Annotated in this window: 97 protein-coding genes (2 of these 97 cut by a window edge); 41 read left to right on the top strand and 56 right to left on the bottom strand. The window is 57.6% G+C overall.

Translation table 11 applies throughout. From position 1 onward, the window contains the following. The 3 genes in view from GS605_RS15530 to GS605_RS15540 are tightly spaced (each overlapping or abutting the next) and all read left to right on the top strand, a layout consistent with a single transcriptional unit that may run on beyond the window. A protein-coding gene (locus tag GS605_RS15530) for a TolC family protein (protein ID WP_171724552.1) crosses the window boundary here: on the top strand, positions 1-196 show its end. Its footprint begins 1,148 nt before the window's first position; the window shows 196 of its 1,344 coding nt (coding positions 1,149-1,344); its start codon lies beyond the left edge, outside the window; the stop codon is at positions 194-196. After that, entirely contained in the window at positions 193-2,340 is a 2,148-nt protein-coding gene (locus GS605_RS15535) for a type I secretion system permease/ATPase (RefSeq protein WP_253283323.1), read from the top strand. Before GS605_RS15530 ends, GS605_RS15535 begins: the two co-directional genes overlap by 4 nt. Then, on the top strand, positions 2,324-3,634 hold the full coding sequence (locus GS605_RS15540; protein WP_171724553.1) for an HlyD family type I secretion periplasmic adaptor subunit: 1,311 nt from the start codon (positions 2,324-2,326) through the stop codon (positions 3,632-3,634). Before GS605_RS15535 ends, GS605_RS15540 begins: the two co-directional genes overlap by 17 nt. A 142-nt stretch (positions 3,635-3,776) precedes the next feature. Here GS605_RS15540 and GS605_RS15545 read toward each other — a convergent pair whose 3' ends face one another. The 3 genes from GS605_RS15545 to GS605_RS15555 form a co-directional block, all read right to left on the bottom strand. Beyond that, a complete protein-coding gene (locus GS605_RS15545; RefSeq protein ID WP_152460491.1) occupies positions 3,777-4,478 on the bottom strand; it encodes a response regulator transcription factor in 702 nt (233 codons plus the stop codon). After that, positions 4,478-6,343, bottom strand: a complete 1,866-nt coding sequence (locus GS605_RS15550) for a PAS-domain containing protein (protein WP_371807773.1) — start codon at positions 6,341-6,343, stop codon at positions 4,478-4,480. Before GS605_RS15550 ends, GS605_RS15545 begins: the two co-directional genes overlap by 1 nt. Positions 6,344-6,501: 158 nt before the next feature. Then, positions 6,502-8,034, bottom strand: a complete 1,533-nt coding sequence (locus tag GS605_RS15555; RefSeq protein WP_171724554.1) for an alkaline phosphatase family protein — start codon at positions 8,032-8,034, stop codon at positions 6,502-6,504. Positions 8,035-8,295: 261 nt separating this feature from the next. On the opposite strand from GS605_RS15555, the gene GS605_RS15560 reads away from it, so the two are divergent. Genes GS605_RS15560 through GS605_RS15575 form a run of 4 tightly spaced genes read left to right on the top strand, consistent with a single transcriptional unit; the run spans position 8,296 to position 12,212 of the window. Then, positions 8,296-9,420: an MlaE family lipid ABC transporter permease subunit gene (locus tag GS605_RS15560; protein ID WP_171724555.1), complete on the top strand. Its 1,125-nt coding sequence runs from the start codon at positions 8,296-8,298 to the stop codon at positions 9,418-9,420. Between the two features lies 1 nt (position 9,421). Next, positions 9,422-10,237 (top strand): ABC transporter ATP-binding protein, encoded by an 816-nt coding sequence (locus GS605_RS15565; protein WP_171636362.1) that lies wholly within the window; start codon positions 9,422-9,424, stop codon positions 10,235-10,237. A 5-nt stretch (positions 10,238-10,242) separates the two neighbouring features. Beyond that, positions 10,243-11,559 carry an MlaD family protein gene (locus GS605_RS15570; RefSeq protein WP_171724556.1) on the top strand — a complete coding sequence of 439 codons (1,317 nt, stop codon included), beginning with the start codon at positions 10,243-10,245 and terminating at the stop codon, positions 11,557-11,559. Beyond that, positions 11,556-12,212, top strand: a complete 657-nt coding sequence (locus tag GS605_RS15575) for an ABC-type transport auxiliary lipoprotein family protein (RefSeq protein WP_171636366.1) — start codon at positions 11,556-11,558, stop codon at positions 12,210-12,212. The genes GS605_RS15570 and GS605_RS15575 overlap by 4 nt, the downstream gene beginning before the upstream one ends. A gap of 83 nt (positions 12,213-12,295) precedes the next feature. Here the strand turns inward: GS605_RS15575 and GS605_RS15580 are convergent, their stop codons facing one another. Then, positions 12,296-13,876, bottom strand: a complete 1,581-nt coding sequence (locus GS605_RS15580) for an FMN-binding glutamate synthase family protein (protein ID WP_171724557.1) — start codon at positions 13,874-13,876, stop codon at positions 12,296-12,298. Positions 13,877-14,125: 249 nt separating this feature from the next. Between GS605_RS15580 and GS605_RS15585 the strand changes: the two genes are divergently transcribed. Beyond that, entirely contained in the window at positions 14,126-14,494 is a 369-nt protein-coding gene (locus GS605_RS15585; protein WP_171724558.1) for a CrcB family protein, read from the top strand. Then, entirely contained in the window at positions 14,491-14,853 is a 363-nt protein-coding gene (gene crcB, locus GS605_RS15590) for a fluoride efflux transporter CrcB (protein WP_171724559.1), read from the top strand. The genes GS605_RS15585 and crcB overlap by 4 nt, the downstream gene beginning before the upstream one ends. Here crcB and GS605_RS15595 read toward each other — a convergent pair. From GS605_RS15595 to GS605_RS15620, 6 genes are read right to left on the bottom strand one after another with little or no spacing between them, the layout of a single operon-like run. Next, positions 14,850-16,373 carry a DHA2 family efflux MFS transporter permease subunit gene (locus GS605_RS15595; protein WP_171724560.1) on the bottom strand — a complete coding sequence of 508 codons (1,524 nt, stop codon included), beginning with the start codon at positions 16,371-16,373 and terminating at the stop codon, positions 14,850-14,852. The genes crcB and GS605_RS15595 overlap by 4 nt on opposite strands. Next, complete coding sequence (locus GS605_RS15600; RefSeq protein WP_171724561.1) at positions 16,370-17,353, bottom strand: HlyD family secretion protein; 984 nt, start codon at positions 17,351-17,353, stop codon at positions 16,370-16,372. Before GS605_RS15600 ends, GS605_RS15595 begins: the two co-directional genes overlap by 4 nt. A 34-nt stretch (positions 17,354-17,387) precedes the next feature. Further along, on the bottom strand, positions 17,388-17,714 hold the full coding sequence (locus GS605_RS15605) for a cytochrome o ubiquinol/quinol oxidase subunit IV (RefSeq protein WP_224856200.1): 327 nt from the start codon (positions 17,712-17,714) through the stop codon (positions 17,388-17,390). Next, on the bottom strand, positions 17,707-18,339 hold the full coding sequence (locus tag GS605_RS15610) for a cytochrome c oxidase subunit 3 (RefSeq protein ID WP_171724562.1): 633 nt from the start codon (positions 18,337-18,339) through the stop codon (positions 17,707-17,709). The genes GS605_RS15605 and GS605_RS15610 overlap by 8 nt, the downstream gene beginning before the upstream one ends. Continuing rightward, on the bottom strand, positions 18,336-20,426 hold the full coding sequence (locus tag GS605_RS15615) for a cbb3-type cytochrome c oxidase subunit I (protein WP_171724563.1): 2,091 nt from the start codon (positions 20,424-20,426) through the stop codon (positions 18,336-18,338). Before GS605_RS15615 ends, GS605_RS15610 begins: the two co-directional genes overlap by 4 nt. Further along, positions 20,423-21,382 (bottom strand): cytochrome ubiquinol oxidase subunit II, encoded by a 960-nt coding sequence (locus tag GS605_RS15620; protein WP_253283324.1) that lies wholly within the window; start codon positions 21,380-21,382, stop codon positions 20,423-20,425. Before GS605_RS15620 ends, GS605_RS15615 begins: the two co-directional genes overlap by 4 nt. 179 nt (positions 21,383-21,561) lie before the next feature. Here GS605_RS15620 and GS605_RS15625 point away from each other — a divergent pair, with 179 nt between their 5' ends. The 4 genes from GS605_RS15625 to GS605_RS15640 all read left to right on the top strand — a co-directional run bounded on the left by GS605_RS15625 (position 21,562) and on the right by GS605_RS15640 (position 27,106). Beyond that, a complete protein-coding gene (locus GS605_RS15625; RefSeq protein ID WP_171724564.1) occupies positions 21,562-22,803 on the top strand; it encodes a lytic murein transglycosylase in 1,242 nt (413 codons plus the stop codon). Positions 22,804-23,462: 659 nt separating this feature from the next. Continuing rightward, positions 23,463-24,356, top strand: coding sequence for a UTP--glucose-1-phosphate uridylyltransferase GalU (gene galU, locus GS605_RS15630; protein ID WP_171229432.1), 894 nt, complete (start codon positions 23,463-23,465; stop codon positions 24,354-24,356). A 69-nt stretch (positions 24,357-24,425) separates the two neighbouring features. Continuing rightward, positions 24,426-25,865, top strand: coding sequence for a mannose-1-phosphate guanylyltransferase/mannose-6-phosphate isomerase (locus GS605_RS15635; RefSeq protein ID WP_171724565.1), 1,440 nt, complete (start codon positions 24,426-24,428; stop codon positions 25,863-25,865). 170 nt (positions 25,866-26,035) lie between these two features. Continuing rightward, positions 26,036-27,106 carry a DUF2793 domain-containing protein gene (locus GS605_RS15640; protein WP_171724566.1) on the top strand — a complete coding sequence of 357 codons (1,071 nt, stop codon included), beginning with the start codon at positions 26,036-26,038 and terminating at the stop codon, positions 27,104-27,106. Here GS605_RS15640 and GS605_RS21195 read toward each other — a convergent pair. The 5 genes from GS605_RS21195 to GS605_RS15660 form a co-directional block, all read right to left on the bottom strand. Continuing rightward, positions 27,081-27,206 (bottom strand): hypothetical protein, encoded by a 126-nt coding sequence (locus GS605_RS21195; RefSeq protein WP_256369023.1) that lies wholly within the window; start codon positions 27,204-27,206, stop codon positions 27,081-27,083. The genes GS605_RS15640 and GS605_RS21195 overlap by 26 nt on opposite strands. Before the next feature lie 159 nt (positions 27,207-27,365). Beyond that, the gene (locus GS605_RS15645; protein WP_253283325.1) at positions 27,366-28,112 is read right to left on the bottom strand and encodes an outer membrane protein; all 747 of its coding nucleotides are present in this window, start codon (positions 28,110-28,112) and stop codon (positions 27,366-27,368) included. Positions 28,113-28,129: 17 nt separating this feature from the next. Continuing rightward, a complete protein-coding gene (locus tag GS605_RS15650; protein WP_171724567.1) occupies positions 28,130-29,239 on the bottom strand; it encodes an HlyD family secretion protein in 1,110 nt (369 codons plus the stop codon). Between the two features lie 143 nt (positions 29,240-29,382). Next, entirely contained in the window at positions 29,383-31,047 is a 1,665-nt protein-coding gene (locus tag GS605_RS15655) for a sulfatase-like hydrolase/transferase (protein WP_171724568.1), read from the bottom strand. Between the two features lie 4 nt (positions 31,048-31,051). After that, positions 31,052-31,273 (bottom strand): hypothetical protein, encoded by a 222-nt coding sequence (locus tag GS605_RS15660; protein ID WP_152460509.1) that lies wholly within the window; start codon positions 31,271-31,273, stop codon positions 31,052-31,054. A gap of 57 nt (positions 31,274-31,330) precedes the next feature. Here GS605_RS15660 and GS605_RS15665 point away from each other — a divergent pair, with 57 nt between their 5' ends. After that, positions 31,331-32,278 carry a helix-turn-helix domain-containing protein gene (locus GS605_RS15665; RefSeq protein WP_171724569.1) on the top strand — a complete coding sequence of 316 codons (948 nt, stop codon included), beginning with the start codon at positions 31,331-31,333 and terminating at the stop codon, positions 32,276-32,278. 162 nt (positions 32,279-32,440) lie between these two features. Here GS605_RS15665 and GS605_RS15670 read toward each other — a convergent pair whose 3' ends face one another. From GS605_RS15670 to GS605_RS15705, 8 genes are all read right to left on the bottom strand, one after another. Next, positions 32,441-33,430, bottom strand: a complete 990-nt coding sequence (locus tag GS605_RS15670; RefSeq protein ID WP_171636394.1) for a HupE/UreJ family protein — start codon at positions 33,428-33,430, stop codon at positions 32,441-32,443. Then, positions 33,427-34,257: a peptidyl-prolyl cis-trans isomerase gene (locus tag GS605_RS15675; protein WP_171724570.1), complete on the bottom strand. Its 831-nt coding sequence runs from the start codon at positions 34,255-34,257 to the stop codon at positions 33,427-33,429. Before GS605_RS15675 ends, GS605_RS15670 begins: the two co-directional genes overlap by 4 nt. Positions 34,258-34,414: 157 nt before the next feature. Continuing rightward, positions 34,415-36,337 carry a DUF3604 domain-containing protein gene (locus GS605_RS15680; RefSeq protein ID WP_171636398.1) on the bottom strand — a complete coding sequence of 641 codons (1,923 nt, stop codon included), beginning with the start codon at positions 36,335-36,337 and terminating at the stop codon, positions 34,415-34,417. 198 nt (positions 36,338-36,535) lie between these two features. After that, on the bottom strand, positions 36,536-37,684 hold the full coding sequence (locus tag GS605_RS15685) for an energy transducer TonB (protein WP_171724571.1): 1,149 nt from the start codon (positions 37,682-37,684) through the stop codon (positions 36,536-36,538). Then, positions 37,681-38,058, bottom strand: coding sequence for a biopolymer transporter ExbD (locus tag GS605_RS15690; RefSeq protein ID WP_152460515.1), 378 nt, complete (start codon positions 38,056-38,058; stop codon positions 37,681-37,683). The genes GS605_RS15685 and GS605_RS15690 overlap by 4 nt, the downstream gene beginning before the upstream one ends. Positions 38,059-38,062: 4 nt before the next feature. Next, complete coding sequence (locus GS605_RS15695; RefSeq protein WP_171724572.1) at positions 38,063-38,389, bottom strand: biopolymer transporter ExbD; 327 nt, start codon at positions 38,387-38,389, stop codon at positions 38,063-38,065. A gap of 31 nt (positions 38,390-38,420) precedes the next feature. Next, positions 38,421-39,086 carry a MotA/TolQ/ExbB proton channel family protein gene (locus GS605_RS15700; protein WP_171636404.1) on the bottom strand — a complete coding sequence of 222 codons (666 nt, stop codon included), beginning with the start codon at positions 39,084-39,086 and terminating at the stop codon, positions 38,421-38,423. Next, positions 39,083-39,511 carry a hypothetical protein gene (locus GS605_RS15705; protein ID WP_171724573.1) on the bottom strand — a complete coding sequence of 143 codons (429 nt, stop codon included), beginning with the start codon at positions 39,509-39,511 and terminating at the stop codon, positions 39,083-39,085. Before GS605_RS15705 ends, GS605_RS15700 begins: the two co-directional genes overlap by 4 nt. Positions 39,512-40,017: 506 nt before the next feature. Here GS605_RS15705 and GS605_RS15710 point away from each other — a divergent pair. After that, the gene (locus tag GS605_RS15710) at positions 40,018-40,974 is read left to right on the top strand and encodes a FecR domain-containing protein (RefSeq protein WP_253283326.1); all 957 of its coding nucleotides are present in this window, start codon (positions 40,018-40,020) and stop codon (positions 40,972-40,974) included. Between the two features lie 57 nt (positions 40,975-41,031). Then, positions 41,032-43,263 (top strand): CHASE2 domain-containing protein, encoded by a 2,232-nt coding sequence (locus tag GS605_RS15715; RefSeq protein WP_371807771.1) that lies wholly within the window; start codon positions 41,032-41,034, stop codon positions 43,261-43,263. A gap of 59 nt (positions 43,264-43,322) precedes the next feature. Here the strand turns inward: GS605_RS15715 and GS605_RS15720 are convergent, their stop codons facing one another. The 6 genes from GS605_RS15720 to GS605_RS15745 form a co-directional block, all read right to left on the bottom strand. Further along, positions 43,323-44,318 carry an ABC transporter ATP-binding protein gene (locus GS605_RS15720; protein ID WP_171636408.1) on the bottom strand — a complete coding sequence of 332 codons (996 nt, stop codon included), beginning with the start codon at positions 44,316-44,318 and terminating at the stop codon, positions 43,323-43,325. Next, entirely contained in the window at positions 44,315-45,349 is a 1,035-nt protein-coding gene (locus tag GS605_RS15725; RefSeq protein ID WP_171724574.1) for a Gfo/Idh/MocA family protein, read from the bottom strand. Before GS605_RS15725 ends, GS605_RS15720 begins: the two co-directional genes overlap by 4 nt. After that, positions 45,346-46,185 carry a carbohydrate ABC transporter permease gene (locus GS605_RS15730; RefSeq protein WP_171229417.1) on the bottom strand — a complete coding sequence of 280 codons (840 nt, stop codon included), beginning with the start codon at positions 46,183-46,185 and terminating at the stop codon, positions 45,346-45,348. Before GS605_RS15730 ends, GS605_RS15725 begins: the two co-directional genes overlap by 4 nt. Before the next feature lie 10 nt (positions 46,186-46,195). Next, on the bottom strand, positions 46,196-47,110 hold the full coding sequence (locus GS605_RS15735; RefSeq protein WP_171118044.1) for a carbohydrate ABC transporter permease: 915 nt from the start codon (positions 47,108-47,110) through the stop codon (positions 46,196-46,198). A 63-nt stretch (positions 47,111-47,173) separates the two neighbouring features. Beyond that, positions 47,174-48,424 (bottom strand): ABC transporter substrate-binding protein, encoded by a 1,251-nt coding sequence (locus GS605_RS15740; RefSeq protein WP_171636412.1) that lies wholly within the window; start codon positions 48,422-48,424, stop codon positions 47,174-47,176. Further along, complete coding sequence (locus tag GS605_RS15745) at positions 48,421-49,344, bottom strand: N-acetylmuramic acid 6-phosphate etherase (protein WP_171724575.1); 924 nt, start codon at positions 49,342-49,344, stop codon at positions 48,421-48,423. Before GS605_RS15745 ends, GS605_RS15740 begins: the two co-directional genes overlap by 4 nt. Positions 49,345-49,502: 158 nt before the next feature. Here GS605_RS15745 and GS605_RS15750 point away from each other — a divergent pair, with 158 nt between their 5' ends. The 5 genes from GS605_RS15750 (at position 49,503) to GS605_RS15770 (ending at position 54,359) form a co-directional block, all read left to right on the top strand. Continuing rightward, positions 49,503-50,390 carry a BadF/BadG/BcrA/BcrD ATPase family protein gene (locus tag GS605_RS15750; RefSeq protein WP_171724576.1) on the top strand — a complete coding sequence of 296 codons (888 nt, stop codon included), beginning with the start codon at positions 49,503-49,505 and terminating at the stop codon, positions 50,388-50,390. Then, positions 50,377-51,132 (top strand): GntR family transcriptional regulator, encoded by a 756-nt coding sequence (locus tag GS605_RS15755; protein WP_171636418.1) that lies wholly within the window; start codon positions 50,377-50,379, stop codon positions 51,130-51,132. Before GS605_RS15750 ends, GS605_RS15755 begins: the two co-directional genes overlap by 14 nt. A 12-nt stretch (positions 51,133-51,144) precedes the next feature. Further along, entirely contained in the window at positions 51,145-52,173 is a 1,029-nt protein-coding gene (locus GS605_RS15760; protein ID WP_171724577.1) for an SIS domain-containing protein, read from the top strand. Beyond that, positions 52,170-53,303, top strand: coding sequence for an N-acetylglucosamine-6-phosphate deacetylase (gene nagA / locus GS605_RS15765; RefSeq protein WP_171724578.1), 1,134 nt, complete (start codon positions 52,170-52,172; stop codon positions 53,301-53,303). The genes GS605_RS15760 and nagA overlap by 4 nt, the downstream gene beginning before the upstream one ends. Positions 53,304-53,486: 183 nt before the next feature. Continuing rightward, complete coding sequence (locus GS605_RS15770; protein ID WP_171724579.1) at positions 53,487-54,359, top strand: bifunctional allantoicase/(S)-ureidoglycine aminohydrolase; 873 nt, start codon at positions 53,487-53,489, stop codon at positions 54,357-54,359. On the opposite strand, the gene bhcR is transcribed toward GS605_RS15770, so the two are convergent. After that, the gene (gene bhcR / locus GS605_RS15775; RefSeq protein WP_171724580.1) at positions 54,337-55,185 is read right to left on the bottom strand and encodes an HTH-type transcriptional regulator BhcR; all 849 of its coding nucleotides are present in this window, start codon (positions 55,183-55,185) and stop codon (positions 54,337-54,339) included. The two genes, GS605_RS15770 and bhcR, sit on opposite strands and share 23 nt — an antisense overlap. Before the next feature lie 169 nt (positions 55,186-55,354). Here bhcR and bhcA point away from each other — a divergent pair, with 169 nt between their 5' ends. The 4 genes from bhcA to bhcD all read left to right on the top strand — a co-directional run bounded on the left by bhcA (position 55,355) and on the right by bhcD (position 59,786). Continuing rightward, positions 55,355-56,545, top strand: coding sequence for an L-aspartate--glyoxylate aminotransferase BhcA (gene bhcA, locus GS605_RS15780; RefSeq protein ID WP_171724581.1), 1,191 nt, complete (start codon positions 55,355-55,357; stop codon positions 56,543-56,545). Then, entirely contained in the window at positions 56,545-57,513 is a 969-nt protein-coding gene (gene bhcB, locus GS605_RS15785) for a beta-hydroxyaspartate dehydratase BhcB (protein WP_171724582.1), read from the top strand. The genes bhcA and bhcB overlap by 1 nt, the downstream gene beginning before the upstream one ends. 27 nt (positions 57,514-57,540) lie before the next feature. Further along, positions 57,541-58,704: a 3-hydroxy-D-aspartate aldolase BhcC gene (bhcC, locus tag GS605_RS15790; protein ID WP_171724583.1), complete on the top strand. Its 1,164-nt coding sequence runs from the start codon at positions 57,541-57,543 to the stop codon at positions 58,702-58,704. Between the two features lie 116 nt (positions 58,705-58,820). After that, entirely contained in the window at positions 58,821-59,786 is a 966-nt protein-coding gene (gene bhcD, locus GS605_RS15795; protein WP_171724584.1) for an iminosuccinate reductase BhcD, read from the top strand. A 166-nt stretch (positions 59,787-59,952) separates the two neighbouring features. Here bhcD and GS605_RS15800 read toward each other — a convergent pair whose 3' ends face one another. From GS605_RS15800 to puuE, 3 genes are read right to left on the bottom strand one after another with little or no spacing between them, the layout of a single operon-like run. After that, positions 59,953-61,377, bottom strand: coding sequence for a uracil-xanthine permease family protein (locus GS605_RS15800; RefSeq protein WP_171636436.1), 1,425 nt, complete (start codon positions 61,375-61,377; stop codon positions 59,953-59,955). Between the two features lie 53 nt (positions 61,378-61,430). Next, on the bottom strand, positions 61,431-61,916 hold the full coding sequence (locus GS605_RS15805; protein ID WP_171724585.1) for an ureidoglycolate lyase: 486 nt from the start codon (positions 61,914-61,916) through the stop codon (positions 61,431-61,433). Next, positions 61,913-63,325: an allantoinase PuuE gene (gene puuE / locus GS605_RS15810; protein ID WP_371732265.1), complete on the bottom strand. Its 1,413-nt coding sequence runs from the start codon at positions 63,323-63,325 to the stop codon at positions 61,913-61,915. The genes GS605_RS15805 and puuE overlap by 4 nt, the downstream gene beginning before the upstream one ends. 146 nt (positions 63,326-63,471) lie before the next feature. On the opposite strand from puuE, the gene uraH reads away from it, so the two are divergent. Then, positions 63,472-63,825, top strand: coding sequence for a hydroxyisourate hydrolase (gene uraH / locus GS605_RS15815; RefSeq protein WP_171724586.1), 354 nt, complete (start codon positions 63,472-63,474; stop codon positions 63,823-63,825). A gap of 5 nt (positions 63,826-63,830) precedes the next feature. Here the strand turns inward: uraH and GS605_RS15820 are convergent, their stop codons facing one another. Next, the gene (locus tag GS605_RS15820) at positions 63,831-64,751 is read right to left on the bottom strand and encodes a LysR family transcriptional regulator (protein WP_171724587.1); all 921 of its coding nucleotides are present in this window, start codon (positions 64,749-64,751) and stop codon (positions 63,831-63,833) included. Between the two features lie 101 nt (positions 64,752-64,852). Here GS605_RS15820 and GS605_RS15825 point away from each other — a divergent pair, with 101 nt between their 5' ends. Beyond that, on the top strand, positions 64,853-66,085 hold the full coding sequence (locus tag GS605_RS15825; RefSeq protein ID WP_171724588.1) for a urate hydroxylase PuuD: 1,233 nt from the start codon (positions 64,853-64,855) through the stop codon (positions 66,083-66,085). Positions 66,086-66,139: 54 nt separating this feature from the next. Here GS605_RS15825 and GS605_RS15830 read toward each other — a convergent pair whose 3' ends face one another. Beyond that, positions 66,140-67,042, bottom strand: coding sequence for a LysR family transcriptional regulator (locus GS605_RS15830; RefSeq protein ID WP_171724589.1), 903 nt, complete (start codon positions 67,040-67,042; stop codon positions 66,140-66,142). A gap of 155 nt (positions 67,043-67,197) precedes the next feature. On the opposite strand from GS605_RS15830, the gene xdhA reads away from it, so the two are divergent. The 8 genes from xdhA to GS605_RS15870 all read left to right on the top strand — a co-directional run bounded on the left by xdhA (position 67,198) and on the right by GS605_RS15870 (position 79,559). Next, positions 67,198-68,661, top strand: a complete 1,464-nt coding sequence (xdhA, locus tag GS605_RS15835; RefSeq protein WP_171724590.1) for a xanthine dehydrogenase small subunit — start codon at positions 67,198-67,200, stop codon at positions 68,659-68,661. Positions 68,662-68,676: 15 nt separating this feature from the next. Next, positions 68,677-70,995 (top strand): xanthine dehydrogenase molybdopterin binding subunit, encoded by a 2,319-nt coding sequence (xdhB, locus tag GS605_RS15840; protein WP_171724591.1) that lies wholly within the window; start codon positions 68,677-68,679, stop codon positions 70,993-70,995. Positions 70,996-70,998: 3 nt separating this feature from the next. Then, positions 70,999-71,877 (top strand): xanthine dehydrogenase accessory protein XdhC, encoded by an 879-nt coding sequence (xdhC, locus tag GS605_RS15845; RefSeq protein WP_171724592.1) that lies wholly within the window; start codon positions 70,999-71,001, stop codon positions 71,875-71,877. A 43-nt stretch (positions 71,878-71,920) separates the two neighbouring features. After that, positions 71,921-73,522: a xanthine/uracil/vitamin C permease gene (locus tag GS605_RS15850; protein ID WP_171724593.1), complete on the top strand. Its 1,602-nt coding sequence runs from the start codon at positions 71,921-71,923 to the stop codon at positions 73,520-73,522. 478 nt (positions 73,523-74,000) lie between these two features. Continuing rightward, entirely contained in the window at positions 74,001-76,097 is a 2,097-nt protein-coding gene (locus GS605_RS15855) for a hydantoinase/oxoprolinase family protein (protein ID WP_171724594.1), read from the top strand. Then, entirely contained in the window at positions 76,097-77,761 is a 1,665-nt protein-coding gene (locus GS605_RS15860) for a hydantoinase B/oxoprolinase family protein (protein WP_171724595.1), read from the top strand. Before GS605_RS15855 ends, GS605_RS15860 begins: the two co-directional genes overlap by 1 nt. Beyond that, entirely contained in the window at positions 77,758-78,825 is a 1,068-nt protein-coding gene (locus GS605_RS15865; protein ID WP_171724596.1) for a histidinol-phosphate transaminase, read from the top strand. The genes GS605_RS15860 and GS605_RS15865 overlap by 4 nt, the downstream gene beginning before the upstream one ends. Beyond that, positions 78,822-79,559, top strand: a complete 738-nt coding sequence (locus tag GS605_RS15870) for an Asp/Glu racemase (protein WP_171724597.1) — start codon at positions 78,822-78,824, stop codon at positions 79,557-79,559. The genes GS605_RS15865 and GS605_RS15870 overlap by 4 nt, the downstream gene beginning before the upstream one ends. A gap of 190 nt (positions 79,560-79,749) precedes the next feature. Here the strand turns inward: GS605_RS15870 and GS605_RS15875 are convergent, their stop codons facing one another. Continuing rightward, on the bottom strand, positions 79,750-81,105 hold the full coding sequence (locus tag GS605_RS15875; RefSeq protein WP_171724598.1) for an MmgE/PrpD family protein: 1,356 nt from the start codon (positions 81,103-81,105) through the stop codon (positions 79,750-79,752). A gap of 229 nt (positions 81,106-81,334) precedes the next feature. Here GS605_RS15875 and GS605_RS15880 point away from each other — a divergent pair, with 229 nt between their 5' ends. Then, complete coding sequence (locus GS605_RS15880; RefSeq protein ID WP_171636465.1) at positions 81,335-82,222, top strand: LysR substrate-binding domain-containing protein; 888 nt, start codon at positions 81,335-81,337, stop codon at positions 82,220-82,222. Between the two features lie 370 nt (positions 82,223-82,592). After that, positions 82,593-83,897 (top strand): UDP-glucose/GDP-mannose dehydrogenase family protein, encoded by a 1,305-nt coding sequence (locus GS605_RS15885; protein ID WP_171724599.1) that lies wholly within the window; start codon positions 82,593-82,595, stop codon positions 83,895-83,897. Between the two features lie 72 nt (positions 83,898-83,969). On the opposite strand, the gene GS605_RS15890 is transcribed toward GS605_RS15885, so the two are convergent. Then, complete coding sequence (locus tag GS605_RS15890) at positions 83,970-84,971, bottom strand: sterol desaturase family protein (protein ID WP_171724600.1); 1,002 nt, start codon at positions 84,969-84,971, stop codon at positions 83,970-83,972. Between the two features lie 107 nt (positions 84,972-85,078). Between GS605_RS15890 and GS605_RS15895 the strand changes: the two genes are divergently transcribed. After that, entirely contained in the window at positions 85,079-85,969 is an 891-nt protein-coding gene (locus tag GS605_RS15895) for a LysR substrate-binding domain-containing protein (protein ID WP_171724601.1), read from the top strand. Here the strand turns inward: GS605_RS15895 and GS605_RS15900 are convergent. From GS605_RS15900 to GS605_RS15910, 3 genes are read right to left on the bottom strand one after another with little or no spacing between them, the layout of a single operon-like run. Beyond that, positions 85,942-87,030 carry a helix-turn-helix domain-containing protein gene (locus tag GS605_RS15900; RefSeq protein ID WP_371807772.1) on the bottom strand — a complete coding sequence of 363 codons (1,089 nt, stop codon included), beginning with the start codon at positions 87,028-87,030 and terminating at the stop codon, positions 85,942-85,944. The two genes, GS605_RS15895 and GS605_RS15900, sit on opposite strands and share 28 nt — an antisense overlap. Before the next feature lie 38 nt (positions 87,031-87,068). Further along, positions 87,069-87,806, bottom strand: a complete 738-nt coding sequence (locus GS605_RS15905) for a hypothetical protein (protein ID WP_171724603.1) — start codon at positions 87,804-87,806, stop codon at positions 87,069-87,071. Next, positions 87,803-88,327, bottom strand: coding sequence for an RNA polymerase sigma factor (locus tag GS605_RS15910; RefSeq protein ID WP_216600204.1), 525 nt, complete (start codon positions 88,325-88,327; stop codon positions 87,803-87,805). The genes GS605_RS15905 and GS605_RS15910 overlap by 4 nt, the downstream gene beginning before the upstream one ends. A 96-nt stretch (positions 88,328-88,423) precedes the next feature. Here GS605_RS15910 and GS605_RS15915 point away from each other — a divergent pair, with 96 nt between their 5' ends. Both GS605_RS15915 and GS605_RS15920 read left to right on the top strand, forming a co-directional pair. Next, complete coding sequence (locus tag GS605_RS15915; RefSeq protein ID WP_171724605.1) at positions 88,424-89,362, top strand: cytochrome c family protein; 939 nt, start codon at positions 88,424-88,426, stop codon at positions 89,360-89,362. Between the two features lie 443 nt (positions 89,363-89,805). Then, on the top strand, positions 89,806-91,590 hold the full coding sequence (locus tag GS605_RS15920) for an ABC transporter ATP-binding protein (protein ID WP_171636480.1): 1,785 nt from the start codon (positions 89,806-89,808) through the stop codon (positions 91,588-91,590). Between the two features lie 353 nt (positions 91,591-91,943). Here the strand turns inward: GS605_RS15920 and GS605_RS15925 are convergent, their stop codons facing one another. The 10 genes from GS605_RS15925 to GS605_RS15970 form a co-directional block, all read right to left on the bottom strand. Continuing rightward, positions 91,944-92,897 carry an ABC transporter ATP-binding protein gene (locus GS605_RS15925; protein WP_171636482.1) on the bottom strand — a complete coding sequence of 318 codons (954 nt, stop codon included), beginning with the start codon at positions 92,895-92,897 and terminating at the stop codon, positions 91,944-91,946. Continuing rightward, the gene (locus GS605_RS15930) at positions 92,894-93,871 is read right to left on the bottom strand and encodes an ABC transporter ATP-binding protein (protein WP_171724606.1); all 978 of its coding nucleotides are present in this window, start codon (positions 93,869-93,871) and stop codon (positions 92,894-92,896) included. Before GS605_RS15930 ends, GS605_RS15925 begins: the two co-directional genes overlap by 4 nt. A 4-nt stretch (positions 93,872-93,875) precedes the next feature. Next, positions 93,876-94,778 (bottom strand): ABC transporter permease subunit, encoded by a 903-nt coding sequence (locus GS605_RS15935; protein WP_152460560.1) that lies wholly within the window; start codon positions 94,776-94,778, stop codon positions 93,876-93,878. Then, positions 94,778-95,785: an ABC transporter permease subunit gene (locus GS605_RS15940; RefSeq protein WP_171724607.1), complete on the bottom strand. Its 1,008-nt coding sequence runs from the start codon at positions 95,783-95,785 to the stop codon at positions 94,778-94,780. Before GS605_RS15940 ends, GS605_RS15935 begins: the two co-directional genes overlap by 1 nt. Further along, positions 95,785-96,879 carry a Xaa-Pro peptidase family protein gene (locus tag GS605_RS15945; RefSeq protein WP_171724608.1) on the bottom strand — a complete coding sequence of 365 codons (1,095 nt, stop codon included), beginning with the start codon at positions 96,877-96,879 and terminating at the stop codon, positions 95,785-95,787. The genes GS605_RS15940 and GS605_RS15945 overlap by 1 nt, the downstream gene beginning before the upstream one ends. A gap of 68 nt (positions 96,880-96,947) precedes the next feature. After that, complete coding sequence (locus GS605_RS15950) at positions 96,948-98,531, bottom strand: ABC transporter substrate-binding protein (RefSeq protein ID WP_171724609.1); 1,584 nt, start codon at positions 98,529-98,531, stop codon at positions 96,948-96,950. Positions 98,532-98,829: 298 nt separating this feature from the next. Next, the gene (locus GS605_RS15955) at positions 98,830-100,887 is read right to left on the bottom strand and encodes an adenylate/guanylate cyclase domain-containing protein (protein WP_253283327.1); all 2,058 of its coding nucleotides are present in this window, start codon (positions 100,885-100,887) and stop codon (positions 98,830-98,832) included. A gap of 185 nt (positions 100,888-101,072) precedes the next feature. Further along, positions 101,073-103,049, bottom strand: a complete 1,977-nt coding sequence (locus tag GS605_RS15960; RefSeq protein ID WP_171724610.1) for a DEAD/DEAH box helicase — start codon at positions 103,047-103,049, stop codon at positions 101,073-101,075. A gap of 387 nt (positions 103,050-103,436) precedes the next feature. Continuing rightward, entirely contained in the window at positions 103,437-105,818 is a 2,382-nt protein-coding gene (locus GS605_RS15965) for a 1-deoxy-D-xylulose-5-phosphate synthase N-terminal domain-containing protein (RefSeq protein WP_171724611.1), read from the bottom strand. Between the two features lie 14 nt (positions 105,819-105,832). Then, positions 105,833-107,032: a methionine gamma-lyase gene (locus GS605_RS15970; protein WP_171724612.1), complete on the bottom strand. Its 1,200-nt coding sequence runs from the start codon at positions 107,030-107,032 to the stop codon at positions 105,833-105,835. Between the two features lie 115 nt (positions 107,033-107,147). On the opposite strand from GS605_RS15970, the gene GS605_RS15975 reads away from it, so the two are divergent. Next, positions 107,148-107,600, top strand: coding sequence for an Lrp/AsnC family transcriptional regulator (locus GS605_RS15975; protein WP_171636498.1), 453 nt, complete (start codon positions 107,148-107,150; stop codon positions 107,598-107,600). 319 nt (positions 107,601-107,919) lie between these two features. On the opposite strand, the gene paaZ is transcribed toward GS605_RS15975, so the two are convergent. The 6 genes from paaZ to GS605_RS16005 all read right to left on the bottom strand — a co-directional run. Then, positions 107,920-109,950: a phenylacetic acid degradation bifunctional protein PaaZ gene (gene paaZ / locus GS605_RS15980; protein WP_171724613.1), complete on the bottom strand. Its 2,031-nt coding sequence runs from the start codon at positions 109,948-109,950 to the stop codon at positions 107,920-107,922. A 118-nt stretch (positions 109,951-110,068) separates the two neighbouring features. Then, entirely contained in the window at positions 110,069-111,256 is a 1,188-nt protein-coding gene (locus GS605_RS15985; RefSeq protein WP_171724614.1) for a cytochrome P450, read from the bottom strand. After that, on the bottom strand, positions 111,256-112,608 hold the full coding sequence (locus GS605_RS15990) for a TRAP transporter large permease (RefSeq protein WP_171636504.1): 1,353 nt from the start codon (positions 112,606-112,608) through the stop codon (positions 111,256-111,258). Before GS605_RS15990 ends, GS605_RS15985 begins: the two co-directional genes overlap by 1 nt. Then, positions 112,608-113,111, bottom strand: a complete 504-nt coding sequence (locus tag GS605_RS15995; RefSeq protein WP_152460571.1) for a TRAP transporter small permease — start codon at positions 113,109-113,111, stop codon at positions 112,608-112,610. The genes GS605_RS15990 and GS605_RS15995 overlap by 1 nt, the downstream gene beginning before the upstream one ends. 57 nt (positions 113,112-113,168) lie before the next feature. Further along, on the bottom strand, positions 113,169-114,188 hold the full coding sequence (locus tag GS605_RS16000; RefSeq protein WP_171636506.1) for a TRAP transporter substrate-binding protein: 1,020 nt from the start codon (positions 114,186-114,188) through the stop codon (positions 113,169-113,171). A gap of 70 nt (positions 114,189-114,258) precedes the next feature. Next, on the bottom strand, positions 114,259-115,343 hold the 3' portion of the coding sequence (locus GS605_RS16005; protein ID WP_171724615.1) for an FAD-dependent oxidoreductase. The gene runs 949 nt beyond the window's last position; 1,085 of the gene's 2,034 nt are visible here — the last part of the coding sequence; its start codon lies beyond the right edge, outside the window — the gene reads right to left on this strand; it ends in the stop codon at positions 114,259-114,261.

The raw sequence follows: 115,343 nt of genomic DNA on the forward strand, positions 1-115,343 counted from the left end.
CCGCGCACAGTTCTCGATCGGGCGTCGCAGCCTGATCGAAATCCTGGACGCTCAACGCGATTACGTAAATGCGCAAGAACGCCTGATTCTGGCCGAACAGAGTTATTTTCTGACCAACTACGCGGCTCTGAGCCTTACCGGAGACATTCTGGACCTGCTCGGAATTTCGCTTGGCAATTGGATCGAGGTGAAATGAGCACGTTTAAATCAATGCAGGACCGCGCCCGTTTGACATGCTACGAAGCCTGCATTCTGAATATCGCAGCGACGCTTGAACGCCCTCTGACCCTTGCAACGATCCAGGCGTCGCAGACCGGTTCGGACGGGGATCTGACTGTTCGTGACATCCTCTCGGTGGCGGAAAACACTGGTCTACAGGCGGGCTATGGCGAGCGGTGCATCGCGAGTTTTGACGAAGCATTGGCCCCGGCCTTGTTGCTGATGACCGAAAACAAGGCTGTTGTGTACCATGGCCGCGCAAAAAACGGTGCCTTGCTGATCTATGACCCGGAACTTGGTGAAGGAATCGGCGAAGTTTCAGAAGAACAGCTGGCCAATTCATACACCGGTTTCGCGGTCTTGTTTCGGCGAAATCATACAGATGAACTGGACGCCGGTCACACGGGTAACCGAGGTCATTGGTTTCGCGCGGCGTTGTCCGCCAATCGATGGACTTACATACAGGTTGCTCTCGCTGCGGCTCTGGCAAACCTTCTTGGCTTGTCGACCTCAGTTTTCATCATGGTTGTCTATGATCGCGTGTTGCCCAATGAGGCAACCGAATCGCTTATTGCCTTGACGGCGGGCGTAGCTCTGGCGCTGCTATTTGACTTCGTGCTGAAATTGCTGCGAGCGGCGTTTATCGACAAGGCCGGGCAAAAAGCCGACTTGTTCATGGGGCGGCGAATTTTCGACCACGTTCTGAACATCCAGATGAAGTCACGCGCGGGTTCCACCGGCGCCATGACCAGTACCATCCGTGAGTTCGAGACCCTGCGTGAGTTCTTCACATCCGCAACGCTTGTTGCCGTCGTGGATCTGCCGTTCATCGGGTTGTTCGTATTTGTGATTTACCTGGTCGGCGGACAACTGGCATTGGTCCCGGCTCTGGCCGTGCCTGTGGTTCTGCTGACAGGTTTGGCCGTACAGCCGCTTCTGTCGCGCATGGCAGAAAAGAGCCTGTCCGACGGGCAATCCAAACAGTCGGTCCTCGTAGAAGCCGTCTCGGGCCTTGAAACGATAAAGACAACAGCAGCGGGCCGGCAAATGCGTTCCCGATGGGAGCAGGCGATAGAACGACAATCCTCGCACGGTGCTCAGAGCCGGGCCGTTACACAATTTGCTCTCAACCTGACCGGTTTTACGCAACAAGCGGCACAGGTGTTGATCGTATTTTATGGTGTTTTTCTGATCACAGACGGCCAGACCAGCATGGGCGCTTTGGTTGCCTCGGTAATGCTGACAGGGCGGGCCCTGGCACCCTTGGGGCAGTTAGCGCAGACGTTGACAAGGCTTAACCAAGCCCGAAGTGCATACCGAAGTCTCAACGCGCTGATGATGGCGGAAAGCGAACGCCCACTAGGCCGAACATGGGTGAACCGGCCCCATTTCAAAGGAGCGATCGCCTTCAACAACGTGTATTTTTCCTACCCTGACCAAGGGGAAGATACCCTGCAAGGCGTTTCATTCACGATCAAACCGGGTGAAAAAGTGGCGATCCTTGGTCAGATTGGCTGCGGTAAAAGCACCATCGCACGTCTGATGCTGGGATTGTACGCGCCGCGTGTTGGATCTGTTACGTTCGACGGTCTTGATATCCGCCAGATCGATCCTGGCGATCTGCGCCGCAATATCGGATCCGTCTTACAGGACATATGGCTCTTTTCCGGATCAGTCCGGGACAATATCGCAAGCGGTGCAATCCGGCCAAAAGATCACGAACTGATCGAAGCAGGCCGCGCCGCCGGGGTTGAGGATTTCGTGGCCAACCATCCCGGGGGTTACGATCTTCAACTCGCGGAACGCGGCGAAGGCCTCTCTGGCGGACAGCGTCAAGCCATTGCCCTGGCAAGGGCACTCATAGGCCGTCCGCCGGTTCTCTTGCTGGATGAACCAACAAGCGCGATGGATGTCAAAACCGAAGCCCAGGTTATCCAACGTCTGAAAGAATGCACGGTAGAGTCCACCATGGTTGTCATTACACACAGAACCAGCCTGTTGGAGCTTGTTGACAGAGTCATCATCCTTGAACACGGGAAAATCGCGGCGGATGGCCCCAAAAGCATGCTGACGCAACATGTTCGCCGGACAGGGAGGCACCTGAATGTCGCAGCATCCTGATCTGGCCACCCTGGCGCGCGAGATGCAGGGACGCTCTCCTGTTCGGAGTTCCTTGCTGCTTTTGGTGATTTTGCTATGCCTGATCGCCGCCCTATTGTGGGCGCACCTGACTGAACTGGACGATGTCACGCGCGTGGACGGCCGGATCGTGCCTTCCGGAGACATCCAGCTGATCGAAGCCACCGAGCCCGGCGTATTGCAGTCGTTGCATGTGCGCGAAGGCCAACTGGTCGAAAAAGGTTCTCTGCTTATGGAACTGGAAACAACCCAAATTGACAGTCAGCTCAGTCAGGAACAGCAACGCGCGTTCGGGCTGATGGCGCGCATCCAACGCCTTCGGTCCGAAATTGATGGGACACAACTGGATTTCGATGTTCAACTGATCAACGGCGCGCCTACCGTCGTGCAATCTGAAACTGCACTGTACCAAGGCCGGCGGGCCGAGTTGGAGGCAGAAATAGCCATCTTGGAGCGTCAGCGTCAGCAAAAACAGCGAGAATTTGAGGAAGGCCTGGTCGATCAAGTGACGGCAGAGGAAACCTTGCTGGTCCTGGCTGAAGAAAGGGCGATCATGGCGCCGCTGGTCGAGCGTCAAATGGAGCCTGCAACAACATTGCTTGCGTTGCGGCGGAGTGAAGCCGAATGGCGCGGTCGCAAGGTGCGGGCAGAAGCCGTAACCAACAGATTGCAAACGGGCTTGGACGAAATCGACGATCGAATTCAAGCGGTGCGAAGCCGGTTTCGCAGCGCCGCGCTGACGGACCTGGCGCTTGCCACTGCCGAGCTGGCTGCCTTGCAACCCGCCCTGCCCGCTTTGCGCGACCGGGCCTCAAGGGCGCAGGTTCGGTCTCCGGTACGCGGCATTGTAAACCGGATTCATCGCTCTACCATTGGCGGTCTTGCCCGCAGTGGAGAGGACCTTGTTGAAATCGTGCCGCTGGACGACACATTGCTGGTTGAAGCCTATGTAAAGCCCGAGGACATTGCGTTTCTGCATTCTGGTCAGCCTGTGAAGGTCAAAATCACGGCTTATGATTTTGCACGATACGGATCGTTGAATGGGGAAATCATCCGCATCGGAGCAGACACGGTCACTCGATCTGAGCGGAATGACGAAGAGGTCTTTGTGGTCGAGATTCGAACCAAAAGCACCATGCTTGATGGGAATGGCATAGCAGTCGAAATCATACCTGGAATGATCGCCGAAGTCGACATTCTGTCGGGTCGCAAAACAGTGCTGGACTATATTCTGCAACCGGTTGTGAAGATAAAGGATCAGGCATTGCGCGAATGAGCGATGGGGCAATTGGGGACAGACGTGTCACTTCCGATACGGAAATCTCGGTGTCAGCAGCTTCAGCACGGAAGGCTCGAAAGGGTCAAACAAACATGGAAAACAACTCATCTGACCAAGTCTCGGCCGGTTGGATCTGCGACTACTTCCAACCGACATCACCCAAGAATATATACCCCGCCCCATAGATCGTCTTGATCAACCGCGGGTTCTTAGGATCTTCTCCCAGCTTGGTGCGCAACCTGGAAATCCGAACGTCCATCGCCCTGTCAAAACTGTCTCCGGCTGCGCCACCCAGGGACTCCTGCATTTGCCCTCTGCTGATCAGCCGCTTGGGGCTTTCCAGAAACAGCCGCAGGACTTCCCCCTCTGCATGGCTGAAAGGCGTTTCGTCACCTGATTCACTTTCAAGGACGTATCGGTCAAAATGTGCGGTCCAGCCGTTGAATTCCGCCGTATCCGAATGAGAGGTCTGAGTGCGAGGTGTTCTTAATCTTGCCCTGATCCGCGCCACGACTTCCGCAGGGTCAAACGGTTTTGTAATATAATCGTCTGCCCCAAGTTCCAGCCCCGTAACACGGTCCTGCACCTGCGCGCGCCCCGAAATGATGATCACTGCCGCGCCTTGTTCCAACGCCAGACGATGAACCAACGCCAGCCCATCCGTATCCGGCAATGACAGGTCGACCAGACAGACATCGGGTGTCACACGATTGAGCGCAGCCTCGAACTCTCGTGCGCGGGAAAAACTCTGCGTACGGAAACCGGCATCCTCCAGAGCGTCCGTCAGGATGCGCCGGATTTCGGGTTCGTCGTCGAGGATGGTAACCAGCGGTTGCGTCATCAGGCGGCCTCGGTTTGGATCAGGGCTGACAATTGAGCCTGCGAAAACGGTTTACGCAACACCGGGGCCAACGCAAGGGCGCGCTGGTACAACCGGTCCGAACTGGGCAGCGATGTCATAAGGATACATGGCAATCCTGGCTTCACCTGCCGCAAAATGTCCAGACCGGTACCATTTCCTTCGAGACGGATATCGGACAGGACAAGAGAAATGTCTTCAACGCTGTTAATCAACGCCAGCGCCTCATCTACCGAATTGGCCTCGATGACGGCGAAGCCCAGCTCTACCAGCATATCCCGAAACTGCCCCCGCAAATCTTCGCTGTCTTCGACCAGAAGTACCAGACCGTCTTGCACGGGCGGAGCTGGCCGATAGGGCAACCGCAAAACGACGGACGCGCCTGATACCGTGTTCTTGAGATTCAGATCGCCCCCGGCCAGCTTGACAGTGTCATACACCATGGGCAGACCAAGCCCCGACCCGTCGCTTCCCTTGGTGGTAAAGAACGGGTTCAGCGCCTTTTCCAGCGCCTCTGGAGTAAAGCCCGGGCCAGTGTCCGATACGGTGATTTCAACCCAGATTTCTCCGATGGTATGCGCGCTGATTGTAATCTGACCCGAACTGCCGCAGGCATCCCGCGCATTCAGCACCAGGTTCAGCAACGCATCCTGCACCATTCCCGGGTCCAGCATCAAAGCCCGGTCGGGCAAAGTGTTGACCACCGACAAACCGACGCCGCGCGGCAAGGAAGGCGAGGCCAATATTCTCAGGTCTTCCAACAGCGCCTTCATGTCCGTGGCCTGAGGATGTGGCGTTCGGTTCCCGGTCATATCCGCAATCCGGTTCAGCAATTGCCCACCCCGACGCGCCGTTTGCTGTGTCGCGGCAACCAGCTCATGTGCTTCATCCGACAGGTCCATTTTGTTCAGTTTGGACTGCATCCCAAGGATGATCGTCAGCAAGTTGGAGAAGTCATGGGCCAATCCACTGGTCATCTGGGCGGCCATAGCCCGCCGACGCGTTTGCTGCAAAACGACGCGCGCCTGCGTTTCTTCGGTGATATCAACCGACATTACATAGACGCCACCGGCGTCATCGGGCGTGAATGAAACGCGGATACGGCGGGAATCCTGATCCTCGGTGAACTCGAATACGGAGGTTTCTCCGTCATATGCTTTTGCCAGATGCGCTTTGACCCGCCGATACGCGGCGGCACCAAGAGCTTCGGATATGTGAAGCCCAAGAACCTCCGACGGACGTCCGGGAAGGACCGCGCTCAAACGGCGGTTGGAGTAGTCATATCGACCAGTGCTATCCAAATGCGCGATATGAGCCGGCATCATTTCGGTCATCATGCGTGTGCGGGCTTCGATTTCGGTCAGCTCGCGTTTGGCCTCTTCCAATGCCTTGATCGTGGCCGCAAGCTTTCGGTTGGTTGCAGACAGTTCTTCGGCGTGGCCGAGTAACTGTTCCGACAATTCTTCCGATCGCGCCCGCAGCAGGTTTTCTGCACGCCGGGTGCCGGTAATGTCAGTGTAAACCGCAACCCATCCGCCCTGTGGCAACGGCGCGCCTTCTATCGAGATAACCTGCCCGTTGGGCCTTACGCGTTCCATGTAATGAGGCTCGAAAGCCAAAGCCTGCTCGACGCGCAGGTTCACCATTTTTTCCACACTTTCTTCGTCACCGTATTCGCCACGGCTGGCGAGAAAATGGATGGTATCCCGAAACAAGGCTCCGCGTTCGACCAGCTCGTCCGGCAGGTCGAACATTTCCTTGAACCGACGATTGCTCAGCACCAGTTTCAGGTTGCTGTCATAGATCGAAAGCGCCTGACCGATGAGATTCAGTCCGGCAGTCGTCATCGCCTTTATGCGCTGTTCGGTGATGTCCAGGTTCGTCTTCTCCACGCCCCATGGGTACCATCAGAATTGATGCGCCGGTAGTGGAATTGATGAACGACAAAACGTCTCATGCAACTTCCATGATCCAACTGAAAAGAGCGCGAAAGCGTGCAGTAATCCTAATATCTGGAACGGGACTTCGCGCCTTCGGAAGTGATGGAGTGCAACGACAAGGTATGATCCATGTTTCGCATCCGATGGCGCAGCATCTGTCTGCAAAACCGGGCAAGATCAGCCGCAAACGCGGGGTTATCCGCAAGGTTTTCGAATTCTCCTTGTCCCTGGTGATCAAACAGGATCGGCGGCAGGTCGGCTGCAAATTCGATCAACGTGAATCGTTCGTCCCGCAATATTCCCAGACAGGAATCACTGTTGCCCGTTCCCAACCGCCGCTGCCAGAGGGTCGGTTCTTCGGGTTCCGAAAAATCCAGCTCGCTGAAGGAATAGCTGCGCCAATCACCGGGAACGTCGCCTTGCAACAAGGGCAACAAAGACCTGCCATCCATGGCGTTTGGAACAGTCTGCCCAATCCAATCAAGGATAGTCGGCGTGACATCAATCGACTCGGTAGGAACGGTCACTTTCGCGCCGGCCATGGCCTCGTTCCCCGGCAGACGTATCATCAACGGTGTGTGATAGGCTGCGTCGTACACAGTCATTTTGCCCCAGCTGTACCTGTCGCCCAGCATTTCGCCATGATCAGCCGTTATGACCAGCATGGTATCGTCGTATTGCCCACTGTCCTTGAGATACTGAACGACGCGCCCGATATGGTGATCGACCTCGGTCGCCAATCCCAGATAAACGGCGCGCAAAGTGCGGATGTTTTCATCCGTTGGCTCAACGTCAGCAAAGCCATGAACGAACTTTTCTGCCGTATAAGCGTCCAGCTTTGGTCCGAAAAACGGATGCAGTGCCTTTTCAGCGGCTTCGCTTGGCAGGCGTTTCGGCAGAGGGATTTCCGCCGGATCGTACATGTCGTTATACGGGGCAGGCGCAACCAAAGGCGGATGAGGACGGATGTAAGTCAGATGAGCAAACCATCCCTCGCCTTGATGAGGTGCAATCCCGTCCAGAAACGCATCGGTCAGGAAGGCTGTGTCGCTGTGTTCTGCCCGATACATGGCCGGGTCGTTCAGCTTGAGCGTTTGACCATCCGGTGAGACAGGCTTGAAAACATCCCAATATGTATCGAACGTATAGCCATTTTTCATTAAATATGATCGCCAAGGGTATGACTCTTCCAGGCGCATTTCGACAACTTCAAGGAACCCGTTCATCGATTGCTCGTAAGATTTGAGCACGGGATCGTTGGGATCATGGACTCGGGGATCGGCAGAGGTATCGGTGTACCCGAACAGCATCGGCATATAACCCGCCTTTCGCATTTCCGTGGCGATGTTCGGCGTATCATGACGCAGCGGTGTACCATTTCGCACGGAACGGTGGTTCATCGCGTATTGGCCGGTCAAAATCGATGCGCGGGATGGCCCACAGGGATTGGCGACAGAGAAGTGGCGCGTAAAACTGACCGCCTCGTCCATGAAAGCCCGAAGGTTCGGTAGCTGCACGTGCTCGGCAAGAGCGCCGTTCAGGCAATCTGCCCTCAATTGATCGATGATTATGAACAGAACGTTCTTGGCGTGATGCATACCGACTTCTCCGAATTCCGCACCCGGGGTTCCGCAGCGGAATGTGTCCCGCTTCCGTTTTTTGCGCAACCGATTAGTCGAACAGCCCTGCGTTTTCTTTTCCGGCCTGACTTGAGCCGAGAAAAGTAACACCCCTGTTTACAGTTACGCTTGCTTCAACTCATAGTCCGGCGTGACGCCAAGGCCATCCTATGCGGCAAAAACCACGTCAAAGGGCACAAAGTCATTGCAGGCATTGAATGTTTTACTTCACATGGCACCATGACGCAGCCAACGATCACATCAGAGCGCGACGCCAGCGGCAATCAAGTGCGCATTTCTGGTGAGTTGCTCACACAATCCCTGCAAACCGTGGAGCGTGATTTTGCTGCGGTCCAACCTTGCGGGGGCAAAGTCGTTATTGACCTGTCCGGTATAGAAGCATTGGATACGGGCGGAGCCTGGCTGGTTGCGGACCTGGGCCGGAGGTTCACGTCAATCGGTGCCACGCTGGAGTTTCAAGGTGTGAAACCCGCACATGCGACACTGATAGACACGGTGACACGCAGCATCCCGGACAAACCTGGCAAGCTTGAGGACCCTCGTGGATTTCTGGACTGGGTCGCACATGTGGGTCAGGGCACATTCGGAGCCTGGAAGGATACCCTGTCGATTCTCGAATTTCTGGGCCTCACCCTGCACCGCTTGTTTCGGACCCTGGTCATGCCGTGGCGTCTGCGCAAAGCGGCCCTTGTCACTCATATGGAGGAAACCGGGGTCAAAGCCCTTCCCATCGTGGCCCTGATGGGTTTTCTGATCGGTGTCGTGCTGGCCTTTCAGGGTGCGACACAACTGAAACAGTTCGGGGCCGAGATCTTCGTGGTCGAACTGATTTCAATCTCGATTCTGCGAGAGCTGGGAATTTTGCTGACCGCGATTATTGTTGCCGGCCGCTCGGGTTCGGCATTCACGGCCTCGATCGGTTCGATGAAAGTACAGGAAGAGATCGACGCCATGCGGACGCTGGGCCTTGACCCGATCGAGGTTCTTGTCATTCCACGTGTTTTGGCGTTGCTGATCATGCTGCCCATTCTTGGCTTTGTCGCAGATGTTGCCGGCCTCTTCGGCGGCGCGCTGATGAGCTGGATCGATCTGGGCGTAAGCCCTGGCATGTTTGTCACCCGTTTGAAAGAAAACACCGATGTCTGGCAACTTGCGGTTGGGTTGATCAAGGCACCATTCTTTGCGCTGGTCATCGGGGTCACAGCATGCTGGCAGGCCTTGCAGGTCAAAGGGTCGGCCCAGAGTGTGGGGCAGCGTACAACCGCCTCGGTTGTGCAATCCATTTTCATGGTGATTGCAATCGACGCATTGTTTTCGATTTTCTTTTCCGAAATCGGAATCTGACATGAACGATAGCACGCAACACGAAACGGAACAGAACGCAGCGCAGCGTGACGCCGTGATCCGCGTTCGCGGTCTCAGAAACCAATTCGGAACGCAGGTGGTTCATGACGATCTGAACCTTGATGTCTGGCGCGGCGAGGTTCTGGGCATTGTTGGCGGGTCCGGAACCGGAAAATCCGTCTTGCTACGTACAATTGTGGGTCTGAACAAACCTGCTGCTGGCAGTATAGAAGTGTTGGGAGTGGATGTCCTGAACGGTCCCGAAGAGGAACGCCGCAGGATCGAACGCCACTGGGGCGTGGCCTTTCAAGACGGTGCGCTGTTTTCATCGCTGACCGTATTGCAAAACGTGATGGCCCCACTGCGAGAACATACGGGCATCAGTGAAAAACTGATGGAATCTCTGGGTGCGTTGAAGATCAGCCTTGTGGGTCTGCCCCAGCTGAGTTGCGGCAAATTTCCATCGGAGCTGTCAGGCGGCATGCGAAAGCGCGCGGCGCTTGCACGGGCACTGGCGCTTGATCCCGAAATCGTTTTTCTGGATGAACCGACTGCCGGATTAGACCCGATTGGCGCGGCTGCGTATGATGAGTTGATCGGCGAATTGCAGCAGGCACTTGGGTTGACTGTTTTCATGGTCACCCATGATCTGGACAGCCTTTACGCCATCTGTGACCGAATTGCAGTGCTTGCAGAAAAACGCGTGCTGGTTGAAGGTCCGATTGAGGATATGACCAAAGTGGATCATCCTTGGGTGCAGGAATATTTCACAGGCCCCCGCGCCCGCGCGGCGCAACAGAAGGGTCAGGACAGGTAAAGGCGATGGAAACCAGAGCAAATTACATCCTGATCGGCGCGTTCACCCTTGCGGGACTGTTGGGCGTATTCGGCTTTTTCCTGTGGTTGGCGAAATTCGAAGTGACCCGGCAATACGCTTACTACGATGTATTGTTCGATAACGTCTCGGGGCTTTCGGCGGCGGGCGGGGTGAATTTCAACGGCCTTCCTGTTGGGCAGGTGATCTCTCTGAACCTGGACGAGGACGATCCGTCCAAGGTTCGCGTGCGAATAGAAGTGGATGCAGATATTCCGATCACCGAAGAAACGATCGCCCAGCTTCAATCGCTGGGTGTTACCGGCGTCGGTTACGTTGAACTTACTGGCGGGTCGCCTAATGCCGAAAGATTGCCGCAGGACAGCGTGATCAAAAGCAAGCGCAGCACCATCCAGTCATTATTTGAAGGCGCACCAAAAGTGCTGGACGAGGCCGTTACACTTCTGGAAAGCCTGAACAAGGTCGTCGACGACAAGAACCGGCAAGCCGTGAGCAGCATTCTGGACAACCTTGCCTCTGCGACTGGCCGGCTGGACAAAACATTGACAAGCTTTGAATCCGTGGCCAGCGACATAGGCAGTGCAGCCAAGGATATTGGTGAATTTTCAAAACGTCTGGACCCTTTGATCGAAACGGCGGATACGACCCTCAAGACCGGCACGGACACGCTCAATTCGGTCAAGTCCGCGTCCGAGTCAGCCAGGGCTGCGCTGGACGAAGCGAAAACGACGATCGAAACGGCAGACCGCATCTTGCAGCAGGACGTTCGACCTTTCATCGAACGCGGGTCGCAACTGGCCGAACGGTTGACCCTCTTGTCGGACGAAGGCAGCGTCACGCTGGGGATCGTGAACGAGACCGTGTTGAACGCCAACACGACACTTGGTTCGATCACATCTGCAATGGACACGGCCAAAGGTGCGCTGTCTTCGGCGGAAACGGCCTTTGAAACGGCCAACCGCGTCATGGAAGAAGACGTGGCGCCCGTAGCGGAAGATATCCGGAAGGCGGCCAACCAGGTCACCGAAACAGTCTCGAACATCACCGGTAAGATCGATCAGATTTCAGACGATGTCCTGAGCGCTTCGAACTCTGCGTCAGAGCTGCTGGGGACAATTGACGGCATCGTTCAGACCAACCGCCGGCAGGTGTCAGACTTCTTGCGGGTGGGTCTGCCGCAATTTATTCGCTTCGTCGAAGAATCCCAACGCCTGGTAATCAGCCTCGACCGTCTGGTGGACAAGGTCGAACGTGATCCTGCGCGGTTTCTGCTGGGCACCCAAGCATCGGAGTTCCGTCAATGATCAAGCCTGCAATTGCAATTCTGACGTTTGCATTGGTCGGTGGATGTGCCGGTTTGGGCACTTTGAAACAAGCCGCGAAACCCAACGATCTGTATCTGTTGACACCCAAAAGCACATTTTCGTCGGCGTTGCCGCGAATACAAAAACAGATCGTAGTTGAAGAACCAACAGCAACCGCCGCTGTGAATACGGATCAGATCGCCATTCAGCCCACCCCGTTACAGGTTCAGTATTTGCCGCGGGCACGTTGGGTGGATCGCGCACCCCTGATCGTTCAGACGCTGTTGATCGAAAGCTTTGAGAATTCTGGCAAAGTCGCTGCCGTTGGCCGGTCAACGGTCGGTCTGCGTGCTGATTACGTGATCGCACCGGACCTGCGCGAGTTTCAGGGGATTGTTGTTGCGGACCCCGAGAACGGAGATAAAATCCGTATCGAAGTGCGCATGAACATCAAGGTCATCGATGAATACGACGACAAGATCATCGCTTCGAATTCGTTTCAGGAAAATGTCGTTGCCGCAAGCGACCAGACATCAGATCTGATCAAAGCGTTTGATTTGGCCTTGGGGCGCGCGATGCGAGATTCTGTTGAATGGAGCATTCGCAGGATCAGCACGCATGTGGCCAACAATCCCAGATCGAACCCCAGTTGAGTTAAGCCACATGTCAAAACAGTAAGTGCGGGCGCAGTTCGCCCACACCTGTTCTGGGTAAACGGTTGTTAACGGATCGGGTCTCAGAAACGAGATGCCGAAGCGCGTTCCCAATCCGCCGCGAATTCCTCGGGCACAACACCTGCCAGCAGCGCACCATCCTCCAGATAGGTGTAGAGGTCACCATAGGTTCGCTCATGCTCGTCCGCCGTGCGCCGCAAAATGTCGCGTGGATGCAGCTCGGACACTTTTTCCTTTCCCATCGCACCCAAGAGTTCGCGGAAACTTTCGAGTGTTGCGTCGTGATACCGGTGAACGCGCCGCCGCTTTTGCGGGATGTTCACAGCGCGCCCGCGCACGGGATCCTGAGTGGCGACCCCGGACGGGCAACGGTTGGTGTTGCAATGCAAGGCCTGAATGCAGCCCACCGCAAACATCATCGCCCGTGCCGCGTTGCACATATCCGCACCAAGCGCGAATTTCTCGACCATGTCGTATCCGGTCGCCACTTTGCCCGCGCAAATGATCCGGATCTTGTCGCGCAGCCCAACGCCACGCAGGCAATTGTTTGCGAAAATCAGCGCCTCGTTCAGGGGCATACCGAGACGGTTGGTGAACTCGACCGGGGCCGCGCCTGTACCCCCTTCTGATCCGTCAATGGTGATGAAGTCCGGCAAAATCCCTGTCTCAAGCATGGCCTTGCAGATCGACATGAACTCGGAAGGTTTGCCAATACACAATTTGAAGCCGACAGGTTTGCCGCCGGACATTTCGCGAAGATCTTGAACGAAGTGCATCAACCCCGAGGGCCCGTCAAAAGCGCTGTGAGTTGGGGGGGAAATCACATCCTTATGCTCGGGCACCCCGCGGATTTCGGCAATTTCGGCATCGACCTTGGCAGCGGGCAGAACGCCCCCATGCGCAGGCTTGGCACCTTGGGACAACTTGATCTCGATTGCCTTGACCACATCCTTTGTGGCCTTTTCGGCGAACTTGTCCTTGTCAAACCCGCCTTCCGGCGTTCGACATCCAAAATAGCCCGTCCCAATCTGCCAGATGATATCGCCGCCTTCGGCCAGATGGTGAGGAGACAACCCGCCTTCACCGGTATTGTGGGCGAAACCTCCATCCTTTGCCCCGCCGTTCAGCGCGCGGATGGCGTTGGCGCTCAGGGCGCCGAAGCTCATCGCCGAAACATTGAGACGCGAGGCGCTGTAAGGCTTTGTGCATTGTGGCCCGCCCAACATGACGCGATCTTCGCTTTTGTCCACGTGCTTGGGCGCAAGCGAATGATTTGCGCGGTGATATCCGACCTCGTTTATGTCGTATTGTGTTCCGAAGGCCTGCGTATCCATCTGGCCCTTGGCGCGGGAATAAACCAGGCCGCGTACGATCCGGTTATAAGGTCGGCCGCTTTCGTTGGTTTCAACGAAATACTGTCGAATTTCCGGGCTGACGAATTCAAGCATGTACCGGAAATGCCCCAGAACCGGATAGTTGTTCAGCACATTGTGCTTGGTAGTCAAAACATCATAAAGGCCGATGACCGCGTAGGGCACCAAGATGACCAAAAGCCAATGTACGGGTGGCCAGAAGAACCCCAACAGCAACACGAACGGCAGGCAGACATAGCTCAGAAAATAGTAGATCCTGCGTACAATCATGTTCCTGTCTCCTCATGTTTCCGACCGGTGGTTGCGCGTTCCAACAGCACTCAACGTGAAACAGATTGATTTTTAATTGCAAGCTTTCGCGGGAATTTATCCGCCCAAAGACGAAAACGTGAAAGTGCGTTACGGTGGCTCAACAGTTGAACAGGGTGTCGCCAGTGGATATGCCACGCATACCAGAAGGCGACAGGCATACACTTGACAAAGACGCATTCCCAACCCCGACGCGACCGCAAGAGCCTTATGTTTCTCGCCGTCTTTGCCGGAGGGGCGCTGGGATCGTTGTTGCGCGAAGTTTTCGCGCTGGAAATCCCCGGCCTCAGTTTCCTCACGTCGACCTTCGGCATTAACGTGGCGGCCTGTTTCGTCTTGGGGTGGCTGTATTCAATACGTCACAAGGTGCACGCGCATGTTCTGCATCTGGGCGCGGTCGGATTTTGTGGTGGGTTGTCCACCTTTTCATCTTTTGTAGCTGATCTGGAACGTATTGCCGAAAGTGATCTTTGGGCCGTGCCGCTTGCTGTCGGGTTGGAAGTCGCGTTAGGCATTGGCGCTGCCCTGGTCGGAGAGAAGCTGGGCAACCATTTTCATTCCGAGAGGTCACCGTCATGAATGACCTCTATCTTCATGCGATGTTCGGACTGGGCGGAGGCCTGGGGGCGGTCCTGCGTCATTGGCTGGCTTTGAAAGTGCGGCACGATTTGCCCTTTTCGACGTTGATCGTCAATGTATTGGGCAGCCTGCTGCTGGGGATCTGGATCGGCTATCTGGGCGGCCCTGTCGACATCCCCGAGGATCAAAGACGGCTGGTCTTTGGATTCTGCGGCGGGTTCACCACCTTTTCCAGCTTTGCCTATCAATCTCTTGAACTTCGGCGCGAGCGGACTCTGGTTCTGGCAGCTGGCAATATCCTGATCAGCCTGGTGCTGTGCTGGTTCGCCCTGTGGCTTGGGCTCACCTTGACGCGCTAATGCACATGATCGGCAACATGTGACCCGGGCTTCGGAGCGCGACAAAAGAAAAGCAATGGAATTGTCGCCAAGGCAAGCAGACCCAGATTGTTGAAAACGGTCAAATAGGAAATCATCTCGGCCTGCTTCATGATTTCCTGGCCCAGAATGGCAGCACCTTCAGCGCTGTCCGGCGCAAGGCCAAGCGGGCTCAGATACGCCTGGGCCGCGGGGTTGTAGGGCGTCACATTCTGGCTGAGCACCGCCGTATTGGTCTGCAACCCGCGTACAACCCAGGTGCCGACCAGCGAGATGCCAACCGACGACCCCAGTTGCCTTGTCACGTTGAACAGACCAGAAGCTTCGTCCTGCCGGCCTTTACTGATGCTCTCGAAAGCCAGTATCGACATGGGCACGAACACAAGACCCATCCCGAGGCCGCTGATGGCCCCCGGCCATGCGAGCTCCCAAAAACCGGCATTGAGGTTGATGGCCCCCATCATGAAATTCCCTATTGCTGTCAGCAACAGGCCGATGCCCGCCAGCAGGCGCGGATCGAAGCGGTTTACCAGAACTGCGCCGGTCAGAACCATGGACAGCCCTGCGGTCAGGCCACGCGGAATGAACAGATGGCCCGACGCGATGACTGGGAAATCCAGCAGACTTTGAACAAGCGTCGGCAAAATCGCGATGCCCCCGAACAGAGACACGGCAAAACCCGCGATGATCAGATTGCACAGGGCAAAGTTTCGGTCTGCGAACAGACGCAGGTCCACAACCGAATTGCGAGAGGTCAACGCGTGAAAAATGAAACCAAACGCCCCGAGAATTGCTGCGATCACAGCCACCTGGATGACGCGGGACGACATCCAGTCCAGTGTCTCGCCTTGATCCAGAACGAATTGAAGGCACCCGATCCCAAGAGCCAGCAGAGCAAGGCCTTTCCAATCGATCTGAACCTCCTCGGTTTTGTCTTCCGGCAATTCTCCGGCCAGCAGAAGCAGCGCAAGGGCCGCCACAGGAACATTGACAAAGAAGACCATCCGCCAGGAAAAATATTCGGTCAGGATTGCACCGACCGTTGGCCCCAGTACCGGCGCCACCACGACGCCCAGACCGAAGATGGCCATTGCCTGTCCGCGCTTTTCCCGCGGGAAGGCATCAAATAGAATGGACTGGGACAAAGGGATCAGGAAAGCGCCGAACATGCCCTGAGCCAACCGAAAGGCAACGATGACCTCAAGGCTCCAGGACATGCCGCACATCATCGACATGACGGCAAAACCAGTCACCGCCGTCAGGATCAACCGTCGTCGGCCCACGCGTCGGGCGACGAACCCTGTCAACGGCATGATGACCACCGCGGAAACGATATAGCTGGTCAGAATCCATGTCGCCTGATCGGTCGTCGCCCCGAATGCGGCCTGGATATGCGGCAACGCCACATTGACAATCGTACTGTCCAGGACTTCCAGAATGGCGCTGAGAACAACGGCGATCACGATCACCATGTTCACATGGCCGGACGCCACAGGGGTCATTTGCCGTCCACCGGACCTGTTGTATCTACGACAACTTTGCTGCTGCCTCCGACACGCAAGGGCGCATCGGTCGGGTCAAGCGCGATCCGAACCGGAAATCGCCGGGTGACCTTGACCCAATTCCCGCTCGCGTTTTCCGAGGGCAACAACGAAAACGTGTCCCCAGACCCTCGCCCGATTGACGCCACCTTACCTGTGAGCGTCGTTCCGCGGAGCATATCGACACGTATTGTGACCGGCTGCCCCGGACGAATGCGCGCCAATGCGGTCTCTTTGAAGTTCGCGTCCACCCACCAATCGGACGATTCGACAATCGAGAATTGCGGGGCATTGGCGGACACCGAGGATCCTGGTCGAAGAGTCAGATTGGCGATCCATCCGTCGGCCGCAGCATGGATCTTGGTCCAGGCAAGGTTGGTTTGCGCAATTTCAAGTTGTGCCCGCGCAGACAGGATATCATCCTGTTTTGCCTGCAACCCGCTTTTCAGTGCCAAAAGGCTGGACTGGCTGGTCGTCAACCTTGCAGAGGCTTGGGCGAAATCCGATGCCGTCTGATCCAGCGATGCCTGCGCGATATCGCCTGATGCGAACAGGGCTTTTGCACGTTCAAAACTCTTCAATGCAGTATCGTAGGCCGATTGGGCGCTGTCCACCGAAGCCTCTGCCGCCGCAATCTGTGTGGAATAGGATTTGGCCTGTTGTATCGCACTATCCAGATTGGCTTTGGCTGCATCCACAGAAGCCTTGAAATGAGTGTCGTCGATCGTGAAAAGCAGATCGCCGTTTTTCACGGGCTGGTTTTCGATCACATGTACATCGGCCACCTGCCCTGTCACCTGTGCAGCGACATAGATGATGTTCGCGCCCAGATATGCATCCTGAGTGGACGGGTAGCGCTCTTCGTGCCTCCAGAACAGAACAAGACCGACTGCAATTGCTGCAAGTATCAAAGCCACGGCTGCGATTTTGAGTGGCTTCATTCTCATATCCCTTTCTGCACGCGCCCCATGCGCATCACATCACATGCATGTGCATTCGTATTGCCAGATTGCCCAGCACCCAGACCGTTCCAAAAATCATGATCAACAGAACCATCGTGGAAAACAGAACCAGATGCAGGTCTTCGCGGCTGCTGCGCCGGCGATCGATGTGCAGGAAATAAACAAGTTGCAGAACAAGTTGGGCCAGACCCAGCAATCCAATTGTCAGGTAAACACCGGGGGTTTCGATCCCAAACAGATGGGCCACGCCGAAGGTCGCAAAAGTCAACAGCAGCGAACCACCGTATCCGATCACATAGCGCCGACGCTCGCGACGGTGCATTTCAGAGCGCTTATCCATAGGTCAGACCTCCGAAATAAACGATGGTGATGATCCCGATCCAGATCAGGTCCAGAAAACGCCAGAACAGGGCCAACCGAACCACGCGCGAGATAATGACGTCCGTCATCCCTTTCACACGCAACTGGATACCCAGAACGATCAGCCACAAGCACCCAGCGGCGACGTGCAAGCCATGCAGCGGAACAAGTCCGAAGAAAGCCGACAAGAAACCGCTGCGCTGCGGAATGCCACCTTGTTCCGCCATGGCCATGAAATCACGCACCTCTAGCACCAGGAAGCTGATGCCCAGAAAAAGCGTGACGCCAAACCACAAGACAATACGAGCGCGCGGCAGATTGTATTTCAGCGCCAGCATGGCAAGGCCAACCGTCAGACTGCTTGTCAACAGGATGAGCGTCTGCGCAAAGACGCTTTTGAGATCAAACAGCTCGTGCGGGCCGGGACCACCGGCCTGTGCATCGACCATCGTGATGTAAATCGCAAACATCAGGCCGAAATAGACCAGGTCGCTCATCAAAAAGACCCAGAACCCGAAGGTGACGACCTCGGTCGCCTTGTCAGCACTCGCGTGACGTTCCCCCAGGTTGATACCCGGATAGCTGTGGGTGGGCGCGCGCTTCATGTCACCGCCTCCAGATCGGGGCGGGCGAGGCCGCGATTTTCCGAAGACGTCTCGAAATCGCGATCCACCGCCTTTTCACCGTGAACCAATGCAAGCCAGGCTTCGTGATCCTTGCGCACTTCTTCCGCCGGTATGGTCAGCTCGGTACTGTCGTCGAACGTCCAGACGATCACCGCCAGGATCATCAGAACCGTCATCAATGCAGCCAACCACCAAATCCACCAGACCAGCGCGAACATCCAGATACCACTCATGACACACAGAACGAACCCAATGCCTGTATTGCGCGGCAAATCGATATCTTCATAGGCGTCGGGCGTTGGGTAGGCTGCCCCCTTTTCCTTTGCTGCCGCAAAATCATCCCGGTCCGTAACGGTTGGGATGATCGCAAAGTTGTACGGCGGCGGCGGCGACGGAACAGACCATTCCAACGTCCGTCCATCCCATGGATCTCCAACGGGAACACGGGTCTTTTCGCGGTCACGGATGCTGACCCAAAGTTGGATCAGAACCGAGAACAACGCGCAGGTAATCACCAGCGCCCCGACGATCGCCACCACCATGAAGGGATGGAAAGATGGGTCATCATAGCTGAAAGAACGGCGCGGCATCCCCATCAGCCCGACGAAGTAAAGCGGCATGAAGGTCAACAAAAATCCTATGGTCCAGAGGGCAACCGTGACGCGGCCCCAGAACTCGTTCAGGCGAAAGCCGAAAGCCTTGGGGAACCAGTAGTTATAGGCGGCCAAAAGTCCAAACAGCACACCCGGCAACAGTACGTTGTGGAAGTGGGCCACCAGGAACAGCGTATTGTGTACCTGATAATCCACGGTCGGATTGGCCAGGATCACCCCGCTCAGGCCACCAATCACGAACAACATCAAAAATGCCAAACCATACAGCATCGGCACCGAGAACCGGATGCGCCCCCGCCACAAAGTCGCCATCCAGTCATAGACTTTTACACCGGTGGGAATGGCGATCAGCATGGTTGCGATACCAAAAACGGCGTTGATCAGGGCGCTCTGCCCCATGGTGAAGAAGTGGTGCAGCCAGACGGTAAACGACAGAACCGCGATCGACATCGTGGCGATGACGAGCGAGTTGTAGCCGTAGAGCCTCTTGGCCGAAAAAGTCGCAAAAACTTCGGAGTAGATGCCGTAGGCAGGCAGAACCAGCAGGTAAACCTCGGGGTGGCCGAACAGCCAGAACAGATTGGCATAGTTCATCATGTTGCCGCCGAGGTCATTGGTGAAAAAGTGGAAGTCCAAATAGCGGTCCGCGGCCAGCAAAAGCGCCGCGACGCCCAGCGGCGGCATGGCAAAGACGATCAGGATCGAACTGCATATGATGGTCCAGCAATACATCGGCAACCGCATGAAGGTCATGCCCGGCGCGCGCATCTTGTAGATCGTAACGGCAAAATTGATACCGGTAAGCGTCGTGCCGATACCCGATACAACGATCGCCCAGATCCAGTAGTCCGGCCCAACGCCCGGATTGAAGGCGGCCCCGGTATACGGTGGGTAGGCCGTCCAGCCACCGGTCGAGAACCGCCCCACGACCAGCGAAACCATAAGCATCATACCGGAAGACACCGTCAGGCCCAGACTGATCTGGTTCAAGCGAGGGAACGCCACATCCCGCGCCCCGATCATCAGCGGAACGACATAGTTCGCGATACCAAAGACAAAAGGCACCGCGACAAAGAAAATCATGATCGTGCCATGGGTGCTGAACAGCTCGGCGAAATGTTCGGCTTCCAGGAACCCGTCGCCCGGGCCCGCGGCTTGCTGCGCGCGCATGACAACGCCTTCCAACACGCCGCGCGCCAGCATGACGATGGCAAAGACGACATACATGATCCCTATCTTCTTGTGATCAACACTGGTCAGCCAATCGCGCCAGAGGGGCGTCCACAACCGAAACCAGCTGAGCAGGCTGACCACGACGACAACGCCAACCAAGACGATTGCGGCCGCGGCGTTGGCAACGATCTCATTCGCGTTCGGGTTCTGGATCAACCCTGTGATCGGAAGCGCATCCCAGTCGAGGCGGCCAAGGAATCCTGAATAGGACGGCGTCATTGCTGCACCACCTGCCCGAAGGATGCCGTTCCCGGCTGTTGATCAACCGGCAGCGCTTTGCCGCTGTGATAGCGGTGCAGGATCGTTTGAAACAAATCTTGTTCCATCGTGAAGTACAGCGCGTCCTTTGGCATCTTGTCGGTGCCCAGCGCCGCCTGCACCTCATCCCTGTCTGTCCGCATCGCGAGCATCTGATACGTTTCCGGGTCCAGTCGGATACCATTTTCGCGCACTTTCTGGGCCCAGCTTTCAAATTCATCACTGTTCATGGCAACGGTACGAAATTTCTGTTTGGTAAAACCCCGCCCGTTGTACTGCGTGTTCTCGCCTTGCATGACCTCGGGGACGTCCGCGACCAGATGCAGTTGGGTGGTCATTCCCGGCATCGCGTAAATCTGGCCCGCCAGCGCAGGGATCATGAAGGATTGCATGACGGTATCGGTGGTCAGCGTCATAGCCACTTGCTTTTTGGTGGGAATGCCGAACTCGCCCACACTGGCAATACCAAGATCGGGATAGATGAACAGCCACTTCCAATCCAGCCCGACAACCTGCACGCGCAAGGCCGGATCTTCACCAAACGCCGACGCGTATGGATCAAGCCGATGGGTGGCCTTCCAAAGGTAGAACGACAGGAGCGCCACAATCACAACGGGCACACCCCACATGAGGAATTCCAGTTTCGCGGAAAAATCCCAATCCGGTCGGTAAGCTGCGTGACTGTTCCTTCTGCGGCGATAACGAAACGCGATCAACGGTACCAGTATCAGCACAGGGATAACAGCCACCATGATCAAAGCGGTCGCCCGCAGCAGATGCGTTTTCTGGATGGCGGCAATGGGTCCTTGCGGATCCATGAAACTGTCGCTGGCGGAAACCATGTGCGGCATCGACACAAACAGGATCACCGCCATCGCAAGCAAAGGGATTGGATTGGGCGTTTTTACATGTGCCATGACTGACTGCCCCTTCCTCAAACAAAATATCATTCGACTATCGACAAGTGCGTGAATTTTCTCAAGAGTTTTTCAAACCACCAATTGCCCAAGTCTATCCCGATTCAACTTCGGGTAAATGGGCCCAAGCCATTGCGGCATCTTCCCGTTGACTTGCAATCCCAACCGGGACAGACAAAATGACGATGCGTATTCTGGTATTCTCTTTCGGGTTCATCCTGCTCTTTCAGCCCTTGTTGGCACAGGATCGTGCGGCGATCGAACGCCAGTTTCAGTCGTGGTTGCAAGAAACCATTTGGCCTCGGGCAAAGGCCAAAGGTGTGACACGCGAGACGATGCAAGCAGCCCTTTCCGGCGTGACCCTTGACTGGAAATTGCCTGATCTGGTGCCTCCGGGAAGCGCGCGCAAAACGCCCAAGGTCCAGAAGCAGGCCGAGTTTGGCTCACCCGGTCGCTATTTCAATCCGGGGTCGGTACAAGGCGCAACATCGGCAGGACGGAAAATGGCACGGCGCCATGCCGCAACTCTGGCGGCGGTCGAAGCCGAAACCGGCGTTCCTGCCCGCATTATTCTGGCGATCTGGGGAAGAGAGAGCGGATACGGACAGGTTCCGATCCGGCATGATGCTTTCCGGGTACTGTCGACCAAGGCTTTCATGAGCACCCGGGCAGACTATTTCACAGCCGAGCTTGTTGCCGCGCTGCAAATCGCAGAAGCAGGGCACCAGCCCGCCCGGCAAATGAAAAGCAGTTGGGCTGGCGCTTTGGGTCAGCCTCAGTTCATGCCGTCCAACTATTTGTCCTATGCTGCCGACGGCAACGGCGACGGAGCGGCTGATATTTGGGGGTCACCCGAAGATACGATTGCGTCAATCGGAAACTACCTCATGAAACACGGCTGGGTTCCTGCACGGGATTGGGGATTCGAGGTTGTCGTACCCCAAAATGTCTCTTGCGCTTTGGAAGGCCCCGATCAGGGGCGACCTATTCAGGACTGGGTTGAGATGGGTGTACGTCGCGTCTCGGGCAAACCCTTTCCAGCCCATGAGCTGCGTGGTGACGGGTACTTGATGATGCCCGCAGGACGACATGGTCCGGCATTTCTGGTCACGCCAAACTTCTACGTTCTGAAGGAATACAACAAAAGCGACCTGTATGCCTTGTTTGTCGGCCATGTTGGCGACCGTATTCAATACGGTATCGGAGATTTCAATGGCGCTTGGGGAAAGGTCGGCGGGCTGTACAGATCTGATATCGCCAAGATGCAGCAGGCGTTGGAACAGAAAGGGCATGATGTCGGAGGGGTCGATGGACTGCCGGGGTTCAAAACGCGTCGTTCGATAGGTCGATGGCAAGAGACCCTGGGCATCGAACAGACCTGCTTTCCGGATGCGCTGATGAAAACAAGCCTGGCCCCGTGAGGCAAACCAAGTTGTTCAGCCGACTCTGACACCCGGCCGGCTCATCGATCCAATGTGCAACAATCAGGCGCTTCCAGAACCTATCAACGGAACCTCGTAACAATTGTTGCCCATACGAAAACAAACTCTAAAAGGGAAAATCAAAAACTCGGATGCGTTGAACAAGGCGGTCAGCCGCCCTTGTGGAAGTAAGAAACTCTGTCCGTCTGCACCCTTTGACGCGGTATGTCCTTCAGACCCCGTGCTTCCGTAAATGAGGGTTGTGGGCTGCTTTGGGCGGGTTGCGGTCTTCCGGGTGGGAAAACCACGCAAAAATAACATGATACGCGGCGCGGCGGCACAGTCGGGTCGGTTCGGGGAGCCTCGTGATCTGCAAGATACGCCGCGAAGAACAAGCCTATGAATTTTTCGTGATCGACCGATGCGATATATCCCGCTCTTCACCGTGCAGTCAGCCAATGATCCAAGCTCATGGTACGCAAATTCAGTATGGATACCGCATCAGAGCGGACTTTTGACTCCTCCCTGGCAAGGTGGCACGATTTGACTGATAGCAGCCTGATCCATCAGGCATCATTGATTGACAGGGCATTGCGGCCTATGAGGACATTCCGGACATTTCCTGCTCTGCTGGCAAAACTTGATAATTGAGAGGCACCATGACACGCAAAGTTACCAAAGCGGTTTTTCCTGTAGCGGGCATGGGAACGCGTTTTTTGCCAGCGACAAAATCCGTTCCAAAAGAAATCATGACGCTGGTGGATCGTCCATTGGTGCAATACGCAATTGACGAAGCCCGTGCAGCCGGGATCAAGGAGTTCATTTTTGTAACGTCACGCGGGAAATCCGCGCTGGAAGACTATTTCGACCACAACCTGGTGCTGGAGCAGGAGCTGAAAGCCAAAGGCAAAAACAAACTTCTGGACGTGCTGAACAAAACGAATATGGAAAGCGGCGCGATCGCTTATATCCGCCAGCACAAAGCTCTGGGGCTTGGACACGCGGTCTGGTGCGCCCGGCGGCTGATCGGCGATGAACCATTTGCCGTCATGCTGCCTGACGACGTCATCGCCGCCGACAAACCCTGTCTGCAACAGATGATCGAGGCCTACGAAGACACCGGTGGCAACATGGTCGCGGCGATGGAAGTTCCGAAGGAAAAGACCAGCTCTTACGGCGTGCTCGATGTTGGCGACAATATCGGGTCCGTCGTCCCCACCCGAGGCATGGTTGAAAAGCCTGACCCATCAGAAGCGCCTTCCAATTTGGCAGTCATCGGCCGGTACGTGCTTCGGCCGTCCGTTTTGAACAACCTCAACGCAAAAAAAACCGGAAGCGGCGGCGAAATCCAGCTGACCGACGCCATCGCCCAGGACATTGCCGCCGGAGTGCCGGCCTACGGCTATAAATTCGATGGTCAGCGTTTTGATTGCGGTTCAAAATCAGGCTTTTTGCAAGCCACCGTTGCTTTTGCTCTTGCCCGCGAAGACCTGCGCGATGATCTGAGCCAATATCTGAATGACATTGTCGCCACGGGGAAAGCTGCTCAGTAGTCACAGATTGTTTTACTTGACCAAAAACATGGCAATACTGTCAGTCACCCGCAATTCGAAGGCACGTGCATGACCAATACAGTCTACCCCGTCATTCTTTGCGGTGGTTCGGGAACACGTTTGTGGCCCCTGTCGCGCAAAAGCTATCCCAAGCAATTCGTTCCTCTGGTCGGTGAAACAAGCCTGTTGCAGAATTGCGCGGAACGGATGCTCGGCCCTTCTCAGGCCCCGTATGCAAAGCCACTTGTTCTGACCAACGAGGCTTTTCGCTTTATTGTCCCGGAACAATTGATGGCCGTCGGAATTGACCCCGGCCCAATTCTGATCGAGCCCGAAGGTCGAAACACCGCCCCCGCTGTTCTTGTTGCAGCCTTGTATCTGACGGCGCGAGATCCGGATGGCATCATGCTGGTGGCGCCGTCTGATCACGTGGTTCCGGACATGGACGCCTTTCATCAAGCCGTCGCCGAAGGCGTACGGGCAATAAGTGAACGGCGCGATCTGGTAACTTTCGGCATCACTCCAACGCACCCGGAAACCGGATACGGCTATCTCAAACTCCGCCATCCGCCGGATACGTCCCAAGAAGCTGTCCCATTGGATCGTTTTGTGGAAAAACCTGACCGGAAAACGGCCGAGGCTATGCTGTCGGATGGCAGCTATCTTTGGAACTCGGGGATCTTCCTGTTTGCAGTTCGCGATATCCTTGCAGCTTTTGAACAGCACGCGAGCGAACTGATCCCGCCGGTTCAAAAGGCCGTAGCCGAGGCAAAAACGGATTTGGGATTTCTTCGACTGGACCCGGCGGCATGGGCAGGTGTGGAAGACATTTCGATAGACTATGCAGTGATGGAAAAGGCCCTGAACCTGAGCGTGGTGCCTTATTCCGCTGGCTGGTCCGATGTCGGAAGCTGGACCGCGGTCCAAGAGCTGTCGAACCCCGATGAAGACGGTGTGGCGACCAACGGAGAAGTAACAGCAATCGACTGCCGCAATGCACTGATACGGTCCGAGTCTCCGGCACAGGAAGTCGTGGCAATGGGTTTGGAAAACGTAATTGCCATTGCGATGCCCGATGCGGTTCTGGTCGCGAGCATGGACAAGGCCCAGGACGTGAAACAGGCCGTTGCAGCGCTGAAGGCCAAGGGGGCGAAGCAGGCAGAATCCCTGCCGGTGGATCATCGTCCGTGGGGCTGGTTCGAAAGCCTTGTGATCGGAGACAGGTTTCAGGTCAAACGCATCCATGTACATCCCGGTGCGTCGCTCAGCCTGCAATCTCACCATCATCGTTCCGAGCATTGGATCGTGGTTGAAGGCACGGCCAAGGTCACTATCGATGATCAGGAGCGTTTGGTAACCGAAAACCAATCCGTCTATATCCCACTGGGAGCGACACACCGAATGGAAAACCCCGGGAAAGTTCCCATGGTTTTGATCGAAGTTCAGACTGGCACCTATCTGGGTGAAGACGACATCATCCGATACGACGACATCTACGCCCGAGATTGATTCCCGGGCATTGCTCTGCACGGGAACGCCTATCGGCGGGTTCTCCGCAGACATCAGAATCTTACCAAAATCTTCCCTGGGCGGTCGGCCCGGTCAGACAGGATTGACGCGCTTTGCGGCAGGGTAGCGCGCAACCGAAGCTTCGGACCGACGCCACAGGAGGACCCCCCGTGTCACAAACATCCCCCCGATTGAACCTGCCTTTGCTGCAACCGGCACAAGCGCAAAAACACGTTACCCACAACGAAGCCCTGAGACAGCTCGATCTGGTCGTGCAACTCTCGGTACGGTCCACAGATTCCGGGACACCTCCTGTTGTCCCCGAGCAATGCGAAGTTCATGCCCTTGGAGCCAACCCGACCGGGGACTGGACAGGACATGCCGGTGAACTTGCCGCCTGGCTGGACAACGCCTGGCATTTTGTGGCCCCCGACATTGGCTGGCGCGCCTGGGATGAAGCGGCCGGAGATCTGAAATACTGGACAGGAACAGCCTGGGCCCCCCTGCCTGTCAGCACTCAGAACCTGGACGGAGTCGGGGTCGCGACTAATTCAGACAGTACGAACCGTTTATCCGTTCGCAGCCCGGCGACCTTGCTGAGCCACGAAGGCGGCGGGCATCAGCTGAAGATCAACAAAGCCAGCGCAGGTGATACCGCGTCGCTGTTGTTCCAATCGAACTGGACGGGTCACGCGGAAATGGGACTGTCTGGCACAACCGGATTTTCCATCAAAGTGTCTCCTGACGGCGGCAATTGGACTGAAGCGATGACCTTTGATCCCGTAGCCGGAACCGTGTCGGGGGCAGCTGTTCAGGCGGACGCCAGCGACACGACTTCGGGCCGACTGATGCGCGCCGACTACGGATACGGCCCTGGAAACCTTCTTGGAACAGTGGCGGAAAACGCAGGTGTTCCGACCGGCGCTGTCATTGAGCGCGGCAGCAATGCCAACGGAGATTATGTGCGGTTTGCCGACGGCACTCAGATCTGTACGGCCACTCTTGCGCCCGTGGCCTGCACGACTGCTGAGGGTGCTCTTTTCAAAAACGGCCCAATAACCTGGGATTTTCCGGCTGACTTTTCGACGCCCCCGAACCTGAACGGTACCGGAGGTATTGCAACCCGTTTTACCGGGTTTGATACACCTTCGTCGTCCCAATCGACATTCATTGTCTTCTCGGCGATCTCGGATGCGGCAGCCTTGGCGCCATCCGTCACGGCCATTGGTCGCTGGTTCTGACAGGCAGGGCCGCCTGGATACCGGAATCAGGCGGCCAATCCGACAGCAGATCGGTTGCGACCCGTTCCGCGTTTACCCGCGCCACCAGATTTGCAGCCATTCATCACACCGGCAAAAGCAGGATGGTTGGTGGAGCGCCCGCTCACGGAACGCAGCAAACAACTTGTAAGAAAAAGTTTGCACCGACCAAACATGCACGCCTCTCCGACTGACGTCTCGTACCAAGTCAAAGCCGAAGACGATATTCGTTTACAATCAATCAGAATCGGTAGGACGCCCCGATCACCGGCCCGGACTGATGGAACTCGAAATCATTGCCGCCGATCTCATGGTCGAAGGCGATATAGCGATATCCGCCACGGATCACCCATCTGTCATTGATGGCATAATCTGCCGTCAAAAGAACCTGCCACGTTTCGCTGTCACTGCGGAAGCCGCCATAATCAACGAACCCGGTTCCCGTCCATTTGTCGGAAAAAACGTAACGTATTCTTGCGCCAATGACCGGGTCTACCCAATCGTCGTCCACAACGGTTGTGCGCCCAGGTGCCGAACCGGACGTCAGTGTGAAATTGGTTTCGGTGCTGAACCATCTGAAACCACCGGCAATGTCCAGTTGAACGGAAGGATCTTCATAGACCCGATAGGCCACGTACCCACTTAGGAACTGGGTGGTGAATGATGTATCGAGAGTGGATCCAGACGGACCGGCACCACTGTTGCTGAAGGATAAATTTGTATAATTGTAGTCAGCCAGCAGGCTCCAACGCCCATTGGATGCCGCAAACGCGCCCATAAAGGCGAAATCCAGGTTGCTCAGAGCGTCAGAAAAACTCAACGTGCCGTCCAATGTTCCTGACGGGGTCTCGATAGACGTTTCCGTTTCAGGCATGAAAAGGTAAATCGTCGCTTCATGGGACCAATCGCTTTGCTGCGCGGAAGCGGTTGTGCCATACGCCGCAACCAAGGCCAAACCCGCGCCTTTTATTGCCAGTTCTGTTTTCATCTCGTCCCTCCAATATTTCAGATGTAATTCAGCATTTTGGTGATCCAGAACAGGATTTCCGCCAACACACCGATTGCGCCCGCCTTGTCCGTAACCACCAGCGCAGTGCCGGAAGTCCCGAACGGAAAATCTTCGATATTGATCTGGTCCGGAACTGCGATTAGCACCGGATAGCTGGACACGCCAGCCAGATCGCGCAGTGAAGGAAGGCCCGTGCGCGAGTCAACAACGCCCTCTGCCGTTCCTACGGGCAACGATATGACGGTCCCAGGTATTTCGCCGCCCGGCTGGATTCGCAGCGCAAGGCGGATCTGGTCGCCGACGGAAACGTTCATGCGACTTGATTGGGGCAAACTTGCGATCAGATGGCGGTCATCGGGGACAACAAAAGAGATCGCCCCCTGTGCGATAGATACACGATTTCCGGGACGCAGAGAAACGGCGGTGACAAAGCCGTCTTCCGGCGCGCGCACGACTGTTTGTTCCAGCTTCCAAAGCGCCTGCGCCAAAGCCTGCTCAGCCTCGACCACGCCGGCATCAATACCGTCGATCTTGGCGGCAATCCGCCGCTCCAGACCGGCTTTGCGCGCCTCGGCCGCGCGCAGGCTTGCGGACAATTGATCGATGGCAGACACAGCTTCCTGCAACTGGAAGGTCGTCGATGCCCCCCGCTTCTCAAGATCGACAATGTCGTCACGGCGCTGGACGCCAAAGGTCAATTGCGCGGTGAGGGATTCAATGTCGGCTTCCGCTGCTGCCAGATCGGACTGTAACTGATCTGCCGCAGAACGCGCAGTTTCAAGACTGGCTGTCAGCCGGGCGACTTCGATCCGAAAGGGTGTATCGTCAATCCGGAACAGCGGATCCCCTTTCGCAACCCGCTCATTGGGGCGAACCGAAACGTCAACAACAGTACCTGACACATTGGGGGCAATGTTGGTGGCAACGCCTTGCACCGAAACAGGCCCTGTCGGTGTGGTGTGGTTGAGGGCACCGATGACAACCAGAGCAATGATTGCGGCACCCCCATAGACGACAGATTTCCAGAACCGGTTCCATGGAAGCAGCCCCAGCTTGGAAAACACCACCCAGATCACTCCGAAATAGAGACCTAAGACAATAAGCATATGTTTACTCCATTGCGCAGAGCTGCTGATACCAGCGGGGCGCAAGATTGGTTTCGGATGCGGCCAAGAAGTACGCCAACGCTTGCCCTAGTTGCGTGTCGATTTCGCGGCCGCGCATTTCTGTTGACGCGCGCGGCCTTGTTTCATTGTTGCGCCGAAGATCGTTTGACCATGAAAGCCTCGACTGCCTGTTGCGTTTCCGGCCGCAGGTTTTCAATTCCTTCATACGGCATTCCTGTGGCCGGGCCTGTATCGGGGAACAGCTCTTTTCTCGCCATGTGGCGTCCCAGTATGCGGACGAACTCCTGCCCGCCCCAAGCACCAACTTCGGTCGAAACCGGGTATTTTTCGTGGGTGTCGCGCATCACATCAAAGAAATCTGCAATGATCGCGTTTTGACCCGGCCCGGGCAGGTTGAGCTTCAGCTTGTCCTTGACGACCGCCTTTGGGGTACTCACCGAATAGATGATCACGTGATCACGCCGACCTTTGCTTTCATCTTGAAACAGGATCGAGGCAGATTGATCCACGCCATCAATCAACCGGTCTCGGGGAATATGCTGAACCGCGCCGCCGAAACGAGCCAGCGTCGTATAAAGATCAGACACATGAATAATGTTGTTGATCATGCTGTCTGGTTCAATCAGACCCGGCCACCTTATGAAAGCGTCCACGCGAACCCCGCCTTCGGTCGTATCGCCTTTGCCTCCGCGATAGACCATTGGCGTAAAACCAGATGCCGGTGAATACTTGGTGAAGTGGCCGTTATCGCCCATCAACACGACAATCGTATTATCCGCCACGCCAAGCTCGTCCATGCGCGTGAAGATTTCGCCCAAATACGTATCCAGCTCTTGCAGTTTGTCGGCGTACAGACCTCCATTGACGCTTTCCGGCCCGTCACGCCCGGCCCGCGTGTTGTCCAGCGGGATCATCGGCCAATACTGTAGGAAGAAAGGCTCAGTACCGCCGGCCAAGCGTTCCAGTTCACTCAGGGTTTTGTCCTGAAAAGCTTGGTTCATCTCATCATATTTGGCTGCGTTCCAACGCTCACCCGGCTCCATTCGGATCTCACGAACAGGTCCGCCGGCATTTCCTTCGATCACCGTGGCCATGGCCGATGCATCGGGGCGGAACCAGTCGTCGATCGTGTAATCGTCGACAAAATCTGCGATACCAACCGAAACCTGCTCGCGGATTGCATCGTCATTGAAAATCGTCAACTGACCCTGTTGATGAACGGCGTGCTGCGCATAGTCGAACCCCTGGTTCATTGCCCAGCTCTCGGCAATGTCACCCATGTGCCACTTCCCGACATGCGAGGTTGCATATCCTTCGGCCTTCAGAACCTCGGCAAGCGTCACTTCCTCTCCGGGCAGACCGAAACCGGCGATGTCGACGGTCGTATCACCCATTCCGATCCGAACCGGCAGACGACCGGTCGTCTGGGCCACACGTGTCGGGGTGCAGGATGGCTCTGTATACATGCGCACCATGCGCATCGCTTCGTCAGAAAAATCGTTGATGTTTGGGGTACTGATGCCGCGTACCGCGTTCAATTCTGGGATACCCATATCCCCAAAACCGATGTCATCGACCAGAATACTGATGATGTTCGGGGGGTTGCCACCGTTCTCGTCTCGAAATGCCGCAAGAGCCTGATCAACGGCTGTATCGTCCTGTTCCCAGGCATCCTTGTTCTGGGCCTGAAGGATATAAAACTCGGAATCATGCGCAATGGGTGCATCCTGCGCGTAGGCAGGTGCGCTGATCGCCAGAGAACCCAGCAAAAACAACTTGAGATCCATTTCTTTAGGTTTCCTTTTTCCTTGGGTTTTCTTCTCGCTCCAGACCCTGTGCGATAAGATCGTGGGCGACACTGGAAAGTGTCTGACCGGTTAAATCCGCAAGACGCGTAAGCCTGTGACGCTGTGAGGGTGTAAGAAGGGTCACGATCCGTTCCGACCGCACTTCTGCTTTCGGAAGCGGAGGGCGACCACGTTTGGGCGCGGCAAGCGGATCGGGCAATTTCATTTGAACATATTCCTATGTTTCGACTAAGCTTTTCATGCAAACTACAGGGGAGATATTTTGCACCGCATCAAAAAATCGACAAAACTAGACTTGGCCCGGCCCGAAGCGCCCCGGTTTTTTGCGGCCACTTTCTGTGATCCGAACCAGATCGCCGCAATATCCAAATGGGATATGGATTTCCGTCAGATCGAAGACGGCGAAATGCAGGCTGATTTCAAGGTTAGATCCGGCCCGCTTATTTCCGTTATGAAGTTTGGTTTCTCGCGGCGTGTGCACCAGATCGGCGCGTCTCCGAAGGGGCACATCACATTTGGCATCCCTACCCATTCAAGACTGACGGACTGGAACGGTACCAGCATCGAAACGCCACCGTTTCTGTCCTTCGGCAGCGGCGATGAGTTCGACTGTATCAGCGACAGCGGGTTCGGCGGATATACGATGACCGTTGAAACTGAGAATGCGATGAAAATAGGCGAGAAGCTGGGGATCGCAGTTTCTGATACGGAATTCCGGGCATTTTTGTTACCTGCAACGCCACCTGATCGCTCGGCTGCGCTTTTGAACGACATTCAGACTTTGTTGGCGAACCCAAATTCGTCAGAACAGGGCGAAACCCATTTGATCGAAGAGATACTGCGGATCGCATTGGGGGGCGGGGCGGATCGCAGGGAACCGCGGATAAACCGAAAAGCTCTGGCACTTGCTGCGGCCATTGATCGGATGACGGCGACCCCGGACGAAAACGTCCCCATCAGCGAGATCTGCGGGGATATCAGTGTGTCATTGCGCACATTGGAACGCGCGTTCAACGAAAAATTCGGTATCGGCCCAAAGGCCTATTACACAAGGTTCCGCCTTAACAGGGTTCGCAGCCTGCTTGCAGAACAAGGCAAAGATCTGTCAATTTCTGACGCCGCAAACCGATATGGCTTTTGGCATATCGGGCAGTTCTCACAAGATTACAAAAAGTGTTTCGGCGAATTGCCATCGGCCACTGTCGATTGAAAACACTTGGCTTTGTGCTGTTTGTGACCATGGCCTTTCATGGAAGCAAAATCGAAACCGCGCAAAAGCTCAGCAGGTCAGGCTCGGGCCGCATTCCATTTCAGGCACATGCGCCGTCATGATCCACAAAATCTTGCTCAACTCTCGCGACTTCGCCACGGTTCAAAAACCGCTTATGCGTTCTATCAGCCAGTACATTGACACTGAGCCGATCCCATACGCGGTCAAGACCGTGGCATGTTTGCCAACCGGAAACGCGATCAGCCGCCAGGTCGCCATCAAAAGAGCCAAGGCAGCAATAAAACTCAGCTGCCCGGCTTCGACACCGAGGTTGAAGGCCAGCAATGCCGCGGGAATATCGTTAGGGGGCAACCCGATATCAGCCAAGGCCCCTGCAAAACCTAGGCCGTGCAAAAGCCCGAACCCGAAGCAAACGATCCAGGGTTTCTGTTTTGAAAGCCGGAACCGTCCTTCGCCACCTTTGACGATCTCCATCGCCAGAAAAACGATGGACAATGCGATAACGGCCTCGACTGGTGGTCCGGGAACATTCAAAACGCCCATCGTTGCCAGCGCCAAGGTTATTGAATGCGCAAGTGTGAACGCTGTTACGGCTCCGACAAGTTTCCATGGATCGCGGACCAGAACAAACAGCGCAAAGACAAACAAAAGGTGATCCCAACCTTCCAGTATGTGTTCAAATCCCAACTGGGAATATGCGGCAAACACTGACCATGTCGACTGTTCAGAAGGTATGATTTGAACATTGATATCCGGTGTAAAACGAAACGTAGTAGGTTGCGCATCCTGGGGATGCACACGCGCCAGCACGTCGTTTCTCTGAGTCTCAAGGCCCTCAATGGCAATGGGTTGGCCCGCGATACCCGCCTGGCATTCGACGACCCAGGACGAAACCCACCCTCGACCGTCGGATATGGGATCCGGGCCACGCGCCGGAGTGCAGCCATCTGGCAAAACTGCGTCAATCGCCATCGGTTGGCCATTCACGTCGGGCTTTCGCCAATGAACGCTCCAGGTGTCAGAGGCAATCTGACGAATTTCCAGAAATCCCGGATCAAGCGCGTGCGCAGCAGCGAAATTTGCAGGCCACACAAACAGCAGCGCAAACAGGAAGCAGATCAAAGCTCTCATTTAGCCGGGCCTGAAAGATCGGGGGCCACAATCTCGTATTTTTCGGCCAGAGACTGATATTGCGCTTGCGCCAGATCTTCACTCATCGCGCGGCGCCAGTCCCGCAGCACCGTATTGTGAATTTCAGCAAGTGGCGGTGTTCGGCTGGGCTCGACCGCAACGACCTCGACAAGGTGGATACCGTAACCTGACCGGATCGGACCCGTCCACTGACCTGTTTCGACCTCTGTTATGCTTTGCGAAAACCCTCCTCCAAAGACCGACTCGACAACCCGCGTCGCGGACAAAGGCATTGATGCCGGCAGCAAGGTCGAACCGCCCAGATCGGAGATGTCTTGCTTGGCGCGCAGGGTGGCCAGGGCTTTCTCGATTTCGGCCTCTCCGGGCTCCTCTCCAAGAAAGGCCTGATTAAAAGCCACCATGACAGGCGTTGCATAGCGTTCCGCGTTTTCCTGAAGAAAAACCTCCAGATCTTCGTCATTCGGAACGATGGAAGTGGCAATGGCTTCGGTCAGATAATCCATTTTTTGGCTCAGCCGGGTCCTTATCAAGGGATCTCCGCGATCCAGACCAAGTTGTCTTGCCTCCCGGACCAGAACCTCTTCACGAATGGATGCGTCGACCAAAGCCTTCAGTTCCGCATCGCTTGGAGGGCGTTTCCACTGCGCTTCGAAACGAGCGGACAAAAGCGCAACGTCATCCTGGTCGAGTGTTATTTTCTCAATATCTTCAACGTTCTCGCTTTCCGGCGCTACAATATGGAACCAAACAAAAATTGCCGCTCCAATCAAAAAAAAATGGAGCAGAGGTTCTTTCAGTACTCGCATCAAGCCTCCTGCGTGAAACGTGGCCAGATTGTTTGTTCAGATGTTGGCGTCATCGGGTCGGGTTTTGCATGATGATGCCCTCCGCGTGTTACAGTAACGCGGAGGACGCACCGAGGTAAGGTCATTAACTCGGCTTGTGTTCCAATCGCAGAACGGATCACTCTGCCGGGGTGTACCAGATCGGGGACGAATAGGCGCGTTCCTGATGCGTAAGCACTGCATCCTCGGGCAATTCGATACCATATCTCAACTTGTCATACAGGATCCAACGCGGCGTTGGGATTTCGATGGCGCGGACGTAGTAAAATGCGCGCGCATTAGGATCGAAATCCGGGTCTGACCATACGGTGACAAGTTCGGCCGTTCCGATTGTGTTGGTCCAGCTGGCAGTATCCACGTCCACAGTGTTTCCAACCGCAGGGACTTTGCCGTTTTGATCGACCTCGCGGTTATCCGACCATGCGACGTCGTAGACCTTTTCCTGCAAGGCACCTTCAGAATCGAGCCATCCCTTTATCACTTGAACACGGTCAAGATTGGCACCAACCGGGTCGCGCAGAGCGGCGATCAGGAAGCTTGGCGCAGCCTCACCCTCGCGCGGGCGCAGGTCCGAACCCATTGGCACCCCTTTGGTATAGCCAACATTGGCCAGAAAACGGGTTTCAACATCAGCTTCACTGAAACCCCATCCGCCAAAGAACCGCAGGCCGATCCTTGGCCCGGTCGTTGCATAGGTTTCGCGGCGCTTGAACGCGTCAAAGATCGCCGCGCGTGTATTCTCAGTAGCCCAGACAGCCGTGTATCCGGAGGCGACAAGCAGGTCGCCGGGAATTTCACCAAGGTCATTGGCTATGAACGGATGCTTGATACGCGAGGCTGAGGGCTCGACGCTGACGGATTTTCCAAAGAAGTTGTCTTCTTCGGCCGTGGCCAGAGAGGTATGGCTGTCCGTTGCACCCCCCATGCCGAATTTATAGGGGTTCACGCCAAACTTTTCTTCCAGCATCAATCCGCGTTTCAATGCCTCTCGGGCGTATTCTCCGGCCAGCATGTCATCGGTTTTCAACTCGGTTATGTCCAGATTGCCGACGTCCCAGTTCTCGTAATCGGCAAATTCATCATCCGGGCTCAGGAAAGGATGCGCTTCACCGTCACCCTTGATCTGGGTGACTTCGTAATGGGGCTCCCATTTTGCGCGGGCCGCGACATATTCCTCGTCAACCTTGCCGCCGTGATAGGTGTCTTCGGTTGGGAACATCCACCCATTCGACAGGTTCCCGTTATGGGCAAAGGCAACTGCACGCCCCCCCGTTTTTTCCTGATACTCTTCAAGCCAGGCATAAAGCGCCTTTGGATCCGTATCACCGTAAGGCGGCTGCGTGACCGGCGGCACCATTTGAAGCGCCCTGATTGGCCCATCGCGCAGCATGACATTACGGTGCAAGTTGAACCCTTTCGGTACCGAGGTCCATTCAAAGCCGATGAAAGCGGTAAAGGTGCCGGGGTCATTGTGCCGCTCTGCCGCCAGAACGATGCTTTCCCAGGTAAAGGCAAATGCATCGGCACCGGGGCTGTACGATTCCAACAGGATTTCCGGCAGTGTCATTTGAGAAAAATTGGTGATGATGTCGAAAGCCGCTTTACCGGCTTCTTCCCCGCCGGCCTTGTACCCCTTGTACCACTCCAGTCCTTTGGGATCAGAAAGAACGCCCGGCTTGCCAGCCTGCAAATCCGGCGCGAACCCCATCAGGTCCGTGTGATCCGTGAGAACCATCCAATCCAATGGTCGTGACAGTCTTACAGGCTGACCCGTTGAAGAAATGACCTGCTCACCCTTGGCGAAACGCCACGCCTCATCCGGCAGCAAGGTGTTCCCGAAAGCACCCGCATCCAGCGAAAGCCCGGTGTGAAGGTGAGTGTCCCCCCATAATGGACGTTCAGGAAATGTGCGTTGGGCGTAAGGGGAATAGGGCTGATCAGAAAACAATCCCTCGGCGGCATCTTCGCTGGGTACGGCGTCGGCACCAACAACAGCAGGGACCAATATGAGTGAGATTATGCAAGCAGATTTCCGAAACAAAGTGACCTCCCAGTTCAGGAATACTTAGCTATGAGGGCGAATTTCATCGCGCCATTATTATATTCCCATTTTCTTATATCACATTCTATCGGCCAAAGGGTATTTTAATCTCAGAGCTGCAAACCCGCGCAATCAGGGAATTCGGCGAAAGCCCTTAGGGTGATCGCTAATCGTGTTCACCTGACAAGACCCGTCGGATCATCTTATCTGATAGTAAAATGAAAGCTTCCGGCTGACGCCCCCCGGCGGGCGCGGGAAAGGTGCGGCGGTTCGAACCTGTTCTTTGGCTGCGCGCTCTATTTCCGGCGAGCCAGAGCTTTCGACGACATCAACCCAGGCCAATGAACCATCCGGGTCAATCTGGAAAAACACCCGCGCATAACCTCGACCGGCAACGTAAACGATTGGCGCCCTGTTCAGATGAACAAGAACCTGACCTGCATAGTTCGTGGTGTCTGAATTTCCCGGCCCCCGCCCGCCTGAACGTGTGCCGCCCCGGTTTTGTCGGAAGGCGTCGACACCCTCTCTTTGATACGTAGCCAGCGGTGATTCAATCGTCTGCTCCGGAAATCTCAGAGCGTCAAAGTTGCTTGACGGATCCAACGCACCCCGCAGGGTGGGTTGCGGGCGTCGGTCTGGAAGGCGAGGCCGCAATGACGTGGCTACGGCCTGTTCGGATCCGTCCACGCTGGCATCGGGTACGGTCAATTCGGCGTCTTCATCCAGAGGTTCTGACGCTTCTTCCGGTATCACAGGTTCAAGTGGGGACGTGTTTTCCGGAACAACCGGAGCCACCTCGACCGGTAACGCGGCGATCTGTTGTTGTTCCTTGGACACCGGTTCTTCGGCAGAAGAAGGCTCAACCGGAGCAACCGCCTCTTCCTTAGGCACCTCGGGTGTTTCGGCCAACGCTTCAGGCCTTGCCGACGCAGCGCCTTCCGCTTCAGCGGCTTCGCCTTCATCCTCCAGGTTCTGGTCTATAGGGTCCACGACAATCTCATCCGGCGCCCTCGGCTGGATAATCGTTGAATTCCCGGTATCGGGCGTGAACGTCTCTTGCGGATTCGGCGAGGCCACGCGGGCATCACTTGTCGGAACTTCTGCCTCCTGCGGCTGGGTTGGCGGTTCCACCGGAGGGGTTGGCGGTTCATCCGGCGCGGGCGGTACGGGTTCGATCCTGGTATCGGCCAACTCTTCGAACGCGTTGCTGAGTTCGATTGTGTCGGTACCGGGTTCCCCGGAAGCCGGATCTGACAACTCTGGCACCGTGACAATCAAGCCGATCAGATGCACCAGTACGGAAATCGAAATTGCAATGATTGCAACAGAAATGGACCGCCTGATCATTCTAGGGCCTGTTCGGTCACCAGAAAAACGGTTGGCGCACCCAACCGGCGCAAACTGCTGGTGATCTCCATCAATCGAGAGGCCGACGCATTCCTGTCCGGAACGATCCGCACAGGCCCCGAGTCATGCGCGGCCATGAAAGCTTCCGCCTCGATCGGATTGCCGCGAAAGCTCAATGTCCCGTCCCGATGAAGAACAAGCGCATCCGGCGGCTCGCGGCCGTCAAGGTCCGCTGTATTCACCAGATCCAGATCGGGATCCAATGGCGGTGCAATCGTACCCGTAATCAGAAAAAAGATCAGGATCAGAAAGACGACGTTGATCAGCGGAATGGTGGAATCACGATTTCGACCGGGTCGGATGTAACGGATCATTGCCTCACTCCAACACCCTGACCGTCAAACCTTCGCGCCCACGCAATGGGACAAGCAGGTCCACAAGACGTTGCGCAGTTGTCTCCGGATCAAGGCTCACCAACACCTGACCGGCTTGGACCTGATCGAACAATTCCTCAAGCGACAGGGGTTGACCGTTCAGGACAACACGTGTGGGGCCAAGTTGCACGAAAAGGCGTTCGCGCGGCGTTGCGTCGGCATTCCCGCCTGTGGCGGCGCTGCTCAACTCGATCTCGCTGAACCGCGAAAACGTTGAGGACAGCATGAAAAACAGCAACAGCAGAAAGATCACGTCGATAAGGGGTGTCATCGACATGCGCCGCCGCACAAAAGGCGCAGTGTTACGCATGTTCTGGGGCGACCGGGGCCTGTGCCGCTGCCTCTGTACTTTGGATGGAATGACCTGGAACCAGAACCGTACGCAAAGCCTTGTCCGCAAAAACACGCTCGCGTGCGGTTCGGCTTTCAAGCCAGGACAAAACCATCGACGTTGGCATCGCAACGGCCAGACCAACGGCCGTGGTGATCAGGGCCACCCAGATCCCGCCGGCCAAAAGAGACGGATCAACCGATGATCCAGCGGTTTGCAAGCTTTGGAAAGCACTGATCATACCCAGAACCGTACCAAAAAGACCCAGCAAAGGCGCCAGCTGCGCCACGGTGTCCAGCAAACGAAAACCACGTTCCAGCCCGGCAAGCGCCAAACCCGCTTCGGCATCCAGCCGGTCATCGGCCCCCGGAACACCAGATGCGTTCATCGCCGCGCCCACAATAGGGGCAAGATAGCTGCTGCTGTCCGCCAGCCTTGCGCGCGCGGCACTGTGATCTCCTGCGTCCCAGGCTGCCAGAGCTTCAGACAGCACCTTGTGCCGCCCGACACCGCAGGCTGCAAATTGCCAGAGTTTGTAGAGGGTGACGGCCAGCGTCAAAACCGACATGGCGATCAATATCGCCACCACCGGCCCGCCGAGGTCAAATATCTCACGTAGTGCGGCTACAGGACTCATCCCAATAACTCCATTTCCACCCTGCTGCTGAGCGTGAGGGTGCTGTCGCATATGTCACTTTCGGAACCATCCACGACGCAGGAGTTCGCGCCGTTGATCAAGGCTTGTCCAACTGTGTCACATGTTCTGTTGGGAAGGTCGAACTGGCGCACCCGGGGCCGGTCGGCGGGCAAGTCACGAAAGTCGAAAAGTGAAAGGTTCAAAACACCACCTTCGGTGTCGAAAATGACGGTTTCGAACACGGCACCGTCGATCGGCTGCCCGGTTTCATTCTTGACCAGAAACGTCAACCTGCACGCGTTGGCGACATTCTCGGCCGAGTTCAGCTCCACAAAGAGCCGTGCAGCAGAATCGGATTGTGCAGGCGCTGTGGACAGCAAACAGCCAGAAAACATGGCCGCGATCATAATGCGACGAAACAGCATTAACAGACTCCGTGTTGCAGCGCTGGAACAATCGGGCAGCGACCGTCAGCTTGCCCATCTGCGTTTCTACCCGAGGGACATGTCACATTAAAGAGCCGCGAAGGGTGGCAAAGTAAAAGGGTCGTCAGCGCGTGTTGATATACGTACGTTCACGGCAAGACATACGCTGCGCAATCAGAATTTCAACTGCACACAATGCTGCTCAGCGCATCTGGACAACCAGCAAGTTGATGTCGGATCTAATTTGAAAAGTCGCACTTTTTCCAAACAGGTGCTTAAGCCGCAACAAAAGGTTCGAAACTGCGCCCGATTAAGGCTGCACAGAAGCGCCCCCAAAGCGGATTTGGAACGTCGTTTTCACTTTATTCTTGCTAAAAGCACGAAAAATAATGCATATTTGTCTACATTTTTAATGCATATGAATAATAACATGCTTTTCGAGAGGCAAGCGTCGAGCACAGCGCGGTTTCCGTGCTTTAAAGCCCATTGGGGGAAGGGGTTCGAGTTTGTCGTTGTTAAAGATTGTAATGGTTCTTTGCGTTGTCGTGGCCATACCGTCGCAGACCATCGCCAACATCGGAAAAATTATTAGCGTCAAACAAGGCGCCCAAGTTGTTCGCGCGGGAAAAGCACAACCCATTTATTCAGGAATGGAGGTTGCGTCCGGCGACGCGCTCAGCACTGATCAGACTGGCGTAATCCAAATCGTTTTTGTGGATGACACCAAGATTGCCATCGGCCCCAACGCACGCATGGTGCTGGATGTGTCCATGCTGCGAAGTAACCGCAAAGCCAAGAGCTTTGCCGTTCAGGCCTTGGGTGGCAGTTTTCGGTTTATTTCCGGAAAAAGCCGAAAGAAAGCATACTCGATCAGGACTCCGTCGGCGACAATGGCCGTGCGCGGCACCACCTTCGACATGTGGATCGTGTCGGAAAAGCAAAGCGCGATGCTTGTCCTGCAAGGTACGGTCCGCATGTGCGGCAGTCAGGGCGCGTGCAGGTCTTCGGGGCGTCAATGCAGCATGTTCGCAACAAGCGGAGACGGAGGAGTTGGACGGCCTGCCGATCAGGCGCAATACGAACAAGCGCTGAAAAGCGGGTTTCCATTCGTTCAGTCTCAGGAAGGGCTGCTGCCCCCTTTGCAGGTACGCGTTGAAGGGTGCTCAGGTGATGGAGCGCCCATACGGCGCATCGAGACAGACCGGTCGGAAGCCCGTAGAGACCCTCCTCAGCAACGTGAAGCGCAGAATACGGTCACTGGACCTTCGCCTTCCGCGAACAATGAACCGGCAAGAGAAGAACCGGACCCTGCGGAACCCGAACGCGAAGAACCTGAGCAGGAAGAGCCCGACAGAGAAGAACCGGAGCAGGAAGAACCTGAACATGAGGAACCCGAACGGGACGAACCGGAACCTGAGGAGCCCGAACGGGACGAACCAGAGCGGGAAGAAACTGATCCGTAATTGCTCGGGAATTGCTGTTTAACACGCAGTTCCAGTTCCATTTGTCTGGAGGATGGTGTGAGCGACAAGGTGCGGAAATCCAGGAACGGGCGATGGGCCTTCCGCCTCGTGGGGCTGGGGCTGATCCTTTTGGGTTGCTTCATCCGGGCGTGGGATCCGTACCCGGTTCGAATGACGCGCCTGATCTATTTCGACGTTTTGCAAAGATTATCCCCGCGGGAGTTCAATCCCGAACTCCCCGTGCGCGTCGTGGATATTGATGAAGCTTCGCTTGCCAGCTTTGGACAATGGCCTTGGCCCCGCACCTTGGTTGCGCAGTTGGTTCAAAATCTGGGTGACTACGGCGCCGCGACGATTGCGTTCGACATGCTGTTTGCCGAACCTGACCGGTATTCGCCGTCTCGCCTTCTGAATGATCCATCGCTGGCGGGAGTACTGACTGTGGAACGCCATGCCGAAAAGCTGGACAACGATGTCTTGCTTGGGATGGAAATGGCCTACTGGCCCGTGGTGCTGGGCGTTGCCGCGCGATTGTCAGCCAAAGGTGAACCCATTGCGGCCAAGGCCGGAATCATTGAATTCGGGGAAAGCCCCGCCGAGGGGCTGATCTCGGTTCCGCATTGGACGCCGATCGCGCCACCATTGGATCGGGCGGCGGCGGGTGTCGGCGGGGTCAATGTCTCGCCCATCGGTGGGACCGGCATCGTAAGACGTGCACCGGTTCTCTGGAACGGTCCGGACGGTCCGCTGCCAAGCCTTGCCGTCGAAGCCCTCAGGGTCGCCCTGGGTGAGACCAGCATTTTTGTGGAAGGCTCGCCTGACGAGGCTGGCATCATGCTGGCCGTCGAAATCGCCGGATACCGTTTGCCGACAACCGAGAATGGCGAGCTTTGGCTGAAATACCGGCGGGACAGCCCCGACCTTTACATTTCAGCCAAGGATGTTCTGGAAGGTACTGAAGACCCTGGGCTGCGATCTGAAATCGAAGGAAGAATTATCCTGATCGGAACCTCCGCTGCCGGTTTGTTCGATATTCACCAGACGGCACTTGGCGAAAGCGTCCCCGGTGTTTCAATTCATGCCCAAATGATCGAGCAGACTCTGACCGGGGAAATGCTCAGCCGGTCTGACATAACCGCAGCACAGGAACTGCTTGCCTTTGCGTTTCTGGGGCTTGTGGTGATTGCCGTCATGTCCAGCTTTGGTGCCATCGCATCCTTCATCGCCGGTGGCATAGCCGCCGCAGCCGTTCTTGCCATCAGTTGGCTGGTTTTTCAAAACCAATCCATCCTGTTCGATGCCACCTTCCCCCTGATTGGAGGCATCGCAAATTTCGGTCTGCTGGCGGGGTATCTTTTTGTTTCGACCGAGCGCGAAAAGCGCCAGATTCGAAAAGTCTTTTCGCATTACGTGGCCCCGGAAATCCTTGATGAAATGGAGAATTCGGGCCACCAGCTGCAATTGGGCGGAGAAAGTCAGGAAATCACCGTGATGTTTTCGGATATCCGGGGATTTACCGCTCTGTCCGAGTCCGCGTCGGCAACGGAACTTGTATCCTTGCTGAACGCGCTGTTTTCCAAGCTCGGAGATCAGATCCTGCATGAGCGTGGTACGATCGACAAGTTCATCGGTGACGCCATCATGGCGTTCTGGAACGCGCCTTTGCCTGTTGCGGACCACCCGTGCCGCGCAGGGCTTGCTGCGCTCAGGATGCGGCGTGCCTTGGCACAGTTCAATGCATCCGAGATCATGCGGAACCGAAAGCCGATAGCGCTGGCAACCGGAATCGCCACGGGGCAGGCCTGCGTCGGCAACATCGGATCGCAAAAACGGTTCAACTATACGGTTATCGGAGACGTCGTGAATGTTTCGGCACGGATCGAACAATGCTGTCGAACGGTCGAGTATGACATTGTCGTTTCAGACGCGGCGTATCAAGCCGGGCGAGATGACCTGGCATTTTTGCAGGCAGGCCAAGTTGACCTGAAAGGCAAAGCCAACCCAGAGCCCGTTTTTGTTCTGGTTGGAGATTCCGCTTTGCGGAAGACCGACGCGTTCCAGGAACTCGTTGCTCGGCACGGTAAGTTGATTGCAGCATTGAGAACCCGAAAACCTCAGGGCGACATCGTGCGCATGTGTCAGCATTGCGAACAACTTGCCGCAGATATCGAACCCGGATTGCGCCAGTTCTATCGCGCTTTGGCGGGTCGCGCCGCTGATTTCCGCGCGGCCTCATCATCCGGGCCGGTCATGTTCACCCGAAACACCAGAATAGCCGGTGGTGTTTAGGCGGCGCTGCATGGAAAAGTCGGCTGACTTCGGCCCCCAGAGCCCTGCGTCAGTGAGTGTCACGCGAGACGCGCACCCTGTGCGTCGAAGCGATAGACCCTGCCCGGAGAATATCCAAATCGGATGCTCTGACCGGCTTCAACCTGATGCTGCCCGAACAGGCGCGCGGTGATCTGGTGATCCTGCATCATAGCAATCACGTTGGTGTCACCGCCCAAATGCTCGACATGGGTGACGTTTGCGACCACCGGACCGTCGTCAGACAAAAACAGGTCTTCCGGCCGGATACCCGTTGTAATGTCTGCGCTTTCGCCGATCATGCTGGCAGGAAAGAAATTCATCGACGGCGCCCCAAGAAAACCGGCCACGAACTGGTTGGCGGGATTGTTGTAAAGCTCCATCGGGCTGCCGACCTGTTCCACACACCCGTCGCGCAGAACGACGATTTTATCGGCAAGAGTCATTGCCTCGGTCTGGTCGTGGGTCACATAGATCATCGAAGCGTCAAGCTGCCGGTGCAGGTTCGCAATTTCCAACCTTGTATTCATACGCAGAGCCGCATCGAGATTGGACAGAGGCTCGTCGAACAGGAACAGCTTTGGTTCCCGGACGATGGCACGACCGATGGCGACGCGCTGGCGCTGTCCACCGGACAGTTCGGAAGGATACCGGTCAAGGTAAGGTTCGAGGTTCAGCATCTTGCTTGCCCTTTCGACACGCTCGTCGATGACCTGCCTGCTCTGGCCCTCCTGTTTCAGCGCCAATGACATGTTCTTGCGCACGTTCAAGTGGGGGTAGAGAGCGTAACTCTGGAACACCATCGCGATACCGCGTTTCGAAGGCGGGGTGAGATTCATGAGCTCTCCGCCGATGCGCACTTCGCCCGACGTCACATCCTCGAGCCCCGCGATGACACGCAAAAGGGTGGACTTGCCACACCCCGAGGGGCCGACGAAGACGACGAATTCGCCGTCTTCCACCTCGATATTGATGTCTTTCAGAACCTCGACGGTGCCGAAGGATTTGTTCACGTTTTGCAGCGTCAGGGCGGTCATGTGCGTGCCTCTTTCAGCGAAATGGGTTGGCCAGTACGGATGCTTTCATCAGCGGCCAGGCAGATGGCCAGCGATTGCACGGCGTCGTTCATGTGGCGGGTCAGATCGAAATCTTCGGCGATGGCGCGCAGCATATAGGCCTGTTCAGCGTCGCAGAGTTCCTGATGGCCGGGCTCATCCGGCATTTCGATCGTCCGGTCGCCGTCAGGGCGGTGGACCAGAAGACCGCCAACCTTGGTGTGGCCGTCAATATCCGCGGATGCGCCCTTGTTGCCATCGGTGATTGATACCGATCCGTTGGGGGACACGATATCTTTCACGAAAAAGGCAGTCTCGGACATCATCGGGCCCCAGCCAGCCTCGTACCAGCCGACCGAGCCGTCTTCGAAGATCACCTGAAATTGGCCGTAGTTATACATGTCTTCGGCAATCTCATCGCTCAGCCGCAGGCCCATGCCATGCACGCGGACGGGATCGGAATCGGTGATCTGGCACATCACATCGACGTAATGCACGCCGCAATCGACGATAGGCGATGTCGTCTGCATCAAGGCCTTGTGGGTTTCCCATTCGACCCCGCTGCTTTGCTGGTTCAGGTTCAGACGGAAGACATACGGCCCGCCGAGATCGCGCGCCTCCGAGATCAGTCGCATCCATGACGGGTGGTGCCGCAGAATATATCCGATCACCAGTTTCCGGCCGGTTTCCACTGCTTTTGCGACCACGCGTCTGGCGTCCGCAACTGTCGTAGCCAGTGGTTTTTCAACAAAGACATGCGCACCTGCTTCCATTGCGGCGCAGGCGAAGTCTGCGTGGCTGTCGGAATAGGTTGCGACGACGACCAGATCTGGGTTTGTCTCGGCCAGTGCCGCCTGAAAATCCGAATAGGCCGGATAGCCTGACAGTTCGGGGTGATCTACATGACCTGTGCGGTTGACCAGCCCCACGATCCGTGCGTCGGGGTGGCGATGATGGGCCAAGGCATGGCTCAGGCCCATGTTGCCAAGACCAGCGATCAGAACCCGGGTCATTTGACAGCTCCTGAGGTGATACCACGGATCAGCTGGCGCGAGAAGATGACGTAGAGCACCAGAACTGGCAGGATCGCCATGCTGAGCGCGGACAGAACCGCGTTCCAGTCGGTCACAAACTGGCCGATGAAGACCTGGCTGCCCAACGTCAGGGTTTTGGTCTCTTCAGCGGGTGCCAGGATCAAGGGGAACCAGAGATCGTTCCAGATCGGGATCATGTTGAACACGGCGACGGTCGCCATGGCAGGCCGGACCAGAGGCAGCACCAACCGGAAAAAGATCGTGTATTCCGAAAGCCCATCGATGCGCCCTGCATTCTTCAGGTCATCACTGACCTGGCGCATGAACTCGGACAGGATGAACACCGCCAGCGGCAAACCCTGTGCCGTGTAGACGAAGATCAGGGCCCAGAGCGTGTTCACAAGCCCTGTGGCGACCATCATCTCCAGGATCGCCACGGTGCCGATGCGGATCGGGATCATGATCCCAAGCGCCAGATACAGGCCCATCAACATGTTGCCCTTGAACCGGTATTCGCTGAGGGCAAAGGCGGCCATGGCGCCGAACAGCAGGATAAAGGCCAGTGAAACAACGGTGACGATCAGCGAGTTCTGAAAGTAGAGAAAGAAATCCCCCTGCTTCATCACCGTCTGGTAGCCGATCAAGGAAAAGCTTTCGGCATCAGGCAAGGCAAGCGGCTCGCGAAAGATGGCCCGGCGCGTTTTGAAGCTGTTGATGATGATCACGAAAACCGGGAACAGCGCGATCAGAGTGTAAAGGATCAGCGCACCATGCATTGCGGCGGTGTTCAGTGGATTGGAGCGTGCCTTGTTCATTGCAGAGCCCTCACAGCTGATACCGGCGCATCCGGGTCTGGATGCCGAAAAGGTAAATGCAAACACCCACAAGGATGATGGCGAACATGGCGCCGGCGATGGCGGACCCCATATACGGATCACCCAGTTGCAGCTGGAAACCAAAGAACGTGCGGTACATGAAAGTGCCCAGGATGTCGGTCGAAAAATCCGGCCCCGCCAGCGCGCCCTGAGAGACATAGATCAGGTCAAACGCGTTAAAATTGCCCACGAATGTGAGGATCGAGATGATCCCGATCGAAGGCAGGATCAGCGGCAGTTTTATTTTCCAGAAAGCCGAAGCTCCGGTGATCCCGTCGATCTCTCCGGCTTCAAGAATTTCTTCGGGGATCGATAGAAGGGCCGCATAGATCAGCATCATCGGGATGCCGACAAATTGCCAGACCGAGACAAGCGCCAGAGTTGTCAGCGCGTATTCTTCCTTGCCCAGCCAAGGCGCGAACAGGGATTTCAAGCCAACCGCGTCCAGCATCGAGGGCGCAATCCCCCAAAGCGGAGACAGGATCAGTTTCCAGGCAAAACCCACGATCACAAAGCTCAGGATCGTGGGAATGAAAATGGCCGACCGGTACAGTGCGGCAAAGCGCAGCCTCGGGTGTGACAGGATCGCGGCCAAAGCGATGCCGATGGGGTTCTGCACCAGCATGTGGATCAGGAAGAACCAGAAGTTGTTGCCCAGCGCATTCCAGAATTGCTCGGACCAGAGCGGATCAAGGAACAAGGTTCGGAAATTCTCCAACCCCACATACACACGCGCCTGATCGACTTCGGTAAACAGCGCAAGGCGGAGCGTGTTGAACAAGGGCAGGATCATCACCGCCGTGTAAACTAGCACCGCAGGTGCAAGGAAAACGGCGATGTGCCAGCGTATGCGGCGGGTCTGCATGGGGATCTCCGGGGAAAAGGTGCCGGACGCGACGGGCCGCGTCCGGTGAGAGTGGTTCAGGTCTTACTGATGCGGTGCGTACCAGCTGGCCAGCCCGTCTTGCAGTTTCTTGCCCAAAGCCTCAGGGCTTTCGGTGCCCTTGATGGCTGCAACGGACGCACCCCAGGTCTCGTTTTCGAGGTTGGGCGTGCCACGTGACAGGATCTGATAGGTCGAACGGATGGTGCTCTCGCACTCATCCCGCCATCCGACGATTTCCTTGGCAAGGGGATCTTCCAGTTCAACCGGAGTATTGGACAGAGGGAAGAAACCGGGAACCGCATTGCCGAAAATGCTGGCGAATTCCGGGCTTGCGACCCAGGCCAGGAACGTGCGGGCAGCCTCCTGGTTTTCGCTGGCAGCGTTCAGACCGATGCCGATATCGGTATGGTCCGAGATATAGCAGGTGTCACCGGCATTTTGGACCGGCGGCTTGAAGGCGCCCATCTCAAAATCTGCCTGCGTGTTGAAACCTGCGATTTCCCAGCTGCCTGCCGGATAGATCGCAGCGCGGCCCAGCGTGAACAGGTTTTGGCTGTCGGGATAGGTCTGCGCCTCATACCCGTCGCCCAGATACGCGCCCCACTTGGCCAGTGTCGCATAAGGTGCAACCCACTGTGGGTCGGTCAGCTTCTGTTCACCCTTGATCAAGGCCAGACGGCCTTCTTCGCCCTTCCAGTAGTTTGGGCCGATGTTGTTATAGCCCATCGTTGCGGCTTCCCACTGGTCGTTGGTGCCCATTGCCATCGGAATATAGGTGCCGTCTTCCTTGATCTTGTCCAACACCTCAAAGAATTCTGCCTCGGTGGTCGGAACCTCCAGACCCAGTTCGTTGAACGCATCCTTGTTGTAGATAAAACCGTGGATCACCGATGCCATCGGAACACAAAAACTGGCCGACCCATCGTCTGTCTGCCACGCCGATTTGGCTACGTCCGAGAAATTGTCCATCGCATCCAAATCGGACAGGTCGGTCAGATGGCCCGCTTCGTACAGCGCCAGAGAAGCATCGAACGGGCGGCAGGTGATCAGATCACCGGCGGATCCGGCTTCCAGTTTCGAATTCAGAACCGCATTGTACTCCGCCGGGGCTGAAGGCGAGAAAACAACTTTGATACCTGGATTGGCCGCCTCGAAAGCAGGGATGATCTTTTCCTGCCAGAGAGCGAGGTCGTCGTTGCGCCAGCTTTCGATTGTCAGCGTGGCGTCTTGCGCATAGGCGCTTGTGACCAGCGCCGTGCTCATCAAAGCTAGGCTCAGAACTTTGCGTTTCATTTGGTTTCTCCCAGGTTGCTATGTTCGTTATTTTCATTCAGCCGGTTCATCGCATGACGCAGATGGCCATTCGTTTCAGCCAGTCGCTTTTGTGCATCCTCTGCCGATGCGGCACCTGCGGCGACAAGTGCCGCGCATTTCAGGTTCCCATCCGCGGCCCTCAGGGCATCATCAGCACGTTCAGGTGATACACCGGTAAGCTGGCACACGATTCCGTTGGCGCGTGCGCGCAATTTGTCATTGTCCGCCCGCAGATTGATCATCATGCCGTCCTGAATATGCCCAAGCTCAATGGCCATCAGCGTCGACAACGTGTTGAGAGCTATTTTCTGCGCAGTGCCGGCCCCCATCCGGGTTGATCCCGAGATCAATTCCGGAGGGGTCGCAAGCAGAACGGCATGGTCCGCCAGTTGTAACAATTGCGAACCCGCGTTGTTTGCAATCCCGATCACGGGCGTCCCCCGGTCGCGCGCCAGTTTTGCGGCAGCGACGGTATAAGGCGTGGTGCCGCTGGCCGAGACCGCGATGAGCGTATCGTTGGCAACCATATCCGACACCTCTTGCGCCAGCCCATCAACAGCGTCCTCTACATCCCCCGGCATGTCTGCCGTGATCGGCATTCCACCCGCCATATGAATGCGGATCTGCTGCGACGGGATGGAAAAGGTTCCGCCAAGCTCAAGCGCGTCCGAGGCCGCCATGAGGCCGGAAGACCCCGCCGCAAGATATCGAAGCTTGCCGCCCGACCGGATCGTCTGGGCCATGGCCGTCGCCCCGCTGCAAATCGGGCCAAGCGCATCAAGCACTGCCGATGCCGCTGACACCTGCGACCGCGCCAGCAGGCCGGCAACTTCGGCCAGCGGACGGGTATCAAGCCCATGCGCATCCTGATGCAATTGTTCTGTCGCCGGCGTAATCAAGTGATTCTCCCCCAAGAACTCTCGATATCATACCTTTTAAATACCATTAGTCTACCATTTATTTTTTTCCATATTTTTGGCCGATATAGCATGAAATTCGCCGCTTTGGTCGCAATTAGGACTTCAAAACACGTAAAAGGTATTATAAAGGTCTGTATATGGTAAAGTCATCAAAACCCATGTTCCTGGCCGCCGACGGGGGCGGAACGCGTTGCCGCGTCGCCGCTTTTGTTGATGGCAAAACACACAGAGTCGAAGTCGGCGCAGCAAACGTGTCCACGGATTTCGAGGCCGCCTGCATCGAGCTGCAGCGCGGTCTGGAAGCTCTGGCCGCTCAGGCGGGCCGTTCGCCCGAGGAGCTTGCGCAAGCGCCCGCCTATCTGGGCCTGGCCGGGATAACAGGTGACGCAATTGCCCGGAAACTTGCGACGGCATTGCCATTTCGGCACGTCCGGATCGAAGATGATCGCGCAGCAGCTTTGCGCGGGGCATTGGGGGCCATGGACGGGTTTGTCGCACATTGCGGTACCGGTTCTTTTGTCGCAATGCAAAGGGGTGGCACGATGAAGTTTGCCGGCGGGTGGGGCCCTGTTCTGGGCGATCAGGCTTCCGCGCAATGGGTTGGCAAACGGGCGCTGGCCAAGACGCTGGAGCACACGGACGGCACGGCCGGCCCTTCAGCATTGGCGCAGGATCTGCTGTCTCGATTTGGCGATGCCGCAGGAATTGTACGGGCCGCCGCTGACATGACGCCATCGGACTTTGGCGCCCTCGCCCCGCTTGTGACCGAGATTTCCAATCGCGGGGACGACTTGGCCAGATCCATCCTGCAGGACGGTGCGGGCTATCTGATCGACGTGATGAAGAAAATGGGCTGGAACGTTGGCCTGCCCGTTTGTCTGACCGGCGGAATTGGCCCCCTTTACGCGCCCTACCTGCCTGCGAACATGCAATCTGCTCTGGTCCAGCCCGCAGGCGATCCACTGTCCGGCGCACTTGCATTGGCACAGGCGTATCTGGAGGAAATCGAACATGAACATAGCTGATTTCCTGCGGCCCGAAGGATGGTTGGGGCACAGCTCGGGCCCGCGCTATGTACAGCTCCGTCAACGCCTTGAACAAGGGATCAAGGACGGCATCCTGCCTCCCAACAGTTCGCTGCCCCCTGAAAGAGAAATCGCCGAGATCACCGACCTGTCCCGTGTGACCGTACGCAAGGCCATTCATGAGCTGGTGCGCAAAGGTGCAATCGAGCAAAGACAGGGGTCTGGGTCGTTTGTTCGCGAACCCGTAGCGAAGGTTGAACAATCGCTGTCCCATCTGACATCGTTCACCGAAGACATGGAGCGGCGCGGGCTCAAGACGACCTCTACATGGCTGGAGCGCGGGGTTTTCCTGCCGTCCCCGGAAGAAATGATGGCATTGGGCTTGTCGGCAAATGAACAGGTCGCGCGTATCTACCGCCTGCGAGAGGCAGGAGGACGCCCGATGGCGTTGGAAAAAGCGGCCCTTCCGCTCGATATCCTGCCGAACCCCACCGACGTGACGGGGTCGCTTTACTCTGTTCTTGAACAATCTGGTCTGCGACCGGTGCGCGCGATCCAGAAAATCTCGGCCATCAACCTCGAACCGCCCGAGGCAGAGCTTCTGGATGTTGCGGAAGGTACGGCCGGGCTTCGGATTCAACGCACTTCATATCTGCAAAGCGGGCGGGTCGCTGAGTTGACCCGCTCGATCTACCGCGGTGACGCCTATGACTTTGTGGCCGAGCTGCGCCTGTCAAATTGAAAGCCTGGGAAAATGCCTGACACAACCACTCAGATGCGGCGCGAGATCGATGAGATTCCTGACGCCGTAGACCGCCTTCTGACCGAGGGCGCGGAATTGATCGCGCAAACCGCCGACGAGATCCGGGCCCGCGACCCGCGGTTCCTGATCTCGGTGGCGCGCGGATCCTCGGATCATGCGTGCAGTTTTCTGAAATACGCCTCGGAACTGCTGCTTGGATTGCCGATGGCTTCGGTCGGACCGTCGGTGAAATCCATCTACGGGGTCGACATGCGCTGCGAGGATGCAATCTGCATCTCTGTCTCACAATCCGGTCAGAGCCCGGATATCGTGCAGCTAACGCAGTCGCTCACATCCGGCGGGGCTTACTCGGTCGCGATCACGAACAACCCTGCCTCTGCCCTGGCCGAGGCGGCTGCGGCAACGCTGCCCATTCACGCGGGCCCCGAACTGAGCGTGGCGGCGACAAAGACATTCGTGACGTCTCTGGTCGCCGGGCTGTGGCTGATTGCGCAGGTGAAGCGCGAAGATCACCTGTTGCGCGCAATCCATGGGCTGCCGGACAGTTTGTCGACGGCAATCGCCTGCGACTGGAGCGCCGTGGCGGACGCGGTGGATGGGCGTTCTTTGTTTACCTTGGGCCGGGGCCTGTCTTTGGCAATCTCCAACGAAGCCGCGTTGAAATTCAAGGAAACCTGCCAGATCCACGCAGAAAGTTATTCGGCGGCCGAGGTTCTGCACGGCCCGGTTTCCATCGTGGATCAGGGCTTTCCCGTGCTTGCCCTGTCGTCCGGAGATGCAGCAGAGGACAATCTGGCCGAAGTTGCGGACGCACTGGCGTCCAAAGGCGCTGTGGTTTTCGCCACAACCGGCCGCGTGAAACACGCCACGGAACTGCCCCATGTCCGGACGTCGCATTGGATGACGGACCCGATACCGACAATCGCTGCTTTTTATGGAATGGTGGAAAAGGTGGCCACACAACGCGGGATCGACCCAGACACACCGCGCCATCTGAAAAAAGTGACGGAAACGGTATGACCCCCTCTACTGTTACCTTTGCGGGCGGCCCGATCTTCGATGGCACTGAATTGCGTGAAGGATATGCCGCACGGTTCAGAAACGGCGTGCTGGACGCGTTGCTTCCTGCGGCCCTGATCGCACAGGATGACCAGATCGAGGATCTGCATGGCGACATCCTCAGCCCCGGCTATGCGGACTTGCAGGTCAACGGCGGCGGTGGCGTGATGTTCAACGACGATCCATCGGTTCACACGCTGACCCAAATCGCCAGCGCTCATCGCGCGCTGGGTGCCACTCGCATCCTGTCAACCCTGATCACGGACACGGCCGAGAAAACCCGGGCCGCGATTGATGCCGCCATCAAGGCCGTTCAGACGGGTGTTCCCGGCATTGCGGGCCTGCATCTGGAAGGTCCGCACCTGTCTGTTCGACGCAAGGGTGCACATGATGCCGCCCTGATCCGCCCGATGCAGCAAACCGATCTGGAGATTCTGATCGACGCTGCAAAACACCTGCCTGCATTGATGGTCACGCTGGCACCTGAAAGCACAACCCCGCAACAGGTTGAAGAGTTGAAACGCGCGGGGGTCATCGTTTCTCTGGGGCATACGGACGCGCCTTTTGAAACCTGCCAGGCGTTTTCAAGGGCCGGGGCGCAGTGCGCAACGCATCTGTTCAATGCGATGAGCCAGCTCGGCAGTCGTGAACCGGGACTGGTCGGCGCGGCGCTATCCTGCGGATCGCTATCGGCGGGCTTGATCGCGGATGGCATCCACGTTCATCCCGATACGATGCGGATTGCCTGGGCCGCCAAACGCGGACCAGGGCGGATTTTCCTTGTCAGCGATGCGATGGCGGTCGCCGGAACGTCACTGACCGAGTTTCAGTTGGAAGGACGCCGGATCCGGCGGGAAAACGGCAGGCTGACTTTGGAGGACGGCACTCTGGCCGGGGCAGACTTGTGCCTGACAAAAGCGGTGCGGGTTCTGACGGAACAAGCTGGGATCCCCGTTCAGGATGCACTCGCCGCAGCGACAAGCGTTCCGCTTGGGGTGATTTCCGGTAAAAGCACAGGACTGAAACCTAACCTGTCGCAGATGATACGGATTGCCCCGGATCTGTCCGGGGTCAGACCGGTGCAACCCTGACCCAATCCTTGTTGGTCCGACCGGCTGCGCAGCGCACGCATGATGCCAATGCTGCGCGCGCTTAACGACGGCCAAATTCTGATTTTTCAAATCTTCACGAATAGAGCTGTCAACTTTTTGCGGGTGGTCCGCACCGATCCTACGGCGCATATTTCAGGCATATGACATTTTTCAGGAGCATGCATGACCGCCAAGTATTATTCTCCACACGGTGGGCACCCTGGTCAGGAGCAATTGCTGACTGACCGCGCCGTATTTACTGACGCTTATGCAGTGATCCCAAAGGGAACGATGCGGGATATCGTGACCAGTTTTCTGCCGTTTTGGGACGACACCCGCTTATGGGTGATATCCCGCCCGCTAAGCGGCTTTGCCGAAACCTTTTCGCAATACATCATGGAGGTTCAGCCCGGCGGTGGCTCTGACCGTCCTGAGACCGATCCCGAAGCCGAAGGCGTTTTGTTCGTGGTCGAAGGCACAGCGACCTTGACGGCCGACGGCACGACCCATGAGCTGACGCCCGGCGGCTATGCCTACCTGCCCGCTGAATGCAACTGGACCTTACGAAACCGAGGCGGTGAGACCCTGCGCTTCCATTGGATTCGAAAGGCTTATGAAGCGGTGGAAGGGCTTGACCGCCCGGACGTTCTGGTTCTCAACGAAAATGAGATCACGCCGACACCGATGCCCGGAACCGACGGCAAATGGGCCACGACGCGCTTTGTCGATCCAAGTGACCTGCGGCACGATATGCACGTGACCGTGGTGACTTTCGAGCCCGGCGCCGTCATTCCTTTCCTTGAAACACATGTGATGGAACATGGTCTGTATGTTCTTGAGGGAAAGGCCGTCTACAGGCTGAACAATGATTGGGTAGAGGTCGAGGCCGGCGATTACATGTGGTTGCGCGCATTCTGCCCGCAGGCCTGTTATGCGGGCGGACCGGGTAAGTTCCGTTACCTGCTGTACAAAGACGTGAACCGTCATATGGCCCTGCGGCCGGGACCAGCGGCTTATCCGCAGCACCGGAGCCTCAAGACAGCGGCGCAGAAATAGTCCCGCCGATGGCCAGAGTTAACTGACGCGCCGCCTCGATGACGGGGCGGCTTAGGCGCGCGATTTCGGCTTCGCTGACGCGGCTTGTCGGTCCGGATACCGAAATCCCGGCTACAGCCTCTCGGTTGATATCGAAAACCGGCGCAGCGATACATCGCATACCCGCGTTTTTTTCTTCGTTGTCTATCGAGAAGCCCTGTGCCCTGACCATGGCAAGATCTTCTTTCAGCACGGCCGGGCTGGTAATCGACCGGTCCGTGAAGGCCCACAGTTCCGTCTTGGCCAACAGCCGGTCCAGCCGATCTTCATCCATATATGCCAACAAAGCTTTCCCGATGCCCGATGCGTGCATCGGAGACAGCGTGCCCGGTGGGAAAAACGCCCGGATGCTGGCATGGGTTTCAACCTGGCTCAGGAACAACACCATTCCTTCTTTTTCGACCCCCAGGTTTGCGGTCTCGCCGGTGGCCTCCATCAGCTTTCGCATCACGGGTCGGGCCCGGTCCACAAGGCTGGTGCGACGCAGGAAGCGCGAGCCGATTACGAACGCACGAGGACCGATGTGCCAGACCTGCTCGTCATGATCGAACTCGACAAGTCCCCTGCCCTCTAGTGTAACGAGAATTCGGTAAACTGTGGCGGGCGACTGGCCCATTTCGTCGGATAGCGCGGTTAACGCCTTGCCCTGCGCTTCACTCAAATACTCAAAAACTTCCATCGCACGGTCGAGAGATTTGATCGTGTTTTGCGCTGTCTTGTCGTCCCATCCTCGTGGTCTTCCACGGGCTTTTCTGCGGACTTCGCGAGTATTGTCTTGAGAATCCATAAAAACCCTTTGATCATTCGTGAAAGACTAATTCATGATATGAAAAATATAAGGCTCTGACAATTATAAATTAAATCCAAAACGTGGTGTTTTGAAAGGCTTTTTCAAAAATATATCGGGCAGAGCGGCTAGAACTTATTGTGTGGTCAACGACGGAAGGAGACCACCCATGAGCTTTCAAAATCCCGTTTTCATTCCGGGCCCGACCAATATCCCCGAAAGCCTGCGCAAGGCTTGCGACATGCCCACGATCGACCACCGCTCGCCGCTGTTCGGGCAGATTCTGCACCCAGCCCGCGCGGGTGTGCAAAAAATTCTGAAAAGCGACAGCGCCGAAATCTTCATCTTCCCGTCGACCGGAACCGGAGGCTGGGAGACCGCGCTGACCAACACCCTGTCCGCCGGTGACAAGGTTCTGGCGGCGCGCAACGGCATGTTCAGCCATCGCTGGATCGATATGTGCCAGCGCCACGGTCTGAATGTCGAGATTGTCGAAACCTCTTGGGGCGAAGGGCTGCCAGCCGATCGTTACGAAGAGATTCTGACCGCCGACACAAGCCACGAAATCAAGGCTGTTCTTGCCACTCATAACGAAACGGCAACCGGTGTGAAATCGGATATTGCCGCTGTACGCAAGGCTCTGAATGCTGCCGGGCACCCCGCAATGCTGTTCGTCGATGGTGTTTCATCGATCGGATCCATGGATTTCCGTTTTGACGAATGGGGCGTTGATGTGGCCGTCACGGGTTCGCAGAAAGGGTTCATGTTGCCTGCGGGCCTTGCCATCGTCGGGTTTAGCCAGCGGGCAATGGACGCGACCAGCACAGGGACCCTGCCCCGCACCTTCTTTGACGTGCACGACATGGCGAAAGGCTATGCCAACAGCGCATACCCTTACACACCTGCGGTTGGCTTGATGAATGGCCTCAATCAGGCCTGTGACATGCTGCTGGGTGAAGGTTTGGAAAACGTCTTTGCCCGGCATCACCGTATTGCCGAAGGCGTGCGCGCCGCCGTGGGCGCCTGGGGGCTGGACCTGTGCGCGGCGAACCCTTCGGTTTATTCTGACACCGTCAGCGCGATCCGTACGCCAAACGGTTTCAACGCCACCGATATTGTCACGCACGCGGCCGAAAAATACGGCGTTGCCTTCGGTGTCGGTCTTGGCGAAGTCGCAGGCAAGGTATTCCGCATCGGGCATCTGGGAAGCCTGACGGATGTCATGGCCCTGTCCGGGATTGCCACCGCTGAAATGTGCATGGTCGACCTGGGCCTGAACATCCAGTTGGGCTCGGGCGTGGCGGCTGCGCAGGAATACTATCGCGGTCATTCGGGCGCCATTCAAAAGGACGCCGCGTGATGAAGGACTGCAACATGTATATCCCTACCTACGAGGACATGCTGGCGGCACATGATCGGATTGAACCTTTCATCCGCCGCACACCGGTCCGCACATCAGACTATCTGAACGAGCTATCCGGTGCACAGCTGTTCTTCAAATGTGAAAACTTTCAGGAACCGGGCGCCTTCAAGGTTCGCGGCGCTGCAAACGCCGTGTTTGGCCTTGACGACGAACAGGCCAAGAAAGGCGTCGCAACCCATTCTTCGGGCAACCACGCCTCGTGCCTGTCCTATGCGGCAATGAAGCGGGGCATACCGTGCAATGTCGTCATGCCGCGCACAGCGCCACAGGCAAAGAAAGACACGGTGCGGCGCTATGGTGGGAAGATCACGGAATGTGAGCCCTCCACCTCGTCGCGCGAAGCAACCTTTGCCGAGGTTCAGGCCGCCACGGGCGGGGATTTCGTCCATCCCTACAACGATCCGCGCGTGATTGCCGGGCAAGGCACCTGTTCGCGCGAGTTCATCGAGCAGACCGATGGTCTGGATGCGGTTGTCGCGCCTATCGGCGGCGGCGGCATGGTGTCCGGCACCTGTCTGACACTTTCGACGCTCGCACCTGAAACCGCGATCATCGCGGCGGAACCGGAACAGGCCGACGATGCCTATCGCAGCTTCAAGGCCGGCCACATCATCGCGGATGACGCACCCAAGACGATCGCCGACGGGCTGCTGGTGCCGCTGAAAGAGTTGACCTGGCATTTCGTGTCGAACCACGTATCCGAGATTTACACGGCATCAGAGCAAGAGATCATCGACGCGATGAAGCTGACGTGGAAACACCTTCGGATCGTGATGGAGCCATCTTCGGCCGTTCCGCTGGCCACGATCCTGAAGAACCCGGACGCATTCAAAGGCAAGCGTGTCGGCCTGATCATAACCGGGGGCAATGTCGATCTGGACAGGCTGCCCTGGCTGAACGCGTGACATCAATCCCGACATAGGAATACGGAAATGAAAGATATGACCAATCTCGACGAATTCGAAGTAGGCTTTGACATTCCGGCCAAGCCCGGAATGGATGAAGAAGATATCCAGACCCCCTCTCTTGTGCTGGATCTCGACGCGCTTGAACGCAACATCAAGAAGATGGGCGACTATGCCAAGGCGCACGGCATGCGCCACCGCGTGCATGGAAAAATGCACAAATCGGTAGACGTGGCCAAGTTGCAGGAGAAGATCGGAGGCGCCGTAGGCGTCTGCTGCCAGAAAGTTTCAGAGGCCGAGGTGTTCGTGCGCGGCGGCATCAAGGACGTTCTGGTGTCGAACCAGGTGCGTGACCCCGCCAAGATCGACCGTCTTGCCAGCCTGCCAAAGCTGGGCAGCCGCATTATCGTCTGTGTCGATGATCTGGACAATGTCGCGGATCTTTCAGGCGCGGCGGTGGATCACGGAACACAGTTGGAGGTCTTCGTCGAAATCGACTGCGGCGCTGGCCGGTGCGGTGTGACGACAACATCCGACGTGATCGAAATCGCCAAAGCGGTCGAAGCAGCCGAGAACCTGAAATTCACCGGCATTCAGGCCTATCAGGGGGCCATGCAGCACCTCGACAGCTATGAGGCGCGCAAGGAAAAGCTCGACACCGCAATTGCGATGGTAAGGGACGCGGTTGAAGGCCTCAAAGCCGAAGGCATCGAGTGCGAATTGGTCTCGGGCGGTGGCACCGGTTCATACTACTTCGAGTCCAACTCGGGCGTGTACAACGAACTGCAATGCGGGTCCTACGCCTTCATGGATGCCGATTACGGCCGTATCCTGGACAAGGACGGCAACCGGATCGATCAGGGCGAGTGGGAAAACGCCTTCTTCATCCTGACCAGCGTCATGAGCCACGCCAAGGCGGACAAGGCGATCGTCGATGCGGGCCTCAAGGCGCAATCGGTGGACAGCGGTCTGCCCGTTATCTTCGGCCGAGATGATGTCGAGTACATCAAATGTTCGGACGAACACGGCGTCGTCATGGACCCGAACGGTGTGCTGAAGGTCAACGACAAGCTCAGGCTGGTTCCGGGGCACTGCGACCCAACCGCAAATGTACATGATTGGTATGTCGGCGTTCGCAACGGCAAGGTCGAGACCGTCTGGCCCGTATCCGCCCGCGGACGCGCTTATTGATCCGAACTTGCCGTGTTTGGGAGGGCTGGCTCGGAAGCAGCCAGACAGCCGCCCGCGTGTATGCTCTCCTTCCGGTGGTGGCACGCGGGCGCACGAATATTTGATTGGAGAATGAAATGCTGATCGTACCCGAGCGTGAGATCGCTGACCTTATGACCCGACAAGCGGCTTTTGACGCGGTCGAACAGGTCTTTGCCGCAATGGCGTCCGGCGACGCCTACAACTTCGCTGTCGTGCGTGAAGCCATCGGGCACGAAGATGCACTGTACGGCTTCAAAGGGGGGTTTGACCGCGCCGGCCTGACGCTGGGACTGAAGGCGGGCGGCTATTGGCCGAACAATCTGGAAAAACGCGGGCTGATCAACCACCAGTCCACCGTTTTTCTTTTCGACCCCGACACCGGCAAGCCATCTGCGATGGTCGGCGGGAACCTTCTGACGGCCCTTCGAACGGCGGCAGCATCATCGGTATCGATCAAGCATCTCGCACGCAGGGACGCCAAGGTCATAGGCATGATGGGCGCTGGCCACCAGGCAGCCTTTCAGCTTCGCGCGGCTTTGGAGCAGCGCGCCTTTGAAAAGATCATTGGCTGGAACTACCACCCCGAAATGCTGCCGAATATCGAGAAGGTCGCCAATGAAGCCGGTGTTCCGTTCCAAGCGGTCGAACTTGACGAAATGACTGAAGCGGATGTGATCATTTCGATCACTTCGGCCTTTGCGCCCTCGCTGATGGCGAACCATGTAAGCCCCGGAACTCATATCGCCTGCATGGGCACGGACACCAAAGGAAAACAGGAAGTCGAAGCCGCCCTTCTGGCCAGGGCCAGCGTGTTCACGGACGAAGTCGCGCAATCCGTCAGCATCGGCGAAGCGCAGCACGCGGTGGCCGAAGGCCTGATCCAGGAAAGCGACGTGGCGCAGCTTGGCGCGGTCATCAACGGCACCGATCCGGGCCGGATATCGGACAATCAGATCACGCTGTTCGATGGCACGGGTGTGGGCCTTCAAGATCTTGCGGTCGCCGCGTCCGTGGTTGACCTCGCCGTTCGGAAAGGGGTCGCGATCGAGGTCGATTTCTGAAGCCAGACGGCGCCACCTTCTTGGGCATTGTCTCGGCGGTCCTTTTGGGCGAAGAGCTTTTGACAGCAGATCTCCATTCAATGGTGACCAAATAATGAAACGCGGCGCGCCTAGGCGCGCCGCTTCATGTTTTTTCCAGAACGATCAGTGTATCACGCCGAACGCATCAGACGTGGTCGTCTTGCTCGATGGACCCAAGACCATGTCCGGCCATACCGCCCGAGACCTCTTCCGTCGCTTCGTCGGAAAGTTCTTCGGGAAGCACCAGATTCAATACAATGGCGATGACGGCGGCGGGCAGGATTCCTGATGTCGCCAGAACCTTCAATGTGCCGGGCAAGTATTGCAACGCGTTGGGTTCCAGCTGCAAACCCAGTCCAAGGCTTAGGGCGATTGCAAAAATCACCATGTTGCGCCGGTTCCAGTTCACGTCCGACAGCATCGAAACCCCTGCGGCAACAACCATGCCGAACATCACGATCACGCCGCCGCCAAGAACCTCAATCGGAATGGACGAGATTATCGCCCCGATCTTTGGAATAAGCCCGCAAATGATCAGGAAAACCGCGCCGATGGTCACGACCATGCGGCTCATGACTCCGGTCATGGCAATCAACCCGACATTCTGGCTGAACGACGTGTTCGGCAGCGCCCCAAACAGACCAGAGATCGCAGTACCAAGACCATCAGCATAGGTCGCGCCCTGTATTTCCTTGTCGGTAGCTTCTCGGCCAGCGCCCCCCTTGGTGATACCGGATACGTCCCCAACGGTTTCAACGGCGGAAACAAAGGACATTGCACAGAAACCGATGATGGCCGCGACCGAAAATTCAAGGCCAAAATGCAAGGGGTTCGGCAGTGCAAAGGATGCCGCGTTGCCGACGTTGCCCAGATTCACCTGGCCAAGCAGGAAGGCCACGGCGTATCCGACCAGCAGTCCGATGAGAACCGCCGACACCGACAACATGCCCCGGGCAAAGAATTTCAGGCCAAGCGTGACCACGATTACGGTTCCGGCCATGAACCAGTTCAGACCCGAGCCATATTCCTCGGTGCCTATGGCGGGTACACCGCCGGCGGCATATTGAATGCCGACTTTGACAAGGGCCAGGCCGATCATGGTTACCACAAGGCCCGTAACCAGCGGCGGAAGAGCAAAGCGAATGCGCCCTATGAACAACCCGAGGAATGCGTGGAACAAGCCACCGACAACAACCCCGCCCATCAGGACGGCAATTGCGTCAACGCCCTTGCCAACCACCAGTGGAATCATGATCGGGATAAAGGCAAACGATGTTCCCTGTACGATCGGCAGCCGGGCACCGACCGGGCCTATGCCAACAGATTGAAACAACGTGGCGACGCCCGCGAAGAACATCGACATCTGGATCATGTAGATCATCTGCGGGAAATCGGGGCTGTTCGAGCCAAAGCCGAAACCGGCCGCGCCACAAACGATAATGGCTGGCGTGACGTTGGACACGAACATCGCCAGCACATGCTGAATTCCAAGCGGCACCGCCTTAAGCAGCGGCGGAGTATAATTCGGATCGCGGAGTTGTTCCGGCGATCCGATGGATGCATCTGACATTTGGTCTTTCCTCCCTTGAGGTTCGCAGCCGGCTCCTCTTCCGGCAACGCGCCTCATTCTGTGATTTCAAACGCCTCCTCGAACCAATGCTCTTCGAGGTTGGGCCCGGCTCCAATTCGGTCGACCACCGCAAAAAGTCCGGGCGCATGAAGCGGGGTCAGAACGCCATGCCAAGTGTTGCGATGATAATTCACTCCCTGTCCGGGCGCTGTTTTGAAGGCGATGGGCCGACCGGGTTTTCCGTTTTCATCCGGGGCCACAACCACGACAAATGGTTTCTCCGACAAAGGCAAAAAGGCTTGGCTGCCATCCGGATGGCGTTCAACCATTTCCAACTTGATCGGCAGGCTGAAGGCTTCGGACTGAAACACACTGATACCCGCGCGCCCATCCTGGAAATCCAACACGGCCCGGTCGTGATAGCGGGCGCATCTGCCCTGATTTATAAGCTTGTCCACCCGGCCAGCCGCCTCGATGACATCGCCAAATGGTGCAAATGCCTCTGACGTCAAGGGACGGAGTTTCAAGCCAGCCGTCATTGCGCGAACTTCTCGATCAGACGCAATTCGGCAATGCGCTCGACCTGACGGCAGGCTTCGGCAAATTCGCTGTCGCGGTCATTGTCGATGCGTCGGCGAAAGGCTTCCAGAATGCTGGCCTTGGTGTTGTCTTTGACGGCAATGATGAAAGGAAAGCCGAACTTGGTCGTGTAGGCTTCGTTCAACGCCGTGAACGTTGCGCGTTCTTCATCGGTCAGCATGTCCAGACCCGCACCGGCCTGTTCCGCGGTGCTTTCCTTGGTCAGGCGGCCGGCGGCGGCCAGCTTGCCAGCCAGGTCCGGGTGGGCTGTCAGAACGCCAAGGCGCTGCTCGGGCGAGGCGGAACGGAACACACGCGCCAGCGCGTTGTGGACACCAGCGGCATTGTCATGCGTCGGGCCCATTTCCAGTTCGTACGCACCTTCGGCAATCCACGGGCTGTGCTCGAACACGCCGCCGAATTCCGACACAAAGGTTGGTCGATCCATTTTGGACGGGGTCAGACATTGCACCGGCGGGTGTTCAATGGCCCAGTGTTCGGCAATCTGCTCGCGCGTTGCGAACCAGACACCTTCGTGTTTCCTGAAATAATCAAGTGCGCGTTTTAGCGCCATGGCGCGACCGGGGCGACCGATCAGACGGCAGTGCAACCCAATCGAGAGCATCTTGGCCGCGCCCGCCTCACCCTCGGAATAGAGCATGTCAAAGCTGTCTTTCAGATAGCTTTCAAACTGTTCCCCATTGGTGAACCCCGCCTGAATTGCAAAGCGCATATCGTTGCAGTCCAGTGTATAGGGCATGATCAGTTGATCCTTGCCCCCTGCCTTGATCCAGTATGGCAGATCGTCGGCGTAGCTGTCGGCGATATAGGCAAAGTCGCCTTCCTGAGCGGCCAATTCGACCGTATTCATCGAACAGCGGCCCGTATACCAACCACGGGGCGGCTGACCTGTAACCTCTGTGTGCAGGCGGATTGCTTCGCGGATCTGGGAACGTTCTTCTTCTGCGCCCATGTTCTTGTGTTCAATCCACTTCAAACCGTGGCTGGCGATCTCCCACCCGGCATGCTTCATCGCCGCAACCTGTGCAGGTGCACGTGCCAAAGCGGTTGCAACACCGTAGACGGTGACAGGCAGATCCTGCAAAAGGCGATGCACGCGCCAGAACCCCGCGCGGCTGCCGTATTCATAGATCGATTCCATGTTCCAATGCCGTTGCCCCGGCCAAGGGGCGGCGCCGGTGATCTCGGACAGAAACGCTTCGGATGCGGCATCGCCGTGCAGAACGTTGTTTTCACCGCCCTCTTCGTAATTCAGCACGATCTGAATGGCGATTTTGGCGTCGTTCGGCCAGTTTGCTTTGGGAACTTGCCCACCGTAACCGGTCATGTCTCGTGGATAAGGCTTCACATCGGTTTCCTTCTTCTTGAATTGATCAATACCCCAGATAATCAAAGATGTTTTTCAAAAAATGCAGAAAGCAGCTTCCCACAGACTGCCTTTGCTCCTGGATGCGAAAACAGACTAGTAACTGTATAACTTGAGGAGTAGCGCAAATGACCGGTTACCTTACAACACATGTTCTGGATACGGCCCGGGGGTGCCCCGCCGAAGGATTGAAAATCGAACTGTTCCGCATTGAAGGTGCAGACCACCAGTTGCTGAAAACTCTGTTCACCAATGACGACGGCAGGACCAACGAACAAATTCTGCCCGAAGCAGAGTTTTCAACAGGTGACTACGAACTTGTCTTCCATGCCGGGGATTACCTTGATGCCTGCGGCACACCACCTGAAAACCCGCGCTTTCTGAACGTCATCCCGATCCGGTTTGGAATGTCCGAACATTCGCATTACCACGTGCCTCTGCTGCTTTCGCCCTTCGGGTACTCGACCTATCGCGGCAGCTGAGCGACCTACCGGGCCGTATTTGCCGCCGCAATCGACGACCCGATGCGTTCGATTATGAATTCCATGAAAAGCCGCGTTTTGGGGTCCTGCATACGGCGGTGCGTAAACAGACATGCCATCTGAATCGGTTCTGGCGGCGTCTTTTCCGCCACCGGAACCAATGTCCCGGCCTTGAGATGTTGAGCGATCTCAAAAATCGGCTTCAACGCGATACCATGTCCGCCAAGGGCCCAGTCTGTCAGCACGTCGCCATCGTCTGACTCGTAGCGCCCGGAAACCCGGAACCGTTTTGGCCCCGTATCGGTCCTCAAAAGCCATTGAAACTCGGTCGCGCCCGGGAACCGCAAATTGAGACATTCGTGCTCATCAGCGATCAACGCGTCCCCGCTTTCGGGCATCCCGCGCCTTTTGATGTATTTCGGGGATGCACAAAGCACTCTTTCGACATCCGCGATCTTGCGAATACGCAGGTTGCTGTCCTCTGGCTGACCAAGAAAAAATGCCAGGTCCAGACCTTCGGTTGTCAGATCAACCTTTCGGTCGGTCAGCCTTAACCGGACGTTCACCTCGGGGTACTCGGCAAGAAACTTCGGGACCTGCGGCGCAATCAACCGACGCCCGACTCCCAACGGCGCCGCGACATAGAGTGACCCTTTCAGGTTTTCGGTCAGATTGACGATCTGGGCTTCGGCACTTTCGACCGCTTCAAGGATCTCTGCCGCGCCGCGATAGAAAGATTTTCCCTGCTCGGTGGGCGTCAGGCTGCGTGTCGTGCGTTGGAACAAACGCACGCCAAGATGCTCTTCCAGTTGCGATATACGCGCCGACGTGACGGCTGGCGAAACCCTCAGATCACGGCCCGCGGCGGACATGCTGCCCAATTCATAGACCCGGACAAAGGTTCTGATGTTATCAAGGTAGGACATTTTTTTGCATTTTTTGATACTGCTTGGTCTTTACCAGCAATACCAGAATAAAACACACTCGCATAGAGTAACCGGAAGCAAAGAATCTTAGGAGCAAAGCCATGTATGACTTGGCCGTAATGTGGGAGTGGATCGCCTTTTCCGTCCGCTGGCTGCATGTGATCACCGCGATGGCGTGGATTGGGGCGTCATTCTACTTTATCGCGCTGGACCTCATGCTAAAGCCGAACCCAGCCCTTCCGGACGGGGCCTACGGCGAAGAATGGGAAGTACATGGCGGCGGCTTCTACCACACCGTCAAATATCTGGTTGCGCCCTCGCGCATGCCCGAGCACCTGACCTGGCACAAATGGCAGAGTTACACGACCTGGCTGTCTGGTGCGGCGTTGCTCATGATCATATACTGGGTTGGTGGCGAGCTGTTCCTGCTTGATCCAACCAAAGTGGACCTTGCGCTGTGGCAGGGGATTCTGATTTCCGGCGGATCGCTGACCATTGGTTGGCTTCTCTACGATCAGATGTGCAAATCCAAGCTGAGCGATCACCCGACCGTTCTGATGCTGCTGTTGTTCGTGATCCTGGTGATCATGTCCTGGGGTTACAACCAGATCTTCACCGGTCGTGCTGCGCTTTTGCATCTTGGCGCCTTCACTGCAACGATCATGACGGCCAACGTGTTCTTTCAGATCATGCCGAACCAACGGATCGTGGTCGAAGACCTCAAGGCCGGTCGGACGCCTGATGCCAAATACGGCAAGATCGCCAAGGTACGATCCACGCATAACAACTATCTGACTTTGCCGGTCGTGTTCCTGATGTTGTCGAACCACTATCCACTTGCTTTCGGCACCGAGTATTCCTGGATCATCGCCAGCCTGATCTTTCTGACGGGCGTCACCATCCGTCACTATTTCAACACGATGCACGCAACTGGGAAAGGCCCGCACTGGACCTGGGGCGTGACGGTTCTGCTAATGGTCGTGATCGCTTGGCTGTCTTCGGTGAGAAACACCGAGACATGGGAAGACGCCGAAGCGCGCGAGCTGACACTATACGAGCAGAAATATGCGTCCGCCGCGGGCTTCGAAGATGCCTATGACACGGTCTTGGGCAATTGCTCGATGTGCCACGCCCGCGAGCCGGTGTACGGCACCATGAAATGGGCCCCGAAGAAAGTTTACCTTGAGACACCCGGAGATGTGGCCCGACATGCTGACCAGATCTATCTGCAAGCCGGGATCAGCCACGCAATGCCGCCACCATCGGCAGTGCAAATGGATGAAGAGGCACGCCAAACCATCATCGCATGGGTGCGTGAAGTCAGAAACCATTAGGCGCCTGCGCGCGAAACCATGACAGCGAACCGGGCCGTGATGCCCGGTTTTTCTTTATGCGAAAAAGCGTTTGCTGTGCTGTGCGATATGTTCGACGAACAGGCGCACCTTGGGATCTTGCAGCTTTTTGTGCGGATAAAGACACCCGAAAATCGTTGGCAAGGGGGGCGTCTCGGGCAGGACCTCGACCAGCCGTCCATCCTCGAGAAACTCCCGCACGTCAAAGCGCGGCTTGTTGACGATCCCACGACCGGACAAGGCCCAGTCGGTCAGAACATCACCATCGTCTGCGTCGTATTTGCCGCCAACTTCAAGCTTTCGCGGCCCCATGTCAGTGCGAAGAGTCCAATAGTATTCCGGAGACCTAGGATAACGCAGCAACAGGCAGTTATGGGGCATGTGCAACAAATCATCCGGTGTTTTGGGCGTCCCAAACCGCGACAGGTAATCGGGCGAAGCGCACAGAACACGATCACAATCCGCGAACTTCCGCAGTTTCATGGTTGAATCGCCAGGCTCTCCAATGAAAAAGGCGATGTCCAGACCGTCGGCCAGAATGTCCACCTTGCGATCGGACAGGCGCATGCGAATCTCTGTTTCCGGGTAACGATCCGAGAATTCCGGCACCAGAGGCGCAACGATTCTGCGCCCGACACCCAAAGGCGCGGTGATGCGGATCGCCCCCCGCGGCGCGTCGGAAAAGCTGGCGACACGCGCTTCGGCGTGATCAAGCGCCAGCAGGACCGCCTTGGCTTCATCGTAGAAAACCGTCCCCACTTCGGTTGGGGTCATCGATCGGGTGGTTCGGTTGAACAGCCGCACACCCAGATGGTTTTCAAGCTCTTTCAACCGTTTGCTGGCCACCGCCGGGGTCAACCGAAGATCTCGCCCGCCAGAGGTGATGCTGCCCAGCTCCATCACGCGGACAAAAACACGCAGACTTTCGATGTAAGACATTGGATCCTCCCAGCAGCGAAAGAATGCGGTATAGCCCCATCTTTTTCAACGATCTGTTGAAAGTATTTGCCATTTGCAGCGATTTTCCATCTCAATCTTTGCTCCTATGGTTCCACTGACCACCCTCCGGAAGGCAGGGGCAGAGGGAGAATTCCATGACGCATCGCACCCACATCCAATTTGTCCTCAATGGCAAGGATGTCTCCGTCCCAGACGTGTCGGCAGGCCAGACACTTCTTGATTTCCTGCGCCTGGAACGCCGACTGACAGGAACGAAGGAAGGCTGCGCCGAAGGCGACTGCGGCGCGTGCACCGTGCTTGTCGGACGGCTTGGGCGCTCGGGCCTGCGCTATGCTCCGGTCAATGCCTGTATCCGGTTTCTTGCCTCTGTAGACGGCTGTCATGTCGTGACGGTTGAACATCTGTCCGGGCCTCAAGGCCGGCTGCACCCGGTTCAACAAGCCATGGTCGATCACCATGGCAGCCAGTGCGGGTTCTGCACACCGGGCTTCGTCATGGCCCTCTATGCGCTTTGGATGCAAACTCCGGAACCGACCGAAGTACAGGTTGAAACCGCATTGCAGGGCAACCTGTGCCGCTGCACAGGGTATGAGTCGATCATCCGAGCGGCCATTGCCGTCAGCCGCTACGGCACCCCGACATCTGATCATCTGAACACCGAACGCGAAACCATGACCGCGCGTCTGGCGGCCCTGAAGGACGGGCGGCGCGTGGTCTCCGGACCCGAAAACAACCTGAGCATTCTGCCATCCGGCGTCGATGATCTTGCCGAATGCCTGCAAGCTTATTCAAACGCCACGATCGTGGCCGGAGCCACCGATGTGGGCCTGTGGGTGACCAAGTTCCTGCGCGACATTGGCCCCGCCATTTTCACCGGTCATCTCGAAGACCTGAAAACAGTCGAAAGACAGGGGTCTCTCCTCCTGATCGGTGCCGGCGCCAGCTACACCGATTGCCAGGACCTTCTGTCTGTACACCTGCCACACCTGTCCTCCTACTGGGATCGCATCGCAGGGTGGCAGGTGCGGAATATGGGAACCGTAGGTGGGAATATCGCCAACGGCTCACCCATCGGGGACACGCCGCCGGTTCTCATCGCGCTCGGCGCGGAAATCACTCTGCGGCGCGGTTCCGAACGCCGAACCCTGCCTCTGGCTGACTTCTTCATCGACTACGGCAAGCAAGACCGCCAACCCGATGAATTTGTCGCAAGCATCCGCGTGCCTCTGCCCGGACCCAACGATCTGGACGCTGCATACAAGATTTCCAAGCGGCGTGACGAGGACATCTCTTCCGTCGCTGCGGGTATCCACATGACGATCACAGACGGCACCATCAGCAATGCGCGCATTGCATTCGGCGGCATGGCCGCCACGCCCAAGCGTGCGGCTGCGGCCGAGGCGGCGCTGAACGGTCAACCCTGGGCGCGCGACAGCTTTGAAGCCGCCGCCGAGGCGCTGGCACAGGATTTCTCACCTCTGACCGATTGGCGTGCATCGTCTGACTACCGGATGCTGACCAGCCAAAACTTGCTGCGTCGGTTCTTCCTCGAAAATGACGCCAAAACCGACACTCCCGTTCAACTGGCTTGCGCCTAATCAGGAGACGAGAAAATGAAAGATAACGTTTCCATCATCGGATCAGCCCACACCAACGTCAAACATGACAGTGCTATCAAGCATGTCGCCGGGCGGGCCGACTACACCGACGATATTGCTCAGCCCGAAGGCACGCTGCACGCGTATCTCGGGGTCTCTGACGTCGCGCATGCCAAGCTTTTGGACATCGATTTCACCGACGTTCTGGCCACGCCCGGCGTTGTCGGTGTGCTGACCGCAGACGATGTGCTGGGGGCCAATGATATCAGCCCGACACATCTGAACGATGAACCGGTTTTCCCGACCGACGCCATACAATTCCACGGCCAGCCGTTGTTTGCAGTGATTGCCGAGACCCGCGACATCGCGCGCCGCGCCGCTGAACGGGCAAAGATCGAATACGAAACCCTGCCCCACGCGCTGGACCCGATCACCGCGCAGAAAGCAGGATACCCGCATGTCACAGCGCCCCTCAAGCTGGAGCGGGGAGACGTGGCACCGGCTCAGGCGGCCGCGCCCAACCGGATCAAAGGCCGGATGAGCGTTGGCGGTCAGGATCACATGTACCTTGAAGGCCACATCGCCTTTGCGATTCCGGGCGAAGACGACGATGTGATGGTGCATTGCTCGACCCAGCACCCGTCAGAGGCGCAACATATGGTGGCGCATGTCCTTGGGGTGCCGTCCAATGCGGTCGTGGTCAACGTCCGTCGCATGGGTGGGGGGTTTGGCGGCAAGGAAAGCCAGATGAACCTGTTCTGCGCCGTGGCGGCCATGGCTGCCAAAAAGTGGAACCGCGCCGTCAAAATCCGCCCCGACCGGGATCAGGACATGACGGCAACCGGTAAGCGCCATGATTTTGTGATCGACTATGATGTCGCTTTTGACGATGAAGGCCGCATTCAGGCGGTCGAAGGCAGCTTTGCCGCGCGTTGCGGATTCTCGGCAGACCTGTCGGGACCTGTCACCGACCGGGCGCTGTTTCACGCGGACAACGCCTATTTCTATCCGAACGTCCGTCTGAACAGTCATCCAATGAAAACCAACACGGTGTCGAATACCGCGTTTCGAGGATTTGGCGGCCCGCAGGGTGTGATCGCGGCAGAGCGGATGATCGAAGAGATTGCCTATGCCACCGGGAAAGACCCCCTGGATGTACGTAAGGCGAATTTCTACGGCACCAAAGACCGTAACGTGACGCCGTATCACCAAGTGGTCGAAGACAGCATCCTCGACCGGCTGATCGGAGAGTTGGAAGAGACATCGGAATACCGCCAGCGCCGTCAGGACATAATTGAATTCAACAAGACATCGCCAATCCTGAAAAAAGGCATCGCGCTGACACCGGTCAAGTTCGGCATTTCCTTTACCGCGACCTGGTACAATCAGGCCGGTGCGCTGGTGCATGTCTATAACGACGGGTCGATCCACCTGAACCACGGTGGCACCGAAATGGGCCAGGGTCTGAACACCAAGGTTGCTCAGGTCGTGGCCGAGGCCTTCCAAGTCGATTTCAACCGGATCAAGATCACCAAGACGACAACTGAAAAAGTTCCCAACACCTCGGCCACTGCAGCCTCCAGCGGGACCGATCTTAACGGCATGGCCGCGTTGAACGCGGTCGAGCAGATCAAAGCACGTCTGGTGAAATTCGCCGCCGAAACTTGGAATGTCGCCCCCGAAGAAGTGGCCTTCCACGCCAATCAGGTGCATATCGGCGACGAGGTTCTGCCCTTCGATGTGTTCATCAAACAGGCCTATCTGGCGCGCGTGCAGCTCTCGGCGGCCGGGTTCTACAAAACACCGAAAATCCACTGGGATCGGGCCAAGGGACAAGGCCGTCCGTTCTACTACTACTCCTACGGCGCGTCGTGTTCAGAAGTGACGATTGATACCCTTACAGGCGAATACCGCGTGGACCGAACAGATTTGTTGCACGACGTCGGACGCTCGCTGAACCCTGTGCTCGACAAGGGGCAGATCGAAGGCGCGTTTATTCAGGGCATGGGATGGCTAACCACCGAAGAGCTTTGGTGGGATGATGCCGGCCGTCTGCGTACCCATGCTCCGTCGACATACAAGATTCCGCTCGCGTCAGACCGCCCGCGTATCTTCAATGTGAAACTTGCCGATTGGTCGGAAAATCGCGAGTTGACCATCAAACGGTCCAAGGCCGTTGGCGAGCCGCCGTTCATGCTGGGCATTTCGGTGTTTGAGGCCTTGTCGATGGCCGTAGCCTCTGTAGCTGACTACCGCGAATGTCCGCGCCTTGACGCGCCAGCCACCCCCGAACGTGTGCTAATGGCAGTTGCGCGGCTGCAAGCGGGGCCCTGAGCCATGACTGCCCCCGGTTCCCTTAGCGAATTCCTGTCCACGCAGCACAGTGTGATCTGCATTGCGCTGACACGCGTGCGCGGGTCGTCGCCGCGCAACGAAGGGACCGAGATGTTCGTGGCACCCAGGGCACTGTGGGGAACCATCGGTGGTGGCCAATTGGAGTTCATGGCCATCAACGCCGCCCGCGACATGCTGCGCGACGGGGTGTTGCATCAGGATCTGGATGTGCCGCTTGGCCCCGAAATCGGCCAGTGCTGCGGTGGGCGGGTCGAGATGAAACTGACCCGCATGCGTGCGTCCGACAAATGGGCCGCCACAGAGCGCGCGACCCAGCGCGACGAGGCTTTGCCACACGTCTATGTCATGGGCGCGGGCCACGTGGGACGCGCTTTGGCCAATCAGTTTCAGCATCTGCCGGTGCGCTGCATCCTCGTCGACACCCGACCCGAAGAGGTCGAGCTTTGCACAGCCAATGTCGAAACCCGGGTCAGCGCGATTCCCGAAGCCGAAATCTGGCGCGCGCCCGCAGGCAGCGCCTTTGTCGTTCTGACCCATGATCACGGGCTGGATTTCCTGCTGACGACCGCCGCGCTGGAACGAAAGGATGCCGCTTATGTAGGGATGATCGGGTCCGCCACAAAGCGGATAAAGCTCAGGAACTGGGCGCAGAAACACTGTGACGGACAGTCCATCGAACATTTGAAATGCCCCATCGGGGCTAGCGGTAGCCGCGACAAGCGGCCCAGCGTCATCGCCGCCTTCGTGGCGGCCGAGGTGATGGCTGAATTGACCTCTGAAACTGCCGCGACCGCCCTGACCGGGGCAAACCAGGCACCCCTGCGGGGCCACCATCACGACCGGAAAGGGAGATCGGCCTGACACCTGTCGGGCCAAACCGGTCACATCAGAGGAGGAGACCGTCATGGACGGGAGGACCTATGAATACAAGCTGTTTACCCGCAGCGATTTCAGCGCTTTCTGGGCGCTGTTTACCGACAACCTTGTCAACCTGCTGATCCTGTCCGGGGTCTGCCAATTCGTGTTTCAAATGCCTGCGGACATTGTCTTTGGCCGCATCGTTCCCGGCGCTGCCATCGCGATTTTGGCCGGTGTCGCTGTCTACACTTACCTCGCCAAATGGGCGGCAAACGCGCAGGGCAAAGACGTAACCGCGTTGCCCTACGGCATCTCGACGCCGGTTATGTTCGTCTACCTGTTCGGGGTGATCGGACCCATCTATTGGGCGACAAATGATCCAATGCTAGCCTGGCAAGTAGGCATCGGCGCCGGGTTCATGGGCGGCATCGTCGCGGCTCTGGGCGCCGTGGTTGGACCGTATCTCAAGCGGATCACGCCACGTGCGGGGATGCTGGGGACGCTGTGCGGCATTGCCCTGGTCTTCATCGGCTCTGTGCCGCTGGCCGAAGTGTTCGAGAACCCCATCATCGGCTTTACGTCGCTGCTGTTCATCCTCTGGGGTTTGATCGGCCGTTTCCGCCTGCCGGGCAATGTTCCGGCCGGCCTTGTCGCGATTGCTGCCGGTACCGTGATCGCCCTTCTGCTTGGCGAGTCCAAAATTGATGTCAGCGGCATCGGGTTCTACCCGCCGATCCCGTATTTCGGTGACCTGATCGCCGGTGTGCAATACCTGTTCGCCAACCCTGAGCTGTTCCTGGTGCTGATCCCCGTGCAGATCTACAATTTCATCGAAACGATGAACAACGTGGAATCCGCCGAAGCGGCAGGCGACCATTACCCTGTCGGGCTCTGCCAGGTGACGGACGGCGCAGGCACGATGCTGGGTGCTCTGTTTGGTTCGCCATTCCCGACAACCGTCTACATCGGCCATCCGGCCTATAAACGGCTGGATGCCCATGCGGGGTATATTGTCGGTGTGGCCGTTGTAATTGCCGCCGCCGCCTTTCTGGGGTTCCTGTCCTTCCTCGCGGGGCTGATCCCGATCGCCGCAGCCGCACCGGTACTGGTCTTTGTATCAGTCAGCCTGATCACCAACACGGCCTGGGCTGTGAAACCGATGCACATGGCTGCGGTATCCTTCGCGATCCTGCCCCATATCTCGGCCTTCCTGATGGTCAAATGGGGATCGTTGATGAACGCGCTGCGCAGCAGCGGTGTCGAAGGGCTGCCATCCTTGGGAGATCCTGATCTGACCTCGGCCCTTCTGATGGAAGGGGCTCATTACGAGGGGCACCTTGCCCTGAGCCAGGGGGCGATCATCACCGGTCTGGTCTGGGGTGCCATCGTGGCCGATGTGATTGACGGGCGCTTCCGGATGGCCGGCGCGTTTGCTGTCGCAGGTGGGCTGATGTCTTCGATCGGCATCATCCATTCCTACACGCTACAGATACCTCAGTTCGACGGGATAACCATCGGCTATCTGATCATCGGTGCGTTTCTGTACGTCTACCCGGTGTTCGCCCCCAAAGAGGATCTTGAGCATCGCATCATCGTGCCGGACGAGCCCGACCTCATCGATGACGATTCACCCGCTCAGCAGGCCTGATCGGCAACGGGGCAGTCGCATGGCTGCCCCAGAAACCATCCCTTCCCGTTCAATCGTGGCCGTTCAAGAGGCAGAGTTTGCCCTGCGGTCGCTTGCAGATCTTTCTCCCGCCTATCTCAGAGTGACGGCATGTGGTTCGAATGGGTCTTGCAGAGGATCACCCTTGCGAACCACACATCTGCATCGGCTGGGTCACACAAAATAGACGACCACAGGTGATGTGCGAGGGGTCAAGACCCTCAACTGCAAGCCCCGCAATCGGCCAGGCGTGACGAATTTTGTCGTTTGCAGGCATTTTTGTCGCTTTCCGGCTTGTTGCGCTATGCTGGTGTGAACAAGAATACCTACGTATGAAGAGTTGTTTTCCAAATCCCATGGACCGCCGTGCCACCGGCTGTGACCTTGTGATCCCAGCCTGATCTCAGGGCCTCTGGCCCATATGCATCACGCTGTGATTACGGATTTTTCGGATAACCTCATGACAACTCAAGCGCTGCGCCTGGCCATCGATATTGGCGGCACGTTCACGGATACGGTTCTTGTCTCTGGCGAAGAGACGATACTTGCCTCGACCAAAACCCTGACCACGCATCACAACCCCGCCGACGGAGCCATGCAAGGCGCAACGCGCGTGATGCAACAGACAGGGCACCGTCTGAGCGAAGTCACCGGTTTCATTCACGGCACCACGCTGGCCACCAACGCGCTGATCGAAAAACGCGGCGCGGTCGTGGCAACCGTGACCACCGAAGGGTTCAGGGACATTCTGGAAATCGCCTACGAGCGGCGCTATTCGCAATATGACATCAATCTGGAGAAACCTGATCTGCTGGTGCCGCGTGAGCGCGCGCTGACGGTCCGCGAGCGCGTTTCGGCGGATGGCAAGGTGTTGATTTCGCTGGAAGACACAGCCATCGACGCGTTGTTGAAGGACATCGACGCCAGCGGAGCGGAAGCCATCGCCATCTGCCTGATGCACGCATATGCAAACCCCGAGCACGAGCGCAGGCTGCGCGATACGCTGGCGGACAGGCGCCCCGATCTGACCGTCTCGATTTCGTCGGACGTCAGCCCCGAAGCGCGCGAATTCGACCGGCTGTGCACGACCGTCGCCAACGCCTATATCCAGCCTCTGATGGCAACGTATCTGGCCCGGTTTGTCCGACAATTCGAGGCCCAGGGCGTCACCTGTCCGATCCTGATGATGACAGCGGGTGGTGGAATGTGCACCATGCGAACCGCCGCGCGGTTTCCGATCCGGCTGGTGGAATCCGGTCCTGCCGGTGGTGCCATTCTGGCTGCCCGCGTCGCCGCCCGCGCCGGTCTGGATCAGGTTCTGTCCTTTGACGTCGGCGGTACCACCGCCAAACTATGCCTGATCGACAACGCCCGTCCCCAGACCTCGCGCCAGTTCGAAATTGCCCGCGCCGCTCGGTTTATCAAAGGGTCCGGAATGCCGGTACGAATACCGGTCATCGAAATGATCGAGATCGGCGCCGGAGGCGGTTCGATTGCCGGGGTTGACCGGCTAGGACGGTTGACCGTAGGGCCAAAATCAGCCGGATCCGAGCCCGGCCCCGTCGCCTTCATGCACGGTGGAACCGAACCCACGGTGACGGACAGTGATATTGCACTGGGATATATCGTACCCGACACGTTTGCCGAGGGGCATATTCAGCTTGATCCCGAAGCTTCGAAACGGGCGCTGAGCCGGGTGATCGGGTCAAAACTGGATCTGGATGCCGTAGGCGCCGCCGATGGCGTCAGCCGTATCGTCGACGAAAGCATGGCCAGCGCGGGTCGGATGCATGCGGTGGAATCCGGCAAGGACCTTGGCCCACGAACAATGATAGCGTTTGGGGGAAACGGGCCATTGCACGCCAGCCGGGTCGCGCGATCCGCCGGGGTCAGCCGCATCGTGATCCCGCCCGATCCCGGTGTCGGATCGGCCGTCGGCTTCCTGTTCGCTCCGGTGTCTTTCGAGATCGTCCGCTCGCGCTATTCGTTGCTGGGCAGCATGGACCTGAACGGGATCAACACGCTGTTCGAAGCCATGATTTCCGAGGCTAGAGAGGTCGTCTTCCAAGGGGCCGGCGATGTCCCGACCCAGACGCTGCGCACTGCCTTCATGCGCTACAACGGACAAGGGCACGAGATCGAGATCACCCTTCCCGACCGCCCCCTGACCGCCGAAGATATCGTGACGCTGACCTCTGCATTCGAACAGGAATACCGCAAGCAATTCTCGCGCCCGGTGCCGGGGATGCAGATCGAGATTCTCAATTGGGCGGTACGTGTCGCGACCTGTGACAGTGTCGTGCCGGCGGTTCCTGAAACGCCCCGGTTGAAGACAATCTCGGCGCCGGAAACCTGTCCGATCACCTGTGACGTGGACGGAGTGTCGAAACCAGCGGCCTTCGTAGCCCGAGCGGATCTGAAGCCCGGCGACCACCTTCACGGCCCCGCATTGATCACCGAGCCGCAGACAACCACGCTCGTGTCCGCCGACTTCTCGGCCCATGTGGATGCCATTGGAAACCTCGTCCTCGTTCGGGACCAGAAAGGAGGCGCATGATGTCGTCCGATCTTTCACACGATCTTTCGCCCGCCCGATTGCAGGTGATGTGGAATCGTCTGCTGGCCGTGGTCGAAGAACAGGGTCAAACCCTGATCCGCGCCGCCTTCAGCCCGATCGTACGCGAATGCGGCGACATCTCTGCCGGGATATTTGACGCCGATGGCCGGATGCTGGCGCAAGCCGTGACCGGCACGCCGGGGCACATCAACACCATGGCCGAGGCGGTGCAGCACCTGCGCCGGGCTTTCCCGGTTCAGTCCATGAAGCCGGGCGACATCTACATGACGAACGACCCATGGCTTGCCTCGGGGCACCTGAACGATTTTCTGCTGATGATGCCCGCATTCAAGGATGGCAAGGTGGTGGGCTTTACCTCCTGCACGTCGCATCTCGTTGATCTGGGTGGGTTAGGCATGGGCCCCGAAGGTTCCGACATCTATGACGAGGGCCTGCTGATCCCGCCCTGCAAGCTGGTTGAGCAGGGCACCCCCAACGATTTGCTGCTGGACATCATCCGCGCCAACAGCCGCGAACCCGTCGCCAACGATGGCGACATCTATGCACTGATCGCCTGCTGCGAAGCCGGGGTTGCAAGGCTGCTGTCGATGATGGAGGAATTTGGCCTCGACGATCTAGGGACGCTCGGCTCGTACATCATCGACACGTCGCGCCGCGGCACGCTGGAGGCCATCGCCGACGTACCCGAAGGTGTCTACAAGAATGTTCTGAAGATGGACGGCTATGAGAATGAGCTGGAACTGCACGCCACCCTGACCGTAAGGAAGGACGGCATGCATGTGGATTTCTCGGGCACTTCGGGCTGTTCGCGCAAGGGCATCAACGTGCCGCTGAACTATGCCACCGCCTATACGGTGTTTGCCTTGCGTTGCATTGTCGGCGCGGACATTCCCAACAATGCGGGATCGCTGGAGCCGTTTACCGTTGACGGGCCAAAGGGCTGCATCCTGAACGCGCAGCGCCCGGTGCCGGTTGCGATGCGGCATACCCTGGGTCAGGTCACGCCCGATCTGGTTCTGGGCTGCCTGCATCAGGCCCTGCCCGATGCGGTCCCGGCCGAAGGTGCAAGTTGCATGTTCGACCTGCCCATGCGCCACGCGCCCGAAGTGGCTCGTGATGGCGGTCGCGAATTCGCGGTGGAACCCGTACACAATGGCGGAACCGGCGCGCGACCTCATGCCGATGGACTGTCGGCCACGGCCTATCCGTCCGGGGTGTTCGGCAGTCAGGTCGAGATCACCGAAAGCGTCGCACCCGTGACGATCTGGCGGCGCGAACTGCGCCCAGATTCCGGCGGCGCGGGCAAGTATCGCGGCGGGCTGGGGCAGCGGATCGAGATGACCTCGTCCAACGGTGCTCCCTTTATCGTTTTCCTTTCGGTCGAACGGCTGAAATACCCAGCGCTTGGCCGTATGGGCGGCAGACCCGGCGCGCCCGGTCGCATCTGTTTCAGGGACGGCGCAAACGATATTCCGGGCAAAGGAGAGTTGCGGGTGGAACACGGTGATTATCTGATCTTCGATACACCGGGCGGCGGTGGATTTGGCGACCCTGCCGAACGCGACCCGGATGCGCTGGCGCTGGACATCAAACGCGGGTTGGTAACTGCGCAAGGCGCCAGGATTTACGCGGGTGACGCATGATCCGACCGGTTCCTTACATTGGCGCCATGGCCGCTTATGCGCTGGCTGATCCGAACGGCGCAGACACGGTTTCACTGGCGCAGAACGAAAGCGCCTTTCCCGCAAGCCCCGCCGCCGTTGCGGCCGGGCAGGCAGCGCTGGCGGATCTGGCCCTTTATCCCGATCCGGAATGGGCCGAAATGCGCTCGGCCATTGCCGAGGTGCACGGGCTCGTCCCCGCGCGCATTTTATGTGGGGCGGGCTCGATGGAACTGATTGGCTGTCTGATCCGCGCCTTTGCCGGGCCGGGCGATCAGGTGCTGGGCACACAATATGGCTATGCCTTTGTCGCCTCGGCGACAGCTCAGGCACAGGCCGAATATGTGGCAGCGCCCGAAGTCGATTTGACCGTATCGGTGGACGCGCTTCTGGCCGCTGTCACAGCTGCCACCCGCATCGTGTTCGTCTGCAATCCGGGCAACCCCACCGGCACGCTGATCCCGAATGACGAAATTGTCCGCCTGCGATCGGATCTGCCTGGCGATACACTGCTGGTGGTGGATCAAGCCTATGCGGAATTTGCCGATGCCACGAACGATCCTGCGCAGATCTTTGCGCTGGTGGATCGGGGCGACACCGTGATCACGCGTACATGTTCCAAGGCCTACGGGCTGGCTGGGGCGCGAGCCGGCTGGGGCTATTTCCCAAGCGAAATCTCGGGCGAGGTCCGCAAGCTTTTGAATCCCAACAATATCTCGATTGCCTCGCAGGCAGCGGCCGCGGCGGCGATGCGCGATCAGGCCTATATGCGCAACGTGGTCGCACGGACAGCCGAGATTCGGGACCGGTTTGCGCAGGAATGCCGCGGACTGGGCCTGAGCGTGCCGGAAAGCCACACCAATTTCGTGCTGATCCGCTTTGCCTCGACCGCGCAGGCACAGCGCGCCGACACGGCCCTGCGGGCGGAGGGCCTGATGATGCGCGGCATGGGCGGCTATGGTTTGTCGGACTGTTTGCGCGCCACGATCTGTGCGCCCCAGGTGATGGACAAGGCCCGCGACATCTTGAAAGGAGCGCTGACATGACCGAGACCCGCACAGCCGCCAAGATCGGTGTTCTGGTGCCCTTCACCAACACCAATCTGGAACCGGATATGGAGATGCTGCGACCGCCAAACACCACCATCCATTTCCAGCGCATGGGCGGCTATGACGTGGATGAAATTCCCGGCTCGGATCAAATGGCAGGTTTGGGTGCTTCGGATATCAGCCACGATCTGCGGATGATCTCGGGGGTGCGGCCCGATGTGGTGCTGTACGGCTGCACCTCGGCCACCCTGACCCATGGGCCGTCTTTCGACGCTGAGCTGGCGCAACAGATCAAATCGGAATCCGGTGCGCTGTCGCTGACCGCGGCCGGATCATTAATCGCCGCAATCAAGGCACTGGGGGCCACAAAGGTCGGCTTTTCCTCGCCCTATCTGGGCGAAATAAACGTTCAGGCGATGGATTTCATGGCCCAGAACGGAATCGAGACCGTTCGATGCACCGATGTCGGCCGAAAGCTGGGCAATTACGGTCAGGGAGAGCTGACCCCGGACGAGGTTTATGAACTGGCCTGTCAGGCCGATCACCCGCAGGCACAGGCCATAATTCTCAGCTGCACCGACATGCGTTCGGTCGAGGCGATCGACCGAATTGAAGCAACGCTGGGCAAGCCGGTCGTCACCTCAAATCAGGCGATGATGTTCTGCCTTATGCGGGCTCTGAACCTGCCGCGTCACGACGCGCTGCCGGGGCGATTGTTCGACCTGCTCTGACCGGATCAGGGCGCAGGGCGACAGTGTAAGGGAGCAAACTCACCTCGAACCGGTCTTGGATCACCCAGACTTGTTCCCAGCTCCAATTCAACCTTTGCAGCAGGCGGCAAGACCGTCGCCGCGCCGTCATCAGGATCAAGGGTGCGGATGTGCCGGTCGGAATGCGTATATACGGCAGCTTCGGCAGATTTTACCTCTGGTCGGCGGGGGCGTAGATCAACGCGCCAAGGTCTGAGAATTTCGAACCTGGCGCGCCCAGCCCCAGAACCGCGTCACGAATTGCGGCAGCACGGGATGCACCCAGTGATGGTGTCGCAAATTCCATGAATTTGTCGATCACTTCTGTCTCATCCATTGGTGCCTCGGGTCCGCCGCGTGCATGTACGTCGCCCGACTCGAGTATCCGCCCGTCGGTCAGGGTGATGCTGACATCGGCGAACCGGCTTTCGGGGAAACGGTCAGAATGGCGTGCGGCCTCTGCAACCGAGATACGCTCGACGATCGAGGCGACCAGCGGGTCGGCCAGGCCCGCGCCGGTGATGTTCTCGACCCCGATCCGGCCATGCGCAACCATTGTCGCGACGGCAAATGGCAGCGAATACTGCGCCTTGGACGTATCATCCGGCATGCCCCTGAAAAGGCAGGCGCTTTCCCGAAACGTGTTTACATGAATCGCGGCAACATCCCGGTGAGTCAGGTCGTTTTCACGCATGAGTGCACGGGTGGCATCAATTGCGGCGTGGGCCCAACGGCAGATCGGGTAGGGTTTGACATATTGATGCTCCATTTGCCAGAAATCGCCCAGATCTTGCCAATGGGGGGCAACGTCTGCCGCTTCGATGGTGATGGCCGGTGCCCCGGTAAAGCCTTTCTCGGCCAATACCGCTGAAGAAATGCCAACCAACGCGCCCCAGCCCGAACCGTCATGCAGCATGGTGGGATTGGCGATCTCGCGCATCATCTGGCTGCGCGGGCCATGATATTCGGCGATCCCCATGGCCTGCCGCATCTGTTCGGCCTTCAAACCGCGCAAACGCGCCGCCACGGCCACCACGCCAATCGCGTTCCAAGCTCCGGATGTGTGATAATCGCTGACGGTGTCATGCAAAGAAATGCCCGCGCGTCCCGCGACCTCGTATCCAACGATCACCGCCGCCAGCGCTTCGAGGCCTGAAAAATCTTGAACGGTTTCAGCCAGTGCCGCCAGTGCGGGAACGACGACAACCCCGATGTGGCCTTTGGTCGGATTGTATCCATCATGCCCGTCCAAATTGTCGGTCTGTGTGGCCGCTGCATAGGCCGCACCCGCGACGCTGACGCGACGACCGTCGAAAAGCATGCGCGCGCTCAGCCCCGGATCGCCCGCGCCAAACAGCGCTACCGCACTCTCGCGCGCAATCTGTCCGGCCTGCATCGGCCCCGATCCTATGGTGATCCCCAGCGTATCCAGCAGCATCAACGCCGCTGCCTTGCGTGCGGTGTCGGGAAAATCCTGCGCGGCACGCTTCAGCGCAAAATCTGCAACGGTCTGAAAGGTATCTGTCACGGTGTCCAGTCGAGGTTTTTCTTTCGGGTTCCGGATACAAGAAAAAGCCTATGTGAATTTGCGCATAGCGGCACGAAAACAATCATGGGGCAATGGCCCCGGATTATTTGTGACTAGGACCAGATCGCGTTTCGAGGCAGAACCATACGTGTGAGTCGCTCATGGGCAAGACAGCAAGCCCTGGGCTTATTAGTTCTTTGCAACGTGCCTTGCCTGAGAAACATCCGTCATGATGAATCTTCCACACCTGACCTTTCTGCGTTCGTTCGAAGCAGCGGCACGGCACCTGAGCTTTACCGCTGCAGCCGAAGAGTTGAACTGCACCCAATCTGCCGTCAGCAATCATGTCCGCTCGTTGGAAGAGTTTTTGCAGCGCCCCCTATTCGTGCGCCATCCCCGGTCGCTGTCGCTGACGGATGTGGGTGAGGCCTATCTGCCGTCAGTGCGCCATGCCCTCCAGGAAATCAACGCTGCCACGCAATCGGTCATCGTGCGGTCGCATACCCGCAAAGTGGTGGTATCTTGCCCGGTCAGTCTGGCCGAGAACTGGTTGCCGGATGTGATCCGCGGTTTCAACGCGGTGCATCCCGATATTGATCTGACGGTTCACGGCACTGTCTGGGCTGATGTCGAACCAAATGTTTCGGACATCTCGCTGACGATCAATCATGTCGACGATGTGTTGCCCGACGCCCATCGTTTGTGGGTCGAAAAACTGGCCTTGGTCTGTGCGCCCGACTTTCTGGTCGATGGCGAGCCGCTGACCGACCCCAAGCAATTGCAGAATGCACCGCTGATCCATATCCTGGGCCGCCCCTCCTATTGGGAGCACGCGGCGCGGCAGTTCGGATTGTCCGATCTGAGCCAGAAGGGCGGGTTGCGGACGAATGTCTCGAATCTGGCGATGGAAATGGCCGCCAAGTCACTGGGATGCGTCGCCCTGCCCCGGTCGCTGGCCCGGTCCTATGTCGAGCGGGGGCTGCTGATCGAGCCTTTCCGGTTTGATCTGAACAGCCCCTGGACCTATTTCATGCGTCTCAAGGAAAAACCCGTTTCGCCACCGGTCCGGCTGTTTCAGAATTGGCTGTTGCAAGCCGCCGCTGAAATGGACAGCTGATCGACCTGTCATTTGCCGGGCCATGTCACGCGGCCCCTTTTATCCCTTACGCCGTCTTGTTGGTGGCGAGAACGCGCGATCACCCCCGCGCCTCATCAATACTTAAGGCAGGAGCTATTCCAGCCATCAACAACACCCTCTGTTCAACCGAATTTCAACACCAACCGGTCTTCCTGATCCCCGGCTCCGCCGAACAAAACGGACATGGTCGCGGTTTCGAAGGGCTTTGCACCGTCTGCGTTCTTATTGCCTCAATATCCGCAAGAATCTATGGGATGCACCACACAACTGCTGACGGCCATTGAAACCGGCGTCAGTTTCTTTGATTGTGCCCACGCCGTCCGTGGTAATTGGTAAGAAGGATTTTTGGATGCGTATTGCAATGATCGGCACCGGTTATGTTGGCTTAGTGTCCGGTGTATGCTTTTCGGACTTTGGTCATGACGTGATTTGCGTCGACAAGGCTGAGCAAAAGATCGACATGCTCAAGGCCGGAGAAGTGCCGATCTATGAACCGGGCCTGGATGTGCTGATGGCAAAAAACGTTGCTGCTGGTCGCCTGAGTTTTTCAACCGATCTGAAAACAGCAGTTGATGGCGCCGATGCGGTTTTCATCGCGGTCGGAACTCCGACCCGACGAGGAGACGGCCACGCGGATTTGACCTATGTGATGGCGGCGGCAGAAGAAATCGCCCAAGCGGTTACCGGATACACGGTCATTGTCACCAAATCGACCGTGCCGGTGGGAACAAACAGAAAAGTTCAGGAGGTCGTTGCGGCCGCCAACCCCGCAGCCGAATTCGACGTGGCCTCGAACCCTGAATTTCTGCGCGAAGGCGCCGCAATCGATGACTTCATGCGCCCCGATCGCGTCGTGGTGGGTGTGGAAAACGATCGCGCCGCCGAAGTGATGGCCGAGATTTACCGACCGCTTTATCTGCGTGACTTCCCGATCCTGACCACCGATCTGGAAAGCGCCGAGATGATCAAATACGCCGCCAACGCGTTTCTGGCGACCAAGATCACTTTCATCAATGAAATCGCAGGCTTGTGTGAAAAGGTCGGTGCGGATGTCAAGGAAGTTTCCCGCGGCATCGGTCTGGACGGACGAATTGGCAACAAATTCCTGCACGCGGGGCCGGGCTATGGTGGGTCCTGTTTTCCGAAGGATACCGCCGCGCTGGCGCGGATCGGGCAGAATCATGCATATCCGATGCAGATCACGGAAACCGTCATTCGGGTGAATGACGAGGTCAAGAAGCGGATGATCGAAAAAATCCGCGACGCCTGCGACGACCGCCTTAACGGCAAGACGGTGGCGGTTCTGGGTGTCACTTTCAAACCCAACACGGATGACATGCGCGACGCGCCATCACTGTCCATTATTCCCGCTTTGATCGGCGGAGGGGCCAAAGTGCGCGTCGTCGATCCGCAGGGCAAAGCGGAAGGCGATGCATTATTGCCCGGAGTCGAATGGTGCGACGATCCCTATGCAGCGGTTCAAGGGGCTGACGTTGTGGTGTTGCTGACAGAGTGGAACGAGTTCCGCGCGTTGAACCTGACCCAGCTGGCCGGTTCCATGAACTCTGCCCGAATGGTGGATCTGCGCAATATCTATTCAAAGTCACAGGCGCTGAAATCCGGCTTTGAAACCTATGTCGGCGTTGGACGCTGAACGCACACCGCCTGTTGGATCAAACGCGCCCACCGGACCCGCTTGGGTCCGGCAGGGATCTGCCTTCACGGGCTATTCGGTGGCCCAGATCTTGCGGCGGCGTTCCTTGACCATGTCATTGCCTTCATCGGTGCCGTCGTGGAATGTGTTGAACCATTCATCCCAAGGGGTTTCCCAGGTGCCGTAATTGCAGTCAAAAAACCGGTGATGCAGCTGGTGAAAGAAATCCCCGACCTGGAACTTGGCCTTGTTGCCGAACTTCACATGCTCGAACCCGGCATGAGAGGTCGGAGCGCCGATGCCGTGATGGAACAGCAGGAAAATGGCGTGGATCGGATGAGACGGCAGCAGGAAGAAGATCATCGTATCGAACATCAGAAAGAAACTTTCGACCGGATGCATCGAAAGCCCCGACCAAGGGCCGGTATTGATGTTGCGGTGATGCCAAGCGTGGACTTTTGTATAAAGCACACCCACATGCAGCAGCCTGTGCAGCCAGTAGAAATGGAACCCGGCCCAGATCGGCACGAAGACGGTCATGGCGATGAACCAGATCGGGTTGCCGTCTAACGTGATCATCGTGATCCAGCCATTGGCATAGGAATACAGGATCAGACATTCCCAGAACGTCCAGAACGTCAATGCCGGGCCCAAGGTCCAGAACATGTTGTCCCAGACCTGATTTTTGAATGTGAACACCTTGGCGCCCTTCATCATCGGGCGCATGTCATAGCGGTATTCGTCCTGCTGCGTGCGGAACTTCCAAAGGGCCAGATGCAAACCGCCTGCGACCACCATCAGGATACAGAAATTGCGGAACCAGATTTCCGCAACCCAATTCCAGCCGAAGGTCTCGATCCTGCTCAAAGAAGGCGTCAGATAGGTCCAGCTGATGACCGCAAAGACCAGCAGCAGCGCCCGCAATGCAAGCGGATTCCAGCTTTGCAGCAGGTATTTCAACGCGGCCAGAGGTTTCATCGGCCAATCCCAATAGGGCGCGGTCTGAATCGGCAATTGAGGCGTGTAATTCCAGATCTTGCGCTTGGCTCGTGGCAGCAGGGCGGGGTCTGACATAGAAGGCTCATTTCATCTGTTCACTGATTACAAGCCTAAGGCGGGGGATCAAAAGCTCAGACCTAATTGTCTTGCCGGTGAGGCTAAGTTCTGCTTAGCCTGTCGGAATGAACGCCCGCGTCCCTTCCCTCAACTGGCTGCGCGTATTCGAGGCTGCGGCCCGAACCGAAAGCTTTGCCCGCGCCGCGACCCAGTTGAACATGACGCCTGCCGCCGTCAGCCAGCAGGTCAAGGCGCTGGAGACAAGACTGGGCACACCCTTGTTTCACCGTCACGCGCATGCGGTCGCTTTGACCGAGACCGGGCGCGCCTATCTGCCGTCGGTACAGCAATCCTTGCTCATGTTGGAAACGGCAACCGCCGGTCTGTTCGGTGAAACCCGCGAGCAAAGGCTTTACGTGCAGTCGGTGCTGCTGTTTGCACATGGCATTCTGGCCGGGGGTGTTCCCGATTTTCAGGCGGCGCATCCTCAGATCAACCTTTCGCTTTCGACCGGCAATGTCATGTCGGATTTTGCCAATCGGTTCACTGACCTTCAGATCGTGTTCGGAAACCCCGCGCTGTTCGGCTCGGAAAGTGACGAGTTGATGCGCGAACATCTGTATCCCATCGCCCCACCCGAGGTTGCTGCCCGGATCGAGACGGCAAAGGACTTGTTCGACTTCACCTTGATCGAAGTTTCGACCCATCGGGCAAGCTGGCCGCATTGGTTCGAACACCAGCGGCTGCCAGCAGGCCAGGCACAGTATTTTTTTGCCGACAATTCGGTGATGGCGGCCGAGCTCTGCGCCAGCGGATGCGGCATTGCCTTGGCACGCGCGCCCGCGTCAGATCGCATTATGAAACTGTCGGGCTTGGTCCCTTGTCTGCCGGACATCTCCTGCCCGGGGCAGGAAGCTTATCATCTGGTCTATCCCTCCCGCACGGCGCTGCGCCCGGCAGCGCGTACGTTTCGCGATTGGCTGATGGATTACAGCGCCGCCGTCCAGACGCGGTAACGCCCCTGCCCGGTGACCTCGCGAACCAGACCCCGCTGCGCGAACAGGTCGAAATTGCGCTGTACCGCCGCGCGGGAAGCCTTGGTCAGGTCTTCGGCCAAAGGTGCGGATACCATGGGCCAGGCCGTCAATGCATTGATCAGCCGCGGTGGAGTGCGGCCGCTCAGATCCTGCGTGACGTCTTTGGCTTTCGCCTCCCACGCGCTGATCCGATCCAGATGCAGCAACGCCGCAAGGGCAGCCTGCCCTGCGCCGCCGATCCATGCGCTCAGTTTTTCCGCCGGATCCCCCGAGCCGCGCAGCGCACGCGGCCCGGACAAGGCCAAGGGCATAAACTGCGCACCGCCACGCCCCATGGAGGCCGCATGCCGCGCGGCTATGACGGCTGCTTCCGTGTCCTGTCCGATGCCTTGTGACACCGCCCGCCACGCGTGAAACGCAATTGCCGACTGCGTCACGGGATGCAGCCCTTCGGCGTTTTGCATGACCTCGGCCAGATCAATGATGGATTCCGGGGTCGCGTCGGCCCCCTGAGCCAGTCGGTCAAGAAACGCGGTCAGCCCCCGTTCCCAACCGCCGGCAGCAGGCGGCGCGCCCGAACTCAGGCGTCGTACAGCCCATCCGGCCCGGAACAGGGCCTGCACGTCATCATGAGTCGCGCCGATCCGCAAACCGGTCCACAAGGCCAATCGATCCACGCTGATCCGGTCTCCGGTCCACCACCCCAGATCGGACGTCTCCATCAATGCCAAGCGATGCGTCCAGCCTTCGGGGCCCGCTCGCAACCGTTCATCCAGCGCGCCAAAAGTCAGGGCCAGATCTGCAAGTTCCGCAGAAAGGTCGGACTGCGCTGCCCGCCAATCACGCGGATCGAACAGCAGGCGCTGTTCGCGTCGCGGCCCGGGCAAAAAGAATCCCTCGTCTTCCTCGACTTCATCCGGCGGCAAGAACCACAGGTCGTCCTCTTCGGACGGATCGCCGTCATAGATGCTGGCGGGGCCAAGATCTTCGGCCTCGTCTTCAGGAAGGGGCAAGGGTTTCTTCGACGTCATACCCCGCATTCTTCGGGCATTCCCGTTGGTTCACAAGGGGTATTCCGTCAGCCCGCAAAGGTTCGGGTCAGAACATCCAGTTCGCTGCTCAAATCGGTCTGCGGAGAGCTGCCCAGCAGCATGTAACCATAGCCATCCTGCGCCCAGGTCGCTGTTGCCAAACCGCTCAGAATGACCTGTTTGACCCCTGCCTTCGGGGCGTTCGGCCCCTGACGGATAACACAGAAGGCAAAAGGTTGACCCTGCTCATCGGCGAAAACGACCTGAACCAAGGGCTTTCCCTTGAACGAAAGAACCTGTGCTCGCTTCAACTCCAGCCCAGGCAGGGAGTCCAGCGCTTCACGGTTCAGAGACCTGCCAAGTGCTGCCTCGGCCATCGCGAACTGCTTGTCCAGCGATGCCTCGGAACTGTCCAGCGAGACAATCGTCTCGGGCACATAAAGCGACTGATAGATCGCCGCTTGCTGCGCCCAGCCCGGTTCCGCCGGACGCGTCGCCCAGAATGTCAGGGCGACGGCTGCAACCCCGACGCCCGCGGCCACGACCAGAAGGCGCAGAAACCCAGCATTGGTGTTTTGCGCCACGGGTTCCGGCAAATCGACCTTCGGCGCCGCGGTGGGCAGTTTCTCAAAGACCTGCCCAACGACAGGCGCAAACGGATCCAGCGCCATCAAGCGGCGTTCAAGCTCGACATCATCCTCAACCGCGGCCTCGATGGCGCGGCTCTGAGCCTCATCCAGCGTGCCTTCCAGATACGCCAACAGCGTCTCGTCGGAAAACGTCATTTGCCACTCCGTCGCGCGGTGTCTGCCGCCTCAAACTGCATCACGGTTTTCAGTTTCCGCCGGGCATTCGATAGCCGGCTCATGATTGTGCCGATGGGAACGTCCAGCAATGCAGCGGTTTCGCGATAGCTGTACCCTTCGGCGAACACAAGCATGACCGTTTCCCGCTGCGCTTCTGGCAGCTGCATCACTTGAGTAAACACTTCAGCCGCAAAAATATTCGTTTCTGAATCCGGCAAAGTTGCGACCAGTTCCGCTTCCGGGGTCACGGACAGCGCCTGTGCCCGCCGGACGGAACGAGACCGCACTTCGTTCAACCAGATTGACCGGCAGATCGTCATCAGCCAACTGTCCAGACGATCATGCGACGTTACCTGATGATGCCGCTCAAGCGCACGCAGGCATGTGGCCTGCACCAGATCGTCCGCCACATCTGATGCCCCCGACAACGCCAGAGCAAACCGCCAGACGCGTCTTGAGTGCATCTGTACGGCGTCACGAACGGCCTGTTCGGAAGTCATCTCGGCACTCATCGAATAAAACGCGACCTGTGTGTGTTTGTCAGAAACGGACCCGGCCCGCAGGGCCAAAACTGACATAAATTGCGGAGGAAAGAAATGAAACTTCTGTTGAAGGCAGTCACGTTTGCGTCGGCAATTGTTGCAACACCCATTTGGGCAGCAGATTGGACACTGGAGTCCGACCACTCGCATCTGGCCTATGGAACGATCAAGAAAAACGCGGTGGGCGAGGTCAACAGTTTCACCGGCCTGAGCGGACACGTGACGCAGGAGGGCATGGCCGAAATCGAAATCGACCTGTCCTCGGTCGAGACCAACATAGATATTCGCAACGAACGGATGATCGAATTTGTATTCCGCCAAGCACCCACTGCGCGCCTGACGGCCGAATTCGACATGGCGAAGGTTTCAGGGCTGGCCGTGGGTGAAACCACCGCTCTGGAAGCTGCTTCCGTGCTTTCGCTGGCCGGCAGGGAAGTTGAATTTGACGCGGAAATGTTCGTCGCACGCTTGTCCGAGACGTCAGTGCTTGTTTCGACAAACGACATGGTGTTTCTCAGCACGGAAGACGCCGGTGTGAACGCCGGCGTGGACAAGCTTATGGAATTGGCAAGCCTGCCCGGCATCACCCGAACGGTACCTATTACGGCCCGGCTGATCTTTAACACGGATGAAGAGCAGGCCTTGACGGCATCGGAAGCCACAGAGGATGTTGCTGCCGCAGATGTTCAGGGGGACGCGACGGCGGGCAAAAAGGTGTTTCGCAAATGCAGTGCCTGCCACAAATTGAAAGAAGGCAGCCATGGTGTTGGCCCGTCCCTGCACGGTATTATCGGCACAAAGGCCGGACAGGCAGAGGGATTCAAGTATTCGACAGCGCTGGAAAGTTCCGACATCGTTTGGACGCATGAGACCCTGAGCGCGTTCCTGACGGATCCCAAAGGGTATCTTCAGGGCAATCGAATGCAGTTTCGCGGCCTGAAAAAGAACGAAGATATTGTTAACCTTCTAGCATACTTGCAAGAAGAGGGGTGAAGGCAACGCTCGAGAGACCTGGCCGCAGCGCTGAATTTCGATTTCCAACAACCGGCCCCGGACAGGATCGGATACGATACTTGTGCCCGTTCCCTGTCTGGTTTTCGGATCAACACGTGTTCAATGTCAGGAAATACAGCCCTTTGTTAGCGGGTTCATGCCGGACATACGACTCGTTTGTGGCAAAAAAGCCCGTGTTTTACGGCGTTTTTTGCGAATCCTGTCACGCCACCAACCCTGCCTGCGACCGTACAAAGAGGCAAATCCCGGTTGTCCTTGCGCTTTCCAACTCTTGTCCGATCGTCAACCAGCCATTATTTAGCGGGCGTACAGCTCAGACAGTCGGGATGGGCCGCTCTGCCGCAGCTTGGCATCTGTCCTTTAGGCCCGACAAAATATAGGTTAACTGAGCGTGCGCACAGTTTCACGATTTGGAGAACGCAATGATAAAGCGCGCCTGGAACAAGTGGCGATCAGGCTATATGGGCCGCCTTGTAGGTGAAAGCTTTTACGCGCAAGGCAAGCTATATGGTATTGCGGTTCTGGCAATGATTGCCGTGGCGGTCACCACGGCCGGCTCCGCATATATGATGGAATACATTGTCGATGCCATGACCAGCCCCGACTTGCAGGGTTGGGCACATGTAATTGCGTTGGGGGTTGTCCTCCTGTTTCTGGTCAAAGCGGTCGCATCCTATATTCAGGCTATTTACCTTGCCCGCGCAGGCAATCGGATCGTGGCGGAACAGCAGGACAAGGTTTACCGCAAACTGCTCAAACATGGGGTCGCGTTCTTTTCGACCAATGAATCGTCGGACCTTCTGATGCGCACCACCCATGGCGCGCAGGCAGCCAGAAACCTGATCGATGTGCTGGTCACCGGGTTTGTCCGCGACGCTCTGACTCTGGTCGGGCTGGTTGCTGTGATGGTGTATCAGCAGCCCGTTCTGTCCGTCTTGTTCTTTGTCGTGGGTCCGATTGCCCTGTTGGGTGTTCGCTATCTGCTGAAGAGCGTACGAACGATCATGCAGGCCGAATTCAAGTCACTGGCGGAAATCATTCGGGTGCTGCAAGAGACCTCGGCAGGGATCAAGGTCATCAAGGTCTTCTCGCTCGAAGACCGGATGATCAACCGCATGGACACCGCCATCCGGAAAGTTGAACAGCGGTCGAACGATATCGCCAAGTTGCAGTCCATTGCCAGCCCTCTTATGGAGTTTCTGGCCGGCCTCGCCGTGGCGGGTGTACTTGTGGTCAGCACGATGGGAATTGCGGGTACGGAACAACCCAGCGCAGGCCAGTTGATGTCCTTTATCACGGCGTTGCTGATGGCCTATGAACCTGCCAAGCGGCTGTCGAAAATGCGCGTTCAGATCGAAACCTGCATGGTTGGTATCAGCATGTTGTTCGGCCTGCTGGATCAGGACGACACGATGGTGGAAAGCCCCGAAGCCCATGACCTGATCGAAGGCCCCGGCCAGATAACGTTGCGCGATGTGACTTTCGGCTATCAAGGTGCCGTACCTGTGATCGAAGACATGAACGTCACGTTCGAGGCCGGCAAGACCACCGCGCTCGTTGGTCAGTCCGGCGGTGGCAAATCTACGATATTCGGGCTGATCATGCGGTTCTACGATCCCGATGAGGGCAGCGTCGAGATTGATGGCCAGGATCTGCGCGAGGTCAGCTTTGCGTCCCTGCGAAAAAAAATCTCTTATGTCGGTCAGGATACGTTTCTGTTTTCGACGTCGATCATGGACAATCTGCGCTGCTCGGCCCCTGACGCAACCGAGGAAGAGGTCATTGCCGCGGCCAAAGCCGCACATGCGCACGAGTTCATCATGGACCTGCCGGAAGGGTACGAAACGCAAGTCGGCGAAAACGGAACCTTCCTGTCAGGTGGTCAGAAACAGCGAATTGCGATCGCACGCGCAATACTGAGAAATTCCGAGATCCTGCTTTTGGACGAGGCCACAAGCGCGCTGGACGCTGAATCGGAATCACTTGTCAAAAAGGCTCTGGACACCCTGACAAAGGATGTGACCGTCGTCGTCATTGCGCACCGACTTTCAACTGTTCTGGAAGCGGATAAGATTATCGTGGTTCAGGATGGCTCGATCGTGGAACAGGGCAATCTGGACGAGTTGATGAAAAAGAACGGAGCCTTCCGCAACCTGTTCGATCAGCAATTCAAAAAACACGAACCCTCGGCGGAAGTGGCAGAGTAGCCCCTGCATTCGGTCTGGCACATGCCTCCCTCCTCCGGGCAAGACCCGTCCGGAAGAGGGGCGGAGTATTCTTGTCACGCGCGTCCGTGCATCGAAGTCATCAGGCCCAAGCCGCCCAAGGGATATGGCCGCTCGGGCCGCACTTGGGGAAATAGACGGTCCTGTCTTACGTACGGGTTCGAAGATGGCGGTCTCGACGATAGCGACACAAACATGTGGCATGGTCGCCCACGCCGGCGCGCCGTTCCTGCCAGCGCTTGGGCACGGAGGTTCTCCGACAAGAAGTCAACGTCGCTTTTCTTGAGGCCGCCCTGTTTGCCACCGTCTCACACCAACGTAAAAACCTACTTGCATTACAAGGGGTACAGACACGCGACCTGATGCGTTTCTCCGGCCAGTTCAGGCAATGTTGCCCTGCACTGATCGGTTGCCAGCCAACATCTTTGCGCAAAGGCGCAACCTTTTGGAATATTCATTGGCGACGGCAGTTCGCCCTCAAGCTTGATCCGTTCTTTTCGGGCCATAGGGTCTGCTCGGGGCGTCGTGGACAGCAACGCCTTGGAATAGGGGTGGCGCGGCGCGGCGAACAGCTGTTCTTTGGGCGCCTTTTCAACAGCGCGCCCCAGATACATCACGATCACGTCGTCTGCAAAATGTCGAACCACGGAAAGATCGTGCGAAATAAACAGATAGGCGAGGTCAAGCCGTTCCTGCAAATCCACAAGCAGGTTCAGGATCTGCGACTGGATCGAGACGTCGAGTGCCGAAACCGGCTCATCCAGAACCAGGACCCTGGGATTCAACATGAGCGCGCGTGCAATGGCGATACGCTGACGCTGCCCGCCAGAGAACATATGTGGATAGCGATCATAATGCTCGGGGCGTAATCCTACCATCTCGATCATGTCGCGCGCTTGTGTCTCGCGGTCTGCGGCGGACATGTCCGGACGATTGATGATCAGCGGTTCCTGCAAGATCTGGCCGATGCGTTGACGTGGATTCAGCGATCCATACGGATCCTGGAACACGATTTGCACCGTTTCCCGCATCTTGCTCCACCGCGACGGGGTAATGTCGACACCATCAATCGTCAGCCTGCCCGACGTCGGCTCTTCAATCATCGTGACCAATCGCGCCAATGTTGACTTGCCACAGCCGGACTCTCCGACGATGGCCAGAGTCTTTCCCGGTTTCAGTTCGAAATCCACCCCAGAAAGGGCCTTTACCGTCGCTGACTTGGACAGCAACCCGCCCTTCACCGTGTAAAACCGGGTCAGATCTTTCGCCTGAACGATGGGGTCGGTCATGCCAATTCTCCGGCCGCAATTTTTTCTACGTGGTGACAACGCGCCTTGCCGAGGGCGTCGGCATGGGGGGTCGGCGGTATTTCAGCGCAAGTTGCATCAGCAAACCGGCATCGGGGGCTGAACAAGCACCCTGCGGGGCGATCGAATTGACCCGGCACAACGCCGGGAATCGTCGGGAGGATCTTGGAGGTCGCGCGCTCGGGCAAGGCGCTCAGCAGGGCCGATGTATAGGGATGACGCGGCGTGCGGAACAAATCACGCACGGGCTGCTCTTCGACTTTTTGTCCGGCATATTGCACCTGAACCCGTTCGGCGGTTTCGGCCACCACCCCCATATCATGAGTGATCAGCACTAGGCCCATATCGTGCTCGTCCCGCAACCGAACCAGCAGGTCGAGTATCTGCGCTTGAATGGTGACATCCAGCGCAGTGGTCGGTTCGTCCGCAATCAGCAGCTTGGGCTTGCAGGCGATGGCCATCGCGATCATGACGCGCTGGTTCATGCCCCCTGACATCTGATGTGGAAAGGTGGTCAGACGGCTTTCCGGGGCCGGGATGCCGACCTGGTCAAACAGCTCAATCGCGCGCTGGTGGCGGTCCTTGCGGTTCAAACCTAGATGGATGCGCAGGGCCTCTTTGATCTGGAATCCCACCGTGAAACAGGGGTTCAGCGACGACATCGGCTCCTGAAAGATCATTGCCATGTCCTTGCCGATGATCTTGCGGCGATCGCGGGCCGAAAGACCGGCCAGATCCAGCCCCTCAAAACGCATCTCGTCAGCGGTGATCGTCGCGGTCCAGGGCAACAACCCCATCAGCGCCAGCATCGACACCGACTTGCCCGAGCCGCTTTCGCCGACGATGGCCATCAGCTCGCCCCTGTCGACCGACAGATCGACACCGTCCACGGCGCGGAACTTGCCCGAGGCCGTGGCGAATTCAACAGTCAGGTTGCGGATCTGCAAAAGCCTCATGCGATCAGCTCCGTTTCAGTTTCGGGTCAAGCGCATCACGCAGGCCATCACCCATCAGGTTGATGGCAAGAACGGTGACAAGAATCGCCAGACCGGGGAAAGTAACCACCCACCAGGCGCGCAGTATGAATTCGCGCGCTTCGGCCAGCATGGTACCCCATTCCGGAGTGGGCGGCTGCGCGCCCATGCCCAGAAAGCCCAAGGCAGCTGCATCCAGAATTGCTGTCGAAAAGGACAACGCCGCCTGGACGATGATCGGAGCCAGACAATTGGGCAGCACGGTGATGAACATCAACCGTGACCTGCCAGCGCCTGCCACGCGCGCCGACGTGACATAATCCTTCTGACGTTCCGCCAGAACCGACGCGCGGGTCAGGCGCACATAGTGGGGTTGGAAAACGATGGCGATGGCAATCATCGCGTTGGTCAGCGACGGGCCAAGGATGGCCACCAGCACCAGTGCCAACAGCAGCGACGGAAAGGCCAGAACGATATCCATCACCCGCATGATCAGCGTATCGACCCATTTGGGGGCAAAGCCCGACAGCAGGCCAATCATCACGCCGCCCGACACCGCCACACAGACGACGACGATTCCAACAAAGAAGGAATAGCGCGAGCCCATGATCAGGCGCGACAGCATGTCCCGACCCAGCGGATCGGTACCCAACGGGAAAGCCCAGCTTCCGCCCTCCTGCCAAGCAGGCGGTTGCAGGATATGATCGCGGAACTGTTCGGTTGGGTCATAGGGGGCCAGAAGGGGCGCAAAAGCTGCACAAAACACAAAGGCTGCAAAAACCCAAAGCCCGATGACAGCGCCGCGGTTTTCGCTGAAGTAGTACCAGAACTCTCGCAGGGCGCTGGGGCGGTCTTCCGTTCTGGGCGGGGTTGAAGATAGTTCGGCCATCACCGCCTCCGAATTTTGGGGTTGATGATGCCATAAAGGACATCGACCAGCAGGTTCACCAGCATCACGATCACCGCGATCATCAGCAATCCGCCCTGAACAACCGGGTAGTCACGGCGAAAGATGCTGTCGACCATCCACTTTCCTATGCCCGGCCAACTGAAGATGGTTTCGGTCAGGATGGCCCCCGCCAGCAACGTGCCCACCGACAGGCCGATCACCGTAACAACCGGAATCAAAGCGTTTCGCAGCGCGTGCAATCCATTGATCCGCGAAGGTGACAAACCCTTGGCGCGCGCGGTGCGGATGTAATCTTCGCCCAGAACTTCCAGCATCGCCGACCGGGTCTGGCGTGCGATAACCGCCAGCGGAATCGTTCCCAGCACAATCGTCGGCAGGATCAGATGGCGCACGGCTGATCCGAATGCTCCTTCCTGACCCGACAACAGGCTGTCGATCAGCATAAAGCCCGTGACGCTGGGAAAATAATACAACAGGTCGATGCGGCCCGAGACCGGCGTCCAGCCCAGATTGCCCGAGAATATGATGATCAACAGCAGCGCCCACCAGAAGATGGGCATCGAGTACCCGACCAGCGCCGAGGACATCAGCGCCCGGTCAAAGAACTTCCCTCGGTTCACCGCCGCGATCACACCTGCGGGCAGACCCAGCGCAACGGCAAAGATCATGGCGCACAGGGACAACTCCAGCGTTGCGGGGAACAGCGAAAAGAACTCATCCCATACGGGTTTCCTTGTGACAAAGCTTTCGCCCAGATCACCCTGAAGCACTCCGGTGAGGTAATCCCAATACTGCTGCAACACCGGCTTGTCGAAACCCAGCTTTTCGACCATTTCCTGATAACGTTCTTCCGTCATGCCGCGTTCCCCGGCCATCACGATGATCGGATCGCCGGGCAGCACCCGGATGAACATGAACGAAATCAACGTCACGCCCAGAAATGTCGGAACAAACAGGCCAAGACGGGTAAGGAAATAGCCAAGCATCAGCGACCTATGATTGTAAGTTCTTTGGGAAAGCGGGTCAGTGACCGACAGCCATCCCCGGTGACGAGAACGTCATCTTCTATGCGAACGCCGAACTTGTCCAATGCATACAGACCGGGTTCGTTGGTCCAGACCATGCCCGGCAGGATTTTCTGGCTGTTGCCGCGCATGATATACGGCGCCTCATGCACATCCCGGCCCAGACCGTGACCTGTCTTGGTCCGGATACGATCGGCAAAGGGCGAGGCCTCAAGCACGCCTGTGACGGCGTCGTCGATGTCATGCGCTGTCACGCCGGGGCGGCAGGCTTCGAACCCGGCTTTGTTGGCGCGCAAAACCGTGTCGTAGACATCCCGGCCTTCGTCCGGGACGTCCTGAACGAAAAAAGTTCGCGTGATGTCGGCCGCAAAACCATGTTTTCGAGCGCCAAAGTCGAACAGCAAGGCATCGCCTGCTTTGATCCGGTAGTCGGCGCGCGCCTTTCCGTGCGGTCGTGCCGAGTTGTCCCCCGCAGCCACGATGGGGGAAAAGGCCAACGACTCGGCGCCTTCCGCAAAAAGCGCCTGTATCAGCGCCTGCTCGATCTGTTTTTCGGTCTGACCTGCACGAACACCTGCAATCACACGCTCCAACGCGCGTTCCGAAATATCGATGGCCGCTTGCAGCGCGGCGATATCTTCTTCGGTTTTGATGATGCGAAGGCCTGAGATTTCGCGCTCGCCGTCCACAATCCGCAGATCCGGAATTGCGCGGGTAAACGCGTCTGACACGAAAAACCGCATCACCTGACCTTCGACGGCCAACGATCTGATCGGACGATGCGCTGCCAGCGCGGAAAATGCGCGGTCATAGCCGGTCTGATCGCGCCAGTCGAATACGGCACCCTCAAATCCAACCAGATCCCATGAGGCGAGTTCCAGATTGGGCACGATCGCCGCCGGATCACCCAGGGCCGGAATCACCACGACAAAAGGGCGCTCGTGGCTCATGAAGGATTTGCCCAATGCGCGGGTGAAATTTGGACCCGGCACCAGGGCCACTGCGTCCACTGACATATCCATTGCCAATTGGCGGTATTCGGACAAATCCGGCATTCTGCCCGACCTCCTCAATAAGAAAGCCGGAGCCACCAATCAGGTGGCTCCGGTTTGTGAGTGGTGGTTTATTCGACGCTCACACCATAGAAGATGTGACCGCCCAGAGGGTGCACCTTATAGCCTTGCACCTTGTTGCTCATGGGCATGTAAACGACCGAATGCGCGATGGTTGCCCACGGAGCCTGCTCTTTGAACACAACCTGCGCTTCTTCATACAGTTTGGTCCGCTCGGCCTGATCCGTGCTTTGCTTGGCCTTCAGGATCAGGTCTTCGAATGGCTGATGGCACCATTGCGCCCGGTTGGATGCTTCGACCCCGTCACAGCCCAGCAAAACCGCCAGGAAGTTATCCGGGTCGCCATTGTCCCCGGTCCAGCCCAGCAGAACGGCACCGTCCCGGTTCAGTTCTTTCGAGCGGGACAGGTATTCACCCCATTCGTACGAGACGATTTCGACGCCCACACCGATCTTGGCGAAATCCGCCTGGATCAATTCGGCCATGCGACGGGCATTGGGGTTGTAGGGGCGCTGGACGGGCATGGCCCAGATTTTCATCGACAGGTCCGAAACACCTTCGGCCTCAAGCATCGCCTTGGCCGCTTCGGGATCATAGGGATCGTCCACGATAGCGTCGTTGTAGCCCCACATGGTAGGCGGGATCGGGTTCTTGGCCACCTGGCCCGAGCCCTGGAAGACCACGTCGATGATCGCCTGCTTGTCGATCGCCATGTTCAGCGCTTTGCGCACCTTCGGATTGTCGAATGGCGCCATGGTGGTGTTGTAGGCCAGATAACCAACGTTCAGGCCCTCTTGTTCCAGCATGTTGATGTCCGGATCATCCTTCATTGCCTGAATGTCGGCAGGGTTCGGATAGGGCATCACATGACATTCGCCTGCTTTCAGCTTTTGATAGCGCACAGACGCATCCGGCGTGATGGCAAAGATCAGGTTTTCGACCTGCGCCGGGTCGTTCCAATACGCATCATTGGCCGCGTAACGGATCACCGCGTCTTTTTGATATGCCACGAACGAGAAAGGTCCGGTGCCGATGGGTGCCGTATTCAGTTTTTCCGGCGTACCGGCTTCCATCATTGCCGCAGCGTATTCCGCCGACACGATTGAGGCAAAGTCCATCGCCATATTGGCGACAAACGGTGCTTCGGGCTTGGACAGGGTAAATTTCACCGTGTAGTCGTCGATCTTTTCGATGGACTCGACCAGATCAGGCATCCCCATACCCTGGAAATATTCCCAGGTTCCGCCTGACACTTGATGATAAGGGTGGTTTTCGTCTTTCTGACGCATGAAGGAGAAAATCACGTCATCCGCGTTGAAATCGCGGGTCGGCGTGAACGCGTCATTCGAGTGGAACTTGACGCCCTGGCGCAGCTTGAAAGTGTATTCCAGACCATCATCGCTGGCCTCGACACTTTCGGCCAGGCCGGGGACCACATTGGTCGTGCCCGTTTCAAATTCAAGCAACCGATTGTAGATCGGATGTGAAGACGCATCAAAGGTCGTCCCCGCGGTGTACAGCGCAGGATCGAACCCTTCAGGCGATCCTTCGGAACAATATACAAGTGTATTTGCCTGCGCCACGGCGCCCGTCAGGGCGATCGCAGTGGTTGCGGCCAGAAGTTTGAGGTTCATGATTTTCTCCCAGAAAAGGACTTTGAAAGACAATCGCATGGCTCTTTGTCGCCAGAGCATTCAGTGACAGCACAGGTCGTCGCGATCCCTCTGCCTAATGTATCCAAAATACAATATCTAATGTCAACAGTGTCTTTCTGCCGAAATCTTTGAGGAGTCTTTCTACCGTTGCACCCTGATTTCCGGATCTCATTCTCATCTTCGCTGCGAAATCGATACGACGACCCGAAACCCTCTCCCGGGCACTCAGACCTTTCTGTTAATGGGTGCTGTTAGCATGCGCTCATTGCCTGCACTCTCACGTCTTGTTCGTATGCGTAACCGCGCGCCAATCCCCCGAGGGAGGGTTGGTCAAAAGCTTGTTTGCGCGCAGCTTCATGGCGACGGACACAGGGTCCCCGCCCCGCGTTTTGTCCGCGGCCTCAAACGCAGCTATCGCCTGCTCGAACCGGCCGGAACGATAATGCGCAAGACCTTGTTCGTAGGTCTCGATCCAATCAAGGGATCCTTCAAAACCGTCGGCCATCGCAATCAGCTCATAGACCACCAGCTCCTCGGTCCGGCCAAAGACCGCGAGCGTGTCCAGCTCTCGGACGACAATTGCATCGGCGGCTTCGTGCCGGGTCTCGGGACCGATCAGAATGCGCGTACCATACTCCTTGTTGGCCCCTTCCAATCGGCTGGCCACATTCACGACGTCACCGATCGCCGTGTAGTTCAACCGCTGCTCTGACCCAATGTTGCCAACCAGTGCTTCACCGCTGTTCAACCCGATCCTGACACGCAGGGAATTTCCGGCCTCGTCTTTGATGCCCGCATCTTCCACGGTCGCGACAAGATCCAGCGCTGCGCGGCAGGCATTTTCGGCATGGAGAGCATCCTTGCGCGGTGCCCCCCAGATCGCCATGACCGCGTCACCCATGAATTTGTCGATCGTCCCGTCATGGCGCGCGACGGCAGCTGCGGCCGCAGAGAAAAAGGGCTCCATCAACTGGATGATTTTGGGGCCGAGTTTTTCCGACAACCCGGTGAATCCGGTCACATCGCAAAACAATACGGATATCTGCTTCATGTCGCCACCGGGCTGCGTTTTGATGCCTTCAGCGACCAGCATTTTCACAAGATCGGTCGGCACGTATTTTCTGAACGCGGACAATCCTGCTGCCATGCTGGCCGTTGCCGCAGACAGATTGGCAAGCTCGGAAAGGTTTGAAGGCCGGCGTGGAATGCGTTCGACGTCGAAGCGTTCGATCTTGCTCAGATCCTCGGCAATGCGCGCCAAAGGATTGGCTACAATTCGACGGATCAACCAGATCGCCAGAGCGGTTGAGACGATCACGACCCCGATCAGGATATAGATCAGGTCTATCAAGGTTGCATTGATACCCGACAAAAACGCCGCCTCCGGAATGACCGTAGCGACGCGCCACCCGTAAAAACCCAAAGGTGTCAGGGCCACCGCATAGGGGACGCCGTCGATCACCACGCGCTTCGTCGAACTGCCCGCTGTCTTGCCATCCGGATCGCCCAACAGTTTTTCCCCCGAGATCTGGGCAACCTCGTACAGTTCACCCTCGCCCATGCGCGCCGGTGTAACTTCGTCCGCTTTTGCGTCGGGAACGGCAATTACTTTGCCATCAGCATCCAGAATAAAGGCAGCTCCAAATTCGCCGGGCTCAAGCGTCGCCAGAAAGCGTGACAAACGGTCGGTTTCTATTGCGACCGCAAGGACACCCTGCCGTGCCCGGTTGACATCGATCGGCCCCGCAAATGCGTATACGGTCTTGTCACTGCCCGGAAGATCGCGCGCTTCGATCCATCCCATCGTGTCCAGGGACATGAAATTGTTGAACCAGGCATGATCGCGAGGATCATAAGAGGTCGGAACAAAGGTCCTTTCTTCGAACTGAATATCCCCGGGAACAAAAATGTATCGATCGGTTCGCAGGTTCCGGTCGCGGATGGCCTTGTCGATCTCGATCATCTCAAGCCCGCTGTCGCCCAACCGATGCGACGCGAAAAAATTGCCGTCCGGCCAACCGAAGAAAATCCAGGAAATATTCGGCTGCGCCTGCAACTGAGACAGAAACACGAACTCTCGTTTATCGGCCTGCCGTGTTGCGATGACATTCTGTACAAAAATCGTGCGCACCGCCGACCATGCGGCTTCGGCGGATCTGAGGGTTGCCCCGACTTCGATACGGACCGCGTTTGCAATCTGGCTGTTGATCTCAGCGGCAAGCATGCGGCTGTTGTCCCGCGCGGTCGTCCACCACAGCGAATGAACAACAAAGGTCGACACGCCGATGGATACGGCGACCAGCATAGATACAGCAATGCCGACACTGAACCGCATGAAAACCCCGAAAAGAATGTCCTGTACCACAGTATTCGGTTGAGATGGCAAGAAGAGCAAAGCTTAGTTTGCTCCAACCCCTAAAAATCACGCAACTGTTAAGCACATGTGTATGCCGGGACCGAAATCAACAGCACCTAGTCACTTGCCAATGGCCAGAGTACAAACCTTGTCCGTGGCGGAAATCAACTGCCCTTGGGTCCGGGTTTGCGACGTTTTGGAACTGCGTTGCCACCCTTGGCGGATTTGACGGCCGCCGCGCGTGCACGATTCTTCTTGCTGTTTGGCTTGCCTTTCGGTGGCGGCGGACCTTTCGGCGCGTCTCCGGCTTGTTTGGAACGACCCCTCTTTTGCTCGACACTGTCGGGCTTGCGCTTTTTAGGTTTTGCGCCCGAAGCCCTGAACTGGCTTTTTGCTTCGTCATCCGACGCTCGGCGGGTTTCGGTCGCGGGCACGGTCTGGGCAAGCTGAGCCTCGGGCTTGGATTGGCGGCGGTGCGCTTTCCGCTCAGCCGGAGAGTTTTCCTTTTTGTGTCCTGTAGGTCTGCCTTTGAACTTACTTTTGAGACCGGACCGACCGGTTGACGACAGGTCCGGTGCTTTATCCAACCGCACAAGGTCTTTGGTTTCTTCGATTTTCATCTCTGGACCAATGGCGGTCAAAAAGCGGTCGACACTGGCTTCACTGATTTCGAAATAAGTTACGTCCTCGGCAATCCGAATGGCACCAATGTCGTCTTTTGTCAGATCGCCCGCCTTGCAGATCATCGGCAGCATATGACGGGGGGACGCATTCTGATTGCGCCCTTCGGACAATGAAAACCAGACGCCGGGCCCAAAGGATGCCCGTGGTCTTGGGGTGGTCTGATCGACCGCCGACAGCTCTTCCGGGGCGGAATGGCGCAGTTTGTATTGCCTGAGGTAAGCGGCCGCGATTTGTTCGGGCGTGAAGCGAGCAATCAGTTTTTCAACAGACGGCCGTTCGCTTACCGTAATCTCTACCTGCCAGTCCTCTGATGCCAGCATCCGAACCTGATCACGCTCGTTCACCTCGTCGGCAGACGGGGCCAATCCCCATTCTGCTGTCAGCTTGGCAAATTTCAGAATGCGCTCTGCCTTTTTTCGCGATGATGGCGCGACGATCATGGCGCTGACGCCCTTGCGCCCGGCGCGACCTGTGCGGCCAGACCGGTGCAGCAGTGTTTCATGGCTGTTGGGCAGTTCGGCATGGACCACCAGATCAAGGTTGGGCAGATCGATGCCGCGGGCCGCAACATCGGTTGCGACACAGACCCGGGCCCGTCCATCACGCATGGCCTGCAACGCGTTGGATCGTTCGCTCTGGGTCAGCTCACCGGACAGGGCCACGACAGAAAACCCCCGGTTCGACAGGCGAGCGGTCAGGCGCGAAACCATTGCTCGGGTGTTGCAGAAAACGATGGCATTGGGGGCCTCGTAATATCGCAGCACATTGATTATCGCGTTTTCACCATCACGCGGCGCCACCGTCATGGCCCGATACTCGATATCCGCGTGCTGGGTCTGTTCGCCGACCGTGCTCACACGTACCGCCTCGCGCTGATACCGCTTGGCCAGATTGGCAATTGCGCGTGGCACAGTGGCAGAAAACAACAAGGTCTGACGATCTGCGGGTGTTTCATCAAGGATGAACTCAAGATCCTCGCGGAACCCCAGATCCAGCATTTCATCCGCTTCGTCCAGGACAACCGCTCGGATAGCTGTCAGATCGATTGAACCTCGATTGATATGGTCGCGAAGTCGTCCCGGAGTGGCCACAACGATATGTGCGCCTCGGGCCAACGCGCGACGTTCATCCCGAATGTCCATGCCCCCGACGCACGAGGCCAGAAACGCTCCCGCTCCGGAATACAACCAGCCAAGTTCCCGTTTTACCTGAAGTGCCAGTTCGCGGGTCGGTGCGACTACCAGCGCCAACGGCGCTTCGGGTTTGCCGAGCGTTTCTTCATCGCCCAGCACCCTGTGCGCTATCGCCAGACCAAACCCAATGGTCTTCCCTGATCCGGTCTGTGCCGAAACCAACATGTCGCGCCCTTCCAGTTCGGGCTGGGTGACGGCTCGCTGAACTTGGGTCAATGTATCATAGCCCTTGCGCGCTAGCGCATCTGCAATGGTTTGTTTCACGGTGGTGGTTCTTTGTATCGGCCAGGTGATAGGCGCTGTGCGGAATTGCGATCAGCGGATCATCCAAGGGTAAAGACAGCCCCTTACCGGCTGCCATCCCGGTTGTATAGACGGGAAAACGGGCATTTTCGCCGAAAAGCTTCCAATAAGGGAACACCCTGACAGGTCAGACCCTGACGCAACCGCCAGGGCCGGGCCGCGTCAAGCCTGGGTCAACGCGGGTACAAAATTCGACATCTTGCTGGCAGATGCCTGCCGTTGGGCGTCGGAGAAACGCACCGGACACACACAATCGTGCCGATCATTTCGATGACATGACCGTCGTCGATGCGACATAGGTCAAACAAGAGCCCGAGCTGGTTCGTTCCTGATCTTGTTGGCCCGATCTCAAGCGCTTGTTGCCCGATGAAGTACTCTGCCACGGGTCAAACCATTCACTTTTTCGATGATGGCATCGGCATCAATGCAGTGGTGGCGATAGAGATCACCGATCGTTCCTGTCTGGCCAAAATGTTCGACCCCCATCGGAATGGTCTGATGACCGCGCACAGCGCCCAGCCACGACAATGTTGCAGGATGCCCATCAATCACGGTGACCAGATTGCAATGCGCCGGCAGGCCAGACATCAGGGCCTCGATGTGGGAAAGTGCGGCGGGGTTGCCCCGCGACCGCACGCGTTGTGCAGCCGTCCAACCGGCATTCAGCCGATCCGCGGACGTCACGGCCAAAACGCCGATATCGCGACGGCCCTCGCCGATGATACCGGCGGCCCTGATTGCCTCGGGCGCGACGGCACCTTGATAGGCGATTACAACTTCGCAATTGGGCCCCGGTTTTCGCAACCAATAGGCCCCATCGATGGCACCTTGGCGGAACTCGTCATCCACGCGTTTGCCCGGCTGCTCAATCGGGTTGGTCGTCAGACGCAGATAGACGGAACCGCCGGTTTCATCGCGCAGCCATGTGCGCTCGTCCGGTTGCCCTTCACCGTCGCGTTGCAGATAGTCGAAGGCCCATTCCATGATCACCGCCAGTTCATCAGCAAAGGCGGGTTCGAATGCGGCCAGCCCGTCCTGGCTCATGCCGATCAGGGGGGTACCAACGGATTGATGCGCTCCGCCTTCAGGTGCCAGTGTCACGCCCGATGGCGTACCGACGAGAATAAAGCGTGCATCCTGATAACAGGCATAGTTTAGCGCATCGAGGCCGCGACTGACAAAGGGGTCATAGACGGTGCCGATCGGGATCAACCGTTTGCCAAACAGGGAATGCGACAGACCCGCCGCTCCCAGAAGTAGCATCAGGTTCATTTCGGCGATCCCAAGCTCGATATGCTGCCCTTCCGGAGTGAACTCCCATTTCGCCGTCGAAGGGATCCGATGTTCTATGAAGGCATCGGCTTGCATGGATCGGGCAAACAGCTTGCGCCGGTTAACCCAAGGCCCCAGGTTCGTCGTGCCGGTGACATCCGGAGAGGTTGTCACGATGCGTTCGGTCAACGGGCCATCACCTTTTGACAGATCGTCAAGGATCTTGCCAAACGCCATCTGGGTCGAGATTTCACGGCTGGTGTCGACCTCGATCCGTGGCACGTCCAGCTTGTCATCGAAATAGCGGCGCGGACCCTTGGCAAAGAACGGTGCCTTTGCCAGAAAATCCTTGAATGCGGCTGGGTCCTGCACCGTCGCAAGCGGCTCCCATTCCTCGCCCTTCGGCACGCCCATATGCGACTGCCACGCGGCGAACTGGCTGTTGTTCATCAGCCCGCCGTGATTGTCCTTGTGACCTGCGATGGGGGTGCCCCACCCTTTGACGGTGTAGGCCAGGAAACAGGTCGGGCGATCATGATCGATGGCGGCAAATGTCCGGGCCATGGTCTCGACGCAATTGCCGCCAAGGTTTTCCATCAGGGCAGCCAGCTCTGCATCCGTCCGCCGTTCGATCAGGGCGGTCACATCCCCCTGATCCCCCAGATCGTCCATGAGACGCTGCCGCCAGACTGCGCCACCCATGAAGGTCAAAGCCGAATATTCCTGATTGGGGCACGCATCGATCCAGTCGCGCAGGCGATCGCCACCTGGTTCTTCAAAGGCCGCGCGTTGCAGAACCCCATATTTCACGCGCACGACATCCCAACCGAACGCATCGAAGATCTTTTCAATCCGTTCGAACAGCCCTTCGCGGACGATGCCATCCAGGGATTGCCGGTTGTAGTCAACGATCCACCACGTATTGCGCAGGTCGTTCTTCCAGCCTTCCTGCAATGCCTCGTACACATTGCCTTCGTCCAGTTCTGCGTCGCCTACAAGGGCCACCATCCGCCCCATCGGAGCATCCGAGCCCCAGCGCTTGGCCTTGATGTAATCCTGAATGATCGAAGCAAACGAGGTGATCGCGACACCCAAACCCACAGACCCGGTAGAAAAATCGACGTCGTCGATATCCTTGGTCCGGCTGGGATAGCTTTGCACACCGCCAAAACCACGGAAGTTTTCCATCTTCTCGCGCGTTTGATTGCCCATGAGATACTGCATCGCATGGAAAACCGGCGAGGCATGGGGTTTGACCGCCACCCGGTCTTCAGCGCGCAGGGCCGAAAAATAGAGCGCGGTCATGATCGACACCATCGAAGCAGACGACGCCTGATGGCCACCAACCTTGATCCCATCCACCTTTGGTCGGATCTGGTTGGCATTGTGGATCATCCAATGCGACAACCATAGCAGACGTTGTTCAACGATCTTCAACTGAGTGGGATCAATGTGCATGGCGGTCTCCGGGTTCAGGCGGCGCTGCGGGCAGGATACGGCAAAGCTTGCTCCAGGTCTGCGAGGATATCTTCGACATCCTCAAGCCCGACGGACAAACGGATCAAACCATCGCTGATCCCATGCGCGGCCCGTTCTTCCGGGGTATAGGTCGAATGCGTCATGGATGCAGGGTGCTGGATCAGCGTTTCGGCATCGCCCAAGGACACCGCGCGCTGGATCATGTTCAGGCGGTTCATGAATTCGATCCCACCGGACAGGCCGGACTTGATCTCGAACGCGATCATGGCGCCGGGTTGGGACATTTGCCGCTGCGCGACATCATGCTGGGCAAAGCTTTTCAGCCCGGGAAAATAAACCTCACCGACGGCGGGGTGCGCCTCGAGAAAATCAGCGACGACCTTGGCTGACGCGCAATGACGATCCAGACGCAGGTTCAGTGTTTTTAGACCACGCAGGATCAGCATCGCGTTGAAAGGGGCCATGACCGCACCGGTCATATCCTTCATTCCGACCAGGCGGATTTCGGCGATCTGTTCGGCGGTGCCGACAACCAGACCAGCGACCACGTCGCCATGCCCACCGAGATATTTGGTGGCAGAATGCAGAACGATATCCGCCCCGTGCTCGATCGGGCGGGTCAGATAGGGGCTGGCATAGGTGTTGTCGACGACAGCCGTTGCACCGACCGAATGCGCAATTTCGGCGCTGGCGGCGATGTCCACCAAGCGCATGTTCGGATTGGCCGGAGTTTCGAAATAGACAACGCGGGTTTTGTCAGAAACGGCAGCTTTCAGGTTCTCTGGGTCTGTCATGTCGACATGGGTGATCGTGACCCCCCATTTTGCCAGACCGTGGCGCATGAAGGCGAAGGTGCAGCCATAGAGCGTTTTGTCCACGATGACTTCGTCCCCCGGCGACAGCAGGGTCCAAAGCACTGCCGTGATCGCCCCCATGCCGCTGGAAAGGGCCAGTCCGGCCTCGGCCCCTTCAAGCACCGCAATGCGTTGTTCCAGAAGGTCACATGTGGGGTTCGAAATACGGCTGTAGATATGACCTGCGCGTTCACCGGCGAACATCTCTCCACCAGCCTCTGCGGTTTCAAAGGTAAACGTGGACGTCAAATGCAGCGGTGGGGTAAGGGCGCCGTCATTTTCCAGAGGGTTGTAAGCGTGGTGAATGGCGCGGGTGGCAAATCCGGTTGAACGAGTCATTGCAAGCTCCTGTTTCAAGCTGACGCCAGTTTGCACTTTTACTTTGGGCTTGTGCTTGCAAATAGTATCAAAACAGCGATCTATATTGGCAGATTCTGCCAATTTTAAGGTTGAAATGGACGATAAAGACAGACAGATCATTCGGGCGCTGCAAAAGGACGGGCGCATGACGAACCAGGACCTTGCCGACGAGGTGAACCTGTCTCCGTCGCCGTGTCTGCGCCGGGTCAAGAACCTCGAAGCGCGCGGGATCATAAAGGGTTACAGCGCAGATGTGGACGCCGCCGCATACGGCATAGGCATTACCGTTTTTGTGCGGGTCCGGTTGGAGCGACACAATGAAACGGACGTACAGAATTTCGAAAAACGCGTTCGGATGATCGACGAAGTTCTTGAATGCCACGTGCTGACCGGGGCAATGGACTACCAGCTGCGGGTGTTGGTATCGGATCTCGAGGCATATGAAGAATTCATACGAAACAGAATTCACCCGATCGGTGGGATTGCTTCGATCGACACCAGCTTTGTTTATGGAACGGTAAAGAAGACCGCCGTTTTTCCACCCTGATGGAACGCGCCCGGCCAATCTGCGAACTCAGGTTGATGTGCATGTTTAACGCGCGCCGGGATAAGGTTTCACAGCCAACTCATGGCGGCGCGGGCGAGAGGACCTTTGAGCCTCGGTCGCAAAGGGTCGTGGCGCGCAGCCAGCCCTTGATTCTGTCGAACATTATCTTGACGCGATTGCGCCGCTTAGCGTGCTTTGCAGGCAACCCGCACTGTTTGCGCCCCCGGATTCTGGCACGCATCCCGAAGATCAGACATGTTCACCGCTCGTTTTTCGAACCGTGAACACGCTGACCTGCCGAATTCAATGGGTTCCGGGCCTAGTAGGCGACCATCGTCAAAAGCTCATATTCCGCAACCATTTCATCATCCTGTTGGGTCAGGGTGACATGCCAGCGGACTTCGCCGTATTCTTCGTTCCGTTTGGTCTTGGCCTTGACCGTCAACCGCACCTTGATGGTATCACCCGCCTCGACGGGCTTCATGAATCGCAACCCGTCAAGACCTGTGTTTGCCAGAACCGGGCCTTCGTTCGGTTCAACAAACAATCCGGCTGCAAATGACAGAAGCAGATACCCATGGGCCACACGGCCCGGGAAGAACGGGTTCCGTTCCGCCGCTGCCTGATCCATATGTGCGTAGAACGTATCGCCGGTGAAATTGGCAAAGTGTTCGATGTCTTCCATCGTGATTGTACGGGGCGCCGTGTGGAGGGTCTCGCCAATCGCCAGCTCGTGGAACCGGCGCGTGAACGGATGGGCTGGCCCTGCGACCTCGGTCGCGCCGGGAACCCATTTGTTCCCGATCGCGGTCAGCAAATCGGGTGACCCCTGAATGGCTGTCCTCTGCATGTAGTGCTTCACGCCACGCACACCGCCCATCTCCTCGCCGCCACCAGCGCGTCCGGGTCCGCCGTGAACCATATGCGGCAGAGGAGAGCCGTGGCCGGTGGATTCCCTCATCGAGTCACGATTGTTGAAATACAGCCGCCCGTGATAGACCCCGGCCCCAAGGGCAACTTGCCGCGCCACATCCACGTCACGAGTTATGACCGATGCCACCAGCGACCCCTGCCCGCGGTTCGCCAGATCGATCGCATGGTCAAGATCGCGATACCCCATCACCGTGCTGACCGGGCCAAAAGCCTCGGTGTCATGGACGCGTCGGGCCGCATCCGGATTGGCACAGTGGTACAACATCGGCGGCAGGAACGCGCCTTTCTCGGCATCCGCCCCATCAACCTGAAAATCGTCAGGGTTGCCGAAAACGCGCTCGGCTTCCTGCCCGATGATTGCCGCCTTTTCCAGAACATCGCGTTTCTGACCGTTCGAGACCAGCGCGCCCATGCGTGTGGTTTCCAGCCGCGGGTCGCCGATGACCGTTTTTGCCAACCGCGCGGACAGGGCTTCGATCACCGCCTGCACCTGAGGCTCTGGGGCAATGATCCGGCGGATCGCCGTACATTTCTGCCCGGCCTTCGTGGTCATCTCGCGCTGGACTTCTTTGACGAAAAGGTCGAATTCCGGCGTTCCGGGCTCGGCATCAGGGCCCAGGATCGAGCAGTTCAGACTGTCCTGCTCGGCCACGAAACGAACAGAATTCTCTAGGATGACCGGGTTGGAACGCAGTTTCGACGCCGTTTCCGCGGATCCGGTGAAACTGACCACGTCCTGCATGGTCAGACGGTCCAGCATATCGCCCAGACCACCCGAAACCAGCTGCAACGCGCCTGCAGGCAAAATGCCGGAGTCCAGCATCAGCCGGACGCATAGTTCGGTGACGTAACACGAGTTCGTCGCCGGTTTTACGATGGCCGGAACGCCTGCCAGAAGGGTTGGAGCCAGCTTTTCCAACATCCCCCAGACAGGAAAGTTGAACGCGTTGATGTGAACCGCCACCCCATGCAACGGGGTGCAGATGTGCTGCCCCAGAAAAGTGCCATTGCGCGACAACTGCTCGACCTCACCGTCCAGATAGACATATCCGTCCGGCATCTCGCGTCGACCTTTCGAAGCGAAGACGAACATCGTGCCGATACCACCGTCTATGTCGATCAAGTGGTCGGACTGGGTCGCACCTGTGCTGAAAGACAGGTCATACATTTCCTGTTTGTGCTGACCCAAATGAACGGACAACGCCTTGAGCATCTTGGCCCGCTGGTGGAACGTCATCTGCCGCAGCGCCGGCCCGCCGACATTGCGCGCATAGTCCAGCATCCCCTGCACATCCAACGCGCTATTGCCGGCCTTGGCGATCACCTCGCCGGTGACTGCGCTTGTAATATTGCGGGCACCCGCACCGGGCGCAACCCATTCACCGGCCGCGAAGCTGGAAATCTGTTGGATTGTCATGAGCGTCTCCTCATTTGTTGTGTGAACTTCGCGCGGCCATATGCCCGTCTCACGAAACCATAATATAAACCGTACGGTCGGTCAATAAATTGGCGAATTGTCACCCAAACCGCACATCTCAGACTTGCGCTGGCAGTCGCGCGAAACCCCGAAACCGGATGCGCCCGCCCCGTTCGGCGCCGTCAGTGATGCGATAGGTCGGGAATCGCGCAAGAAACCGTCCGACGGCCACGCGCCCCTCCATACGGGCCAGGGTCAGGCCGACGCAGGTATGGGGACCTCCGGCAAACGCGTGATGCTTGTTGGGGCGCCGATCCAATACAACCTCATTAGGTTGTTCAAACTGCCGCGGATCGCGATTGGCCGCGCCGATACACAGGTGAATGTCCGTACCTGCCGGAATGGTCTGACCGTGGAACGTTACATCTTCGGTGGTCAGACGATTGCCAAACTGATTTGGGCTTTCCAGCCGCAGAAACTCGTCCACTGCCGTGTTGATCAGATCCGGATTGGCCAGAAGATCGGCCCGCTTGTCGCGGTGCCGTTCCAACAGTTCCAATGCGTTGCCGATCAGGTTGGTGGTGGTCTCGTGCCCTGCATTCAGAATGAAGATGCAGTTCTGGTACAGCTCGACCTCGGTCAAGCCACCGTCGGTGTCATCCTGCATCAACCGTGTCAGGACATCCGTCGCAGGATCTCCGGGGTTGGCCCGGCGATCTTCGATGACATGCCGAAGATAGTCCTTGAAATCAGATACCGACCGGTTGCCCCACTCTTCCTGCTCGGGCGTCAATTGGGGTTCCAAAGCGCCCAGAATAGCCAAAGACCAATCCCGCAAAGGGCCACGTTCCGATCTGGGAATGCCAAGCAGGTTGCCGATGATCTCGATCGGGATGGCACCGGCGAAATCCTCGATCAACTCTACCGAGCCCTTGGCCTGCATCTCGTCCAGCAGCCCATCCACAAGTTCAATCAGGCCCGGTTCCATCTGCGCCAGCGCCCGTGGGTTCATAGCGCCGACCATGACCTTGCGGACGCGGGTATGCAGGGGCGGATCGTTGAACACAAGGCTGGTGGTATGGTGTTCGTACAGCGGGCTATCGATACCGTATTTGGGGCCGAAAACCGCCTTTTTATCCGAAATGAAACGCTCGGTATCCCGGTACACCAGATCCAGATCGTCATACCGCGACAGGACCACCGAACCATCGGGCTGCCAGCAGACGGGCGTGTTTTCGCGCAACGCGGCGTAGGTTGGATAGGGATCCGCATGAAACCCGTCCGAAAGCGCAGTCAGAGAGAACATCAGTGACCCATCGCTCCCATTTGTTCGGGAAGGACCAGAACCAGCCACGGCACCAGAACGATCAGAGCCAGACGGAAGATGTCTGCCACCCAGAACGGTGTGACCCCCTTGAAGATTGTTCCGGTCGATACGTCCCCGACCACGCCTTTCAGAATGAACACGTTCAGACCCACGGGCGGCGTGATCAAACTGATCTCGGTCACGACGACGACAACGATGCCGAACCAGATCGGATCGTATCCCAATGACGTGACCAGAGGGAAAAAGATCGGAACCGTCAGCAACAGCATCGACAGCGATTCAAAGACGCATCCCAGAATGATGTAGATCCCGAGGATCATCAGGATCACGACGAAGGGCTCCACCTCATATGCGGTGACCAGGGCGATCAACGCTTCGGGCAGACCGGCCAGGTTGATGAAATTCGAGAAGATCTGCGCGCCGATCAGAACCGAGAACAGCGCTGCGGCGGTGAAGCTGGTTTCCTTCAGCACTTCAAAGGTCGATCTTAGGGTCAGCCCGCCGCGCGACAATGCGATCAGGAACGCCCCCATCGCGCCCATACCAGCGGCTTCGGTCGGACTGAAGGTCAGGTTCAAAGGATGGAAATCGAACACTCCGTACAAGCCGCCGATCACCAGGAAGAACAACAGCAACACCGCCCAGACCGAGCGCAGGGCCGACAGGCGTTCGCCCCAGCCGTGGCGTTCACCGGCGGGGCCGGCCTCGGGCCTGCGCCAAACGGTCCAGCGCACCGCGAACAGATAGAAGAGGATACCAAGTACACCGGGAATTATGCCCGCAACGAAGAGTTTGCCGATCGATGTTTCGGTCAACAGGCCGTAGATCACCAAAATGACCGACGGTGGGATCAGGATACCCAGCGTGCCACCGGCGGCAATCGACGCGGTCGACAACTCATCCGCGTAGCGGTACCGGCGCATCTCGGGCATCGCGACTTTGGACATGGTCGCAGCCGTTGCCAGCGAGGAACCGCAAATGGCCGAAAAGCCGCCGCACGCGGCAACCGTCGCCATGGCGATACCACCTCGGAAGTGGCCCAGGAAGGCGTTTGAAACCGCGTATAATTCGCGCGCGAGCCCGCCCTTGTTCACGAACAGACCCATGAGGATGAACAGTGGCACGACCGAAAGGCCATAGTCCTGTGCCGTATCGGTAATCTGGCGACCCACCATCGACATGGCGGCCTTCAGCCCGCGCTCGGACAGGATGCTGCCACCGCGTTCATATGCGAACCCAAGCGTCCCCACGAGGCCCATCGCAAACACAATGGGCAAGCGTACCAACACAAGAACCAGGACAAGGGCGAAACCGATCAGTGCGGCAGTCATCAGGCGTGCTCCGACAAGGTTTGGGGGGCAAAAATGTGCAAAAGACCGGTGATGACCATCGCAACGGCCGTTATTGCAGTGAAGGCGGCGATGAACCAGCCGACATAGAAGACAGGGATCGACAGGTATTCGGTGACGTCCCCGTAATCCCGTGCACGTTCAGCCAGAACCCAAACGCGCTGAATCGGCCAGATCAGCATGATGCCAGACACCAGATAGACAATTGCATCGCGTGCCCTGCTCAGCCGCAGGCGGGAAAAAATTCCATCGGTCAGGTCAACGGCGATTTGCCCTTTCCCGGCCGAAATCATCGGCAGAACCGAGAACACAAGGATCGCCATCAGAATCCGCGTCAGTTCGGTTGCCGCCTCGATCGGAGCATTGAAGACTGAGCGTAGGATGACGTCAAAAAAGGTCATCACCATCAGGATGAACAGCGCCACACAGGCCAGCACCGTCGGAATGATACTGACGCGACGCGCGAAGGTCACGATAGATTGCATGATTGGCCCCCAACGGGTGAAGATGGCTGGCGGGTCAACCCCGCCAGCCGGGCTGTGTTACTGGGCAGCCATTTCGTTAACGATCATGTCATAAGCGGCTTGCGCATCAACACCGGTGCCATTGACCTCTTCGATGACCTTGGCGCGCACATCGGCAGCAATCGCGTTGAACTTTTCCAGATCTTCAGCAGAGGCTGCATTGATCGCGTTGCCCTCGGTCTGTTCGGTCGCCTCACGGCCGATCGCGTCGATCTCATCCCAGATTTTACCGATTTCGCGGCTCAGCGGTTCGCCGAAGACCTTTTCTTCCAAAGCGGCCTGCACATCGGCGGGAAGATCCGCAAAAGTGTCTTCGTTCATGATGAACGCAAATGAACCGCGATACAGGCCACCCGGAACTTCATATACGTTCTGCGCCACTTCAGTCAGCTTGAAACCCTTACGGGATTCAAATGGCATAACCACACCATCAGCAGCTTTCGACGCGAGTGTCTCGTATACTTTCGGCGCGGGAACCTGGATTCCGGTTGCGCCCAGCGCCGTGCCGACATCTCCGCCCACACCACCCGGGATACGCACCTTGAGGCCTGATACCTCGTCGAGGTTGGTCACGGAGCTGCTGGAATGAAGCTGTGCCGGGCCGTGTGTGTGCAGGGCGATCACTTTCACACCGCGATGTTCGTCCGCTGCCTTGAGATACTTGTCGTATGTACGCCAATACGCGACCGAGGCCGCTTCGGCCGAGCCCTCATATCCGGGCAGCTCAATCATCTTGGTGGTGACGAAACGACCGGGCTGGTAACCATGGAAGATGATCGACGCATCCGCCGCGCCATCCATGATCAGATCCATCTGCGCCGGCGGCGGGGCAATTCCCAGCTTCAGTTCAGCAGTGACTTTGCCGTCGGTGGCTTCTTCGACCATTTCCACGAATTTCGGCCACATCTTCGCGTTGATGCCGTGGGTCGGCGGTGCCCAGCTGGAAATCGTCAGCGTATAATCCGCCGCCAGCGCCACTGTGCCCGAAACAGCCAGCGCGGCCGAGGCCAAAAGAGTGCTCAACTTGGTGAACTTCATGGTTTTGTCTCCTCCCTGTGAAACATGACTCGAGAATGCGTTAATGGTCACTTTTGTAACCATCAACATGTTAATTGTTTTCCAATTGGCCCGCGAGGCGCCACGAACCTGGGCTTTCTTTCACTACGGTTAGCATATTTGCGGCGCACCGGCTGATGCCGATTTCGTTGCAATAGTTCATCGGTCCTCCTCTCCAGCGGGGAAAGCCATATCCATGGATTTGAACCATATCGACAGCTTCGGCGTTTTCCGCGATCCCCTCTTCAATGATCAAAGCGCCCTCGTTGGCCAAGACCGCCAGCAACCGCGAACAGATTTCCTCGTCCGAAAAATCCCTGCGGGTGATGCCCTGCTGGTCGGAATAAGCTTCGATCAATGCCTCAACTTCGGGATCACGAACCGGATCACGACTGCCCTCTTCGTAGCGGTACCACCCTTTGCCGACACGCTGGCCGAAACGCTCACGCTGACAAAGCTGGTCCGCGATGGTGACATAACGTTCGTTCGGGTCGCGGTTGGCGGAATTGCGTTTGCGGTTCGCCCAGGCAATTTGAAGACCGGTCAGATCCTGAAGCTCGTAAGGCCCCATGGGCATCCCGAACGCCCGCATTGCACGGTCCACCTGATAGGGAAGCGCCCCATCTGCCAGCAGATAATCGGCCGCGCGCCGATAGGCGGCCAACATGCGGTTGCCAATGAACCCATCGCAGATACCCGACAGCACCGAAACCTTGCGAAGCTTCTTCCCAAGCGCGACCGCGGTTGCGACCACTTCAGCAGACGTTTGCGGAGCTACCACGACCTCGAGCAACTTCATGACATGGGCCGGGCTGAAGAAATGCAGCCCGATGCATCGGGCCTGATTGCCGACGTCCGCGAAAATTTCGCGCGGGTCCAGATAGGACGTATTGGTGGCCAAAATCGCATCGCTGCTCATATGGCTTGCCAGCTCGTCAAATACCTGTTGCTTGACGGACAGGTCTTCAAAGACGGCCTCGATCGCCAGTTCGGCATCCGCAGCGTCTGCATAACTGTTCACCGCACGAAACGCAGCAAGGCGATCCCGAAGCTGCGCCTCGGACATCTTGCCTCTCTTGACCGCGCCTTGCAGCAGACCCTCGACCCGATTGTGCGCCGCGGCCGCGGCGTCAGCGT

This window comes from Ruegeria sp. HKCCD7559 (genome assembly GCF_013110575.1).
Taxonomy (GTDB): domain Bacteria; phylum Pseudomonadota; class Alphaproteobacteria; order Rhodobacterales; family Rhodobacteraceae; genus Ruegeria.

Excerpts from the sequence above, each read along its gene's own strand:
- GS605_RS15725 (WP_171724574.1), bottom strand. The coding sequence starts at position 45,349 with ATGACCCGGGTTCTGATCGCTGGTCTTGGCAACATGGGCCTGAGCCAT.
- GS605_RS15870 (WP_171724597.1), top strand. The coding sequence starts at position 78,822 with ATGACCGAGACCCGCACAGCCGCCAAGATCGGTGTTCTGGTGCCCTTC.
- GS605_RS15645 (WP_253283325.1), bottom strand. The coding sequence starts at position 28,112 with ATGAAAACAGAACTGGCAATAAAAGGCGCGGGTTTGGCCTTGGTTGCG.
- GS605_RS15685 (WP_171724571.1), bottom strand. The coding sequence starts at position 37,684 with ATGATCAGGCGGTCCATTTCTGTTGCAATCATTGCAATTTCGATTTCC.
- GS605_RS15770 (WP_171724579.1), top strand. The coding sequence starts at position 53,487 with ATGACCGCCAAGTATTATTCTCCACACGGTGGGCACCCTGGTCAGGAG.
- crcB (WP_171724559.1), top strand. The coding sequence starts at position 14,491 with ATGAATGACCTCTATCTTCATGCGATGTTCGGACTGGGCGGAGGCCTG.
- GS605_RS15895 (WP_171724601.1), top strand. The coding sequence starts at position 85,079 with ATGAACGCCCGCGTCCCTTCCCTCAACTGGCTGCGCGTATTCGAGGCT.
- GS605_RS15730 (WP_171229417.1), bottom strand. The coding sequence starts at position 46,185 with ATGAACAAGGCACGCTCCAATCCACTGAACACCGCCGCAATGCATGGT.
- galU (WP_171229432.1), top strand. The coding sequence starts at position 23,463 with ATGACACGCAAAGTTACCAAAGCGGTTTTTCCTGTAGCGGGCATGGGA.
- GS605_RS15880 (WP_171636465.1), top strand. The coding sequence starts at position 81,335 with ATGATGAATCTTCCACACCTGACCTTTCTGCGTTCGTTCGAAGCAGCG.
- GS605_RS15660 (WP_152460509.1), bottom strand. The coding sequence starts at position 31,273 with ATGAAATTGCCCGATCCGCTTGCCGCGCCCAAACGTGGTCGCCCTCCG.
- GS605_RS15925 (WP_171636482.1), bottom strand. The coding sequence starts at position 92,897 with ATGACCGACCCCATCGTTCAGGCGAAAGATCTGACCCGGTTTTACACG.
- paaZ (WP_171724613.1), bottom strand. The coding sequence starts at position 109,950 with ATGACAATCCAACAGATTTCCAGCTTCGCGGCCGGTGAATGGGTTGCG.
- uraH (WP_171724586.1), top strand. The coding sequence starts at position 63,472 with ATGACCGGTTACCTTACAACACATGTTCTGGATACGGCCCGGGGGTGC.
- GS605_RS15595 (WP_171724560.1), bottom strand. The coding sequence starts at position 16,373 with ATGACCCCTGTGGCGTCCGGCCATGTGAACATGGTGATCGTGATCGCC.
- GS605_RS15965 (WP_171724611.1), bottom strand. The coding sequence starts at position 105,818 with ATGCACATTGATCCCACTCAGTTGAAGATCGTTGAACAACGTCTGCTA.
- GS605_RS15675 (WP_171724570.1), bottom strand. The coding sequence starts at position 34,257 with ATGCGAGTACTGAAAGAACCTCTGCTCCATTTTTTTTTGATTGGAGCG.
- GS605_RS15605 (WP_224856200.1), bottom strand. The coding sequence starts at position 17,714 with ATGGATAAGCGCTCTGAAATGCACCGTCGCGAGCGTCGGCGCTATGTG.
- GS605_RS15910 (WP_216600204.1), bottom strand. The coding sequence starts at position 88,327 with ATGACTTCCGAACAGGCCGTTCGTGACGCCGTACAGATGCACTCAAGA.
- GS605_RS15740 (WP_171636412.1), bottom strand. The coding sequence starts at position 48,424 with ATGAAACGCAAAGTTCTGAGCCTAGCTTTGATGAGCACGGCGCTGGTC.
- GS605_RS15580 (WP_171724557.1), bottom strand. The coding sequence starts at position 13,876 with ATGATTGTACGCAGGATCTACTATTTTCTGAGCTATGTCTGCCTGCCG.
- GS605_RS15570 (WP_171724556.1), top strand. The coding sequence starts at position 10,243 with ATGGAAACCAGAGCAAATTACATCCTGATCGGCGCGTTCACCCTTGCG.
- GS605_RS15975 (WP_171636498.1), top strand. The coding sequence starts at position 107,148 with ATGGACGATAAAGACAGACAGATCATTCGGGCGCTGCAAAAGGACGGG.
- GS605_RS15545 (WP_152460491.1), bottom strand. The coding sequence starts at position 4,478 with ATGACGCAACCGCTGGTTACCATCCTCGACGACGAACCCGAAATCCGG.
- GS605_RS15635 (WP_171724565.1), top strand. The coding sequence starts at position 24,426 with ATGACCAATACAGTCTACCCCGTCATTCTTTGCGGTGGTTCGGGAACA.
- GS605_RS15750 (WP_171724576.1), top strand. The coding sequence starts at position 49,503 with ATGGTAAAGTCATCAAAACCCATGTTCCTGGCCGCCGACGGGGGCGGA.
- GS605_RS15800 (WP_171636436.1), bottom strand. The coding sequence starts at position 61,377 with ATGTCAGATGCATCCATCGGATCGCCGGAACAACTCCGCGATCCGAAT.
- GS605_RS15615 (WP_171724563.1), bottom strand. The coding sequence starts at position 20,426 with ATGACGCCGTCCTATTCAGGATTCCTTGGCCGCCTCGACTGGGATGCG.
- GS605_RS15935 (WP_152460560.1), bottom strand. The coding sequence starts at position 94,778 with ATGGCCGAACTATCTTCAACCCCGCCCAGAACGGAAGACCGCCCCAGC.
- GS605_RS15610 (WP_171724562.1), bottom strand. The coding sequence starts at position 18,339 with ATGAAGCGCGCGCCCACCCACAGCTATCCGGGTATCAACCTGGGGGAA.
- GS605_RS15945 (WP_171724608.1), bottom strand. The coding sequence starts at position 96,879 with ATGCCGGATTTGTCCGAATACCGCCAATTGGCAATGGATATGTCAGTG.
- GS605_RS15625 (WP_171724564.1), top strand. The coding sequence starts at position 21,562 with ATGACGATGCGTATTCTGGTATTCTCTTTCGGGTTCATCCTGCTCTTT.
- GS605_RS15915 (WP_171724605.1), top strand. The coding sequence starts at position 88,424 with ATGAAACTTCTGTTGAAGGCAGTCACGTTTGCGTCGGCAATTGTTGCA.
- GS605_RS15535 (WP_253283323.1), top strand. The coding sequence starts at position 193 with ATGAGCACGTTTAAATCAATGCAGGACCGCGCCCGTTTGACATGCTAC.
- GS605_RS15830 (WP_171724589.1), bottom strand. The coding sequence starts at position 67,042 with ATGTCTTACATCGAAAGTCTGCGTGTTTTTGTCCGCGTGATGGAGCTG.
- GS605_RS15735 (WP_171118044.1), bottom strand. The coding sequence starts at position 47,110 with ATGCAGACCCGCCGCATACGCTGGCACATCGCCGTTTTCCTTGCACCT.
- GS605_RS15900 (WP_371807772.1), bottom strand. The coding sequence starts at position 87,030 with ATGCGGGGTATGACGTCGAAGAAACCCTTGCCCCTTCCTGAAGACGAG.
- bhcR (WP_171724580.1), bottom strand. The coding sequence starts at position 55,185 with ATGGATTCTCAAGACAATACTCGCGAAGTCCGCAGAAAAGCCCGTGGA.
- GS605_RS15805 (WP_171724585.1), bottom strand. The coding sequence starts at position 61,916 with ATGACGGCTGGCTTGAAACTCCGTCCCTTGACGTCAGAGGCATTTGCA.
- GS605_RS15540 (WP_171724553.1), top strand. The coding sequence starts at position 2,324 with ATGTCGCAGCATCCTGATCTGGCCACCCTGGCGCGCGAGATGCAGGGA.
- GS605_RS15755 (WP_171636418.1), top strand. The coding sequence starts at position 50,377 with ATGAACATAGCTGATTTCCTGCGGCCCGAAGGATGGTTGGGGCACAGC.
- GS605_RS15825 (WP_171724588.1), top strand. The coding sequence starts at position 64,853 with ATGTATGACTTGGCCGTAATGTGGGAGTGGATCGCCTTTTCCGTCCGC.
- GS605_RS15995 (WP_152460571.1), bottom strand. The coding sequence starts at position 113,111 with ATGCAATCTATCGTGACCTTCGCGCGTCGCGTCAGTATCATTCCGACG.
- xdhA (WP_171724590.1), top strand. The coding sequence starts at position 67,198 with ATGACGCATCGCACCCACATCCAATTTGTCCTCAATGGCAAGGATGTC.
- GS605_RS15940 (WP_171724607.1), bottom strand. The coding sequence starts at position 95,785 with ATGCTTGGCTATTTCCTTACCCGTCTTGGCCTGTTTGTTCCGACATTT.
- GS605_RS15890 (WP_171724600.1), bottom strand. The coding sequence starts at position 84,971 with ATGTCAGACCCCGCCCTGCTGCCACGAGCCAAGCGCAAGATCTGGAAT.
- GS605_RS15690 (WP_152460515.1), bottom strand. The coding sequence starts at position 38,058 with ATGATCCGTTACATCCGACCCGGTCGAAATCGTGATTCCACCATTCCG.
- bhcA (WP_171724581.1), top strand. The coding sequence starts at position 55,355 with ATGAGCTTTCAAAATCCCGTTTTCATTCCGGGCCCGACCAATATCCCC.
- GS605_RS15855 (WP_171724594.1), top strand. The coding sequence starts at position 74,001 with ATGACAACTCAAGCGCTGCGCCTGGCCATCGATATTGGCGGCACGTTC.
- GS605_RS15930 (WP_171724606.1), bottom strand. The coding sequence starts at position 93,871 with ATGAGGCTTTTGCAGATCCGCAACCTGACTGTTGAATTCGCCACGGCC.
- GS605_RS15920 (WP_171636480.1), top strand. The coding sequence starts at position 89,806 with ATGATAAAGCGCGCCTGGAACAAGTGGCGATCAGGCTATATGGGCCGC.
- GS605_RS15885 (WP_171724599.1), top strand. The coding sequence starts at position 82,593 with ATGCGTATTGCAATGATCGGCACCGGTTATGTTGGCTTAGTGTCCGGT.
- GS605_RS15650 (WP_171724567.1), bottom strand. The coding sequence starts at position 29,239 with ATGCTTATTGTCTTAGGTCTCTATTTCGGAGTGATCTGGGTGGTGTTT.
- GS605_RS15955 (WP_253283327.1), bottom strand. The coding sequence starts at position 100,887 with ATGCGGTTCAGTGTCGGCATTGCTGTATCTATGCTGGTCGCCGTATCC.
- GS605_RS15760 (WP_171724577.1), top strand. The coding sequence starts at position 51,145 with ATGCCTGACACAACCACTCAGATGCGGCGCGAGATCGATGAGATTCCT.
- nagA (WP_171724578.1), top strand. The coding sequence starts at position 52,170 with ATGACCCCCTCTACTGTTACCTTTGCGGGCGGCCCGATCTTCGATGGC.
- GS605_RS15985 (WP_171724614.1), bottom strand. The coding sequence starts at position 111,256 with ATGTTCTCTCTGACTGCGCTTTCGGACGGGTTTCATGCGGATCCCTAT.
- GS605_RS15565 (WP_171636362.1), top strand. The coding sequence starts at position 9,422 with ATGAACGATAGCACGCAACACGAAACGGAACAGAACGCAGCGCAGCGT.
- xdhC (WP_171724592.1), top strand. The coding sequence starts at position 70,999 with ATGACTGCCCCCGGTTCCCTTAGCGAATTCCTGTCCACGCAGCACAGT.
- GS605_RS15655 (WP_171724568.1), bottom strand. The coding sequence starts at position 31,047 with ATGGATCTCAAGTTGTTTTTGCTGGGTTCTCTGGCGATCAGCGCACCT.
- GS605_RS15550 (WP_371807773.1), bottom strand. The coding sequence starts at position 6,343 with ATGACGACTGCCGGACTGAATCTCATCGGTCAGGCGCTTTCGATCTAT.
- xdhB (WP_171724591.1), top strand. The coding sequence starts at position 68,677 with ATGAAAGATAACGTTTCCATCATCGGATCAGCCCACACCAACGTCAAA.
- bhcD (WP_171724584.1), top strand. The coding sequence starts at position 58,821 with ATGCTGATCGTACCCGAGCGTGAGATCGCTGACCTTATGACCCGACAA.
- GS605_RS15720 (WP_171636408.1), bottom strand. The coding sequence starts at position 44,318 with ATGACCGCCCTGACGCTGCAAAACGTGAACAAATCCTTCGGCACCGTC.
- GS605_RS15555 (WP_171724554.1), bottom strand. The coding sequence starts at position 8,034 with ATGCATCACGCCAAGAACGTTCTGTTCATAATCATCGATCAATTGAGG.
- GS605_RS21195 (WP_256369023.1), bottom strand. The coding sequence starts at position 27,206 with ATGGCTGCAAATCTGGTGGCGCGGGTAAACGCGGAACGGGTCGCAACC.
- GS605_RS15705 (WP_171724573.1), bottom strand. The coding sequence starts at position 39,511 with ATGCTGTTTCGTCGCATTATGATCGCGGCCATGTTTTCTGGCTGTTTG.
- GS605_RS15820 (WP_171724587.1), bottom strand. The coding sequence starts at position 64,751 with ATGTCCTACCTTGATAACATCAGAACCTTTGTCCGGGTCTATGAATTG.
- GS605_RS15700 (WP_171636404.1), bottom strand. The coding sequence starts at position 39,086 with ATGAGTCCTGTAGCCGCACTACGTGAGATATTTGACCTCGGCGGGCCG.
- GS605_RS15850 (WP_171724593.1), top strand. The coding sequence starts at position 71,921 with ATGGACGGGAGGACCTATGAATACAAGCTGTTTACCCGCAGCGATTTC.
- GS605_RS16000 (WP_171636506.1), bottom strand. The coding sequence starts at position 114,188 with ATGAAGTTCACCAAGTTGAGCACTCTTTTGGCCTCGGCCGCGCTGGCT.
- GS605_RS15695 (WP_171724572.1), bottom strand. The coding sequence starts at position 38,389 with ATGACACCCCTTATCGACGTGATCTTTCTGCTGTTGCTGTTTTTCATG.
- GS605_RS15600 (WP_171724561.1), bottom strand. The coding sequence starts at position 17,353 with ATGAAGCCACTCAAAATCGCAGCCGTGGCTTTGATACTTGCAGCAATT.
- GS605_RS15575 (WP_171636366.1), top strand. The coding sequence starts at position 11,556 with ATGATCAAGCCTGCAATTGCAATTCTGACGTTTGCATTGGTCGGTGGA.
- GS605_RS15865 (WP_171724596.1), top strand. The coding sequence starts at position 77,758 with ATGATCCGACCGGTTCCTTACATTGGCGCCATGGCCGCTTATGCGCTG.
- bhcC (WP_171724583.1), top strand. The coding sequence starts at position 57,541 with ATGAAAGATATGACCAATCTCGACGAATTCGAAGTAGGCTTTGACATT.
- GS605_RS15950 (WP_171724609.1), bottom strand. The coding sequence starts at position 98,531 with ATGAACCTCAAACTTCTGGCCGCAACCACTGCGATCGCCCTGACGGGC.
- GS605_RS15620 (WP_253283324.1), bottom strand. The coding sequence starts at position 21,382 with ATGGCACATGTAAAAACGCCCAATCCAATCCCTTTGCTTGCGATGGCG.
- GS605_RS15560 (WP_171724555.1), top strand. The coding sequence starts at position 8,296 with ATGACGCAGCCAACGATCACATCAGAGCGCGACGCCAGCGGCAATCAA.
- GS605_RS15585 (WP_171724558.1), top strand. The coding sequence starts at position 14,126 with ATGTTTCTCGCCGTCTTTGCCGGAGGGGCGCTGGGATCGTTGTTGCGC.
- bhcB (WP_171724582.1), top strand. The coding sequence starts at position 56,545 with ATGAAGGACTGCAACATGTATATCCCTACCTACGAGGACATGCTGGCG.
- GS605_RS15970 (WP_171724612.1), bottom strand. The coding sequence starts at position 107,032 with ATGACTCGTTCAACCGGATTTGCCACCCGCGCCATTCACCACGCTTAC.
- GS605_RS15990 (WP_171636504.1), bottom strand. The coding sequence starts at position 112,608 with ATGACTGCCGCACTGATCGGTTTCGCCCTTGTCCTGGTTCTTGTGTTG.
- GS605_RS15860 (WP_171724595.1), top strand. The coding sequence starts at position 76,097 with ATGTCGTCCGATCTTTCACACGATCTTTCGCCCGCCCGATTGCAGGTG.
- GS605_RS15670 (WP_171636394.1), bottom strand. The coding sequence starts at position 33,430 with ATGAGAGCTTTGATCTGCTTCCTGTTTGCGCTGCTGTTTGTGTGGCCT.
- GS605_RS15905 (WP_171724603.1), bottom strand. The coding sequence starts at position 87,806 with ATGACGTTTTCCGACGAGACGCTGTTGGCGTATCTGGAAGGCACGCTG.